The 112,592-nt window shown below is 66.5% G+C and carries 83 protein-coding genes, 2 tRNA genes and 2 pseudogenes (1 of these 87 cut by a window edge); 41 read left to right on the plus strand and 46 right to left on the minus strand.

The window, feature by feature from the left end:
• Positions 1–528, plus strand: the 3' portion of a protein-coding gene (locus QZ814_RS13750; protein WP_294333376.1) for a hypothetical protein. It extends 90 nt beyond the left edge of the window; the window shows 528 of its 618 coding nt (coding positions 91–618); the start codon falls outside the window, past its left edge; the stop codon is at positions 526–528.
• Here the strand turns inward: QZ814_RS13750 and QZ814_RS13755 are convergent.
• On the minus strand, positions 422–835 hold the full coding sequence (locus QZ814_RS13755) for an EVE domain-containing protein (protein WP_294333163.1): 414 nt from the start codon (positions 833–835) through the stop codon (positions 422–424). The genes QZ814_RS13750 and QZ814_RS13755 overlap by 107 nt on opposite strands.
• A gap of 125 nt (positions 836–960) precedes the next feature.
• Between QZ814_RS13755 and QZ814_RS13760 the strand changes: the two genes are divergently transcribed.
• The 3 genes from QZ814_RS13760 to QZ814_RS13770 all read left to right on the plus strand — a co-directional run bounded on the left by QZ814_RS13760 (position 961) and on the right by QZ814_RS13770 (position 3,329).
• Positions 961–1,326 carry a hypothetical protein gene (locus QZ814_RS13760; protein ID WP_294333166.1) on the plus strand — a complete coding sequence of 122 codons (366 nt, stop codon included), beginning with the start codon at positions 961–963 and terminating at the stop codon, positions 1,324–1,326.
• A gap of 65 nt (positions 1,327–1,391) precedes the next feature.
• Positions 1,392–3,032, plus strand: coding sequence for an FAD-dependent oxidoreductase (locus QZ814_RS13765; protein ID WP_294333167.1), 1,641 nt, complete (start codon positions 1,392–1,394; stop codon positions 3,030–3,032).
• Between the two features lie 15 nt (positions 3,033–3,047).
• Complete coding sequence (locus QZ814_RS13770) at positions 3,048–3,329, plus strand: DUF3297 family protein (RefSeq protein WP_294333170.1); 282 nt, start codon at positions 3,048–3,050, stop codon at positions 3,327–3,329.
• 48 nt (positions 3,330–3,377) lie between these two features.
• On the opposite strand, the gene QZ814_RS13775 is transcribed toward QZ814_RS13770, so the two are convergent.
• The 4 genes from QZ814_RS13775 to QZ814_RS13790 all read right to left on the minus strand — a co-directional run bounded on the left by QZ814_RS13775 (position 3,378) and on the right by QZ814_RS13790 (position 6,727).
• Entirely contained in the window at positions 3,378–4,061 is a 684-nt protein-coding gene (locus tag QZ814_RS13775) for a hypothetical protein (RefSeq protein ID WP_294333173.1), read from the minus strand.
• A gap of 45 nt (positions 4,062–4,106) precedes the next feature.
• Positions 4,107–4,784 (minus strand): hypothetical protein, encoded by a 678-nt coding sequence (locus QZ814_RS13780; protein WP_294333177.1) that lies wholly within the window; start codon positions 4,782–4,784, stop codon positions 4,107–4,109.
• Positions 4,785–5,046: 262 nt separating this feature from the next.
• Complete coding sequence (locus QZ814_RS13785; protein ID WP_294333179.1) at positions 5,047–5,649, minus strand: PEPxxWA-CTERM sorting domain-containing protein; 603 nt, start codon at positions 5,647–5,649, stop codon at positions 5,047–5,049.
• Positions 5,650–6,103: 454 nt separating this feature from the next.
• On the minus strand, positions 6,104–6,727 hold the full coding sequence (locus QZ814_RS13790; protein ID WP_294333182.1) for a DNA-3-methyladenine glycosylase 2 family protein: 624 nt from the start codon (positions 6,725–6,727) through the stop codon (positions 6,104–6,106).
• Positions 6,728–6,790: 63 nt separating this feature from the next.
• Between QZ814_RS13790 and QZ814_RS13795 the strand changes: the two genes are divergently transcribed.
• The gene (locus tag QZ814_RS13795; RefSeq protein WP_294333184.1) at positions 6,791–7,108 is read left to right on the plus strand and encodes a 2Fe-2S iron-sulfur cluster-binding protein; all 318 of its coding nucleotides are present in this window, start codon (positions 6,791–6,793) and stop codon (positions 7,106–7,108) included.
• A 21-nt stretch (positions 7,109–7,129) separates the two neighbouring features.
• On the opposite strand, the gene QZ814_RS13800 is transcribed toward QZ814_RS13795, so the two are convergent.
• Together QZ814_RS13800 and infC are read right to left on the minus strand one after the other, a co-directional pair.
• The gene (locus tag QZ814_RS13800; RefSeq protein ID WP_294333186.1) at positions 7,130–8,014 is read right to left on the minus strand and encodes a glycoside hydrolase family 16 protein; all 885 of its coding nucleotides are present in this window, start codon (positions 8,012–8,014) and stop codon (positions 7,130–7,132) included.
• Entirely contained in the window at positions 8,014–8,550 is a 537-nt protein-coding gene (gene infC / locus QZ814_RS13805) for a translation initiation factor IF-3 (protein WP_294333190.1), read from the minus strand. The genes QZ814_RS13800 and infC overlap by 1 nt, the downstream gene beginning before the upstream one ends.
• Positions 8,551–8,798: 248 nt before the next feature.
• Here infC and QZ814_RS13810 point away from each other — a divergent pair, with 248 nt between their 5' ends.
• Positions 8,799–9,491: a hypothetical protein gene (locus QZ814_RS13810; protein ID WP_294333194.1), complete on the plus strand. Its 693-nt coding sequence runs from the start codon at positions 8,799–8,801 to the stop codon at positions 9,489–9,491.
• A 50-nt stretch (positions 9,492–9,541) separates the two neighbouring features.
• Here the strand turns inward: QZ814_RS13810 and thrS are convergent, their stop codons facing one another.
• The gene (gene thrS / locus QZ814_RS13815) at positions 9,542–11,533 is read right to left on the minus strand and encodes a threonine--tRNA ligase (RefSeq protein WP_294333378.1); all 1,992 of its coding nucleotides are present in this window, start codon (positions 11,531–11,533) and stop codon (positions 9,542–9,544) included.
• Between the two features lie 150 nt (positions 11,534–11,683).
• Here thrS and QZ814_RS13820 point away from each other — a divergent pair, with 150 nt between their 5' ends.
• Together QZ814_RS13820 and QZ814_RS13825 are read left to right on the plus strand one after the other, a co-directional pair.
• The gene (locus tag QZ814_RS13820; RefSeq protein ID WP_294333197.1) at positions 11,684–12,046 is read left to right on the plus strand and encodes a VOC family protein; all 363 of its coding nucleotides are present in this window, start codon (positions 11,684–11,686) and stop codon (positions 12,044–12,046) included.
• A 121-nt stretch (positions 12,047–12,167) separates the two neighbouring features.
• A complete protein-coding gene (locus QZ814_RS13825; protein WP_294333201.1) occupies positions 12,168–12,377 on the plus strand; it encodes a hypothetical protein in 210 nt (69 codons plus the stop codon).
• 13 nt (positions 12,378–12,390) lie between these two features.
• On the opposite strand, the gene QZ814_RS13830 is transcribed toward QZ814_RS13825, so the two are convergent.
• Complete coding sequence (locus QZ814_RS13830; protein WP_294333204.1) at positions 12,391–13,413, minus strand: D-cysteine desulfhydrase family protein; 1,023 nt, start codon at positions 13,411–13,413, stop codon at positions 12,391–12,393.
• Positions 13,410–14,228, minus strand: a complete 819-nt coding sequence (locus tag QZ814_RS13835; RefSeq protein ID WP_294333207.1) for an LD-carboxypeptidase — start codon at positions 14,226–14,228, stop codon at positions 13,410–13,412. The genes QZ814_RS13830 and QZ814_RS13835 overlap by 4 nt, the downstream gene beginning before the upstream one ends.
• 39 nt (positions 14,229–14,267) lie before the next feature.
• On the opposite strand from QZ814_RS13835, the gene QZ814_RS13840 reads away from it, so the two are divergent.
• From QZ814_RS13840 to QZ814_RS13855, 4 genes are all read left to right on the plus strand, one after another.
• Positions 14,268–15,662 carry a Mur ligase family protein gene (locus QZ814_RS13840; protein ID WP_294333211.1) on the plus strand — a complete coding sequence of 465 codons (1,395 nt, stop codon included), beginning with the start codon at positions 14,268–14,270 and terminating at the stop codon, positions 15,660–15,662.
• Positions 15,663–15,876: 214 nt separating this feature from the next.
• The gene (locus QZ814_RS13845) at positions 15,877–16,296 is read left to right on the plus strand and encodes a hypothetical protein (RefSeq protein ID WP_294333213.1); all 420 of its coding nucleotides are present in this window, start codon (positions 15,877–15,879) and stop codon (positions 16,294–16,296) included.
• On the plus strand, positions 16,293–16,502 hold the full coding sequence (locus QZ814_RS13850; RefSeq protein ID WP_010544494.1) for a helix-turn-helix transcriptional regulator: 210 nt from the start codon (positions 16,293–16,295) through the stop codon (positions 16,500–16,502). The genes QZ814_RS13845 and QZ814_RS13850 overlap by 4 nt, the downstream gene beginning before the upstream one ends.
• Complete coding sequence (locus QZ814_RS13855; RefSeq protein WP_294333216.1) at positions 16,499–17,443, plus strand: alpha/beta hydrolase; 945 nt, start codon at positions 16,499–16,501, stop codon at positions 17,441–17,443. Before QZ814_RS13850 ends, QZ814_RS13855 begins: the two co-directional genes overlap by 4 nt.
• Before the next feature lie 123 nt (positions 17,444–17,566).
• Here QZ814_RS13855 and QZ814_RS13860 read toward each other — a convergent pair whose 3' ends face one another.
• Entirely contained in the window at positions 17,567–18,436 is an 870-nt protein-coding gene (locus QZ814_RS13860) for a class I SAM-dependent methyltransferase (RefSeq protein ID WP_294333218.1), read from the minus strand.
• Entirely contained in the window at positions 18,433–19,824 is a 1,392-nt protein-coding gene (thrC, locus tag QZ814_RS13865) for a threonine synthase (protein ID WP_294333220.1), read from the minus strand. Before thrC ends, QZ814_RS13860 begins: the two co-directional genes overlap by 4 nt.
• A 148-nt stretch (positions 19,825–19,972) precedes the next feature.
• Between thrC and mgrA the strand changes: the two genes are divergently transcribed.
• Both mgrA and QZ814_RS13875 read left to right on the plus strand, forming a co-directional pair.
• On the plus strand, positions 19,973–21,037 hold the full coding sequence (gene mgrA / locus QZ814_RS13870) for an L-glyceraldehyde 3-phosphate reductase (RefSeq protein ID WP_294333379.1): 1,065 nt from the start codon (positions 19,973–19,975) through the stop codon (positions 21,035–21,037).
• Positions 21,034–21,495 carry a GreA/GreB family elongation factor gene (locus QZ814_RS13875; RefSeq protein WP_294333226.1) on the plus strand — a complete coding sequence of 154 codons (462 nt, stop codon included), beginning with the start codon at positions 21,034–21,036 and terminating at the stop codon, positions 21,493–21,495. The genes mgrA and QZ814_RS13875 overlap by 4 nt, the downstream gene beginning before the upstream one ends.
• A gap of 162 nt (positions 21,496–21,657) precedes the next feature.
• Here the strand turns inward: QZ814_RS13875 and QZ814_RS13880 are convergent, their stop codons facing one another.
• The 4 genes from QZ814_RS13880 to QZ814_RS13895 form a co-directional block, all read right to left on the minus strand.
• Positions 21,658–21,942 carry a hypothetical protein gene (locus QZ814_RS13880; RefSeq protein WP_294333229.1) on the minus strand — a complete coding sequence of 95 codons (285 nt, stop codon included), beginning with the start codon at positions 21,940–21,942 and terminating at the stop codon, positions 21,658–21,660.
• A gap of 63 nt (positions 21,943–22,005) precedes the next feature.
• Positions 22,006–23,436 (minus strand): efflux transporter outer membrane subunit, encoded by a 1,431-nt coding sequence (locus QZ814_RS13885; protein WP_294333232.1) that lies wholly within the window; start codon positions 23,434–23,436, stop codon positions 22,006–22,008.
• Between the two features lie 5 nt (positions 23,437–23,441).
• A complete protein-coding gene (locus tag QZ814_RS13890) occupies positions 23,442–26,618 on the minus strand; it encodes an efflux RND transporter permease subunit (protein WP_294333235.1) in 3,177 nt (1,058 codons plus the stop codon).
• 6 nt (positions 26,619–26,624) lie between these two features.
• Positions 26,625–27,827 carry an efflux RND transporter periplasmic adaptor subunit gene (locus QZ814_RS13895; RefSeq protein ID WP_294333237.1) on the minus strand — a complete coding sequence of 401 codons (1,203 nt, stop codon included), beginning with the start codon at positions 27,825–27,827 and terminating at the stop codon, positions 26,625–26,627.
• A gap of 102 nt (positions 27,828–27,929) precedes the next feature.
• Here QZ814_RS13895 and QZ814_RS13900 point away from each other — a divergent pair, with 102 nt between their 5' ends.
• The 5 genes from QZ814_RS13900 to QZ814_RS13920 are packed head-to-tail and all read left to right on the plus strand — an operon-like array spanning position 27,930 to position 31,937.
• Positions 27,930–28,562, plus strand: coding sequence for a TetR/AcrR family transcriptional regulator (locus QZ814_RS13900; protein ID WP_294333239.1), 633 nt, complete (start codon positions 27,930–27,932; stop codon positions 28,560–28,562).
• A 47-nt stretch (positions 28,563–28,609) separates the two neighbouring features.
• Positions 28,610–29,374 (plus strand): (Fe-S)-binding protein, encoded by a 765-nt coding sequence (locus QZ814_RS13905; protein WP_294333240.1) that lies wholly within the window; start codon positions 28,610–28,612, stop codon positions 29,372–29,374.
• A complete protein-coding gene (locus tag QZ814_RS13910; RefSeq protein WP_294333243.1) occupies positions 29,371–30,762 on the plus strand; it encodes a lactate utilization protein B in 1,392 nt (463 codons plus the stop codon). The genes QZ814_RS13905 and QZ814_RS13910 overlap by 4 nt, the downstream gene beginning before the upstream one ends.
• The gene (locus QZ814_RS13915; RefSeq protein ID WP_294333245.1) at positions 30,759–31,376 is read left to right on the plus strand and encodes an LUD domain-containing protein; all 618 of its coding nucleotides are present in this window, start codon (positions 30,759–30,761) and stop codon (positions 31,374–31,376) included. The genes QZ814_RS13910 and QZ814_RS13915 overlap by 4 nt, the downstream gene beginning before the upstream one ends.
• Positions 31,377–31,388: 12 nt before the next feature.
• Positions 31,389–31,937: a hypothetical protein gene (locus QZ814_RS13920; RefSeq protein WP_294333248.1), complete on the plus strand. Its 549-nt coding sequence runs from the start codon at positions 31,389–31,391 to the stop codon at positions 31,935–31,937.
• 168 nt (positions 31,938–32,105) lie between these two features.
• Here the strand turns inward: QZ814_RS13920 and fucP are convergent, their stop codons facing one another.
• The 3 genes from fucP to QZ814_RS13935 all read right to left on the minus strand — a co-directional run bounded on the left by fucP (position 32,106) and on the right by QZ814_RS13935 (position 35,549).
• Positions 32,106–33,389: an L-fucose:H+ symporter permease gene (fucP, locus tag QZ814_RS13925; RefSeq protein ID WP_294333252.1), complete on the minus strand. Its 1,284-nt coding sequence runs from the start codon at positions 33,387–33,389 to the stop codon at positions 32,106–32,108.
• Between the two features lie 91 nt (positions 33,390–33,480).
• Complete coding sequence (locus tag QZ814_RS13930) at positions 33,481–34,803, minus strand: L-fuconate dehydratase (protein ID WP_294333256.1); 1,323 nt, start codon at positions 34,801–34,803, stop codon at positions 33,481–33,483.
• A gap of 5 nt (positions 34,804–34,808) precedes the next feature.
• Positions 34,809–35,549 carry an SDR family oxidoreductase gene (locus tag QZ814_RS13935; RefSeq protein WP_294333259.1) on the minus strand — a complete coding sequence of 247 codons (741 nt, stop codon included), beginning with the start codon at positions 35,547–35,549 and terminating at the stop codon, positions 34,809–34,811.
• A gap of 129 nt (positions 35,550–35,678) precedes the next feature.
• Between QZ814_RS13935 and QZ814_RS13940 the strand changes: the two genes are divergently transcribed.
• Positions 35,679–36,533 carry an IclR family transcriptional regulator gene (locus QZ814_RS13940; RefSeq protein WP_294333263.1) on the plus strand — a complete coding sequence of 285 codons (855 nt, stop codon included), beginning with the start codon at positions 35,679–35,681 and terminating at the stop codon, positions 36,531–36,533.
• A 224-nt stretch (positions 36,534–36,757) separates the two neighbouring features.
• On the opposite strand, the gene QZ814_RS13945 is transcribed toward QZ814_RS13940, so the two are convergent.
• The 5 genes from QZ814_RS13945 to QZ814_RS13965 form a co-directional block, all read right to left on the minus strand.
• Positions 36,758–38,260: a tryptophan halogenase family protein gene (locus QZ814_RS13945; protein WP_294333268.1), complete on the minus strand. Its 1,503-nt coding sequence runs from the start codon at positions 38,258–38,260 to the stop codon at positions 36,758–36,760.
• A complete protein-coding gene (locus QZ814_RS13950; RefSeq protein WP_294333274.1) occupies positions 38,257–39,756 on the minus strand; it encodes a tryptophan halogenase family protein in 1,500 nt (499 codons plus the stop codon). The genes QZ814_RS13945 and QZ814_RS13950 overlap by 4 nt, the downstream gene beginning before the upstream one ends.
• A 110-nt stretch (positions 39,757–39,866) precedes the next feature.
• Positions 39,867–42,866: a TonB-dependent receptor gene (locus QZ814_RS13955; protein ID WP_294333277.1), complete on the minus strand. Its 3,000-nt coding sequence runs from the start codon at positions 42,864–42,866 to the stop codon at positions 39,867–39,869.
• Between the two features lie 249 nt (positions 42,867–43,115).
• Positions 43,116–43,910 (minus strand): GDSL-type esterase/lipase family protein, encoded by a 795-nt coding sequence (locus QZ814_RS13960; RefSeq protein ID WP_294333279.1) that lies wholly within the window; start codon positions 43,908–43,910, stop codon positions 43,116–43,118.
• Complete coding sequence (locus tag QZ814_RS13965; RefSeq protein WP_294333281.1) at positions 43,907–44,881, minus strand: alpha/beta hydrolase; 975 nt, start codon at positions 44,879–44,881, stop codon at positions 43,907–43,909. Before QZ814_RS13965 ends, QZ814_RS13960 begins: the two co-directional genes overlap by 4 nt.
• A 175-nt stretch (positions 44,882–45,056) precedes the next feature.
• Here QZ814_RS13965 and QZ814_RS13970 point away from each other — a divergent pair, with 175 nt between their 5' ends.
• The 3 genes from QZ814_RS13970 to QZ814_RS13980 are packed head-to-tail and all read left to right on the plus strand — an operon-like array spanning position 45,057 to position 51,204.
• Positions 45,057–46,685, plus strand: a complete 1,629-nt coding sequence (locus QZ814_RS13970) for a DUF5597 domain-containing protein (RefSeq protein ID WP_294333284.1) — start codon at positions 45,057–45,059, stop codon at positions 46,683–46,685.
• 35 nt (positions 46,686–46,720) lie between these two features.
• Positions 46,721–49,591, plus strand: coding sequence for a TIM-barrel domain-containing protein (locus QZ814_RS13975; RefSeq protein WP_294333286.1), 2,871 nt, complete (start codon positions 46,721–46,723; stop codon positions 49,589–49,591).
• A 2-nt stretch (positions 49,592–49,593) separates the two neighbouring features.
• Positions 49,594–51,204: an alpha-L-fucosidase gene (locus QZ814_RS13980; RefSeq protein WP_294333288.1), complete on the plus strand. Its 1,611-nt coding sequence runs from the start codon at positions 49,594–49,596 to the stop codon at positions 51,202–51,204.
• Positions 51,205–51,418: 214 nt separating this feature from the next.
• On the opposite strand, the gene QZ814_RS13985 is transcribed toward QZ814_RS13980, so the two are convergent.
• A tRNA-Thr gene (locus QZ814_RS13985) sits at positions 51,419–51,493 on the minus strand.
• 101 nt (positions 51,494–51,594) lie between these two features.
• On the opposite strand from QZ814_RS13985, the gene QZ814_RS13990 reads away from it, so the two are divergent.
• Positions 51,595–51,732 carry a hypothetical protein gene (locus tag QZ814_RS13990; protein ID WP_294333290.1) on the plus strand — a complete coding sequence of 46 codons (138 nt, stop codon included), beginning with the start codon at positions 51,595–51,597 and terminating at the stop codon, positions 51,730–51,732.
• A 34-nt stretch (positions 51,733–51,766) separates the two neighbouring features.
• Here the strand turns inward: QZ814_RS13990 and QZ814_RS13995 are convergent, their stop codons facing one another.
• A complete protein-coding gene (locus tag QZ814_RS13995; RefSeq protein WP_294333292.1) occupies positions 51,767–53,563 on the minus strand; it encodes an aminopeptidase P family protein in 1,797 nt (598 codons plus the stop codon).
• 114 nt (positions 53,564–53,677) lie between these two features.
• Positions 53,678–54,004 carry a hypothetical protein gene (locus QZ814_RS14000; protein WP_294333295.1) on the minus strand — a complete coding sequence of 109 codons (327 nt, stop codon included), beginning with the start codon at positions 54,002–54,004 and terminating at the stop codon, positions 53,678–53,680.
• Between the two features lie 93 nt (positions 54,005–54,097).
• Here QZ814_RS14000 and QZ814_RS14005 point away from each other — a divergent pair, with 93 nt between their 5' ends.
• Positions 54,098–54,832 carry an energy transducer TonB gene (locus tag QZ814_RS14005; protein WP_294333297.1) on the plus strand — a complete coding sequence of 245 codons (735 nt, stop codon included), beginning with the start codon at positions 54,098–54,100 and terminating at the stop codon, positions 54,830–54,832.
• A gap of 242 nt (positions 54,833–55,074) precedes the next feature.
• Here the strand turns inward: QZ814_RS14005 and QZ814_RS14010 are convergent, their stop codons facing one another.
• Positions 55,075–56,205 carry a DUF2171 domain-containing protein gene (locus QZ814_RS14010; protein ID WP_294333299.1) on the minus strand — a complete coding sequence of 377 codons (1,131 nt, stop codon included), beginning with the start codon at positions 56,203–56,205 and terminating at the stop codon, positions 55,075–55,077.
• Between the two features lie 218 nt (positions 56,206–56,423).
• On the opposite strand from QZ814_RS14010, the gene QZ814_RS14015 reads away from it, so the two are divergent.
• The 3 genes from QZ814_RS14015 to QZ814_RS14025 all read left to right on the plus strand — a co-directional run bounded on the left by QZ814_RS14015 (position 56,424) and on the right by QZ814_RS14025 (position 59,152).
• A tRNA-Ala gene (locus tag QZ814_RS14015) sits at positions 56,424–56,499 on the plus strand.
• 91 nt (positions 56,500–56,590) lie between these two features.
• The gene (locus tag QZ814_RS14020) at positions 56,591–58,135 is read left to right on the plus strand and encodes a DUF6538 domain-containing protein (RefSeq protein ID WP_294333300.1); all 1,545 of its coding nucleotides are present in this window, start codon (positions 56,591–56,593) and stop codon (positions 58,133–58,135) included.
• A gap of 141 nt (positions 58,136–58,276) precedes the next feature.
• On the plus strand, positions 58,277–59,152 hold the full coding sequence (locus QZ814_RS14025; RefSeq protein ID WP_294333303.1) for a hypothetical protein: 876 nt from the start codon (positions 58,277–58,279) through the stop codon (positions 59,150–59,152).
• A gap of 82 nt (positions 59,153–59,234) precedes the next feature.
• On the opposite strand, the gene QZ814_RS14030 is transcribed toward QZ814_RS14025, so the two are convergent.
• From QZ814_RS14030 to QZ814_RS14060, 7 genes are all read right to left on the minus strand, one after another.
• The gene (locus QZ814_RS14030; RefSeq protein WP_294333305.1) at positions 59,235–59,996 is read right to left on the minus strand and encodes a hypothetical protein; all 762 of its coding nucleotides are present in this window, start codon (positions 59,994–59,996) and stop codon (positions 59,235–59,237) included.
• A gap of 544 nt (positions 59,997–60,540) precedes the next feature.
• Positions 60,541–62,760 (minus strand): hypothetical protein, encoded by a 2,220-nt coding sequence (locus tag QZ814_RS14035; RefSeq protein ID WP_294333307.1) that lies wholly within the window; start codon positions 62,758–62,760, stop codon positions 60,541–60,543.
• Between the two features lie 613 nt (positions 62,761–63,373).
• Positions 63,374–63,871: a hypothetical protein gene (locus tag QZ814_RS14040; RefSeq protein ID WP_294333309.1), complete on the minus strand. Its 498-nt coding sequence runs from the start codon at positions 63,869–63,871 to the stop codon at positions 63,374–63,376.
• Positions 63,872–64,258: 387 nt separating this feature from the next.
• Positions 64,259–64,756 carry a hypothetical protein gene (locus tag QZ814_RS14045; protein ID WP_294333312.1) on the minus strand — a complete coding sequence of 166 codons (498 nt, stop codon included), beginning with the start codon at positions 64,754–64,756 and terminating at the stop codon, positions 64,259–64,261.
• A gap of 504 nt (positions 64,757–65,260) precedes the next feature.
• Positions 65,261–65,791, minus strand: coding sequence for a hypothetical protein (locus tag QZ814_RS14050; protein WP_294333315.1), 531 nt, complete (start codon positions 65,789–65,791; stop codon positions 65,261–65,263).
• 162 nt (positions 65,792–65,953) lie between these two features.
• Entirely contained in the window at positions 65,954–66,232 is a 279-nt protein-coding gene (locus QZ814_RS14055; RefSeq protein WP_294333319.1) for a helix-turn-helix domain-containing protein, read from the minus strand.
• Between the two features lie 66 nt (positions 66,233–66,298).
• On the minus strand, positions 66,299–66,976 hold the full coding sequence (locus QZ814_RS14060; protein WP_294333322.1) for a recombinase family protein: 678 nt from the start codon (positions 66,974–66,976) through the stop codon (positions 66,299–66,301).
• A gap of 267 nt (positions 66,977–67,243) precedes the next feature.
• Between QZ814_RS14060 and QZ814_RS14065 the strand changes: the two genes are divergently transcribed.
• Entirely contained in the window at positions 67,244–67,852 is a 609-nt protein-coding gene (locus QZ814_RS14065) for a hypothetical protein (protein ID WP_294333326.1), read from the plus strand.
• 317 nt (positions 67,853–68,169) lie between these two features.
• Entirely contained in the window at positions 68,170–69,966 is a 1,797-nt protein-coding gene (locus QZ814_RS14070) for an AAA family ATPase (protein WP_294333328.1), read from the plus strand.
• 156 nt (positions 69,967–70,122) lie between these two features.
• Here the strand turns inward: QZ814_RS14070 and QZ814_RS14075 are convergent, their stop codons facing one another.
• The 3 genes from QZ814_RS14075 to QZ814_RS14085 form a co-directional block, all read right to left on the minus strand.
• Positions 70,123–71,466, minus strand: a complete 1,344-nt coding sequence (locus tag QZ814_RS14075) for a HAMP domain-containing sensor histidine kinase (RefSeq protein WP_294333332.1) — start codon at positions 71,464–71,466, stop codon at positions 70,123–70,125.
• Positions 71,467–71,469: 3 nt separating this feature from the next.
• Positions 71,470–72,174: a response regulator transcription factor gene (locus QZ814_RS14080; protein WP_294333336.1), complete on the minus strand. Its 705-nt coding sequence runs from the start codon at positions 72,172–72,174 to the stop codon at positions 71,470–71,472.
• 70 nt (positions 72,175–72,244) lie between these two features.
• Positions 72,245–73,684: a S41 family peptidase gene (locus tag QZ814_RS14085; protein ID WP_294333339.1), complete on the minus strand. Its 1,440-nt coding sequence runs from the start codon at positions 73,682–73,684 to the stop codon at positions 72,245–72,247.
• A gap of 456 nt (positions 73,685–74,140) precedes the next feature.
• Between QZ814_RS14085 and QZ814_RS14090 the strand changes: the two genes are divergently transcribed.
• The 4 genes from QZ814_RS14090 to QZ814_RS14105 all read left to right on the plus strand — a co-directional run bounded on the left by QZ814_RS14090 (position 74,141) and on the right by QZ814_RS14105 (position 84,169).
• A complete protein-coding gene (locus QZ814_RS14090) occupies positions 74,141–77,185 on the plus strand; it encodes a TonB-dependent receptor (RefSeq protein ID WP_294333341.1) in 3,045 nt (1,014 codons plus the stop codon).
• A gap of 227 nt (positions 77,186–77,412) precedes the next feature.
• Positions 77,413–78,981: an aldehyde dehydrogenase (NADP(+)) gene (locus tag QZ814_RS14095; RefSeq protein ID WP_294333342.1), complete on the plus strand. Its 1,569-nt coding sequence runs from the start codon at positions 77,413–77,415 to the stop codon at positions 78,979–78,981.
• A 469-nt stretch (positions 78,982–79,450) separates the two neighbouring features.
• Positions 79,451–82,516 (plus strand): TonB-dependent receptor, encoded by a 3,066-nt coding sequence (locus QZ814_RS14100; RefSeq protein ID WP_294333344.1) that lies wholly within the window; start codon positions 79,451–79,453, stop codon positions 82,514–82,516.
• 126 nt (positions 82,517–82,642) lie between these two features.
• Positions 82,643–84,169: a tryptophan halogenase family protein gene (locus tag QZ814_RS14105; RefSeq protein WP_294333346.1), complete on the plus strand. Its 1,527-nt coding sequence runs from the start codon at positions 82,643–82,645 to the stop codon at positions 84,167–84,169.
• 13 nt (positions 84,170–84,182) lie between these two features.
• Here QZ814_RS14105 and QZ814_RS14110 read toward each other — a convergent pair whose 3' ends face one another.
• A complete protein-coding gene (locus QZ814_RS14110) occupies positions 84,183–85,187 on the minus strand; it encodes a LacI family DNA-binding transcriptional regulator (protein ID WP_294333348.1) in 1,005 nt (334 codons plus the stop codon).
• Between the two features lie 157 nt (positions 85,188–85,344).
• On the opposite strand from QZ814_RS14110, the gene QZ814_RS14115 reads away from it, so the two are divergent.
• Positions 85,345–87,633, plus strand: a complete 2,289-nt coding sequence (locus tag QZ814_RS14115; protein WP_294333351.1) for a glycoside hydrolase family 3 N-terminal domain-containing protein — start codon at positions 85,345–85,347, stop codon at positions 87,631–87,633.
• Positions 87,634–87,687: 54 nt separating this feature from the next.
• Positions 87,688–89,235, plus strand: a complete 1,548-nt coding sequence (locus QZ814_RS14120; RefSeq protein WP_294333353.1) for a hypothetical protein — start codon at positions 87,688–87,690, stop codon at positions 89,233–89,235.
• Positions 89,236–89,360: 125 nt separating this feature from the next.
• Here the strand turns inward: QZ814_RS14120 and QZ814_RS14125 are convergent, their stop codons facing one another.
• From QZ814_RS14125 to QZ814_RS14150, 6 genes and pseudogenes are all read right to left on the minus strand, one after another.
• Entirely contained in the window at positions 89,361–92,483 is a 3,123-nt protein-coding gene (locus QZ814_RS14125) for a TonB-dependent receptor (RefSeq protein ID WP_294333356.1), read from the minus strand.
• Positions 92,484–92,861: 378 nt separating this feature from the next.
• Complete coding sequence (locus tag QZ814_RS14130; RefSeq protein ID WP_294333359.1) at positions 92,862–93,944, minus strand: arabinan endo-1,5-alpha-L-arabinosidase; 1,083 nt, start codon at positions 93,942–93,944, stop codon at positions 92,862–92,864.
• Positions 93,945–94,000: 56 nt separating this feature from the next.
• The gene (locus QZ814_RS14135; RefSeq protein ID WP_294333361.1) at positions 94,001–96,853 is read right to left on the minus strand and encodes a TonB-dependent receptor; all 2,853 of its coding nucleotides are present in this window, start codon (positions 96,851–96,853) and stop codon (positions 94,001–94,003) included.
• A gap of 300 nt (positions 96,854–97,153) precedes the next feature.
• Positions 97,154–98,155: pseudogene (locus QZ814_RS14140) on the minus strand (glycoside hydrolase family 43 protein); the annotation flags it as partial.
• 173 nt (positions 98,156–98,328) lie between these two features.
• On the minus strand, positions 98,329–98,946 hold the full coding sequence (locus tag QZ814_RS14145; protein ID WP_294333363.1) for a response regulator: 618 nt from the start codon (positions 98,944–98,946) through the stop codon (positions 98,329–98,331).
• Entirely contained in the window at positions 98,939–100,015 is a 1,077-nt protein-coding gene (locus tag QZ814_RS14150; protein WP_294333364.1) for an ATP-binding protein, read from the minus strand. Before QZ814_RS14150 ends, QZ814_RS14145 begins: the two co-directional genes overlap by 8 nt.
• A 121-nt stretch (positions 100,016–100,136) precedes the next feature.
• Between QZ814_RS14150 and QZ814_RS14155 the strand changes: the two genes are divergently transcribed.
• The 5 genes from QZ814_RS14155 to QZ814_RS14175 all read left to right on the plus strand — a co-directional run bounded on the left by QZ814_RS14155 (position 100,137) and on the right by QZ814_RS14175 (position 110,325).
• Positions 100,137–101,333, plus strand: a complete 1,197-nt coding sequence (locus QZ814_RS14155; RefSeq protein WP_294333368.1) for an efflux RND transporter periplasmic adaptor subunit — start codon at positions 100,137–100,139, stop codon at positions 101,331–101,333.
• A gap of 4 nt (positions 101,334–101,337) precedes the next feature.
• The gene (locus QZ814_RS14160; protein WP_294333370.1) at positions 101,338–104,484 is read left to right on the plus strand and encodes a CusA/CzcA family heavy metal efflux RND transporter; all 3,147 of its coding nucleotides are present in this window, start codon (positions 101,338–101,340) and stop codon (positions 104,482–104,484) included.
• Positions 104,484–105,929, plus strand: a complete 1,446-nt coding sequence (locus tag QZ814_RS14165; protein WP_294333372.1) for an efflux transporter outer membrane subunit — start codon at positions 104,484–104,486, stop codon at positions 105,927–105,929. Before QZ814_RS14160 ends, QZ814_RS14165 begins: the two co-directional genes overlap by 1 nt.
• Positions 105,930–106,485: 556 nt before the next feature.
• The gene (locus QZ814_RS14170) at positions 106,486–108,255 is read left to right on the plus strand and encodes a M14 family metallopeptidase (protein WP_294333381.1); all 1,770 of its coding nucleotides are present in this window, start codon (positions 106,486–106,488) and stop codon (positions 108,253–108,255) included.
• Positions 108,256–108,603: 348 nt separating this feature from the next.
• The gene (locus QZ814_RS14175; protein ID WP_294333383.1) at positions 108,604–110,325 is read left to right on the plus strand and encodes a methyl-accepting chemotaxis protein; all 1,722 of its coding nucleotides are present in this window, start codon (positions 108,604–108,606) and stop codon (positions 110,323–110,325) included.
• A gap of 57 nt (positions 110,326–110,382) precedes the next feature.
• On the opposite strand, the pseudogene QZ814_RS14180 reads toward QZ814_RS14175, so the two are convergent.
• A pseudogene (locus QZ814_RS14180) lies at positions 110,383–112,592 on the minus strand (CusA/CzcA family heavy metal efflux RND transporter); the annotation flags it as partial.

Consider the following 112,592-nt stretch of genomic DNA (forward strand, 5'->3'; position numbering starts at 1 on the left):
ACGGCCAATGGCGGGCAGCGCTGGTCGGTGCTCGCCGATCCCTGCGCCTCGGCCCAGACCAATGGCGATCAGATCGTGGTCTGCGGCAAGGGCGTCACCGCGCCGCGCCTGCCGCTGCCGGAGGAACGCGGCCCGCCCGACCGGCCACGGCCGAGCAACCCGGACCGGACCGGCATCGGCGCGCTGCAGGCTTCTTCCGCGCCCTGCGCCGCGCTTGTCGGCGGCTGTCAGGTCGGCGTCGATATCTTCGGCGGTGCGACCGCACTGGTGCGGGGCATCGGCAAGATCATCGATCCGAACAGCTGCTGCGAGGAGCCGGGCGAATCGCGCAACTTCATCAAGCTGGTGAGCGATGCCGGCAAGGGCGTCGGCCGGGCGTTCAAGAAGAAGCCCGACAAGTCGAACCGCGTGCCGATCGACCTTAACGATCCGGTGCCGTTCCGCTCATCTCCAGCAGCACCGCCCATTCCTCCGGCCGCACCGGCGTCACCGACAGGCGCGACTGGCGCACCATCTCGAGGTCCTTGAGCCGCGGCTCGGCCTTGATCTCGGGCAGCGGCACCGGACGGCCAAGCGGCTGCAGCGCCTTCACTTCGACGCTCGCCCATTTGCCGTCGTCGCCGTCCGGCTGCCAGGCGCGGGTGATCTCCATGATCCCCACCGCGGCCTTCTGGATGTTCGAATGGTAGAAGATCGCCTGGTCGCCGGGGACCATGGTCTTCAGGAAGTTGCGCGCGGTATAGTTGCGCACGCCGTTCCATTCGGTGCTGCCGTCGCGCACCAGGTCGTCCCAGCCATAGACATCGGGTTCGGAGCGAAGGATCCAGTAGGCCATGCCGCCCGTTAGCCAGCTAAATCGCGGCTGAACAGCCGGTTCCGCACCCGTTCAGCCGGGATCCCGTACCAAAGGGCATCGGCGCCACCCCGACTCGGCGGCGCCCGGAGGTGAGGAGAATCAGGATGAACCATCTGGCCAAGAAGCTGGTGCTGGGCATCGCCACCGGGGCGAGCCTGCTGGCGGCCGCTGTGCCCGCCCAGGCGCAGGACTGGCGCTGGCACCGGCATTATTACCGCGATCGCGGCGGCGATGCGGCTGGCGCGGCACTGGTCGCGGGCATTGCGGGGCTGGCGATCGGCGCGGCGATCTCGAACGATCACCGCTACGACTATGACCGCCGCTTCTACCGCGAGCGCGGCTATTACCCGACCGACGGCTATTGGTACCGCGATAACTACCCGCGCTATCGCTATTACGAGACCTGCGAGGTCCGGCGGACCTGGGATCCCTATCTCGAGCGCCCGGTGCTGATCCGCTACTGCAACTGACCGAACGCGCGCGACCATCTCTTTAGATGGCTCGCGCGCCGTGCGCAGGCGGCTAGGATGGCGCGATGGCAGCCCCCGAATCGCTCGACCCGGCCGATCCCTATGCGCGATCCGCCCAGACCTTCCCGGTCCTGACCGCCGAGATGGCGGGGCGGGTCGCCGCCTTCGGCCGCGAGGAAGCGCTGCCCGAGGGTGCGCTGCTGTTCCGCCGCGGCGACCGCAGCGTCGACTTCTTCCTGTGTCTCGCCGGCGGGATCGAGATCCTCGATACCGATTCCGACGGGCAGGCCCATCTCGTCCACACCCATGGCGCAGGCCAGTTCACCGGCGAGCTCGATCTGTTCAACGATCGCAAGGTGCTGGTGAGCGGTCGCGCACTGGCGGACACGCGGGTGGTGCGGATTGACCGTGCCGCCTTCCGCCGGATGATGGCGGCCGAGCCCGATATCGGCGAGATCGTGATGCGCGCCTTCATTTTGCGCCGCGTCGGGCTGCTGCGCCACAGCGATGCCGGCGTCGCGCTGGCAGGGCCGGGCCATGCCGCCGATATGGGGCGGATCGAGACCTTCCTCACCCGCAACGCTTTTCCCCATCGCCGGATCGATACCGATCAGGATCCCGATGCGGCCGGCTTCCTCGAATGCCTGGCGCTGACCGAGGCCGATCTGCCGGTGGTGGTGCTGGAAGGCCGGGTGCTGCGCAATCCGAGCAACGCCGCGCTCGCCGATGCGCTGGGGCTCGCGACTGCGCTCGATCCCGAGCACGTCCATGATCTCGCGGTGGTCGGCGGGGGACCGGCGGGCCTCGCGGCCGCGGTCTATGCCGCGTCGGAGGGGCTCGACACGATCGTGATCGAGGCGGTCGCGCCGGGCGGGCAGGCGGGCACCAGCTCGAAGATCGAGAATTACCTGGGCTTCCCCACCGGCATCTCCGGTCAGGCGCTGGCGGGGCGCGCGCAGGTGCAGGCGCAGAAGTTCGGCGCGCGGCTGCTGGTCTCGCGTTCGGTGGTGCGGATCGATTGCGAGGAGCGGCCGCTGCGCCTCCACCTCGACGACGGCGCGACGCTGCAGGCGCGCGCGGTGGTCGTCGCGACCGGCGCGCGCTACCGAAAGCTCGATCTGCCGCTTTATGCCGAGCTGGAAGGCAACGGCATCTACTACGCCGCCACCGCGATGGAGGCGGGGCTGTGCGCTGGTTCCGAAGTCGTGGTGGTCGGCGGCGGCAATTCGGCGGGGCAGGCGGCGGTGTTCCTCGCCCGCCACGCTGCGCATGTCCATGTGCTCGTCCGCGGCCCCGGCCTCGCCGCCACCATGTCGCGCTACCTGATCGAGCGGATCGAGGCGTCCGACCGGATCACCCTTCACCCCTTTACCGAAGTGACCGCGCTGGAAGGGGAGCGCGTGCTCACCGGCCTCGCCTGGACCAACCGCAACACTGGCGCGACCGAGCATCGCCCGGTCGGCGCGCTGTTCGTGATGATCGGCGCCGAGCCCAATACCGGCTGGCTGAAGGGCTGTGTCGACCTGGACGGCGGCGGTTTCGTCCAGACGGGCAGCGGCGAGACCTTCTTCTGCTCTTCGGCGCCCGGCGTGTTCGCGGTGGGCGATGTGCGCGCGGGATCGGTCAAGCGAGTCGCCTCGGGCGTGGGCGAGGGATCGGTGGTGGTCTCCGCCATCCACCGCTATCTTGAACCCGCGGGCGAATGACGGCATGAGCCGGGTATGAGCGATACCCCTCCCGATCGTCTGTCGGTCAACCCGAACAGCCCCTATTTCGTCCGCGAACTGCTGGAGCGCGGCGTCGGCATCAAGTTCAAGGGCGTCGAGCGCCGCGACGTCGAGGAATACAGCATCTCCGAAGGCTGGGTGCGCGTGGCGCTCGGCAAGAAGACCGATCGCAAGGGCAATCCGCTGACGATCAAGCTGGTCGGCCCGGTCGAAGCCTGGTTCCAGAGCGGCGGCGCGGCGGCTGCGGCCGAGGGCGAGGAAAACGCCGAGGGCTGAGGCTCCGGAAGGGCGGCGGCCGGACCCCGGCGGCGCCGCCCCTATCTTTCAATAGCCGATATCGAGCACGACGATCGTCAGCCGCCCGTCGATCCGGCCGGCCAGCGTCATGTTGCCGCCGGGCCAGTCGGGCCCGTTCATCGCGGCGATCGCGAACACCTCCATGCCGATGGCGAAGAACGGGTTGAAGGTCTTTGCCCCGGGGGGCGTGACCAGCGTCTCCCGTGCCTTGGCGTCCAGCCACGCCGAATAGCCCCAGGCCGTGCCGATATAGCGGAGCGTCGATCCCACGGGCGGGGCTGCGCTCGATGTATCGGCGATCCGCCGGGCTTCGCAGCCGATCGGACTCAGCCGGGCATTGGACAGGATGCCGCCGACATAATCCGCACCCAGCGCGAAACAGCTTCCGTCGCTGCGCTTCAGGTTGAGCGGCAGGTAGCCGAGCGCCCATGCATCGACGAAGCGTGCGCGGCGGGTCTCGGCGATGGTATAGGCGCCCACCACCCTGGCATGCGCATGCGCGGCATTGGCATAGCCCGGGAGCAGGCGAATGCGCTGCTCGAGCGCGCCGCGATCCAGTGCCTCCAGAGTCGGTACGCCGCGCGCCGCAGGCGCGGCGATCGCAGGGCCGGGCCTACCGGAATAGCCGGCGGGCGGCACGAACTGCGCCCGTGCAGCGCCGGGCGCCCACAAGGCGACAGCGGCGAGCAACCCCGCGCTGGATCGAATCACGGCCTTTCCGCCCCCCATTGCTCGAATCATTCGCTGCCCTGCTGCCTAGCGCGTCCCTGCGGCGCGGGACAGCTTGAGCATCGCTTCGCCGACCGTCGCGCGCACGGCGGCGCGGGTGAGGCGCACCGTCTGCCCCTGCTTGATGCAGGCGGTGAAGGCGGGCTTGAGCCTGTCGATCGCGGCGCTTTCCTCCGCGCTCGCGGCTTGGGCGAGCAACAGGGCATGGGCATCGGCGGTGTCCTCGCGCGCGACGCAGTCGCCGAACAGGCGCCCGGCGACGAAGTCCCCGGGCAGTTCCGCCGCGTCTCCGTCGAACTCGCTCGACAGGCGGAGCGGCGGCAGGGCCTTGAGGCCGATAACCGGCCCGGTCTTGCCGAATTCACGCCGGTAGAGCGAGGGGAACAGCGCGTCGCGGAAGCTGTCCGGCTGCAGCCGCATCTCGATCTTGCTCTGCATCCGCGCCGCGGCGCGGTTGAGGCAGGTGAGGTCTGCCGCCTTCATGCTCGCTTCGTAGAAGCCCGGGCGATCCGGGATCGTCCGGAGAAAGGCCTGGATGGCGGGCTGGCGCGCCTTTTGCGCAGTGACGCAGTCGGTGAACTCGGCGAGCAGCCGCAATTTCTCGGTCGCGCTCGGTTCTTCCGGCGCAGGTCGGGCCTGGGCGGCGGTGGCGGCGAGATGGCAGCCCATCAGCGCGAGCAGCGAAATCCATTTGCCAAGGTGCATCGGTTCTCTCCCGGTCAGATCGTGTCGCGCGACGGATCTTGGTGCCCGTCGTCGTGCGCGGTGCGCCCGTTGGCTGCCATGGTACGGCGTTGCAGGGCAAATCACCACCATCGGGAAAGGCAGAGTGGCCGCCGGGCACTGCCCGACGACCACCCTGGGAGTTCCTGGCACGGCTTCGTGCGCTGCGATGCCGTACCCGATGCCGTTTCCGCACCTTTGGCACCATCGACCGCCAGCGATCGACGGCGCCACGTGTCGCGGATCAGGCGAAGCGGACTGCCGTCGACGTGCGCTTGCGGCGCAGCGCCGCACCGGCGAGGCCGAAGCCGCCGATCAGCATCGCCCAGGCCGCCGGTTCCGGCACGCCGGGCGCGGGCGGCGGGAGCGTGCTGCCGTTGACCGAGAGCGACGACTTCACGAGCGTCAGTTCCCAGCCGGCATTGGTGCTGTCGATATCGACCCACACCTTCAGGCCGCTGTTGATTTCGTCGTAGAAGTTGCTGCCGAGGGTGAAGGTGGTGAACGAATAGTCGTTGTTCACACCGGTCAGATGGCCGAGCAGGGTCTTCACGCCATTGTCATAGGCGTAGACATTGTCGATCTCGCCCGAGGTTTCGTCGACATCGAAACCGCTGATGTTGAGCGTCGCGGACGTGAAGGTGCCGCTGATGGCATTGTGGGTCCAACCCCAATCATCGCTTGCGCTGCGATAGTAGGGGCTCGCATATTTCATCGAGTCGCTGGGAAGGAAATAGCCGGTCGGCGACTGGATCGTATCGGTCTGTGCAAAGGCGCTGGTGGCGCCAAAGCTGGATGCCGCAAGAATCGTGGTAGCCGCAATGGCGGCGCTACGGAGAAGGTTCATCCTCAAATCCCCCAAGAATGGAATAACGGGGCGCGAGCGACCTTTATGTTCTGCGGCGCTATTCGCATGCGGGTATGGGTATTTCAATTCTGACGAGCGGGCTCTGGTTTGACCTTCGTCGGCGAGTCCCGAAAAGATACGCCATAGGGAATTGTAGCTGATTGACTTCTTGGTCGCCCGGGTTTGTCGAGACTCCTGCTGTATTTAAAAACAATAGTTTAGCCGACTCGGCCATCCTGGACTTGTTTCATTTGTCAAAACGGGGCGAAAAATTGCGCCCGCGTCGTCGCCGGGCGCTGGCAGGAACAGTATAAGTCAATTTTGATGTCCGCCCTATAGAAGTGCAGTGCTGTGCAGGTACTAAAGGTTGAACTGTAGAATCAAAAGGATTTCCCGCTTTCTTGCGATGAAGCGCGGACCGTCGCGACTTGCCGTCGCCGGCCGCCATGCCCGTTCAGATCGCCCCTTTGACCATGCCGTAATGGTGCCAGGCGAAGATCGCCGCCGCGCCGCGATGGGGGCGCCAGGCCTCGGACCATTCCCGCGTCAGTTTTTCGCTCGGCCGTTCAGGATGGCCGAGGATACGGCCGATCTCGATCTGTACGGCCAGATCGCCCGCCGGCCAGATGTCCGGCCGCCCCTCGGCGAACAGCAGATAGATCTCCGCCGACCAGCGGCCGATCCCCTTGATGCGGGTGAGTGCTGCGATGGCGTCCTCGTCGTCCGCCGGCAGCGCCGCGAGATCGAGTGCGCCGCTGGTCACTTCCTCGGCAAGGCTGCGGGCATAGCCGATCTTTTGCCGTGACAGTCCGGCGCTGCGCAGCAGCTCGTCGCTGGCGGCGGCGAGCAGCGAGGGTTCCTCGGCATTGCCGATCGTCGCATCCAGCTTGTTCCACACCGCCGTCGCCGCGGCGACGCTCACCTGCTGGCCCACGATCGTGCGGAGCAGCGTGGCATAGCCGCGCTCGCGCAGGCGCGGGGGCGGATAGCCGGCACGCTCCAGCGCGGCGGCAAAGGCGGGCTCGCGCGCGACCAGCGCGTCGATCGATCCCTTTAGCTGTTCGGCGGTCAACCCCATGCAGGTGCTCCTTGAAACGGCCCCGGTTCACCGGCATGGACGCCGGAAACCAAGGAGATGCAGATGCCCCAGCTTACGGTCGTGACGCGTGACGGAACCGAACGCACGGTAACCGGTGAGGCCGGCCTCAGCGTGATGGAAGTGATTCGCGACGCTGGCTTCGACGAACTGCTGGCGCTGTGCGGCGGCTGCTGCAGCTGCGCCACCTGCCACATCCATGTCGACCCGGAATTTGCGGACAAACTGCCCAAGATGAGCATGGACGAGGACGATCTGCTCGACAGCACGAGCGATCGCGACGCGACCTCGCGCCTGTCGTGCCAGCTGCCCTTCACCGATGCGCTGGACGGGCTGCGCGTGCGGATCGCCGCCGAGGATTGAGGATTGTAAGGGGCGGGCAGGTCACCGCCCCTTGGTCTGCTCCGCTGTCTGCCAGACGCGGACATAATCGACCTCCATCCGCGACGGGAAGGCGGCGGGGTCGATGCCATGGGTGCCGCCCCAGCCGCCGACCGCGACGTTGAGCAGCAGATATTGCGGCGCGTCGAACGGCCAGGTGGCAGGATCGCCCTGATGGTCGTTGTCGAAGCGCATATAGGCGTGGCCGTCGACGCCGATCAGGATGCGATCCCGGTTCCAGTCGAGCTGGTAGCGGTGGAACGCGGTGCACGCATCCGGCACGCGGGTGGTGGCGCCCTTCTGGCTGTGCTGGGCGTGGTTGTAGGCGCCGGTATGGATCGTGCCGTGGATCGTCTCCGGATCCCAGCCGACCAGCTCCATCACGTCGATTTCGCCGAGCCGCGGCCAGCCGGCCTTGCCGTCGGTGCCGAGCAGCCAGATCGCCGGCCACAGGCCCTTCCCGCACGCGAGCTTGGCGCGCACCTCGACAAAGCCATAGGTCCAGCTGGCGAGGCCGCGGGTGATCAGGCGGGCGGAGGTATAATCCTGGCCGCCATAATCGGGCGCGCTGGCCAGCCGCTCGCGGCGCGCCTCAAGGACGAGATGGCCGTTCTCGATCCGCGCATTTTCAGGCCGGTCGGCCGCGTAATATTGCAGTTCCTGATTGTACCAGCCCGCGCGATTGCGGGCGGTGTCGTAGGTCCAGCGCTTCGGATCGGGCAGGCCGCCGGTGCCGAACTCGTCCGCCCACACGAGTCGCGCGCCCCGAGTGACCTCGATCGGTTCGTCTGCGGTTGCGGGGACCGGGGGCAGCGCGGCCGTCTGCGCATGCCCCGAAACCGGCAAAAAGGCGGCGGCGGCCGCAAGTGCCAGCCGCCGCGCGGGCATCACTTGGGCGAGAGCACCATCAGCATCTGACGGCCTTCCATGCGCGGATAGCTCTCCACCTTGGCCACTTCCGACGCATCCTGCTGGACGCGCTGGAGCAGTTGCATGCCGAGCTGGCCGTGCGAAAGCTCACGACCGCGGAAGCGCAGGGTGATCTTCACCTTGTCGCCTTCGCCGATGAACTTCAGCACGTTGCGCATCTTCACGTCGTAATCGTGATCGTCGATGTTCGGACGCATCTTGATCTCTTTGATCTCCTGCGTCTTCTGGGTCTTGCGTGCGAGGTTCGCCTTCTTCTGCGCCTCGTACTTGAACTTGCCCACATCGAGGAACTTGGCGACGGGCGGATCGGCGTTGGGCGACACTTCGACGAGGTCGAGCCCGACCTCGGCAGCCTGCGCCATCGCCTCGCGCGTGTACATCACGCCAAGGTTTTCGCCGTCCTGGTCGATCACGCGAACCTTGGGCGACTGGATGAATTCGTTAAACCGCGGCCCGTTCAGCGGCATCGCGGGCGCCATCGGGCGCCGGGGCATGGGAGAACGTATAAGACTAGCTCCTGTAGTGGATAAGGGCCCTATATAGACAATCAAGGCGCAATAGAGAAGATCCCTCGCACTCCATTTCGCGCCGAATTCGGCGGGTCCTCGGGTTGCGGCGACGACGGTCTGCAACCTCGGTTGGAGAAAATAGCCAAGCAAATCCGTTATATGCGGTGGGACGCGGCTATAATGGCTTGGGGCGCCAACGGGGCGTCGACAATGCCGGCAACTTGGGGACGACCATGACACGGATTTGGGTGGCGGCGCTGTGCGTCGCAGCAGCTGCGGCCACGCCCGCGCTCGCGCAGGATCGCGCGTCGACAAGCGACGGCAAGGCAAGTGTGGGCGTGACGGCGGGGTCGCTGGGGATCGGCCCGGAGATCGGCTACCGCGCCAACCAGACGATCGGCGTGCGCGCCAATGCCGGCTTCCTGGGGCTGGACCATGACTTCACCTCGGGCGGCATCGACTATACCGGCCATGCCAAGCTTTCCTCGGGCGGGGTGATCGTCGATCTCTATCCGTTCGGCGGTGGCTTCCGCCTTTCGGCCGGCGCCCGGTACAACGGCACCGACGGCCGCGTCCGCGCAACGCCCAACGGCCCGACCAAGATCGGCAGCCTGGTGTTCACGCCGCAGCAGATCGGCACCATCACCGGCCGCGCGGACCTGCGCGAGTTCGCCCCGCAGCTGACGCTCGGCTATGGCGGCAAGCTGCGCAAGGGTCTCGCCTTCACGATCGAGGCGGGCGCGCTGTTCCAGGGCGCGGTGCGCATCCGCGACTTCACCTCGAACGGCACGCTGGCCACCGATCCCACCGTGGCGGGGACGACGTACCGCAACGAACTCGCCAAGCAGCGCCAGAAGCTGCAGGATACGGCGAACGACTATCAGGTCTATCCGATCCTGCAGGTCGGGCTGAAGTACCGGTTCTGAAGCAATGCGGGCGGCACCCAGGGGTGCCGCCCGCATTGTTTGACTCGTCGTTATCGCAGGTCGGGCGCCAGCGCCTCGGTCTTGAGCCGTTCGATCGCCTCGTCCAGGGTCAGCATGGTCTGGCCCTGGCTGCCGAGCACGCGGAGCGCCACGGTGCTTTCCTCGGCCTCGCGCTTGCCGACGACCAGCAGGTTGGGCACCTTGGCCAGCGAGTGTTCGCGCACCTTGTAGTTGATCTTCTCGTTGCGCAGGTCGCTCTCGACGCGGATGCCCGCGGCCTGGAGCTTCGCCACCACCTCGCGGGCATAGTCGTCGGCATCGGACACGATCGTCGCGACCACCGCCTGCACCGGCGCGAGCCAGGTCGGCAGCTTGCCGGCGAAATGCTCGATCAGGATGCCGATGAACCGCTCGTACGAGCCGAAGATCGCGCGGTGGAGCATCACCGGGCGGTGCCGCTCGCCATCCTCGCCGACATAGGACGCATCGAGCCGCTCGGGCAGCACCCGGTCCGACTGGATGGTGCCGACCTGCCAGGTGCGGCCGATCGCGTCGGTGAGGTGCCATTCCAACTTGGGCGCGTAGAAGGCACCTTCGCCGGGCAGCTCCTCCCAGCCATATTCGGGCGTGGCGAGCCCGGCGTCGATCACCGCCTGGCGCAGCTCGTTCTCCGCCTTGTCCCAATCGGCTTCGCTGCCGAAGCGCTTCTCCGGGCGCAGCGCGAGCTTGATCGCATAGGTGAAGCCGAAATGCTTGTAGACCCGGTCGGCGAGCGCGCAGAACGCCTTCACCTCGTCGACGATCTGGTCCTCGCGGCAGAAGATGTGGCCGTCGTCCTGGGTGAACTGGCGGACACGCATCAGCCCGTGCAACGCGCCGTGCGGCTCGTTGCGGTGGCAGCAGCCATTCTCGACGAGGCGCATCGGCAGGTCGCGATACGACTTGATGCCCTGCTTGAAGATCAGCACGTGCGCCGGGCAGTTCATCGGCTTGAGCGCCATCCACTGGACGTCGTCCGACACCATGGGACCCTCGTCCTCGATGTTCGGGGTCTCGTCGGGGATGACGAACATGTTCTGGCGATACTTGCCCCAGTGGCCGGACTGCTCCCACTGGCGCGCGTCCATCACCTGGGGAGTCTTCACTTCCTTGCTGCCCGCGCCGTTGACCGCGCGGCGCATATAATCCTCGAGCACGCGGTAGATGACATAGCCGTTCGGGTGCCAGAACACCGAGCCATGCGCCTCCTGCTGGAGGTGGAACAGGTCCATCTCCGCGCCGAGCTTGCGGTGGTCGCGCTTGGCGGCCTCTTCTAGGCGCGTCAGATGCTCCTGGAGCTGCTTCTTGTTCAGCCAGCCGGTGCCGTAGATGCGGCTGAGCATCGCATTCTTCTGGTCGCCGCGCCAATAGGCGCCCGACACGCGGGTGAGCTTGAACGCATCGGCCGCGACCTTGCCGGTGGAGGCGAGATGGGGGCCGCGGCACATGTCGAGCCAGGCGTCCTCGCCCTTGCCGGCACGATAGACCGTGAGTTCTTCGCCCTCGGGGAGCTCCTTGGCCCATTCGGCCTTGAAGGTTTCCCCTTGCGCGGTCCAGCGCGCGATCAGGTCGGCGCGCGACCAGACTTCGCGGATCAGCGGCTCGTCCTTGGCGATGATGCGGCGCATCTCCTCCTCGATCGCCGGCAGGTCCTCCTCGGTGAAGGGGCGGTCCTTGGGGGCGAAGTCGTAATAGAAGCCGTCGTCGGTCGACGGGCCGAAGGTGATCTGCGTGCCGGGGAACAGGTGCTGCACCGCTTCGGCGAGGATATGCGCATAGTCGTGGCGCACGAGCTCGAGCGCGTCGGCCTCGTCCTTGGCGGTGACGAGCGCGAGGCTGGAATCGCCCTCGAACGGGCGGCCGATGTCGCGCAGCTCGCCATCGACGCGCGCGGCGAGCGCCGCCTTGGCCAGACCCGGACCGATCGCCGCGGCGATGTCCGCCGGGGTAGTCCCCGGGGCTACCTCGCGGACGGAACCGTCGGGCAGCGTAATGCGGAACATCTCGGACACGGGAAGAATCCCTTTCATGGGTGTGGAATGGAGCGCGGCTTATGCCCGCGCGGGTGCGATATAGGCAAGGCTTTGGCGAAAGGGCAGGGGCGGGGGGATTTCGGGGTGGCACGGAGGGCGGCGCGGGCATAGCCTGCGGGCATGAACGCCAGCCACCACATCGTCGCCATCCTGCCCTGCCGCGACCTCGACGCGAGCACCGCCTTCTACCGCCGCCTGGGGCTGGAGGTGACCGGCGACTACGACCATTACCGCATCCTCGAAGACGGTCGCGGCTGGCACCTGCACCTGCGGCACGAGCCGAACACGCCCCAGGCGCCGGACAATCCCTTCGGGCTGTACCTCTATGTCGAGGATGTCGACGCGGTGGCGGATCGGGTGCGCGAGGCCATCATCCAGCCCGGCACGCCGCATGCGATGCCCTGGGGGACGTACGAGTTCGCGGTGTCGGATCCCGATGGGGCGCTGGTGCGGGTGGGGCGGGTGCTGGAGGGGCAAATATAGATTGGAGCTTCCAAGGAATGCCGGTTGAACGCGATTCGCCCCACGGAAGCTGGTGTTCTCTGCCGTGCCGACGCAACGTTAGCCGGAGCTGCAAGTCATGCGATTACCTATTCGAAATTACTTGGATGCGCCGCTGACGATCTTTATCGAGCCGATCTGCCACCAGTTTGAAGTGCCGCCCCGTGGCGAAGCATGGGTTTTTCTCGAAGACGGGCATTCGCACTCGATCGACATACATCCCGAAAACTGGGTATCAATCTGGAACGACGGCATAGAATTGGCCGCTGTGGAAGTCTTTGCGGAGCACCAGTTTTCGACACCCGAGCGCTGAGGCGGCGCGCAAGCTATTCGCCAAACACCTCCCGATACGCAAACAACCCCGGCACCCCGCCGGTCATGACGTACAGCACCGCCTCGCCCGCCCGGAACGTGCCGCCGCGGATCGCGGCGAGCAGCCCGGCGAACGCCTTGCCGCTATAGACGGGGTCGAGCAGCAGGCCCTCGGTGCGAGCGAGCAGTTCCACCGCTTCGCGCATCGCGGCCGTGGGGATGCCATAGCCTTCGCCCCGCTGGCTGCCGTCGATCACCACTTCCGCTGCCGCCACGCTGCCCGGCAGGGTGTTGGCGGCGAGCGTCGCCTGGGCCAGCGCCAGCGTCTCGGCATAAGCGCGCTCGGGGGTGGCGAGGACGGCGTAGGAGTGGACGCGCGTCACCTCCGCGCCCGCTGCCGCCATGCCGGCGGCGAGGCCCGCATGGGTGCCGGCGCTGCCATTGGGGACGACGATGCGGGCGAAGCGCTCGCCGAGCGCCGCCTCCTGGCTCAGGATCTCCCAGGCGCAGGCGACATAGCCGAGCGCGCCGACCGGCGACGATCCGCCCGCGCCGACCACGTATGGTCTGCGGCCCTCCGTCCGCAGCGTCGCGGCGCGGGTGTGGGCGAAGGCGAGCGGGTCGGTGTCGCCGGGCACGCGGTGCACGGTCGCGCCGAAGATCGCGTCGAGCAGGAGGTTGCCGTTGCCGCGATAGTCGGCGTCGTGGCGCGGCACGACATCGGCCAGCACCAGCTCGCAGGCGAGGCCCATCCGTGCCGCCGCCGCCGCGCTCAGCCGGGCATGGTTCGATTGCAGGCCGCCGGTGGTGACGAAGGTGTCGCACCCTTGCGCGATCGCGTCGCCGAGCAGGAATTCGAGCTTGCGCAGCTTGTTGCCGCCGCCGCCGATGCCCGCCACATCGTCGCGCTTCGCATATATCCGGACGCCGGTGCCGAGCGCCGCCTCCAGCCGTTCCAGCCGTTCGATCGGCGAGGGGTGGGCGAGCAGCGAGACCGCGCCGTGGCGTGTACGCAGCGCGTGCGGATCGGGGTTCATGCGACGCCGAACGGCACGACGTGGTTGGTCGAGATGTGCCCGATCGCGCAGCGGCCGAGATAGGGGACGCCCATCTCCTTGCACCAGCGCAGGATCATTGCGTCCACCGTCTCGCCGAACGGCGGGTCGTTCTCGGCGATGGCGGTCACCGCGCCGAGGCGGATGCCGGCGATGCCCTTCAGCTGCTCGGCATGGGCCATGTTGAAGAGCATCCGGTCGATCCGGTAGAGCGGCTCGTCCACTTCCTCGATCATCAGCACATGGTCGGTGAGGTCGGGCAGGTACTTGCTGCCGATCAGCGAGGTGAGGATCGCGAGGTTGAACGCGGCGGCGGGGCGGCCGTCGGCGAGTGCGGGATCGAGCCCGCGGCGGTCGCGGTCGATCAGCCAGCCGAGCGCCCAGCCGGTATCCACCCCGGCATCGTTCCTGCCGATGCTGCTCGCCATCGAGGCGTGGACCGGATGGCCGATGCCGCGGGCGTAGAGCGCAGCCAGCAGGAAGCCCATGTCCGAAAAGCCCATATAGGTCTTGCGCCGCGCCGCCTCGCCGAGATGCGGCATCACCGCGTCGAGGATGCGGTTCGAGCCATAGCCGCCGCGCGCGAACCAGATCGCGTCGATCGTCGGATCGTTGGCGAACTCCAGGAACGCCGCCGCGCGCTCGGCATCGGTGCCGGCGAAATGCCCGGCGGACAGATAGCATTGCGGGTGGAACACCACCTCGTGCTCCGGGTAGGTGAGCGCCATGAACGCCGCCATGCGGGCAGACGATTCCCGGGTGACTGGCCGCGCCGGTGCTACGACTCCGATCCGCATATGCTTGTATGGTCTCCTCGAATTGCCGATAGCGTGCCCATGCAGCATGGCAAAGCAACCTTCTTCGTAGGGATCGGCGGTTCGGGGATGATGCCGCTGGCGATGATCCTCGCCGGCCGGGGCGCCCGGGTCTCGGGTTCGGACCGCAGCCTGGATGGCGGGCGGCTGGCGTCCAAGTTCGACTGGCTCCGCTCGCGCGGGGTGGAGCTGTTCCCGCAGGACGGCAGCGGCGTGCAATCCGCCGAGCAGGTGGTGGTCGCCTCCGCCGCGATCGAGCCGAGCGTGCCGGACATGGTGCGCGCGGCGGAACTCGGCTGCGCGCGGATGTCGCGGGCCGAGCTGCTGGCGAGCCTGTTCAACGCCTCGCCGCTGCCGATCGGCGTGGCGGGGACCAGCGGCAAGTCGACCGTGACGGGGATGATCGGCTGGATCCTCCACGCCTGCGGGCGCGACCCCACGGTGATGAACGGCGCGGTGATGAAGAATTTCGCGGGGCCCGACGCGCCCTTCGCCAGCGCGCTGGTGGGGGCGGGGGACGCGTTCGTCAGCGAGGTGGACGAGAGCGACGGCTCGATCGCCAATTACTGGCCGCGGATCGCGGTGCTCAACAATGTCAGCCTCGATCACAAGTCGCTCGAGGAATTGCGGCTGCTGTTCGGGGCGTTCGCGGGCAAGGCGGCGACGACCGTCGTCAATGTCGGCGATGCCGAGAGCGCGGCGCTGGCGGCGGGGCTGGATCGGGGCAGGACGCTGACCTTCGCGGTGGAGGGCGAGGCGGACCTGATGGCGCGCAACCTGGCGCCGGAGGCCTTTGCGATCGGCTTTGATCTTGTGACGGGCGAGACCGTGCGGCGGGTGCGGCTGCAGGTGCCGGGGCGGCACAATGTCGCCAATGCGCTGGCGGCGATCGGCGCGACGACGGCGGCGGGGGTGTCGCTGGAGGAGGCGTGCGCGGCCGTGGAGGGCTTTACCGGGCTGCGGCGGCGGTTCGAGCTGGTCGGCACGGCCGGCGGCGTGTCGGTGATCGACGATTTCGGGCACAACCCCGACAAGATCGCCGCGACGCTGGATACGCTGCACGCGTTTCCGGGGCGGTTGCTGCTCTTGTTCCAGCCGCACGGCTATGGCCCGCTCAAGGTGATGCGGCGCGAGCTGGTCGCGATGTTCGCGACCAAGCTGGGCGCCGAGGACCTGCTGGTGCTGCCGGACCCGGTCTATCACGGCGGCACCGTCGCCCGCGAGGTGACCAGCGCCGACATCGTCACCGATGTCGCGGCGACCGGTGCGCAGGCGATCCACATCCCCGGCCGCGAGGCGGCGGCGGCGCATCTGGTGGCGCAGGCCCGTCCCGGCGACCGCATCGTGGTGATGGGCGCGCGCGACGATACGCTGAGCCAGCTCGCCGAGGACATGGTGGCGCGGCTTTCCAGCTGATCCTCCCCTTGCAGGGGAGGTGGCGCGCGCAGCGCGACGGAGGGGTGTCCCCGGTCGAAGGCCGGGGGCGCCCCTTCGTCGTTTTCACCCCTCCGCCGCTGCGCGGCACCTCCCCTTCCAGGGGAGGATTGAAGCGCACGCCTGTCAACCTCGCTTGACATGTAAAGCGAGGTTGACGTAAAGCTTGCTTGTCTGATTCGCAAGGAGGCTTTACATGGCGTGTGGTACGATGAACGCAGCCCAGCGCCGGTACATGTGGCGGTTCCTGCCGGCGATGGGCGTCTATTCCGTTGTCATCGTCGGGTCGGGACTGGCGTCGCGCTGGTGGCATCCCGAGGGCCTCGGCCTGTTCGCGCTGGCGCTGGCACCCGCATTGCCGCTGCTTGCCGCCATTGCCGCGATCGGCCTGTATCTGATCGAGGAGAAGGACGAATATCTGCGCAGTCGCAACGCCATCGCCGCGATCGGCGGGCTCGGCATCCTGCTGGCGTTCACGACGGTGTGGGGCTTTCTCGAAGAGGGCGGCGTGGTCGGGCGCTTCCCGCTATGGGGGGCGTTTCCGCTCTGGGCCGCGGGGCTCGGCGTCTGCCAGGGGCTGGTCCATCTGCGCGACGGCTCGGGAGGCGAGGCATGAACAACCGCCTCCGCGTGCTCCGCGCCGAACGCGCGTGGAGCCAGCAGGATCTCGCCGAACGGCTCGAGGTCTCGCGCCAGAGCGTCAATGCGATCGAGACCGGCCGCTACGATCCCTCGCTGCCGCTCGCCTTCAAGATCGCCGATTTGTTCGGCCTCGCGATCGAGGATATCTTCGTCAATCCCGCCAAGGAGCAGGACCAATGATGCACGCCCTTTGCTTTGCCGCGTCCCGCGTTTCCACCACCCGCTGGCTCGCCATGGCCGTGGCGATCGCCGTCGCCAATGCCTCCGGGCATAGCCATGGCGCGCTGGCGCCGGTTGCCGCCGCTGCGGATAGGCTGACGCAGATGGACCATATCTCGGTACAGGTCGTCGGGCGCGGCAGCCCGGTGATCCTGATCCCCGGCCTGTCCAGCCCGCGCGCGACCTGGGACGGGGTGGTGCCGGAGCTTGCGAAGAACCACCGCGTCTATGTGGTGCAGGTCAACGGCTTCGGCGGGGACGATCCGCGCGGCAATCTGCAGCCGGGCATCCTCGACGGGATCGTCGGCGATCTTCACACGCTGATCACCGGCGCCAAGCTGGGCGCGGTGCCGGTGGTCGGCCACTCGATGGGCGGGCTGGTCTCGCTGATGCTGGCGAAGGCCCACCCGGAGGACGTGAAGAAGGCGCTGATCGTCGATGCGCTGCCCTTCTACAGCGTCGTCCTCGCCCCCGCTGCAACCGTGGAATCGATCAAGCCGCAGGCCGAGATGATGCGCGCGCAGCTGAACAGCTTTTACGGTAAGCCCTTCCCCGCGCAGATCGCCCAGATCCTCGCGCAGCAAATGGCGCTGACCCCCGCCGCGCGCGAAAAGGTCGCGGGCTGGACCACGCAAGCCGACATGCGGGTGAGCGGCCAGGCGATCTACGAGGACATGCAGACCGATCTGCGCGCGGACCTGCCGAAGATCGCCACGCCGGTCACCGTGCTGGTGCCGTGGACTGCCGGGCGCGGCGAGGCGGCGACGCTCGGCTTCTACCGCAGCCAATATGCCGGCGCGCCCAAGGTAACCTTCCAGGGCGTGGGGGATAGCGGCCACTTCGTCATGCTCGACCAGCCCGAAGCGTTCGAGCGGGCGCTGGCGACGTTTCTCGCCGGCTGACCTCAACCGTCATCCCGGCGAACGCCGGGATCCAGTCGCCCTTCCGTCTCGGCAAGAACCGCGACGCAGACCGCAATGGATCCCGGCGTTCGCCGGGATGACGGCTTCATGGGTAGCGGAGCGTCAGCGGCTCCAGCGCGCGAAGATGGCGGTGGGCAGTTCCAGCCCGCGCGCCTCTTCGCGCACGGTAAGTTCGCCGGCCTCCACCGTGCCGCCCTTGCCGGCCATCGCCTGGCGGACCAGTTCGCCGATCGCCAGCGCCGACATCCGCACCGCATAGACAGTGAGGAACAGGAAGCGCGAATTCGCGTCGAGCAGCTTCGCCACATCGTCGATCAGGCCGGGCAGGCCTTCTTCCAGCTTCCACACCTCCCCATTGGGGCCGCGGCCCCATTTGGGCGGATCGAGGATGATGCCGTCATAGCGGCGGCCCCGGCGCACCTCGCGCGCGGTGAATTTCATCGCATCGTCGATCATCCAGCGGATCGGCTTGTCGCCCATGCCCGAGAGCTGCGCGTTGGCCTTGCCCTCCATCACCGACTTCTTGGAGGCATCGACATGGGTGACCTTGGCGCCTGCCGCGGCCAGCGCCAGCGAGCCGACGCCGGTATAGCCGAACAGGTTCATGCACTCGGGCTCGGCGAGCCCTTCGATCCGGCCGCGCATCCAGTCCCATACCGGCGCCATGTCCGGGAAGAAGCCGAGGTGGCGGAAGGGCGTGGTCTGCGCGGTGAAGCGCACCTCGCGCCACGCCAGCGGCCAGCCCTCGCGCGGGGTGGGCTTCAGATACTCCCAGCGGCCGCCGCCATCCTCGTCCGAGCCGGGGACGAATTCGGCATGCGCATCCCAGTCGGCGGACGCCGGCGCCCACATCGCCTGCGGCTCCGGGCGGATGAAGCGATAGGCGCCGTAGCGCTCCAGCTTCCGCCCATGGCCGGAATCGACCAGCCCGTACTCGCCCCAGGGCTCGCCGGTGAGGGTGACGAGCTTCATGGGCGGGCGTGCGCCCGCTCGGCGATATAGCCGGTGATCGCGCCGAACTCGGCGGGGAGGGTGTCGTAGCGCTCCTGGCGCTCGAACAGGTCGCCGACGCGGCTGGGCACCTGCGGGCGCATGCCGGTGGCGCGCTCGACCGCGTCGCGGAACTTGGCGGGGTGGGCGGTGGCGAGGGTCACCACCGGCACGTCGGCAGGCAGGCCGGCGCGCTGCGCGGCGGCGAGGCCGATCGCGGTGTGCGGATCGATCACCTGGCCCGCCTCGGCGCAGGCCCAGCGCATCGCCTCGTTCATGCCGTCGGCATCGATCGCGTCGCTGGTGAACAGCTTCGAGGCGCCTTCGCGCTGCGCGTTGGTGAGCTGCATCGCGCGGGTGCTCTCAAAACCGCGCATCTGCTCGGCGATCGGCGCGCCGGCCAGATCGAACAGCAGCCGCTCGAAGTTGGAGCTGACCTGGATGTCCATCGACGGTGCGGCAGTTGGCGTCACGGTGCCCGCCGAATAATCGCCCGCCGACAGCGCGCGGTGGAGGATGTCGTTGACGTTGGTCGCCACCACCAGCTTGGCCACCGGCAGCCCCATGCGCGCGGCGACATAGCCGGCGAAGACGTCGCCGAAATTGCCGGTCGGCACCGAGAAGGCGATCGCCCGCTCGGGCGCACCGAGGCGGACCGCGGCGTAGAAATAATAGACCACCTGCGCCATCAGCCGGGCCCAGTTGATCGAATTGACCGCGCTCAGCTGGAAGCGGCCGGAAAAGGCCGCATCGTTGAACATCGCCTTCACCAGCGCCTGGGCGTCGTCGAAGCTGCCCTCGATCGCGATATTGTGGACGTTGGGGGCGAGCACCGTGGTCATCTGGCGGCGCTGGACGTCGGACACTCGGCCCTTGGGGTGCAGCATGAAGATGTCGACGCCGATGCGCCCTGCCACTGCGTCGATCGCCGCGCTGCCGGTATCGCCCGAGGTGGCGCCGACGATGGTCAAATGCTGGTCGGTGCCGGCCAGGAACTTCTCGAACAGCAGGCCCAGCAGCTGCAGCGCCACGTCCTTGAAGGCGAGGGTGGGGCCGTGGAACAGCTCGAGCAGCCAGTGCTGCTGGTCGATCTGGACCAGCGGGGTCACCGCGGCGTGCGAGAAGCGGCCATAGGCCTGGGTGCACAGCTGGCGGAGCTCGTCTTCCGAAAGATCCGGCGTGACGAAGGGCAGCATGACGCGCACCGCCGTCTCGACATAGGAGAGGCCGCGCATCGCGGCGATGTCCGCGGCCGAGAAGCTCGGCCATTCGGTCGGGACGTAGAGGCCGCCGTCGCTGGCAAGGCCGGTGAGGGTGACGTCGCGGAAGCCCAGCAAGGGCGCGCCGCCGCGGGTGCTGTTATACTGCATGGCCGCCCGCGTTACCGGGCAAGCGCCGGTACGACAAGATAGCTGTCCTTGGGGTCGGCTTGCCATTGTTGGGCTCGCAGGGTGTTTCGTGCGGGATCCGCGCTGCGTATAGGCGCGTTCGACCAAGCCTTCCCCATGGAGAGAGATGATGCCCTATCCCCAGCCCTGGCACGCCGATGCCGATCGTTATGACGGCCGCATGCCCTATCGCCGCTGCGGCGTGAGCGGGCTCGACCTGCCGGCGATCAGCCTGGGGCTGTGGCAGAATTTCGGCGGCACCGACGTGTTCGAAAATGCCCGCGCGATGCTGCGCCGGGCGTTCGATCGTGGCGTGACGCACTTCGATCTCGCGAACAATTACGGCCCGCCCTATGGCTCGGCCGAGGAGAATTTCGGCCGCGTGCTGGCGACCGATTTCGTGAGCCACCGCGACGAGCTGATCATCTCGACCAAGGCGGGCTGGGACATGTGGCCCGGGCCCTATGGCGACGTCGGCGGCAGCAAGAAATATCTGATCGCCTCGTGCGACCAGAGCCTCAAGCGGATGGGGCTCGACTATGTCGACATCTTCTACTCGCACCGCGTCGACCCCAAGACGCCGCTGGAGGAGACGATGGGCGCGCTCGCCCAGATCCACCGCCAGGGCAAGGCGCTCTATGTCGGCATCTCCAGCTATTCGCCCGAGCTGACCCGCCAGGCCGCGGCGATCCTCGCCGACTACAAGGTGCCGCTGCTGATCCACCAGCCGAGCTATTCGATGCTCAACCGCTGGGTGGAGGATAGCCTGCTCGACACGCTGGAAGATCTCGGCACCGGCTGCATCGCCTTCTCGCCGCTGGCGCAGGGCATGCTGACCCGCAAGTACCTCAACGGCGTGCCGGAGGATGCCCGCGCGGCGAAGGGCGATACCTCGCTCGACACCCGGCTGCTCTCGGACGAGAACATCGCCCGCATCCGCGCGCTCAACGCGATCGCCGAGAAGCGCGGCCAGACGCTGGCCCAGATGGCGATCGCCTGGGTGCTGCGCGACCGCCGTGTCACCTCGGCGCTGGTCGGCGCACGGACGGTGCAGCAGCTCGACGATTCGCTCGACGCGGTGAAGAACCTCAGCTTCACCGCCGAGGAACTGGCCGAGATCGACACCCACGCCACCGAAGGCGCGATCGACCTGTGGAAGGTTTCGTCCACGCTTGAGGATCTTCCCCAGCGATGAGCGTCGCCTTCCGCCGCGAAAGCGACGAGGAACACAAGGAACCGAAGTTCGAGCTGCCGCTGCCGCCGGGACCCAATCTGGTCACGGCGGCGGGGCCGGCGCTGATCGCGGGCAAGATCGCCGCGCTGGAAGCGGCGATGGAGGCCGAGGGCGAGGAAGACGCGCGCGAGGGGCTGAAGCGCGAGCTGCGTTACTGGAACACCCGCCGCGCCACCGCGCAGGTCGCGCCTCGACCCGAGGACGGCGTGGCCGGCATCGGCGCGCGAGTGCGGATCAAGCTGAACGGGCGCGAACGGGTGATCGAGATCGTCGGCCATGACGAGGCCGATCCGGCGGCCGATCGGCTGGCCTTTCAGGCGCCACTGGCCCACGCGCTGCTCGGCGCGGAAGAAGGCGAGCGGGTAGATTTCGGCGGCAAGGCCGAAGCGATCGAGATCCTCGACGTCGAGGCGATCTAGCGACGGGTCATTCCGGCGGCTGATCGCGACGGGTTCATTTTGCCCACGTCATCCCGGCGAAAGCCGGGATCCATTGGCGCTAGCTACCGGCTTTTGCTGTGATCGAGAGGCGACTGGATCCCGGCTTTCGACGGGATGACAGTTGCTTGAAGCTACCCCGCTTCAGCTCACCCGGCGGAGATGCTTCCCGCCATAGCGCTGGCCGATATAGGCGCTGAGGCGGTGGAGATAGTTCTTCGCATTCTCCGCCTTTTCCGGGCAGCAGGGCAGCGGGTTCTTGCTGATGCCCGCCGCGCGGCGATCGACCTTCTGGCAGAGAAGCTCGATATCCTGCCGCGTCAGCAGGTTCTTCTCGCGCATCACGCAGAGCAGGCTTTCCAGGATGATCAGCGTCTCATCCCCGGCCTGGACCTGGGGCATTTCCACCGGTTGCGATTCGTTCTGCATCACCGCACCTCTCCGTTCCTATTGGATCCAGAGAGTATGCGGATTTTTGCAGCTGGCAAGGGCTCACTCGAGCCCGCCACCTAAGGTTCTATACAGGGTGACCAGATTGCTCGCGCGGCTGAGCCGGGTGGTGACCAGCTGTTGTTCGGCGGCATAGGCACTACGCTGCGAATCCAGCGCGGTAAGGAAGGAATCCACCCCCGCCCGGTAGCGTGCGTCGGACAGGCGGGCGGCCACGTCGGCGGCCTGGGCACGCGCGGTCTGCGCACGTACCTGCTCGTCGATCGTCCCGCGTTGGGCCAAGGCGTCGGAGACTTCGCGGAACGCGGTCTGGATCGCCTTCTGGTAGCTCGCCACCGCGCCCTCGCGCGCGGCCTTGTAGTAATCGAGGTTCGCCTTGTTCTTCCCGAAATCGAAGATGTTCACCGAGGCGGTGGGCGACACCGTGTAGGTGTCGGTGCCCGAGCCGAACAGCTTGCCGATCGTGGTGGCGATCGAGCCGCCGGTGGCGGTGAGCGACAGGCGCGGGAAGAAGGCGGCGCGCGCCGCGCCGATATTGGCGTTCTGCGCGATCAGCTGGTGCTCGGCCTGGAGCACGTCCGGTCGGCGGAGCAGCACCTCGGACGGCACGTTGCCCGGCAGCGCGTCGATCGTCGCCTTGCCGTCGCCCAGCGTGTCCGGCAGCAGCTCGGCCGGCACGGGCGCGCCGGTGAGCAGCTGGAGCGCGTTGATATCCTGCGCGATGCGGGTCTGCGCCGTCGCCACGTCGTTTCGCGCGGACTCGTAGCTCGTCTCGGCTTGGCGCGACTCCAGCTCGGAGGCGGTGCCGATGCGGAACTGCGCGCGGGTGAGTTCGAGCGACTGGCGATAGGCCTCCAGCGTGCGCTGGGCGATCGCCAGCTGGTCGCGGTCCGAGGCGAGCGTCAGCCACGCGCTGGCGATCTCGCCGATCAGCGTGATGCGGGTGGAGCGCTGCGCCTCGCCGCTGGCGAAATATTGCTCCTGCGCCGCACGGCTCAGGTTCCGCAGCCGGCCGAACAGATCGATCTCGAACGAGGTGATGCCGCCCGAGACGCTGAAGTTCTGCACGTCCTGCACCCCACCGGCACCCGCGGCACCGCCCGAGCTGGCGGCGAACTGCGCCGTGTTGGTGTAGGTGCCGGTGCCGCTCACGCCCAGCGCGGGAAACAGGTCCGCCCGCTGGCCGCGATAGGTCGCCCGCGCCTGCAGCACATTGGCGGCGGCGAGGCGCAGGTCCTGGTTGTTGTCCAGGCCGAGCTGGATCACCTTGCGCAGGCGATCGTCGACGAAGAAGTCGCGCCAGCCGATCTTGCTGATGTCGGGCGCATCGGTCGCGGCCGCCGGGTAGACGCCGCCCTGGGGCAGCGCCGCCGGTACCGCCGGCTCGGGCCGGCTGTACTTGGGGGCGAGGTTACAGGCCGAGAGCGCGGTGCTCGCGGCGAGCGCGAGGAGCAGGGGGAAGCGGTTGGTCACGGCCGTCAGGCTCCCTGGGGCGCCGAAGCGCCGCCGTCATGGGTGGTTGCGGGGGGCGTATCGCCCTTGGTGCGGCGGCGGTCGAACAGGTTGCGCACCACCACGAAGAACATCGGCACCAGGAAGATGGCGAGGATCGTCGCGGAGAGCATGCCGCCCACCACCGAGCGGCCGATGGCGTTCTGGCCGCCGGCGCCCGCGCCGGTGGAGATCGCCAGCGGCAGCACGCCGAAGATGAAGGCCAAGCTGGTCATCAGGATCGGGCGCAGACGGAGCTTGGCGGCTTCCACCGCGGCGTCGAAGGCGCTCATGCCCTCGCGCATCCGTTCCTCGGCGAATTCGACGATCAGGATCGCGTTCTTCGCCGACACGCCGATCGTGGTGATCAGGCCGACCTGCAGGTAGATGTCGTTGTTCAGCCCCGTCAGCTTCGCCGCGAGTAGCGCGCCGACCACGCCGAGCGGCACCACCAGGATGACCGAGATCGGCACCGACCAGCTTTCGTAGAGCGCGGCAAGGCAGAGGAACACGATCAGCAGCGACAGCGCGTAGAGCGACGGTGCCTGGCCGCCCGACAGGCGTTCCTCGTAGGAGAGGCCCGTCCATTCGAGCTGGGTGCCCGGCGGCAGCTTGGCGTGGATCGCCTCCATCGCCGCCATTGCGTCGCCGGTCGACACGCCGGGGGCCGGCGCACCGAGGATTTCCATCGCCGGCAGGCCGTTATAGCGGGTCAGCTGCACCGGTGCCTGTTCCCAGCTGAGCGTGGAGAAGGCGGTGAACGGCGTCATCGTGCCGGTCGCGCCGCGAACATAGAGGTTCGCGATGTCCTCCGGGGCCAGGCGATAGGGGGCATCGGCCTGGACATAGACGCGCTTGACGCGGCCGCGATCGACGAAGTCGTTCACATAGGCGCCGCCCCAGGCCGCCGCGATCGTGCTGTTCACCGAAGACAGGTCGAGACCGAGCGCCTTGGCCTTGTCCTGGTCGATGTCGACCTTGAGCTGCGGTGCATCCTCCAGCGAGTTCGGGCGCACGCCGACCAGGCGGTGGTCCTGCATCGCCATGCCCAGCATCATGTTGCGGGCCTGGAGCAGGCGCTCATGGCCGATCCCGCCGGTGTCGACCAGCTGCAGGTCGAAGCCGGTCGCGTTGCCCAGTTCCTGCACCGCCGGCGGCGTGATCGCGAAGATCAGGCCGTCGCGATATTGCGAGAAGGCGCCCATCGCGCGGCCGACCATCGACTGCGCCGAATTCGCACTGCCCTTGCGGTCCTTCCAGTCCTTGAGCGGGATGAACACCAGGCCGCTGTTCTGGCCGGCGCCGGCAAAGCTGAAGCCGTTGATCGTGAACACGCCCTGGACGTTGCCCGCCTCCTGCTTGAGGAAGTGGTCGCGGACGAGTTCGAGACCCTTGTCGGTGCGCGCCGAGGTGGCGCCCGCCGGTCCCTGGACCAGCGCGATGGCGATGCCCTGGTCCTCTTCCGGCAGGAAGCCGGCGGGCAGCCGCAGGAACAGGAAGGCCATGCCCCCGATGATCAGCAGATAGACGAGGCCCGAGCGCTTCCAGCTGCGCGCGGTGGCGCGCACGCCCTTTTCGTAGCGGCGCTGGCCGTTGTCGAACTTCTCGTTGAACCAGCGGAAGAAGCGCGCGAGCGGGCCATGGCCTTCCAGCTTGTTGGGGTCGTGCGGCTTGAGGATGGTGGCGCACAGCGCCGGGGTGAGCACCAGCGCCACGAACACCGAGAGCACCATCGCCGAGACGATCGTGATCGAGAACTGGCGGTAGATCACGCCGGTCGAGCCGCCGAAGAACGCCATCGGCAGGAACACCGCCGACAGGACCAGGGCGACGCCGACCAGCGCGCTGGTGATCTCGTCCATCGACTTGCGCGCCGCGTCGATCGGGCTGAGATGCTCGGTGACGATCAGGCGCTCGACATTCTCGACGACGACGATCGCGTCGTCGACGAGCAGGCCGATCGCCAGCACCATGCCGAACAGGGTGAGCGTGTTGATCGAATAGCCGGCGATCGCCATCACCGCGAAGGTGCCGAGCAGCACCACCGGCACCGCGATCGTCGGGATCAGCGTGGCGCGGAAGTTCTGCAGGAACAGGAACATCACCAGGAAGACGAGCACCACCGCTTCGATCAGCGTGTGGACCACCTGCTCGACCGACAGGCGGACGAACGGCGTGGTGTCGTACGGATAGATGACCTTGATGTCGCCGGGGAAGGTCTTGGCGATCTCGTTGACGCGTGCCTTGACCAGGTCGACCGTGGTCAGCGCGTTGGCGCCGGGGGCGAGCTTGATGCCGATGCCGGTGCCGGGCTTGCCGTTCCACTTCGAATCGAAGCCATAGCTCTCCGCGCCGATCTCGACGCGGGCGACATCGGCCAGCCGCACGACCGAGCCGTCGGTGCCGCTCTTCAGGCGGATCTGGGCGAACTGGTCGGGGGTGGTGAGGCGCGACTGGACCGAGACGGTGGCGTTGAGCATCTGCTCCTTGGGCGCCGGGCGAGCGCCCAGCTGGCCGGCGGAGACCTGCGCGTTCTGCGCCTTGATGGCGGCGGTCACGTCGTCCATCGTCAGCGCGTACTTGTTGAGCTTTACCGGATCGACCCAGACGCGCATCGCATATTGCGAGCCGAAGATCTGGGTGTCGCCCACGCCGTTCACGCGCGACAGCGGATCCTGCAGCTTGGACACGGCATAGTCGGCGAGATCGGTGCCGCTATGCGACCCGTCCTCCGAATAGAGGCCGATCACCACCAGGAAGTTCTGGGTGGCCTTGGCGACCTGGATGCCCTGCTGCTGCACTTCCTGCGGCAGGAGCGGGGTGGCCGCCTGCAGCTTGTTCTGCACCTGCACCTGGGCGATGTCCGGGTTGGTGCCCTGCTCGAAGGTGAGCGTGATCGTCACCGTGCCGGCCGAGGAGGACGAGGACGAGAAGTAGCGAAGGTGGTCGATCCCCTTCATCTGCTGCTCGATGATCTGCGTCGTCGTGTTTTCCAGCGTCTTGGCGTCCGCCCCCGGATAGGTGGCGGTGATCGAGACGGCGGGCGGCGCGATGGCGGGGAACTGGGCGATCGGCAGCGTGCGGATGGCAAGGATGCCGGCCAGCATGATGATGATCGCGATGACCCATGCGAAGATGGGGCGATCGATGAAATAGCGGGACATGGGGTTTTACTTCCCTTGAGCCGGAGCAGCGCCGCCCGGCTGGCCCTGGGCCGGCTTGGCGTTGGGATCCCAGGGCTGCGGGGTGACCGGCATGCCCGGGCGCAGCATCATCGCGCCCTCGACGATCACCTTGTCGCCCGGCTTCACGCCGCCGGTGACGATCCAGCTGTCGCCGGCGGTGCGGCTCGTCTGGATCGGCCGCGGCTCGATCTTGTTCTGGGCACCGACGACCAGCACGATCGGGTTGCCGCGCTCGTCGCGGCTCACCGCGCGCTGCGGCACCAGCATCGCGTTCTGCTGGGTGCCTTCGACCAGATGCGCGCGGACGAACATGCCCGGCAGCAGCAGGCCGTTGGGATTGGGGAACAGCGCGCGGATCACCTGGCTGCCGGTCGTCTGGTCGACGGTCACGTCGGCGAAGCGCAGCGTGCCCTGCGGGCCATAGTCGTTGCCGTCTTCGAGCTTCAGCGCCACCTTGGCGTTGCCGTCCCGGGCGACCTTCCCGGCCATGATCGCCTGGCGCAGCTTGAGCACGTCGGCGCTCGACTGCTGGATGTCGACATAGATCGGGTCGAGCCGCTGGATCGTGGTCAGCGCATTGGCCTGCGAGGCCGAGACCAGCGCGCCGGTGGTGTAGATCGACCGGCCGATGCGGCCGCTGATCGGCGCGCGGATGGTGGTGCGGGCCAGGTCGATCTCGGCGGTGGCGAGCGCGGCCTTCTGCGCGGCGACGTCGGCGCGTGCCTGGGCTGCGCTGGTGACGGCGTTCTCGTAATCCTGCTTCGAGATCGCGTTGATCTTGGCGAGCTCGCCATAACGGCGGGCCAGCGCCTCGCTGGAGGCGATCGCCGCCTGGGCGCGGCCGAGCGCCGCGCGGGCGCTCGCGACCGAGGCGCGATAGGGCGCCGCATCGATCCGGTAGAGCGGCTGGCCCTGGCGCACCATGTCGCCTTCGGTGAACAGCCGTTCGAGGATGATGCCGTTCACCTGTGGGCGCACGTCCGAGCTCTCATAGGGGCTCAGGCGACCGGGCAGTTCGCTGCTGAGCGGAACGGCCTGCTGCTGGACGACGATATAGGAGACCGGCGGGGGCGCTGCCTGCTGGCCGCCGGCGCCGCCGGGGCCTCCGGCGCCCTGCTGCTGGGGCTGGCCGCCACAGGCGGCGAGGACAAGCGCGAGTGCCGGCGCGGTGTGACGGAGAAAAGTCATGCTTCAGCCTGCCGTTGTGATATATGTGAGTGAACGTTCGCTCACATTCGCCGCTACTGCGAAGCGAGTGACTCGGTCAAGACGAATCTATAGGTGGCTTGGATGGCAGAAACCACGGAAGAAGGCGGAGTTCCACACCGCGAAAAGGCCATGTTGCGCCGCGAGAAAATCGTCTCGGCGGCGCGCAGGTTGTTCATTGCGAACGGTTTTCACGCGACGGGCGTCGCCCAGATCGCCAAGGAATCGGGCATTGCGGTAGGTCAAATTTATCGTGATTTTTCTTCGAAAGAGGCGATCGTTGCCGAGATCGTGCAGGTGGACTGCATGGATTTCCTCGCGCCCGAGTCGCTGAGCGCGGGCATCCAGAGCGGCGATCCGGAGTTCGTATGGAACTGGCTTACCGACTTCGTTCGCCCTGAGCCGGACGAATCGGACCCACTGTTTGCTGAAATCGTTGCCGAAACCGCCCGCAACGAACGCATCAGGGCGATCTTCGAGGGCACGCGCGAAGAGGTGTGCAGCACGATGCTGGTCGCCCTCTCCGCGCTGATCCCGGGTGAGGCCTTTGCCGAACGGCGCCTGGCGCTGGCCGGCGTTATCACCGCGACCGCACTCGGCCTGATGCAGCACCGCTTCCTGAGCCCCGCCGAGGATACCGATCGCGCTGCGGCGCTGATGCTGCGGATGCTGCGGCGCGAGGTCGCCGACATGCAGGCCGAGGCCGCCAGAGGCTGAGCGGCGCGCTTTCTGGAAAGCGCTCCCAGAATATGCCAAGGGGCGGCATGAGCCAGGATCCGCCGTCCCGCGTCGCGCTGTTCGTTACCTGCCTTGTCGATGCGATGCGGCCGCGGATCGGCTTCGCGGCACTGCGGGCGCTGGCGGACGCCGGCTGCACGGTGGTGGTGCCGGAAGCACAGACCTGCTGCGGCCAGCCGGCGCTCAACTCGGGCGACCGCGCCACCGCGACCGACTTCGCGCGGCGCAACGTGGCGATGCTGGAGTCGTACGAGGCAATCGTCGTTCCGTCGGGCAGCTGCGCGGGCACGATCCGCTGCCATTATCCCGAACTGCTCGCCGACGATCCCGAATGGGCCGTGCGCGCCGAAGCGGTGGCGGGCAAGACCTGGGAGATCCTCGCCTGGCTCGACGCGCGCGGCTGGCGGCCCGAGGGCGTGGCGCTGCCGGCGACCGCGACCTATCACGACAGCTGCTCGGGGCTTCGCGAACTGGGCATCAAGGCGCAGCCGCGGCGGCTGCTCGGCGCGGTCGACGGGCTCGACCTGGTGCCGCTCGCCGGCGAGGAGACGTGCTGCGGCTTCGGCGGCACCTTCTGCGTGAAATACCCGGCCATCTCCAACGCCATCGCGGACGAGAAGGCGGCGGCGGTGGAGGCTACGGGCGCGGGGCTGCTGCTCGCCGGCGATCTCGGCTGCCTGATGAACATGGCGGGCAAGCTCCACCGGCGCGGGGCGGACGTGCGCGCCTTCCACACCATCGAGGTGCTGGCCGGCATGGCCGACGGCCCGGCGATCGGGGAAGCGCAATGAGCCGGGCGTTCGACGCACGGGTCGACGCCGCGCTCGCCGACCGCCAGCTCAAGATCGCGGTCGAGCGCACCGCCGGTACGGCCGAGGCCAAGCGGGGTGCTGCGATCGGCGCCTGGCCCAGCTTCGCGGCGGCGCGCGAGCGGGCGGCGGCGATCAAGGACCATGTGATCGCCAATCTGGGCAGCTATCTGGTGCAGTTCGAGGCGGAGGCAACCGCTTCGGGCGCGACCGTTCACTGGGCTGCGACCGCCGACGAGGCCTGCGCGATCGTCGTGGAGATCTGTCGCAAGGCGGGCGCCAAGAGCGTCGCCCGCTCCAAGTCGATGCTCGGCGAGGAGATCGGCCTGCCGCACGCGCTGGAGGCAGCAGGGATCGGCCGGGTCGAGACCGACCTTGCCGAACACATCATCCAGCTCGCGGGCGAGCGCCCCTCGCACATCATCTGGCCGGCGATGCATAAGACGCGCGAGCAGGTTTCCGAGCTGTTCCACGCCCGCCACCGCGAGCCGCATGTCGAGGAAAGCATCGCCGCGATGGCGGCGAGCGCGCGGCGGCAGTTGCGGGGCGAGATGCTGGGCGCCGATGTCGGCATCTCGGGCGCCAATTTCCTGATCGCGGATAGCGGGCAGGTCTGCACCGTCACCAACGAGGGCAATGCCGAGCTCTCGCTGGTGCCGCCGCGCGTGCATATCGTGACGGCGGGGATCGAGAAGCTGGTCCCCTCGATGGATCATGCGGTGCATCTGCTGCGGCTGCTCGCCCGATCGGCGACCGGCGCGGCGCTGACCCAGTACACCACCTTCTATGCCGGGCCGAAGCGGACCGGGGACCGTGACGGGCCCGAGGAGATGCACATCGTGCTGGTCGACAATGGCCGCAGCGCGATGCGCGACGAAGGGCTGGCGGAGATGCTCCGCTGCATCCGCTGCGGCGCGTGCATGAACCACTGCGTGGTGTTCCGGCAGATCGGCGGCCATGCCTATGGCGGCACCTATCCGGGGCCGATGGGATCGGTGCTGACCCCTGCGCTCGACGGTCTGGCGGCGAGCCGCGACCTGCCCAACGCGTGCACGATGAACGGCAAGTGCCAGGAGGTGTGCCCGGTCGCGATCCCCCTGCCGACCTTGCTGCGCGGCTGGCGCGAGAAGAGCTGGCGCGAGGGGCTGGAGCCGGTGACCCTGCGCCAGGGGCTGGGGGTCTGGGCCTGGGCGGCGCGGCGGCCATGGCTCTACCGGACGGGCGTGCGCTGGGCGATCCGGGCGATGCGGCTGGCCGGGCGCGGCTGGATCGCGAAGCTGCCGCTGGCTGGCGGCTGGACCGGCGGCCGCGACTTTCCGGCACCCGCGGCAGAGAGCTTCATGGACCGCTATCGAAAGGGCGAACGATGAGCGCGCGCGACGCGATCCTGGCGCGGCTGGGGCCGGCGCGCGACCCGGTGGTGCTGGCAGCGGAGGCGGCGAGCCTGCTCGCGGGCGAGGAGGGCGAGCGGCCGACGGGGCCGGAGGATCTGGTGGCGCGCTTCCTGGCGCAGCTCGCCCAGCCGAGCGTGGCGGCGACGCATGCGCGGATCGGGTCGCTGGCGGACTTGCCGGGGGCGGTGGCGGGGTATCTCGCCGCCGAGGGCGCGACGCCGTCGCTATGGCTGCCGCCCGATGCGCGGGTGGCGGGGCTCGACTGGACCGGACTTACCCGCCTGGCGGAATGCCCGATCGACGACGGCGCGGTGCTCGCCTTCGCCCGCGCCGGGGTGGCGGAGACGGGCTCGCTGGTGTTCGAGACCTCGCCGCAAGCGCCGATGCTGCCCAACTTCCTGGCGCTGCGGCACATCGTCGTGCTGGAGGTCGCCGGTCTGGTCCGCTGGCTGGAGGAGGCCGCGCCTAGCGGGGCAGTGCCGCGCGCGCATTACTGGGTAACGGGCGTCAGCGGCACGACCGACATCGAAGGCACCTATGTCCGCGGCGCGCATGGGCCGCGGTTTCTGCATGTGGTGCTGGTGGGGTGAGGGGCGGGCAGAATGAGCGTCTTGGCGAGAGTCCTGATCATCGGTGCGGCAGTGGGTCTAGCGACCATGATTTCTCAGCACGTTCGAGTGCGCGTCCGACGCGATGAAAGCGGGTGGAAGCAGCTGAGGCCGGGATTCTTGGTCTACTTCATGTTGTTCGGCTGTGCGTCGTTCGTTGTACTCGCCGGCTCCTTCTTGTTGACCGCAGATCCGACGCGGCCCGACGCGCAGGAGCAAAATTTCTCTGCGCTATTGGTACTGATCGGATTTGCGATTGCCGGAGCCTACCCAGTTTGGATCGCATATGGCAGGCGCGTTAAATGGAAATCGAGCATGATCCTCGTACGGAGCTGGACGGGTAAGGAGCGAATGTTCTTAATTCCCGAACTGGTTTCGATGGAAAAGCGTGAGCTCTCCGAGCAATACCGCTTGATATTCCAGACGGGTGAGGTGGTCCGCTTCTCCGCGAATTTGCGAGGCGCGACGCAGTTGATATTGGATATCGAAGACTATCTCGACAGTCTTCCGTTCGAAGGTCAGGCTTCGTCCTTAGCGACATAGAAGACATTTCATGCATCCTCCCCTGCAAGGGGAGGTGGCAGCCCGCAGGGCTGACGGAGGGGTGTCGACGACGGGGGCGCGGGCCTCCGCCGCAGGCCGGGACACCCCTCCACCACCGCCTTCGGCGGCGGTCCCCCTCCCCCTCCGGGGAAGGATCTTTTCAGGCTCTCAATGCCCCGCCGGCGCCAGTTCCACGTCCCCCGCCGTCCCCGTCGCGCGCACCCCGAAGCCCAGCACCACGAGGAACGCCACCGCCGGCACCAGCAGCGCCATGTTGATCCCCGCGAGGTCGGACAGGTGCCCCATCGCCGCGGTCAGCACCGCGCCGCCGATGATCGCCATCACGATCAGCGAGGCGCCGATCTGCTTCAGCGCGCCCAGCCCGCCGATGCCGATCGCGAAGATCGTCGGGAACTGGATCGACATGAAGAAGCTTGCCGCTACCAGCGCATAGAGCCCGGTCGTCCCGCCGACGAACACCGCCACCGCCGCCAGCGCCGCCGACAGTCCGGCGAACACCACCAGCAGTTGCGGCGCCTTCACCTTGCCGAGCAGCGCCGCGCCGACGAAGCGGCCCACGCCGAACAGCACCAGGCTGGCGAACAGATAGTCGGCCGCGCCCTGCTCGGTGAGGCCGGGCAGGTTCACCTGCGCGTAGCGGATGGTGTAGCTCCACAGCCCGACCTGCGCGCCGACATAGAAGAACTGCGCCACCACCGCGAACACCAAGGTCCGGTCGCGCAGCACGGTGCCGAGCGCCTTGCCCGTCGGCACCGCGGGCGCGTCGCCCTGCTTGCGGTTGTCCGGGAAGGCGATCAGCGCGGCGGCGATCGCGAAGGCGAGCACGACGAGGCCGATCACCAGATAGGGCGTCTGCACCGAGGCGAGTTCGCCGCGCAGCGTCGCGGTCCGCTCGGCGGCGGACATCGCCGCCAGCGCCTTGTCGTCCTGCGCGAAGCTGGAGAGGATGAAGTATTTCCCCACCAGTACGCCGAAAATCGTCCCCAGCGGGTTGGCCGCCTGGGCGAAGTTGAGCCGGCGCGCGGCGCCTTCGGGGCTGCCCAGCTCGGCGATCAGCGGGCTGGCCGAGGTCTCGAGGAAGGCGAGGCCGCAGGCGATCACGAACAGCGCCGCGAGGAACCAGCGATATTCGCCGAAATGCGTCGCCGGATAGAAGAGCAGCGCGCCGATCGCGTAGAGGGTCAGCCCGGTGACGATCGCCGCCTTGTACCCCCGCCGCCGCGCCAGCATCGCCGCCGGCGTCGCGAGCAGGAAATAGCCCATGTAGAAGGCCTGCTGGACGAAGCTGGTTTCGAAATCGCTCAGCGTGAAGGCGCGGCGGAAGTGCGCTATCAGGATGTCGTTGAGGTTGTTCGCCATTCCCCACAGGAAGAACAGCGACACCGTGAGGATGATGGCGGGAGTGTAGCGTTGGGCGGCCGTGCGGGCCATAAATCCTCTCCTTGGGGTCCGATGCCCTTGTTGGGCTTGTTCGGCAGGGTGTCCAGAGGCAGCAGGGGCTCCGCCAACGGAGCCCCCGTCCTCATCCGCGGAAGCGATAGGCGTCCAGCGTTTCCGGCTTCATCTCGATCGAATAGCCCGGGCGGGTCGGCGGCATGTACGCCGCGTCCTGGATCACGCAGGGCTCGAGGAAATGCTCGTGGAGATGGTCGACATATTCGATCACCCGGCCTTCCATCGTGCCGGCGAAGCACAGATAGTCGATCATCGACAGGTGCTGGACATATTCGCACAGCCCCACGCCGCCGGCGTGCGGGCACACCGGCAGGTTGTAGCGCGCGGCGAGCAGCAGCACCGCCAGCGCCTCGTTCACCCCGCCGATGCGGCAGGCGTCGAGCTGGATCACGTCGACCGCGCCGATGGCCATGAACTGCTTGAACAGGATGCGGTTCTGGCACATCTCGCCGGTCGCGACCTGCACCTGGCCGATGCCGTCGCGGATCGCCTTGTGGCCCAGCACGTCGTCGGGGCTGGTCGGCTCCTCGATGAACCAGGGCTTGGCGAAGGCGAGCGCGTTGACCCACTCGATCGCCTGGCCGACCTCCCACACCTGATTGGCGTCTATCATCAGCTTGCGATCGGGGCCCAGCACCTCGCGGGCGATGCGCAGGCGACGGATATCGTCTTCCAGGTCGCGGCCAACCTTGAGCTTGATATGGTCGAACCCGGCATCCACCGCTTCCTGGGCGAGGCGCCGCAGCTTCTCGTCGGGATAGCCCAACCAACCGGCGGACGTGGTGTAGCAGGGATAGCCCTTCGCCTCGAGCGTGGCGACGCGCTCGGTCTTGCCGGCGGCACGCTCGGTGAGCAGCGCCAGCGCCTGCTCCGGCGTGATCGCGTCGGTAAGGTAGCGGAAGTCGATCGCGCGGACGAGCTGTTCGGGCGTCATGTCGGCGACGAGGCGCCACACCGGCTTGCCCTCGGCCTTGGCCCAGAGGTCCCAGATCGCGTTGACCACCGCGCCGGTGGCGAGGTGCATCGCGCCCTTGTCTGGGCCGATCCAGCGCAGCTGGCTGTCGCCGGTCAGGTGCCGCCACATCCGCGCGGGCTCCTCGGCGATCCAGGCGAGGTCGAGGCCGATCACCAGATGGCGCATCGCCTCGATCGCCGCGACGCAGATGTCGTTGCCGCGCCCGATCGTGAAGGTGAGGCCATGGCCTTCCAGGCCCGGCACGTCGGTCTCCAGGATGACATAGGCCGCCGAATAATCGGGGTCCGGGTTCATCGCGTCGGAGCCGTCGAGCGCCGTGCTGGTCGGGAAGCGCAGGTCGACCGTGCGCAGGCCGGTAATCTTGGCGGAAAGGGCCTGGGCGGCGGTGACGCCGGTGGAAAGCGCGTTCATCATGTCCCTTAGTTGACCCAGCCGCCGTCGATCACATGGACCGCGCCGGTGGTGAAGGCCGCTTCGTCGCTGGCGAGATAGCAGACGAGCGCGGCGATTTCCTCTTCGCGGCCGAGGCGACCCATCGGCTGGCGGGCGACGAAGGCGGCGTGCGCGTCCTCGACGCTGATGCCCGACGCATCGGCCTGATCGGACACGCGCTGGCGCAGGCTCGGCGTGTCGACGGTGCCCGGGCACACCGCGTTGCAGCGGATTCCCTGCGCCACGAAGTCGGCGGCGACCGCCTTGGTCAGGCCAATTACCGCAGCCTTGGACGCGCCATAGGCGTGGCGGTTGGGGATGCCCTTCACGCTGGAGGCGATCGACGACATGTTAACGATCGCACCGCCGCCATGCGCCAGCATGCCCGGCAGGAACGCACGGATCATGCGGTGCATCGCATGGACGTTGAGATCGAAGGACAGCATCCAGTCCGCGTCGCTGCCGTCGAGGATCGAGCCTGCGGCGACGAAACCGGCGATGTTGGCGAGCGCGTCGATCGGGCCGATCTCGGCGGGAAGCGCGGCAATCGCGGCGGCATCGAGCAGATCGAGCGTGATGGCGTCGACCCCCTCCATCGTGGCGAGTGCAGCGGCATCGCGATCGAGGGCGAACACGCGCGCACCTTCGTCGCGCAGGCGGAGTGCGGTCGCGCGGCCGATGCCATGGGCGGCGGCGGTCACGAGCACGGTTTTGTTGTCGAAGCGCATAGCCTTCCCTCTTGCTAGCCTATTTTCATCTGTCAAAGTAACTTTCATTTCAATACCCCTAAGACCAATTTTAACGAATTGGATTCAGATTGGCATGACAAGGCCGGACGCGCGCGATAGCTTGGCGGCATGACAGAGAGAGGATCGGCCGCTCCCGAGGAGCGGCAACCAAATTATGCGGCGCCGGCGCTGGAGAAGGGCATCGAGGTCGTCGAACTGCTGAGCGATGCGCCGCAGGGCCTGACGATCAGCGAGATCGCCCAGCGGCTGGGCCGTTCGATCAGCGAATTGTTCCGCATCATCGTGGTGCTCGATCGTCGCGGCTGGCTGCACAAGGATGCCGCAAGCGATCGCTACCGGGTGACCTACCGGCTGCTCGAAATCGCGCATCGCGCGACGCCGGCGCAGGAACTCACCCATGTCGCGACGCCGCTGATGCACAGCCTGGCCGCGGCGACCGAGCAATCCTGCCATCTGGTGGTGGTGACCGGCACGCGCGGCCTGATCGTCGCGCGGCAGGAAAGTCCCGGGCAGACCGGCTTCGCGGTGCGGCTGGGCACGACGATCGACCTGCTCACCAGCTGCTCCGGCCATGTGCTGCTCGGCGCCATGGACGAGGCACGGCGCAAGGCGCTGTATCCGCGCGGGTTGCCCAAGGGCTTGGCGGCGCGGCTGGAGGCGGTGCGGGCGCAGGGGCACGAATCGATCCCTAGCGCGCGCATGGCCGGGGTGTCGGACATGAGCTGCCCGGTCTATGGCTTCGACGGCCATGTCGTCGCGGCGCTGACCATCCCCTTCCTCGCGGCGATCGACGATGCACCGCATGTCGCGCAGGACGAGGCGCTGGCGATGCTCAAGGCGACCGCGCAGGCGATTTCCTCGGCACTCGGCTGGTTCGATCGGGTGGAGGCGCCGGTCGTGCCGAGCCTCTCGGTAGCCAAGCCGGTACGCCGCCGCAGGCCGCGGGCGAAGGCGGAGGCGTAAGGGGGCGCCGTCTCTGCCCCCGGTGGTCGGCGGTTGGATATGCGCCAAAAACCATCGTCATCCCCGCGAAGGCGGGGATCCATTGGCGCTGAATTCGCGGGTCTTTCCCCCGGCGAACCGGCGAATGGATTCCCGCCTGCGCGGGAATGACCGGTATTTTTGCGCCAGCGCGGTATGACAGCCTGCAGGCAATGCCTCTCGCTCGGCGGGGGAGGAGAGCCTTGCTATCCCGCCCGGAACTGCCGCCCGATCGTGGTTTCGTGCGGCGGCAGCTGCGCGGCGGTGTCGGCGATCACCTTGCGCATCGCCGCCAGGATCTTGCGGCGATGCTCGGGCGGGATGCCGGCGGCGAGCGCGTCATGGCCTTGCGGCACCACGCCCTGGCCCAGCAGCACCGCCAGCCAGCTCGCGTCCATGAACAGGTCGCCCTCGCGCGCGAGCAGCCGCCCGGTGCGGGCGAACAATGCCATCTTCTCGGCGAGCGAGTCCGGCGGAGTGATCGCGCGGCAATGGCGCCAGAAGGGCGTGTCGTCGCGCTCGGTCGCGATATAGTGGAGGATCAGGAAGTCGCGGATCGTGTCCCATTCGCGGGTGGCGAGCCGGTTATATTCGGCGCGCACGGCGGGATCGAAGCTGCGATCCGGGAACCATTGCAGCAGCAACGTGATCGCGCTCTGGATCAGGTGCAGGCTGGTCGATTCGAGCGGCTCGAGAAAGCCGGAGGCCAGCCCGACCGCGACGACATTGCCGGCCCAGGGCGTCTCGCGCCGGCCGGTGGTGAAGCGCAGGTGGCGCGGCTCGCCGATCGGCGCGGCGTCGAGATTGGCGAGCAGCAGCGCCTCGGCCTCGCCCGCGCTGGTGAAGCCGTCGCAGAAGACATGGCCGTTGCCGATCCGGTGCTGGAGCGGGATTCGCCACTGCCACCCGGCATCGCGTGCGGTGCTGCGGGTATAGGGGGTGGGCGGCCCCGCCGTTGCGGTCGGCACCGCGATCGCGCGGTTCGCCGGCAGCCAGTGCGACCAGTCCTGATAGGCGACACCCATCGCCTCGCCGATCAGCAGGCCGCGAAAACCGGTGCAGTCGAGGAACAGGTCGCCCTCGATCCGGCGGCCATCGTCCAGCTGCACGGCAGTGACGTGGCCGGTCGCCGGGTCGCGGTGAGTACCGGCGATCTTGCCCTCGTGCCGCACCACGCCGCGCGCTTCCGAGAGCCGGCGCAGATAGGCGGCGTAGAGGCCTGCATCGAAATGATAGGCATAGCCATAGGTGGCGAAGACGCTGTTGCCGCCGCCCTGGGGCAGGCCGAACCGCCCGTGCATCGCGGCGAGCGTCGACAGCGAATAGGCGCCGAGCGGGGTGGGGTCGCCCTCGGCGCGCGCCGCCAGCCATTGCTGGTGGAAGGGCACCAGCCCGAAATCGTCGCCATAGCGGCCGAACGGGTGGAAATAGCGGTCGCCGCGGCGGTGCCAGTCGACGAACTCGATGCCCAGCTTGAAGGTGCCGCGCGTCGCCTTGACGAATTCGGTCTCGTCGACACCGATCATCTGGTTGAAGCCGTGTATCGGCGGGATCGTCGCCTCGCCGACGCCCACCGTGCCGATCTCCTCGGACTCGACCAGCGCGATGGCGATGCCGGTGCCGGCCAGCGCCTGGGAGAGCGCGGCGGCGGCCATCCAGCCGGCGCTGCCGCCGCCGGCGATTACGACGCGGGAAAGCGCGGCGCTCATGCCGCCTGCGCCTGGCAGGTGCGCGCGACGAAATAGTCGTGCGGCGGCAGGCTGCGGGTCGCGGCGCTCAGCGCGGCGTGGCGCTGGGCGAACAGCGTTGCCAGCCCGTCGAGCGGCGGGCGATCGGCCGCGGGATCATGGCTGCGGGGCACGCGCCTTTGGCCGAGCAGCACCGAGACCCAACTCGGCTCCTGGTGCGATTCGAGATCGAGCATCGGAATCCGCCCCATCGCGTCCCACAGCGCCAGCTTGTGGGCGAGCGTGTCGGGCAGCGCCATCGCCGCCATGTCGCGCCAGAAGGGTTCGGGGCGCTGGCTGATGCAGTAATGCGCGATCAGGAAGTCGCGGACGCGTTCATATTCGCCGATCGTCTCGCGATTATATTCGGCAACGATGGCGGGATCCGCGCGCCCGCTGGTCGGCAGCAGCTCGGCCAGCCGGGCAAGCCCGGTCTGGACCAGCTGCAGGCTGGTCGACTCGAGCGGCTCCATGAAGCCCGCCGCCAGCCCGATGCCGATGACATTGTGCGCCCAGAAGCGCTCGCGCCGGCCGGTGGTGAAGCGGAGGAGCCGCGGCTCGCCGATCGCGTCGCCGTCGAGATTGGCCTGGAGCAGCGCTGCCGCGGCGTCGTCCGAAAGGTGCGCGCTGCTGTAGACCAGCCCGTTGCCGGTGCGGTGCTGGAGCGGGATCCGCCACTGCCAGCCGGCGGCATGCGCGGTCGATCGGGTGAAGGGGGTGAACCGCCCGGCGCGGGTGCAGCCCAGCGCCACCGCGCGGTTCGCCGGCAGCCAGTGCGACCAGTCGACGAAGCCCGTGCCCAGCTGCTGGCCGAGCAGCTGGCTGGCAAAGCCGGTGCAGTCGATGAAGACGTCGCCGTCCAGCCGCCGATCGCCTTCGAGCAGCAGTGCGCGCAGATCGCCGGTGTCAGGATCGCGGTCGACGTCGAGGATGCGGCCTTCCATGCGGGTGACGCCGCGCGCCTCGGCATAGCCGCGCAGCAGCCGGGCATAGAGGCCGGCATCGAAATGATAGGCGTAGCGATACTCGGCCGCCTCGCCGCGCAGTGCTTCGGGCGGGGCGAACCGGTCCTGTGCCGCAGCGAGCGCGGGCATCGACCAGGCGTCGATCGGATCAGCGATGCGGCCGGCCGCGCGCAGCCGATGCCAGTGATGGTGCGGGGCGATGCCCTCGATCGGGGCGCCGTGGTCGCCAAAGCCGTGGAAGTGGCGGTTGCCGGTCTCTCCCCAGTCGACGAACTCGATGCCGAGCTTGAAGCTGCCCTGCGTCGCGGCGACGAACTCGGGTTCGTTCAGGCCGAGCAGGCGGTTGAAATGCTGCAGGATCGGCACGGTCGCCTCGCCGACGCCGACGGTACCGATGGCATCCGACTCGATGAGGGTGATGCGCGTGTCGGGCGCGGGGCGGAGCCGCGCGAACAGCGCCGCGGCCATCCATCCGGCACTGCCGCCGCCCGCGATGATGAGGTGTTGCGCCACTGCGCGGAGCTTCCCGTTCTGCCGATCGACCGGTTCGAGCCTAGGCGGAATCGGCGGAAGATAAAATCTGCCCCCGGTGCCGTGCGGTACCGGGGGCGAGGAGGAGGAACCTAGAAGACCGAGCGAAACAGGAAGGCGAAGCGCCGGTCCGTGTCCGTCCAGCCGTAGCGCGGCTTGAGGTTGGGATCGCCCACGTCGAGGAAGGTCCGCGAGTTGAGCAGGTTGTAGCCCTGCACGCCGATCTTGATGTGCTTGTTGAGCGAGTAGAGGATCGACGCGTCGAGCTGGCCGTAGCTTTCCGACCAGACGGGATAGTTGATGTTCGCCGCCGAGGTGGTGAGCAGATAGTGCGAGCGCCAGTTGTACGCCGCACGCGCCGAGATGCCGTACTTTTCGTACACCAGTGCTGCGTTGTACGAATATTTCGACAGGCCCTCGAGCGGCAGGCTGAGACCCGAATTGGTGATCTGGGTCGAATCGAACACGTTGACGGCGGTGTTCTTGCCGCCCGACGAGTCGACAAAGGTGTAGTTGCCGCTGAAGCCCAGGCCGCCCAGCGCGCCGGGCAGCATGTCGAAGAACTGGGTATAGCCGATCTCGAAGCCCTTGATCTTGCCGTGCGAGCCATTGGTCTGCTGCGTCACGTCGAAGGTCAGGGTCTGTCCGTTCGCGGTGAAGGTCTGCTTGGTCGTGCCCGCGAAGATGTAGTTCGAGATGTCCTTGTAGAAGCCGGCGAAGGTCAGGCTGTTCGACCGCCCGAAATAATATTCGAGGCTGACGTCGAACTGGTTCGATCGGGTCGGCTTCAGGTTCGGGTTGCCCGCGCTGCCGACGAACGGCGTGAGCTGGCCGTTGGCGCCGACGCCGGTCCCGATGCCGGTGACCGAATCGAAGCTGTAGCTCAGCGAGACATAGGGGTTGAGCTGCGCGAAGGTCGGCCGGACGATCGCCTTGGCCGCGGCGAAGCGCAGCTGGAGATTGTCCTTCAGGAAGAAGCGCAGGTTCAGGCTGGGCAGCACGTCCGTGTAGGAGCCGTTGCCCGTCGTCGGCTGGGTGATCGTGCCGCCGGCGAACTTGAACGCCGCGGCATAGTTGGCGCAGTCGGTGGCGTTCACCGTCTGGCCGGCGCGCGGGCCGGTGGTGATCGGCGTGCCGACGACGCACAGACCGGGCGACGAGGTCGGCGCGCCGACGGTGATCGGGGTGCCGGTCGCGCCGTTCTCGGTCCGGATCACGCGGACGCCGACATTGCCGTCGAAATGGCCGAGCGGGCTCTGGTCCATGCCGAAGCGCATCAGCGCATAGCCCGCGAAGGTCTTCTCGGTCTGGTCGTTGATGCCGCCCGGATTCTTGCTGTAGTCGTCGCTCAGCGGGGTCCAGCCCCAGCCGTTCGATTCCGTGCTCTTCAGATAGTTATAGGCATAGGCGGTGCCGTTCTGCACCAGGTTCGCCGCAGGGAACCAGAAGCCCGCGCCCGGCGAGGGCAGCTTGCCGCGGAAGAAGTTGCCGTAGTTCACCAGCTGGGTCTGGTTGGGCAGGTCCGGGTTCTGCGGCCCGCCCGGATAGCCGGTCTGGTTCAGGAACACGGCGTTGCCGGGCTGCCAATACTGGGCCGAGAGCAGGCTCCAGTTATAGGTGCTCTGGCGGGTGGTCGCCGCGCGATCGGTATAGCGGCCGCCGACCCGGATCGACTTCAGGAAGTCGCTGTCGGTGAAGGTATATTCCACATCGGCGCGCGTCGCCCATTCATCGGCGTCGTTGTTCTCGATGTGGTCCATCGCCGCGGCCCACCAGTAGAGATTCTTGTTGGTGAGCGACTGGCCGCTGTTCGTCGGCGTCATCGTCATCGACGGGTTGTCGCCGCTGAAGTCGAACGCGATGGTGGTCGGGATGTTGGCGCCGGTGAACGCCGTCATGCTGTACACCTTGGCGGTGGACTTGATGTACTGCAGGTCGGCGCTGACCGCCCAGTGCTCGTTCGGCACCCAGCGCAGATTGCCCGAGAAGTCCTGGGTCTTCTTGTCCTGGCTGCCGGCGCGGGTGTCGAGATTGAGGTTGCGGTTGGTGATGACGCCCGACTGCAGCTCGTGGTTCGCCCCGAACTTGTAGCTCGAATTGTCCGACGAGGGCGTGTCATAGTCGCCCACCGCATATTCGATGTCGTGCGGCGTCGCCTTGGAGATCAGCGCCTCGAGGGTCAGCGTCAGCGTGTCGCTGGGCTTCCACTGGAACGAGCCGTCGAACGCGGTCCGCTTCTGCTGCCAGTCGATGCGGCGGAAGCCCATGCCGGCGGGGATGTAGACGTTGGTGCCGGCGGCGAGGCCGTCCTGCGCCTTGGTCAGCGTGCCGCGATCATAGCGGCCGGCGGTGATGCTGTCCGTCCGGTTGCCGATATTGTTGATCGAATAGCTGAGCAGCAGGCCCATCTCGCCGAGCGGCGTGTTCCAGCGGCCGCTGGCCAGCGCATTGCCGGACCAGAAGGTCTTCTTGCGCAGATCGGCGTAGTTGGCGTCGCCCGACAGCGCGAAGACATAGCCCGGCGCGTCGAACGGCTTGCGGGTGCGCAGGTTGACGATGCCGCCGATGCCGCCTTCGACCAGCTCGGCCGAGGGGTTCTTGAACACGTCGACGCCGACCAGCAGGTCCGAGGACACGTCCTCGAACGACAGGCCGCGGCCGTTGTTCGCCGAGAACACGTCGCGGCCGTTCAGCTCCGAACGGACCCAGGACAGGCCGCGGATGAACACGCCGCCGCCTTCGGAGGAGAGGCGCGCGGGATCGCGATTCTCGTTGGTGCGCTGGAGCGTCACGCCCGGCACGCGCTGCAGCGCTTCCGAGACCGAACGGTCGGGCAGGGCGCCGATGTCCTGCGCGGTGATCGAGTCGACCACCTGTTCGGCGTCGCGCTTGCGGTTGCGCGCGCTCTGCAGCGAGGCGCGGATGCCGGTGACGACGATTTCCTGGCCGGTCGCGTCGGCAGGCGCGGAATCCTGCGTTGCTGCCTCGCTACCCTGCGGCGCCGCAGCCGCGATCTGCGCCAGCGCCATTTCCGGCACGGCAATCAGTGACAACGTTGCCATCGACGCGCCGGCGCGCAGCAGGGCGTTCAACGAAGTCGTCTTGAAAGATGATGTGAAGCGGTCGGTCACTAGTCCCCTCCCTCGGCGCAACGGCGCCATACCCAAGTGTGAGGCCGGCGCGCTCGTTCACGAGCGCTTGGCACGGCGGTACCGGTTTTTCCGGCATCCGATGTTTGCGCTACCATGACGTCCTATTTATCGCAACAATTATGTGAAACTTGGCTTCATAGGTGAAACTACGTTATCGCTAACGTAAAAAAATCTAGGTAAATTAACGTTTTATGATTTCTGGCGAAGCGCCACCGCGATCGCGCGGGCAGCGACCGGCGCCATCCGTGCATAGCCTTCCGCCAGGGGATGCACGCCATCGCGCGTGAACGGCGCGCGCAGCAGTCCCCGGTCGTCGGCAAGCACGGCGGCATAGTCGGCGAAGGCGAAATGCCGCCGCTCCGCCAGTGCGCGCAGGGCCGCGTTGATCGCGCGCAGTTCCTCGGGCTTGCGCTCCGCCACCACGTTGCGGGCCGCCTCGGTATAGTTGTTCACTGGCAGGATCGAGCAGAGCACCACGGCGATGCCATGTGCCCGCGCGATGTCGGCCATGGCCTCGATATTGGCGACGATCGACTCGGTGCTTTCCACCTGGAGGAAGCCGGTGACGTCGTTCACCCCGCCCAGTATCACCACCGCGCGGGGATGCAGCGCCACCACGTCCTGCTCGAAGCGGACGAGCATCTGCGCCGTCACCTGGCTGCCGATGCCGCGATTGACATAGGGCTTGCCGGGAAAGCTCTTCGCCAGATCCCAGCCGTCGGTGATCGAGTCGCCGAGGAAGACGACGCGCTGCTCGCCCTTTTGCGGCGGCGGCAGTGCGGCGTTGGCGGGGGCATAGAGATAGCGCTCGCCGAAATCCTGCATCAGGCTGGGCACCAGCCTGGCGTGGAACGGCCCCAGCCAGCGGCCCCAGTCGCGCGTGTCCTCCACCGTGCGCCGCTCGGGGCTGGAGCGATAGGGCGTCTCGGGATCGGCGGCGCCGGCGAGCAGGAGCGCCAGCAGTGGCGCCGCCGCCCGGATCATGCCGCCAGCACGCCGCTGCGCCGCGCATAGGCGGCGAACAGGACCGGCCAGGCCGAGGCCGGCACCGTCTTGGCCAGACGGACGCCGAAGCCATGGCCGCCCTGGTCGAAGGCGTGCAGTTCGGCCGGGCGCTGCGCCGCCAGCATCGCCTGGTAGAGCGCCAGGCTGTTGGCGATCGGCACCAGCCCGTCGTCGCTGGCATGGGTGAGGAAGATCGGCGGGGTGTCGCCGGTCACCCGGTTTTCCACCGAGGCGGCGGCGAGCGCCTTGGCGTCCGCACCTGTGCCGAACAGGTTGTCGCGCGAGCCGCCATGGGTGAACGGTGCGGCGAGGCTCACCACCGGGTAGATCAGCCCGGCGAGATCGGGCCGTGCCGACAGCTGGTCGGCGGCATCGACGGGCGCATAGACGCGCTCGGCATGCCGGGTGGCGAGGCTGCCCGCCAGATGCCCGCCTGCCGAGAAGCCAAGCGCCAGCACCCGCGCCGGATCGACGCCGTAGCGCTTGGCCGAGGCGCGAATCAGCCGCAGCCCGCGCTGCGCATCGGCCAGCGGCACGGTGCTGCGGTTCGCCCAGCCTTCGGTGGGGATGCGATAGCGCAGGATGAAGGCGGTGACGCCGATCGCGTTCAGCCAGCGCGCCTGTTCCTCGCCTTCATTGTCGATCGCCAGAAACCCATAGCCGCCGCCGGGGATCAGCATCACCGCGGTGCCGTTCGGCTGCGCCGCGCGCCGCACGGTGAGCGAGGGACTGCCGACGCCGGTCAGCCAGCGATCGTTGAACGTCGGGTCCTTCGAGCGCTGGTCGTATTTCGGGCTGGGCAGCGTCGTGGGGGCGCCCGGGGGCGAACCCGGCCAGAGCAGCAGCACCTCGTCGGCGCCGGCCTGGAAGGCGTGCGCCGGCAGCGCCGCCGCGCCGGCGGCAAGTGCCAAGCCGCCCAGCAGATGGCGGCGGTTCAGGTCTTGAGTCATGCTTCTGTCCTCTCCTAAATTCTGGCCCCGCCGGGTGCCCCCATGCGCGATCGAAATATGCATCCACCTGTAAAAGTAAATTTCAAAACAGCGGTTTCCAACGGCTTCTGGTAGCGCTAACCCGTGGACAGAGGAACGTAAACCGGCAGGATCGCCGGAAGCGGGAGAGGCAAGGATGCTGCGTTGCATATCGTCGAGCGGGCTGGCGCTGGTGCTGGCCGGGGTTCCACTGGCCGCGATGGCCCAGACCGCGACGCCGGTGCCGCATGTCGAGACGAAGAACGGCCGCCATGCGCTGATCGTCGACGGCGCGCCGTTCCTGATCCTCGGCGGACAGGTCAACAACAGCAGCAACTATGCCGCGCCGCTCGCCACCGCCTGGGGCGTGCTCGATCGGATGCACGCCAATACGGTGGAAGTGCCGATCGCCTGGCAGCAGGTCGAGCCGCGCGAGGGGCAATTCGACCTCCGCTTCCTCCAGACCCTGCTCGATCAGGCCCGCGCGCACGACAAGCGGGTGGTGCTGCTATGGTTCGGCACCTGGAAGAACACGAGCTACAGCTACACGCCCGACTGGGTGAAGCTGGATGCGAAGCGCTTTCCGCGGATGAAGACGCGGGACGGCAAGGATCACGGCGTGCTCAGCGCGCATGGCACCGAGACGCTGAAGGCCGACACGCGCGCCTTCGTGAAGGTCATGGAATATTTGCGCGACCATGATCCGCAGAACACCGTGATCCTGGTCCAGCCCGAGAACGAGACCGGCAGCTATCGCAACCCGCGCGACTATTCGGCCGAAGCCAACCGGCTGTTCGCGCAAGCCATTCCCGCCGAACTTGCGAAGAAGACCGGCAAGCGCGGTACCTGGGTCGAGGCCTTCGGCGCGCAGGCGGACCGCGCGTTCAACAGCTGGTATGTCGCGCGCTACGTCAACGCTGTCGCAGCGGCTGGCAAGGCGGTGAAGCCGCTGCCGATGTACGTCAACGCGGCCCTTGCCGGCCCCTCCAACGTGCCCGATCCCGACGGCGTGGCGAGCGGCGGCCCGCAGCAGGACGTGCTCGACATCTGGAAGGCGGCGGCGCCCGCGCTCGATTTCGCGGCACCCGACCTCTATGATCGCAGCAGCGAGAATGTCTCGCAGTACCTCGAGAAATATGCCCGGCCCGACAATGCACTGATGGTGCCGGAGATCGGCAATGCCCGCGAATTCGCCCGCTTCTTCTACGAGGCGCTGGGCCGCGGGGCGATCGGCTTTGCGCCGTTCGGGATGGACGCGACCGGCTATTTCAATTTCCCGCTCGGCGCGCGCGATCTCGATGCGGCGACGATGGACGCCTTTGCGCTCCCCTATGGCATGCTGAACGGCATCGCGCGCGACTGGGCGCGGATCGCCTATACCCGCCCGACCTGGGGCGTCGCCAAGCCCGACGACAACAAGCCGCGTTCTACGACCATTGGCGGATGGACGATTACCGCCAGCTGGGGCGAATGGCAGTTCGGGATGAAGGAGTGGAGCTTCCTCAAGAGCGATCCTGCCCCCTGGGGGGCGGAGAAGATCGGCGGTGTTGCGGTCGCACAGCTTTCCGACGACGAGTTCCTGGTAGTGGGGGATCATGTCCGCGTCATCTTCTCGCCCGCCGAGGGAAGCGCGCCGAACGGCATCATGCTCCGCACCGAGGAAGGCAGTTTCGTCGATGGCAAATGGCAGGCGACGCGCGTGTGGAACGGCGACCAGACCGATTACGGCCTCAACCTGATCGATCGGCCGCAAATTCTGAAGATTACCATGGGCCGCTATCGCTGAGCGGCGAAAACAGAAGAAACGCAGGAGACTTGGGCATGAACAGGGTTTGGATCGCGGCGCTGCTCGCGGGCAGTGCGATGGCGTCGGCACAGACGGCGCAGGAAAACGGCTATAGCCGCACCGATACCGGCGTGGTCGTCACGCCGACCGGCGGCAGCGCGGCACGCGTGGAAGTGACCGTCCATGGCGACGGCATCTTCCACGTCATCGCCACCCCCAAGGGCGTCGATACCGGCACGCTGGCACCGAGCCTGATGGCGGCCAATCCGCCGGCGGCCGGCCCCTTTGAGGTCGCCCAAGCCAACGGCCATGTGCTGGTCAAGGCCAAGCGCGCCACCGCCGATATCGAGATCGCCACCGGCCGCATCCGCTTCACCGACGCCAAGGGGCGCGAACTGCTCGCCGAATCCGGCCAGGCGGCGTTCAAGCCCGTCACGGTCGAGGGCAAGCCGTTCGTCGCGGTCAGCCAGCAGTTCAACCGCGGCACCGACGAGGGGCTGTACGGCCTCGGCCAGCACCAGAATGCCCAGATGAACTATAATGGCGAGGACGTCGAACTCGCCCAGCATAACATGGACATCGCGGTGCCGTTCGTCGTCTCGACGCGCAGCTACGGCCTGCTGTGGGACAATGCCAGCATCAGCCGCTTCGGCAATCCCAAGCCCTATACGCCGGTGGGCGAGGGGCTGAAGGTATCGAGCGGCGGCAAGCCGGGGTGGAAGGCCGAGTATTTCCTCGACGGCAAGCTGGCCGTGTCGCGCCAGGAAACGACGATCAACTATCAGTATATCAAGGACCAGAAGAACTGGCCGGAGGAAGCCAAGGCGAAGACCGTCGCGGCGACCGGCGGCCAGAACACCGCGGGCAACGCCGTGCAGAAGCAGACGGTGGTGTGGACCGGTGACGTCCAGCCCGAGGTGACCGGCACCCACAAGTTCCAGCTCTACGGCTCGAGCTATTACAAGGTCTATGCCGACGGGAAGCTGGTGCTCGATCGCTGGCGGCAGAACTGGAACCCCTGGTACGCCAATTTCGACCTGCCGATGGTCAAGGGCAAGCCGGTGCAGATCCGGATCGAGTGGGAGCCCAACGCCGGCTATATGGCGCTGCTCCACAATGATCCGCTGCCCGCGCCCGATCGCCATTCCTTGTGGTTCACCAGCGAGGTCGGCCAGGCCAAGAACTATTGGTTCGTCCCCGCCGACACGATGGACGGCGCGATCGCCGGCTATCGCCAGATCACCGGCAAGGCCGAGATGATGCCGAAATGGGTCTATGGCTTCTGGCAGTCGCGCCAGCGCTACGACACCGCCGCCGAGGTGACCGGCGTCGTCGAGAAATATCGCCAGCTCAACATCCCGCTCGACAATATCGTGCTCGACTGGCGCTACTGGCGTGACGACAATTGGGGCAGCCACGATTTCGACCCGACCCGCTTCGCCAACCCCAAGGCGATGATCGACAAGGTCCATGCCGACCACGCCAACTTCATGATCTCGGTCTGGCCGAAATTCTATCCCACCACCGAGAACTACAAGGAGCTGAACGCAGCGGGGGCTGCCTATCAGGGCAATCTGCGCCAGGGCAACAAGGACTGGGTCGGCCCCGGCTATGCCAGCACCTTCTACGATCCCTATTCGGCCGAGGGACGCCGCATCTTCTGGAAACAGGTGCAGGCCAAGCTGGGCGTGCTCGGCACCGATGCCTGGTGGGCCGATGCCAGCGAGCCGGACATGCACTCGAACCTCTCGATCCCCGAGCGGATCGACACCATGGGGCCGACCGCGATCGGCCCGGCGGCGCAGTATTTCAACAGCTACCCGCTGATGAACGCGCGCGCCTTCTTCGAGGGCTGGCGCAGCTTCAAGCCGGACGTGCGGCCGTTCCTGCTCACCCGTTCGGGGTTCGGGGGCTTGCAGCGCTACGGCGCGGCGGTGTGGTCGGGCGACGTGGCGACCCGCTGGTACGATCTGCGCGCGCAGATCTCGGCGGGCGTCAACGCCTCGATGTCGGGCCTGCCCAACTGGACGCACGATATCGGCGGCTTCGCGGTCGAGCCGCGCTACGAGACCAAGAACCCCAAGCCCGAGGACGTGGCCGAGTGGCGCGAGCTCAATTTGCGCTGGTTCCAGTTCGGCGCGTTCAGCCCGCTGTTCCGCAGCCATGGCGAGTTCCCGTATCGCGAGATCTACGAGATTTCGCCTGAGGGCTCGCCGATGCGCGCCTCGATGGTCTGGTACGACCAGCTCCGCTACCGGCTGATGCCCTATATCTACACGCTGGGTGCCGACACCTATATGAAGGACGGCAGCATCATGCGGGGGCTGGCGATGGACTTCCCCGCCGACGCCAAGGCGCGCACGATCAACGACCAGTATCTGTTCGGCGACGCGTTCCTCGTCGCGCCGGTGACCGAGTACAAGGCGCGCAGCCGCACGGTCTATTTCCCCGGCACCGGCACCTGGTACGACTTCGCCACGGCGAAGCCCTATCGCGGCGGCACCATCGCGGGCATTCCCGCGCCGGCCGAGCGGATGCCGCTGTTCGTCAAGGCCGGCGCGATCGTGCCGATGGGCCCGGTGACGCAATATGTCGACCAGCAGCCGGGTGCCCCGCTGACCATCACCGTCTATACCGGCGCGAACGGCCAGTTCTCGCTCTACGAGGATGACGGCCGCAGCGAGCAGTACAAGAGCGGCGCGTTCAGCCGCATTCCGCTCAGCTACGACGACAAGGCCGGCACGCTGACGATCGGCGCGCGCGAGGGCAAGAGTTGGGCCGGCATGCCTGCCGCCCGCAGCTTCCGCGTGAAATGGGTGAGCGCCGGCAAGCCGGTGACCGACGACAATGGCTTTGACACCGAAGTTCGGTATCAAGGTGGTACTGTCGTGGTTCAGCGGAGGTAATAATGATCGGATCAGGGTGGCGGCGTCGCGGTGTTCTTGCGGGGCTCGCCGCCCTGCCGGCGGTTGCGCGCGCGCAGGTGGTGGTGTCGGGGCCGGTGCAGGCGACCTGGCCCTCGCTGGTCGCGAACTATCGCTATCCGGACTGGTTCCGCGATGCGAAGTTCGGGATCTGGTCGCACTGGGGCCCGCAGTCCGTGCCCGAGCAGGGCGACTGGTACGGGCGGCACATGTACATCCAGGGCCACCCGGCCTCGGACTTCCATCGCAAGACCTATGGCCATCCCGCCGATGTCGGCTTCCTGGAAGTCCAGAACCGCTGGACCGCCGCGAACTGGGACCCCGAGGCGCTGATGAAGCGCTATGTGAAGGCAGGCGCGAAATATTTCGTGTCGCTCGCCTGCCATCACGACAATCTCGATTGCTACGACAGCGCGCATCACGGCTGGAACAGCCTGCGCGTGGGGCCGAAGCGCGACGTGGTCGGCACCTGGGAGAAGGTGGCGCGCGCCCACGGCCTGCGCTTCGGCGTCTCCAACCATGCCTCGCACAGCTGGCACTGGTACCAGACGGCCTATGGCTATGATCCCGAAGGCCCCCGCAAGGGCGAGCGCTACGACGCCTTTCGCCTGACCAAGGCGGATGGTGCGGGCAAATGGTGGGAGGGGCTCGATCCGCAGATCCTCTACACCGGCAAGCATTTCGTGGCGCCCGACGGCATCGACACGATGCAGGCGATGGGCACGTGGCACGAAAAGAACGACGGCCAGTGGCTGGAGACGGTTCCCCCCGGCGACATCGACTATGCCAAGCGCTGGCTGCTGCGGCAGGTCGACCTGGTGACGAAGTACAAGCCCGATTTCTGCTATTTCGACAATTACGAGCTGCCGTTCGGCCCGATCGGGCTGGCGGCAGTGGCGGACTATTACAACCGCTCGCTCGACTGGCACGACAAGATCGACGTCGTCGCCACCGCCAAGCAGCTGCATCCCTATGCCCGGTTCGGGCTGGTGCAGGATGTCGAGCGCGGCTTCTCCGACCATCTGTGGGACGAGCCCTGGCAGACCGACACCTGCCTCGGCGACTGGTTCTACAAGCGCAGCCTCTACACCGACAAGGCGTACCGCTCGGCCGACGACGTGCTGCAGCGGCTGGCGGACGTGATCTCGAAGAACGGCAATCTGCTGCTCTCGGTGCCCCAGCGCGGCGATGGGACGATCGATTCGGAGGAAGAGAAGATCCTCGACGATCTCGCCGCCTGGATGGCGGTGCACGGCGAGGCGGTGTTCGGCACCCGGCCGTGGCGGACCTATGGCGAAGGGCCGACCCAGCTCGCCTCGGGGATGCAGAACGAAGGCGGGTTCAAGGGCTTTACCGAACAGGACGTGCGCTTCACGCGCCGGGGCGACACGCTGTACCTGTTCTTCCTCAAGGCGCCGAGCGCACCGGTGACGGTCAAGGCGCTGGGGCGGAAGGCGGGCCGGGTGGCACGGGCGCGGCTGCTCGGCGGTGGCGACGTGGCGTTCCGCCAGTCCGAGGCGGGGCTGACCGTGACGCTGCCCAAGGGGCTGGGCACGGTGCCGGTGGTGCGGATCGACGGCCTGCGCTGGGCCTGAACGGGCGGGGCGGCCGGTAAGGCCGGCCCTGTCCCATTCCTCGTCATTCCCGCGAAGGCGGGAATCCATTTGCCAGGACGCTGGGGACAAAACCGTGCCGGCGATCCCAATGGATTCCCGCCTTCGCGGGGATGACGATGGAAGTGTAAGGAGGGTGCGTGACCTCGCCGCCGCGGTGCCGTTGCGGGCAAGTTCTTCTGTCAGAAGGGGAAAATGGTGCTGCCGGCGAGGATTGAACTCGCGACCTCAGCCTTACCAAGGATGCGCTCTACCACTGAGCTACGGCAGCACTGTTTTCCAACCGCGGCGACCAGCGCCGTGCGGGAGGGGCCTATGTGCAGGGCGACGGGTGATTGTCAACCCGCATCGCGAAGGTTTATCGCTTTTCGCATGAAGGATGTGGATAAGCGGGCCCGCCTGGCCGAAAAACTGCGCGAAAACCTGCGACGGCGGAAAGCGCAGGCGCGCGGGGCGAACGCGGAAGCGGCGGAGCAGGGGGCGGCACCGCGCCCCGAATCGGCGGACTAACAAGATCCTCCCCGGCACGGGGAGGATCGGTATCTCACCCGATCGGCGCGCACTTGGCTTCGAGCCAGGCGCGCTCGTCGCCGTCCAGCTGCGGGCCGACGATCGCCAGCACCTCGGCATGGTACGCGTCCAGCCAGGCGCGCTCCTCCGCGCTCAGCAGCGCGGGCAGGATCAGGCTGCGCTCGATCGGCGCGAAGGTGAGCGTCTCGAACGCCAGCATCGGCTTGTCGCCGCCGGGGATCGTGCGCTCGACGATGTGGACGAGATTCTCGATGCGGATGCCGTATTCGCCGGCCTTGTAATAGCCCGGCTCGTTCGAGAGGAACATGCCGGCACGCAGCGGCTCCAGCGCCTGCCCGCCCGGATAGGCAGGCGGGGCGATACGCTGCGGCCCCTCGTGCACCGAGAGATAGGCGCCGACGCCGTGGCCGGTGCCATGCGCGAAATCGAGGCCGGCTTCCCAGAGCGGGCGCCGCGCGAAGCCGTCGATCTGCGCCCCGGTGGTGCCGTCCGGGAAGATCGCGGTGGCGATGGCGATATGGCCCTTGAGCACGCGAGTGAAGCGGTCCTTCATCTCGTCGCTCGCCTCGCCGACCGGCATCACGCGGGTGACGTCCGTCGTCCCGTCGCCGTACTGGCCGCCCGAATCGATCAGGAACAGCTGGCCGTGTTCGATTCTCAGGCTCGATTCCTCGGTCACCTTGTAGTGCGGGATCGCGCCGTTGGGGCCGGTGGCGGAGATGGTGTCGAACGACAGGTCCTTGAGCTTGCCGGTCGCCTCGCGGAACGCGCGGAGCTTGTCGGCTGCCGACATCTCGGTGAGGCCGCCCTGCGGCGCGGTTTCCTCGAACCATTTGAGGAAGCGGCTGAGCGCGGCGCCGTCGCGCGCCTGGGCGGCCTTGTGCCCGGCGACCTCGGCCGGGTTCTTGATCGCCTTGGCGAGGATCACCGGATCGCGCAGCGCGATCACCGTGGCGCCGCCTGCTTCCAGCGCGTCGAAGATCGCCGCGACGGCGGTGCCGGGGTCCGCCACGACGCGCTTGCCTACAAAGCCGCCCAGGGCGCTCTGGAAGGCCGCGCGATCCTGGATGCGCACCGCGTTGCCGAGATGCTGGCGCACCGCGTCGGTCACCTTCTCCGGCGCCACGAACAGGTCGGCGGTGCCGTCGGCATGGATCACGGTATAGGCGAGCGCGACCGGCGTATGGGTCACGTCGTCGCCGCGGACGTTGAACGTCCAGGCGATCGAATCGAGTGCGGCGATCACCACCGCATCGGCATTCCGTGCCTGGAGCCAGTCGGCGATCTCGGCGCGCTTGGCGGCGGAGGACTTGCCGGCCAGCGCCTCGTCCAGCACCGCGAGCGGCGCATCGGACGGGTTCGGCTGCTCGGCCCAGACGGCGTCGATCGGGTTGCGGGTAACGGGCACCAGCGTGGCACCCTTCTCGGCGAGCGCCTTGCGCGCGTCCTCGACCCAGGCACGGGTGTGCAGCCAGGGATCATAGCCGATGCGGCCGCCATTGGGGGCGTGTTCGCCCAGCCAGTCGGCGATGCTGGTGGCGGGGACGCCGACATAGTCCCACTGATCCGCCGAGACCTGCTGGCGGACCTGCAGGGTGTAGCGGCCGTCGGTGAAGATCGCCGCCTGCTCGCTGAGCACCACGGCGCTGCCGGCCGAGCCCTGGAAGCCGGTGAGCCAGGCGAGCCGCTGGGCATAGGCGCCGACATATTCGGACATGTGCTCGTCGGTGAGCGGCACGACGAAGCCGTCGAGCGCCTCCTGCGCGAGCTGCGCGCGGAGGGCAGTCAGACGATCGGCATAGCTGGACATACGCAAACTTCCTGCATCTTGGGGGCGGCGCGCGCGGCGCCGTTCATCGCCGATATCTGGCCGATGCAGGTAGAATTGGAAAGGGGCGGGACCGTGCCCGCCCCTCGAGGCGCCTTAGCGGCGGACCTTCACATAGTAGCAGCGATCCTTGGCGGTGATCGTGCGATCGATCGCACGGCCGCCCAGCGCACCGGCGACGCCGCCGGCCGCGGCACCCAGCAGGCCGCCGCCGACGACCGACGGACCGGCGAGCGCGCCCGCCACGCCGCCCGCGATCAGTCCGGTATGGCCCTTCGACTTGCGGCACTTCTTCACATAGCGATAGCCGCGGCTCGAGCTCGACTTGCCTTCGTAGCGCGACTGGGCGCTGGCGGCGGTGATCGGCATGGCCACCGGCATCACCAGGGCGAGAGCGCTGAGCGCGGCGATTGTCTTACGCATGGTTGGACCCCATCTTCGGTTTGTGTTCGATGCGTATCAATGTGCCATGCCACATTTCGGTTGCATGAACCCGCAACGATCGGGGGGCTGCCGATGAATTCCGCGCGTACCCGACTGCCCGGCGCCGTCGCCGCGATCGCCGTGGAGGCCCTGCTGGCGGCGCTACTGTTCGCCGGTCTGCGCGCGCAGACGGTGGTGCGTGCCGATCCCGATGCGGCGCTGCTGAGCTTCGACGTGCCGCCACCCGCGCCGCCGCCCGCCCCGGAGCCCGCGCAGCGTCGGGCGCCCCCCAAGGCCGAGGGCGCGGCGGCACCGCCCAACAAGGTCTCCAAGGCCACCGAGGTGGTGGCGCCGCCCCCGCCGATCGTCCTGCAGCCACCGCCGATGGTGACCGCGCCCAAGCCGGCTGCGGCCAGCGATGCCTCGTCCGGCGCCGCGCCGGTGGCAGGGCCGGGCACCGGCGCGGGCGGTACCGGCGAGGGGACCGGCAGCGGCGGGCGAGGCAACGGACCGGGGGGCGGCGGTGGCGAGCCGCTGCGCTGGATCGGCGGGCGGATCACCGATGCCGATTATCCGCGCGCGGCGCTCGACGCCGGGGCGAGCGGGACGGTGGGGCTGCGCTTCGTCGTCGGGATGAACGGGCGTGTCTCGAGCTGCACCGTCACTCGCAGCAGCGGCAATCGCGATCTCGACGAGACGACCTGCAAGCTGATCCAGAAGCGCTTTCGCTACGTGCCCAGCCGCGATGCCGCGGGGCGTCCCTATGCCGATACGGTGACCGGCGAGCATCGCTGGGATCTCTACGATCGGCCCGACGCGGATGAATGAGCGGTCATTCGAATCAAAGGTGGAGGCTGGCACCCTTGACCAACCAATACCACGTCATCCCCGCGAAGGCGGGGATCCATTGGCGCTGATGCCGGAGTTCCTGCCCCCAGCGCAAACGCGAATGGATTCCCGCCTCCGCGGGAACGACAATGGTTTTTCTCAGCGTTACGTCCTTCCGATGCAGACGCAATCGCCCGAGGGCACGAGGGGAGCGCCGAAACTAGACCGGCGCTCCCCGCACCTCAGTAGGTGCCCTTGAAGCTGGCGTTCAGATTGCCGCCGGTGCTCCAGTCCTGCGAACCTTCGCGCGTTGCGGTCTGGTCCGTCGTCGTCGTCGCGGAGGCCTTGCGATCCTCGCCGAACATGGCGCCCGACTGTTCTTCGTCGCGCCAATGGTTCTTGGCCTCGTCGGCGGTCTTGCGCAGATGGACCTTCTCGTCGACCGTCTGGATCCAGCGCGACGGGATCGAGTGGTGGCGACCCTCCGCGTCGGTGTCGTTCTTGGTCAGGATGATGCGGTCGCCATGCACCTTGTCGACGGTGCCGACATGGCTGCCGTCCGAACCCAGCACTTCCATGTGCTCGGTCACGCGGCGCAGCGCATCGCGCTGGCCGGTGCGTTCGGTGCGGAAGCTGTCGAACTCGGTCTGGAAGCGCTGCGCGTTCTCGCGACGATATTCGTCATAGTCGCGGTCGAACTCCTGGATGCGGCTGCGACGCCATTCGCCGTAATGGCTGTCGGCATGGCCTTCGCTGCGCGCCTGCTGCTCGTCATAGCGCTGGTCCTGGCGGCGGCGGCGCTCGGCCTCTTCGTCGCCGAACCACGAACGCACCTCGTCGCCGGCGCGATCGAAGAAGCCACGGTCGCGGTCATAGCCGCGCAGGTCTTCGCCGCCACGGGTGCGGTCGCGATCCTGACCGTAGCGGCCCTCGTTCTGCGCGCCGTAGCTGCGGCTGGCGGAAGCGCGGTTGCCCCAGTCGCGGCTGCCGTAGCTGCGGTCGCCATACTCGCGGTCGCGGTCCTGGCCGTGATAGCCGCCATAATTGCTGTAGCTGCGCGAGCCGATGTCGCTCCAGTCCCGGTCGCCGTCGTTCCAGTCGCTGCGCTCCTGGCGCTGGCCATAGCCCTGTGCGCCATAGGCCGAGCGGTCCTGGCTGCGCCCCTCCGAGCGCCCGCGGTTCCAGTCGTCGCGCTGGTTGCGGTCGCGACCGCCGCCCTGCCGGCCTGCGGCGGCATAGTCGCGCGCGCTGCTGTAGGTATAGTCGCGGCCCGAGCCGTAATCCCGGGTATAGTCGCCAGGGCTGCCGGTGTCCTGATAGCCGGTGGGGCCGTACTGGCCATAATTGCCGTAGCGGTTGTTGCGATCGTCCATGGGATCTCTCCTGCTGCAATTCGGCGGCTGCGGCTGCTTGCCGTCACGCGCCGTTCAAGCGAGCGGAGGGGCGGATGGGTTCCGCAAAATTAACCTGAATGCCAGGCACTTCGCCGCGCGGGCCAAGAAACGACACGGAAGATGCGACAAGCCGGTTGCATCGCCCGTTTCGGCTCGCTAAGGGGAGCGCCTCCCGGGCCAGCCCGGGATCCGGCGGCGGGGCTGTAGCTCAGATGGGAGAGCGCTGCAATCGCACTGCAGAGGTCAGGGGTTCGATTCCCCTCAGCTCCACCAGCCGCCTTAAGCCACTGAAAAGCGGCTAAAAGCACGGAAAACCAAGGCTTTTTACAAGCGCCTGTTACATTTGTAATAGGAAGCCGAAGCCATGTGCACCTACCTCGCCACCCGCCAATCCACCTACTATTTCCGCCGTGTCGTCCCTGCCGAACTGCGCCCGTTCCTCGGGAATCGCCGGGAGTGGATGATCTCGCTCGGCACCAAGGACCGCGAGACCGCGAAGCGGATGATCCCGGCGCACACGATCGCCACCAACGCCGAGATTGACCGAGCCACATCCGCGATGAACGGCGCTGAAAAACCGCCTGCGAGCCCCGCTCCGCCACGATCCAAGCGCGCTGAGGCGATGGAGGCGGCGATGCTCGAAAGCAGCCTGGAGGCGGCTGAAATCGGCTATCAGGAAATGAACGCTCGGGAGGAGCGGTATGCAGAGCGCGAACCCCTGCGCTTGAGGTGGAGGCGGCTGGTCCGGAAGTCCACAGCGGAGCTGACGGACTCGGAGGCCGCCGCCCGCGACATCATCAGGGATCTTGAGGCCGAGCTTTCCGAGGCCCAGCTTCGCCGCCTTGAAGCGCAGACGGCAGCAGCCGAAAAGCGGCGCGGCCTTGCTCCGCCAGAACAGCGAAGGGCTCCGCAAGCGGAGACTGTAGAAGGTGTCATGCTCGACAGCACGATTGTCTGTCGCTGGGCGGCAGAGCGAAAGGTGACAGAAAAGACAAGGGACGCCCATGCGGCAGTTGCCCGCTGGTTCTATGAGCGTGCCGGCCGGCTTCCGGTGAACGCGATCACCCGAAAAGACGTACTCACCTTCAAGAATAAGCTGATTGCGGAAGGCCAATCAGCGGCAAACGTGAACACAAAAATCGCGCGGCTTGCTACATTGATCCAGTGGGCCGTTGATAACGAGTATGCTTCGGAAAACTCGGCAAAGGGCGTCTCTGTCAAGGACATAGATAAGGCCCGGAATAAGCGCCGCGAGTTCGATCTAGCTTCCCTCAATGCCATCTTCGCGAGCCCGGTATACGCGGAAGGGGCTCGACCGACGCAGGGCAGGGGCGAGGCCGCATACTGGCTACCGCTGCTGGCGCTGTTCACCGGGGCACGGCTTGAGGAGCTAGGCCAGCTTCGGCCATCGGACATCCTTGAGATTGCCTACCCTGACCCTGAAGGGGCACAGCGCAAAGCGTGGTTCATCCGCATCAAGGAAGATCATGATGAGGGTTTACGCCTGAAAAACGCCGCTAGTGAGCGGGACGTGCCGGTGCATCCGGAGCTTGAGCGGCTGGGATTCATCAAGTTCGTGGAGAAGGCTAAGGAGGCCAAGCAAGAACGGCTGTTCCCGCTACTGCGAGCCAATAAATACGGGACGCTCACTGCAAAGTGGGGAGAATGGTGGAGTGGCTATCGCCGTACGGTCTGCGGGATCACAGACCATAGGCTTACTTTTCACTCCTTCCGCCACACGTACAAGCAATATGCGCGCCATTCCGACATCCCGGAAGGAGTGCAGCGCCAGATTATGGGGCATAGTGCTGGCGATGTCGCTGATGAGTATGGAAGCGGCTATCCACTACATCAGGTGGTAGAAGGTATGCGCCGCTTCAGAGTGCCGGGTTTAGCCCTTCCTGTTTGAGGAGGGGCGGAACCGATTAACCTGCGATGGCTTGCTGCGTGAGCCCCAGCTGCGGGGCTGCGCTTCGATTAGCTGCATGCTGACAACCAGGAAGGGCTGAATATAAGGTGAGTAAGCAGATCTAAACGGCTAAGCGGGTGGATGATGACAGACGATACCGAAACCTCGCTCAGAGAGGCTAAGCCCCCGCTCGCGTTCCCCGTAATTGAGGAGCTTCTCCTCGAAACGGCGCTCTATCAAGAGATCGACCTCGGTGGGTCGCACCAGTACGTCTACCATCTGGAATTTCGGGGTGGACATCAGTTTGATGCTCACTGCGTTGAATGTGGCCGCGAGTCCCTGTTCAAGATAAATAAGGAGGCGGCGCTTCAACCGAAGAGCCTGCAACAGGTGAGCTCACCTATAACAACACTTTTGTCAGATCATGCATTTTCCCTTACCTTTGCATGTCAGAGAAACTTTTCGCACAAGTATCATTTTATGTTTGTAGTTAACTCAGGACGCCTATCAAAAATTGGACAGTATCCCTCGGCTGCAAGTATCTCCTATGCGAGTGTGAACCGATTCACGGGGGTTTTGGGTAAGAGCTACCTAAGCGATTTCAAGAGGGCACTGGGACTCTACGCTCACGGTATCGGTGCGGGCTCGTTTGTTTATCTTCGGAGGATCTTTGAGCACCTCCTAAATGAAGCGGCGGATGTCGCGCGGGTGCTTGAGGGGCTTCCAGAAAACTTCGACAGCTTTCATATGGATCAAAAGATCAAGGTGCTGGGGCGTAACCTGCCTAAAGAAGTTGCTGAGGCTGCGGACGTTTACAGCGTATTGAGCGCCGGTATCCATGCTCTGACGGAAGAAAAATGTCGTGCGCTATTCCCAGTCATGAGAAGCTCCATTGAATACATATTGGACGGCATGCTAGCGGAAAGAGCTAGGCTCCAGCATGCAGCGAATGTAAGGTCTGCTTTGGGTCGCGCGAAGAACGAAACCACCGCCATCATCAAGGGCGCAGCTAAGTAGCCATTGAGCTGCCGAGGCGCCCAAAGCCGCTCAAGCGATTCACCCAAATAGGAAAACTTTGCACGAAGCGATTGCCGCAGATTTAGGACTCGCTTTCGCCTTGCTGCCAACCCGGCTTAACCGCGTAAGCGGAGGCCATCGCGTCCTTGATCTGGCCCGGCGACATGCCCTCATAGGGCGACGGCTTGCTCCAAGTCGGAAGCACGCTCGCGTTCATCTTCTCCCAGCCTCGTCCAATCCGCACGGCCGTATCGCTTCCGGGTAGTGCGTTGGGCGTGAATGGGACGGACTTCGGCTCGGCGGTTGCAATCCGGATGGGGCCCGAGTTTTCGCCTGTAGCCGGTTGGGCTGGGGCCGACCCCGTGGCCCACGCAAATCGCTGTGAGGGCTCAGCCGGCGCAACCGGCAACGGCGGTGCTGAAGCTGGTGCAGCCATACTTTCGGCTCCCCAATCTACCTGCCCCGAAGCGGCTTGGCTGGCATCTAGCTCGCCATTGCGGACAGCGAGCGCCAAGGCATCTTCCCGCATCATGGGCTCCAGCTCGTTGACGGCAGTCTCGTCTCCCGTCTCAATATAGCGGTTGATGGCCGCATCATACCGGGCCACTGTTGCCTCATCGCTTGCTTCGATCAGGCCAGTGACACGACCAAGCGGGCTTTGCATCGCCGGATTGACCGTGATGAACTCGTTAAGCCCGGTCTCGTAGGCCGCCCGAAGATCCATGCCGCTCGCAGCGTGCGCCCGAACTCGCGCCTGTACCGCGTCCACGCTGTGACCCTGATAGTGGATCATGCAGAGGGCGGCATTCACCTTGGCGCGCTGCTTCATTGTAAGGCCGTTCATGCGTGCACCTCCGCAGCCTTGGCCTTCGTACAGTCCCGCACGTAGCGGTGGGTCCGCTCGATAAGCCCGGCGTCCAAGCAGGGGCCGCCAGCATCCTGCCAGTCGCGCACCACCAATGCCCCCACGCGGCGCGCTTCCGCCTGCGATTCCGGGCTCAGGCGAGGCATTACGCACGGGCGCGTTGCATGCTCGGGCGGGACAAGTCCATTGAGGTGGCGAGCCTCCTCCTGGCAGAGGTGGATGGCCTCCAAAACTACCGGAAGGGGTTCCGAAATTTTGGGGTCCGGCTCCTGCATGAGCCAAGAGACAACGGCTCGCCATCGAGCCTCTGTAAGAGCCGCTTCACCATGGCGACGGCACTTGTACCGCAGCTCTTCAGGCGTGGTCGCGTAGCGGATGGCCTGGGCTGCTGCATTCTGTTTCGCAGCGTTTCCGAAGGGTTTGAGAGCTTCGCTCTTGTCAGATGAAGCGGGCGCACGGTTTCGAAGCGTCCGCAGGGACGCTGGCTTAGTCATTGTTCTGAATTTTCCTAAATCGTAAGTGGTTATTTGAAAGCGCCGGCATGCATGGTCGGGTCGGCCTTCGGGTTTGTCGGGATGCCGCGAAGCTTCTTGCGGATCAGTTCGGTTCCGTACTGCTTGAATGCTTCCAGCGGGATCAGGATGTTGGCAGATTGGCCCTGCTTGGCCCGGCCAATGACGTGCAGCGCCGTGCCACCCGTGGGAGTTTGCACGTAGTTGATGTCCATGGTGGCACTCGCTCCTGTCGGCAAACCGGCCCGCCTAAGCCGCTGGTCTATTACGCCATGGAAGGCCATGCCCGCTTCGTCAGGCTGAAGACCAACCTGAATGTGAAAAGGCTTAGTGCCCGGCGCTGCGCGCCAAGCCTCGCCACCTGCGGTTTGCAGGGTGCCGTCAGCCATTGCCGAACTGAGGGCTTCTGCCGCCAGAGCGTCAGCGGGTGTGTCGCTGTTCTTCAGGCCCAGCGCCACGCGCTCGCGGGTTACGTTCTGCATGACCGCGATTGCCTGCGGGCTATACGGAGTCGCGAAGGGGTTCCACCGGGACGGCGACTTGCTACTGACCGCCCCCCTTACCGCCTCGTCCGCTGCCTTCCGCATCTGCGGCGGCACTTCCGCCGAGCTGTAGCGCGCTGGATCGCCGAAAGCCTTCCGGTAGGCGGCCTCGGGACCAACGGAGCGCGAGAGGGTGGCAAACGCCCGCATCTTCTCGTGGTAGTCGCCGAAATAGCTAGCGGTCATGCCGGGGTTGACCTTGAGCATGGCCTGCCACTTCTGATGCACGCCCGCGAAGTTCTTGCCGTATTGCTCCTCTAGCGAGCCCTCTACGGCCCCTTGGATGTCGTTCTTCACTGCCGTGGAGGTATAGTGGCCAACGGTGAACGCGCGGGCCATCCCGGCGAAGTCTCCTTGCCGGAACTGGCTAAGCGCGATGCGGTTGAAATGCTTTTCCTCCACCCCGCCCGCGATAGCTGCGTTGACATCGCCACTAGCCCAAGCTGCACCGGCTGCGGCGGCAGCCTCCCGGTTATCGGCCTGCCGCTCCTCACGGCGGAACTGCTGCTCCGCAGCCCGGTCCTCTAGCTGCCACTGTCGGTCCTGCGCCCGCTTGTACGAAGACACCACAAGGTCCGAGATCGAGCGAACCTCTCCCCGGATGTCCTTAAAGTCGAACATGTCCTCAGTGACGCCGGTATGGCGGCGCACGTAGTCGTTGATCCCGGTAAGATGCTTGGCTGCGTCCATAGGCGACATCGAGCCCTTCTCACCAAGCGCAGCGTGCGCACGGGCCTCCTCATACGCCATGGCCAATTTTGAGAAGCCCTGGTCCGTAGCTGCAAAGTCCTCCAGCGAGCGCTGGCTGTAGCGATGGTATGCGTCCTCAAGCCGCGTGCGCTCAGCGTCATCAAAGACGTTATCCACGCCAGCGTTGCGGAGTGCTGCCACGGCGTAGAAGTTACCGTCCTGCATGGACTGCCGCATGAAGTTGAACAGCCCCTTCTTGTAGGTCTCCTCGTCCATCCCGTGCGGCTTCGTCATTGAGCCAAGGAAGGCGCGCGTCTGAATGGATAGAGCGCTATTCGCTTCGTCAGCGGGGGCGGACAGGCCGGCCTGCGCAGCGGCGGTTGCCTGCAAAGCGCCTGCGCCCGAGCGCCACGATTGCGACTGTGCTTGTATGGCCTGCTCTTGTCCCCAGGCGTAGCGCGCTTTGCTGACAGTGTTGGTGAGCGCCGCTGACTGCTCGATAAGACCATTTTGCAGCAACTTGTCGCTGTCTGGGTCGCCGGTCAGCAACTCAAGGCTCTTCTGAGCCAGCACCTTGGCTAGCTCATCCGAGGGTAGCCGCTTCAACGTATCCAGCTCGGCGTAGCGTTCTTGCGCCCAATCCGTCAGCTTCGACTGTGCAGTGTAGAACGCGGCCCCTTCCTCGTAGGAGGTAGGGCCGAAGACCTTGGAGAAGCCGCCATGCGACCTGCTGATTTCGTGCGTGGCAATGCCGGCTTGGGTGTTGGTGAAGCCTTTGAAGAACTCCTCCTGCTGCCGCTGCTGAACGTGGGGGCGCATGATTTCCTCCACGAAAGCGCCGAGGCCGGCAGCGACTGGGGCCGGGTTCGTCTCTAAGCCTACAGTGACCGCGCCCCCTTGGCTCTGTCCGCCGATGATCTGTGCGCCACGGGGTTGACCGGACCCGAGCGGGTGGGCCTGAGCCGGAGCCACGGGGTTAAACGCGAAGGTGTCGCGCATGCATTTCCTTGTTCATGATTTTGGTGGGGCCCGCCTTTTCATATTCTGACAGGGCCGGATGTGTGCGGTGGTGCCGCCTCGGGGCGAGGGCTCGGATTTAGGCCGCAGAGTGCATCCAGCACGATTCCATATTCCGGCCATTCCAAGCGCAGCCGGGCGGCACCGACGCACGCCCTCAAGTGCATGTGAGCGTGGTAGATGCCATCGGTGAGCCAAGGGCGGCCGGCCTCCACCCATTTGCGATAGGCACGCCTAGCGGCAATGCCGTCCGTTCGAAGCTCGGCGCGACTACCCGCATGCCTCGTCCAATGATCAGGAGTGAAGCCAGGGTGGCCGGCCGCCGCTGCTAGCCGGTTCATGTATCGGAAGGTGCTATCATGCGCGCCGCGCTCTGTGGTGAACCCAAGAACCGCAAACCATTCGGCCATAGCGGCTGAAAACGGACCGAACGCGCCGCAGCATTCCTCAAGGTGTTTCAGCGACTCTGGGACAGAGTACATCGTGCCCGTTAGGCTAGAGTGCTGCGGCATCGCCGCCAGCTTCTCGGCAAGCTCGCGGAGACCATTGGCTTTGGCGTGCTGTCGCCAGTGAGCTATGCCCCTCGGGTTGATGGTCAAAGGTAGCCCCGGCGCAGGGCAACGAAGTAGCGGTCGAGGGCTTCTTCCGGGTTGCCGGGGGCCAGCTCCGCAATACACTGCGGGAGCTTCTCGGGCTCGCTTCGGATGATGTGGACAAGGATGTCCTGTGGCAGCGAGCTGAGGCGGGTCACATTGCAGGGCATCCATACGCTGCAATGCTGGTTCGAGTCATACGCGAGCCCTTCCCAATCGACGCTGTAAGAAGCTTGGAGTGGTCCGCGCTCTGCGTTGGCGGTCGTGATGCGCAGGTTACGGATACGTGCCGCAACCGCTGCCCGCTCAGCAGCATACTCGCGCCCCTGAGCTTCCTGCATCTTGGAAAGCAGCGCGTCGCCTTCTTGCTTCAGCCGCCGCACTTCGGATGAGGCGGCCTTAAGCCGGTCGTAGAGTGCTGCGTCTTCAGTAGCCTTCTTCAGGGCAACAGCATTGGTGGCAAGCGCTGCGCGCAGCTCGGCCGAGGTTTGATCAGTCATGTAAAATCCAGTGAGTTGAGGGTTACGCGCCAGAACGCAGCATCGCTGCGGCGACGGTTTCAGCGGAAGCGTTCGGCTTTCGCGGGGCTAGGGCTGTTGAGAAAGGTGTCGGGTGATCGGCGCGGAAGGCGGCTCGAACACCGTTGGTCGGTGTGGGGCCTGGGGTGCGGCGTTGCGCATATGCTGGGGCCGGGATGCCGAGATAAGCGCATGCTGCACGTAGGCCGGTCATGATCCGGCGATCTGCATTCGTGAAGTATTGTTCGGCTTCGGGGCCGTGAAGAACGTCGGTGGTGACAAGCTGGGGTTCCAAGAGATCCTCTTGTTTTGAGCGGGAGTGCCCGGCGCGGTGGTCGGACACGTCCCAAGTTTTTACATAGATGGTGTTTAGGTGATCGCGCCGGAGGCGATCAGCTCGGCAACGGTGCGGTGATTCAGGAAGGGATAGCGGCCTTGCACCGGGCGTGGCCTTGGCTCAGCGGGGAAACAGCCGCTCTGCCGCCAGATGACATCAACGAGGCGGCCGGCCCGATCCGGTAGGCGTTCCTCAGCAAGCCGGTTGATCCGGTTGTGGATCGCTGAGAGCGTAAGCCCCAGTTCTTTGGCGATGACCCGGCGAGCCGTGCCTTCAGACACCATCTGCCAGAGGGCATGATCCTTTGCCTCATCCCACACCGGCGTTCGAGGCAACTTCGGTTGCCGGCCGCTGGCGCCTTCATCGGCCATGTAGGCGATGATCTTTGACCGGAGCTTTGCTCCCGGTGTGCGGCCATTGCGCATGTCAGAAACTAAGCGGGTGTCGCCTGATACCTCCATGCCGAAGCGGGTTACCGCCATGCTATAGGTCACAAGGTATTCTTCTACGTCTCGCAACAGACTGTTCATTCGTCCCTCCAAAAGAGGGATTCCGATTAATGCTGCCAGAATCGCGTTGTAAATAGAACTTGATGCAAGCTAGAAGAATTAGCTACTCAGTTGCCAAGCAGACACGTTTTATATCTAGAGCTTAAGCTAGCAATTAAGCTTAGAGATACAGCTAGGTGTAGGCTTGTTATTAAATAGGCTTATCAGTATCTCTATAATGAACCCAGAGGGTCTAAGCTAGAGATGCTGTCCGGCTCCCCACGGTTTCATCAGCTTCGCTGGGCTAGGCCGGCAAATAGATAACCGTGGGTGCCGGAGCTGAAGGGTATGAACCCGTCGGGCTGAAGCCGTCGATAGCTGCCGGTGACGTTAACCGCTAAGCGGCCTCCCCACACGTCATAATGAAGCCGGCTCCACAGGTGATGTGTGCGGTTTCTTCATTCATCATACGGTATCGATTCAAGCGCTTGAAAATAAACGAAAAATAGAAAAATTTTACGGGTTATGAGCCGGTCGGGATGACTGTCACCACGGCGGAACATACTCCGGAACAGGGCCCATGGATCTCGTCCAGTCAGCCTGGAACTGTGTCTCGGCTTCCTGAAGGGCCTCCTGCTCGGCGCGTGCGACCGCCCCCTCCCGTGGAGTCCCCTTCGCGTCGCGCCATGCGGGAAACCATCTAAGCGCAACCCACGACAGGTGCCGGCTAAGTTGGTTGTTATACATCTGCCAGAGCTGGTGTTGATGGAGTTGCAGCTCCTTGTCTAAACGGCTGCACTCGTAGCGGGAGCGCTCCCGCTTGGCCGCGCCCGCGTATTCTTTCGAGAGCCGCTTCACCGTCGCGGGACTCACGCTCCAGCGGGTTGCGGTGGCCGCGATCGTTGCCTTGTGCGCCTGCCGCCATGCGACAAGCTTGATCGGGTCCACTTTGTGGGGCCGGCCCCCGGCTTGAGGAGTGATCGGGGGCGTCTCCATGCCCTCAGCAGGTTCGGCGGCTGCTATGCGCGCGAACAGGGCTTCCTCTTCTGCGATGTCGTCGTCGTATGCTTCACTCAATCGTTGTTCTCCTAATAGTCGGTTGTGATGTGCGCTTGGCACGCGGGGTCCGTACGGGGCGCTGCGAGCGCGTCCCGTAGGGTTCGTGGAAAAGTGGTGTGGCTGGTGCCGAAAATGCGGCGCGGGGCTCTGGCGGCGCTCTCCGTGCCAATTTGGCGGATGTCAGGTTGAGCTTCTGGCGGGGCCTCGGATCAATCGACCAAGCTGGGCGGGATCGGGCCGGCGAAGCTCCGCGAAGTCCGGTTCGTCCGGGGCTTCATGGGTTTCGAGTTTGGCAGTTCGGGCTTCATAAGCCTCTACCGCTTCTGGCCGTATGCGGATCAGCTTCTCACCCAAACGGAATGCTTCCAACTCACCGGCTTTGATCAGGCTGTAGACGAAGGTGTCGCTCACGCCCCAATGGGCGGCGAGGCTCGCAACGGTCATGGCTTTTTGGGTCATGAGGTGCACGGCTAACGCGGCGCCCTCAGCCTTGGAAAGAATAGAACAGGGGCAGGCGCGCCCGGATCAGGCCGCGCTAGCTTCGCCCTCATTGATCCTGCGGAGCGCGCGGTCCAAGCTGGCCAAGTGCCATTTGCCGCCACCGGGCGACGGCACGGCGTTAGCGTTCAGCTCTGCGACTATAGCACGCATGGACAACCCACGGCCCTTCAGCTCGTTGAGCATTGGAGCGAGCGGGGCGATCCGGTCTGCGGCTTCGGCCTTGCGCTTCGTAGCCAGAGCCCTGCCGTTCTTACCTAGCTCTTTGCCGTTGGCTTTAGCTGCCGCCAGGGCGTCTTTGGTGCGCTGAGAAATCAGTCCGGCTTCCAGCTCTGCTACAGCAGCCATCTGCGTCAACAGGAAGCGCCCCATTGGCCCCTGCACTTTGGGCATGTCAGCGAACGCCACGTCTACCTTGCTGTCCAGTAGCGTGAGTAGGAACAGGGTATTGCGGCTTAGCCGGTCGAGCTTGGCGACGAGCAGTGTAGCCTTTAGCCGCTTCGCGTCGGCCAGAGCGGCGACGAGCTGTGGACGTTTAGACAGGGCATTGCTGCCCTTGCCGGTCTCGGTTTCAACATACTCATTGATGATCGTCAAACCGTTCGAGCTGGCGAAGCGCGCGGCTGCCTCCCGTTGTGCCTCCAATCCGAGACCGCTTTTGCCCTGCTTGTCCGTGCTGACCCGAAGGTAGGTGATGGCCTGCATGTGCCGCCTCAATCGCTTGCGTGTTCACAGATAAACGTTCGTATGTGTGTGAACGTCCGGACTGTCAACGCGGATTTTGCGGGTTAGTCAAACGTACTGCGCTCTGAGGGTCGGCGGTATCAGGCTCGCGTTCGGCAGGCCTGAGGCGGGGCTACGGGGGAGTTTCTGCGCTCATGTGGTCGGAGTTGCCTCTTCTCACGGCTAATGCAAAATCAGGTCGGAGTTCGACAACGATCTTAAACAGCGACCATTTGGGGGAGGGGTTGAATGCATCCTGCGGCCGTAGTTCATGCTCAGCGAAAGCTTGAGAACGCGGAAAGGGCTCTACATAATTTGCGGAATGCCGAAGATTTCTCCGAAATTGAGCGGGAATGGTCTGCGTTCTTGATGGCGCTTGGCACGATCTACACGAAGTTGGAGCAGGGATCGAAGCTAAATAACGTGAGTCGTGGTTGGTTTGATCAAGTCAAGCGCGAGAGGCGTGAAGATAAATTACTGCAGTATTTGCACCAGGCGCGAAACGCAGAGGAGCATGGGATTGAGGACATCACCTCCCGAAATGCGCGAATCTTGAGGCAGCCGCTGAAACTTCCAAATGGGAAAACGGCAGAGCTTAGAATAAGCTTACCGGCTGGGCCAGAAGATTTACAATTGTCCGAGGATGGCAATGAAACGAAGCTATTCGATGGGCTGCAGCGGATTAGCTCAACCGTCGCCTTGGTACCAGTTAAGAACCATGGAACGATTTTCTCTGTTCCGGACGAACATCTTGGTAAGCCATTCGCTCCGGTGGATCCTCTGGCCGTCGCAGAGGCCGGATATGACTATGCCGCATTACTCGTCTCAACCGCGAAGGCGTTCTCCGAACTCAACTGAGATCGGAATCAACGCGATAATGCAGTAATCATTGATGGTGGCTACGGCTCGCTCCGCCCAACTGCAACGCCCCTCACGTTGCGGTTCACCCCGCTAATCAGGGTGCCCAACAAACTCGCTGACCGCTAACCCGGATCAGGGAAGGCAGCTTTAGAGCCTCAATGCTCACGGCCCGCGCCGGAATACCGGAATGATACCGAGGGTCAGACTCGGTCCGGACGCCGTCGGTAGCAACTTTGGCCCTGAGGGTCCAGCCCTTCAGTGATTTCGGTCGGGAGAAGGGGGCATTGCGGTTTCTTTATGAGTCGATAGCATCGTTGACGCATCAAACGGTGGGGGGCGCATTGCCAGTCTATTTGGAAGCCTTAGCTCTTAAAAACTACCGCGGCATCGGCCGCGACTGGGTAGAAATGCCTCGTTTCAAGGAGCTAAACTTTTTCGTAGGGGCGAATAACGCAGGGAAGTCAACGGTACTCAACTTCATTTCTAACTATTTGCCAGTTCAAGAAACGGAAGGAGTTTCCCTTAAGAAGATCGATCGCTTAGATGTCAATTATGAAGCTCGCGGCGACAGCGTCGCGGTGCGCGTTGGTATAAGAAGAGAAAAATTTATTGAGGCGTTTCGCGCTCGCTACGAGCAGCGGCTTGGCCATAGAATGCACGTGTATTTGAGATATGTGGAAGCTATTCTAGAATTACTTTGCAAAGATAGCGGTGCGGTTTGGGTTGAAGCTAAAGTTCCTTATAGCGGGCGTTTTTCTCTTTTTAATGCTGATGATCCGACAGTATTCCAATCCATATTGCAGTCAAATGAATGGCAGAGTCTCTGGGGACAATTGACTGGACAGTCAGGTGGATCTCTCGTTGCGCATTGGATCCCTGACACGTTGAAGACCTTTGTCAAGCTTGTGAATGTCGATCTTCCGCCAATTCGCTTGATTCATGCCATCAGAATGATCGGGCCCTCGGGAGAGGAGATGGTGGGCTACAGCGGAACGGGGCTCATCGATAAATTAATGGCGGTACAAAGTCCTGATGTTCATCACCTTGAGGATCGCATCAAATTCGACAAAATAAATGCGTTTTTACAGTCAGTTACTGACGAGCCTGATGCTGCTATAGAAATACCTTACACTAGAGCACACGTGCTGGTGAGAATAAGAGGTAAGGTTCTTCCTCTCGCCAATCTTGGCACCGGTGTGCATGAAGTTGTTATGCTTGCCGCATTCTGTACATTAAGCTCACAAGAGATTATCTGCATCGAGGAGCCCGAGCTTCATTTGCATCCGCTCTTGCAGAGGAAGCTGATGAACTATCTTAGAGAGAAAACCAATAATCAGTACTTCATCGCCACCCATTCTGCCGCGTTTATAGACACGCCTGGGGCAGCCCTTTTCCATGTTAGTAACGGAGAGAGTGGGACTAAGATCGAGGAAGCGGTCCTTCAGAAGCAACTTCACGCTATATGCGTTGATCTTGGTCATCGAGCATCTGACATCGTTCAAGCGAATTCAGTTATCTGGGTAGAAGGTCCGTCTGATCGAATTTATCTAAATCATTGGATAGCTGCGGTCGATCCAAATTTGATAGAGGGGATTCACTATTCCATCATGTTCTATGGTGGACGTCTGCTGAGTCACTTGAGCGCGAGTGATGATGAAGTTCTGGACTTCATAAAACTTAGGGCCCTAAATAGAAATCTCGCTATCGTCGTTGACAGTGATCGGCCGAGTGCTCGTCATAAAATAAATGATACCAAGCAAAGAGTTATCGGTGAGTTCCTAACGGATGGCGGGGTTGCTTGGCTGACGCATGGGCGAGAAGTGGAAAATTATATTAAACATGACTTGCTGCAGACGTGCGTTAATCGAGTAGTAGGTGCGGCTTACGGCCGTCCCATCGACGGCGGGCCTTACGACCATGCGTTATACTTCGAGAGATCGCGCCCGAAAAAAACTAGAAAGAAGCCAGCGCCAGAAACCCTCGTCGAAACCAACGTCGACAAGGTCAAGGTAAGCCGAGAGGTAGCGAAGGAGCCAGCCGACCTGTCGGTGTTGGATCTCCGGGACAGGCTGGCTGAGCTCGTGGCTATGATCAGAGCTGCCAATAGGTGAGGGGAGTTGAATGGTCGAAAACCCGGTGTTACATCTGGCCAGTCCAGTGGTAAGAGGCGCTTTGAATTTCCCTTTGTTTTCCAATGGTTGAAGACGGGAGGTTCGATTCCCCTCAGCTCCACCAGCCGCCCCTTTTTTTCCTGAAAAGCTGAAGCGCTAGCCGGCAATCGCCAGGCGTACCCGCACGCGCAGGCCCGGCCGGGCATCGTCCAGCGTGAGCGTGCCGCGGTGCAGCCGTGCGATCGCCACTGCGAGCGGCAGGCCCAGTCCGTGGCCGCGCGTGTGCCGGCTCGCCTCCAGCCGACCGAACCGGCGCAGCGCATGGTCGCGCTCGGCGGCGGGGATGCCGGGACCGTTGTCCGCCACCTCGAGGAGCGCCGTGTCCCCCTCCGCCCGCACCGACAGTCGGATCATCGTGCCGGGCGGGGTGTGGGTGACGGCGTTCTCGATCAGGTTCACGACGAGCTGGGTCAGCAAGCGGGGGTCGCCTTCCACTCGGACGCCCGGCGGCGTCTCGGCCTCGAAGTCCCGGCCGCTTTCGGTGACCAGCAATTGCAGGCCTTCGCCGACATCGGCAGCCAGCGCTGCCAGGTCGACCGGCTCGAACCCTGCGCGGCGGTCGCCGCCTTCGATCTCGGAGATGCGGAGAATCGCCGCGAAGATGGCGAGGATCTCCTCGCTCTCGGCGACGGCAGCTGCCAGTTCCTCGCGCACCGGCGCGGCCTCGGGTGCGTCGGCGAGGGCGGCCAGCCGGCCGTGTAGCCGGGCGAGCGGGGTGCGCAGATCATGGGCGATGTCGTTCGAGATGCTCCGCATGCCGGTCATCAGATCGCCGATCCGATCGAGCATGCGATTGAAGGTGAGGGCGAGCCCGCCGAAAACGCTGGTCTCGCGGTTGACCGGCACGCGCGCGCGCAGATCGCCCTCGATGATCGCCTCGGCCGCGCCGCCGATCGCCGCGATGTTCATGCGGATCGCCCGGATCAGCGCCAGCGAGCCGATCAGCAGCAGCGCCATCACCGTGCCGAAACCGATCGCCAGGATGTGCAGCCGGTTGCCGTCGTGCAGGTCGAGCGGCTCGCTTTCGGCAACGATGGCGAGCGTCGCGCCGCCGGGCAGTCGGCTCGCCCATACGCGGCCGCGCGACAGCCCCGGGATCCCGGCATCGCGGCCGATCGTGGAGGTGCCGAGCGGCAGCGGCATCGCCGGCGTGATGTTGCCGGCGACCACCGCGCCGCGCGCGTCCCGCAGGAGAAAGCCGATATCGGCGGTCTCGCGGTCGCTTCGCTCGCGGTCGATGCGGCGGGCGATCTCGGGGAGCGTGGCATTGCCCTGCAGCAGCTCGCGCGCCTCGCCGTGGAGGCGAAGGTCGACCTGGCGATCGATCGCGTCGAGCAGCGCGAGATAGACGCCGGCACCGGCGAGCGCGGTCGCCGCCGACAGGCCCAGCGCGAAGCCGATGGCGATCCGGCCCAGCGAACGGATGCGCCGCGTGGGCACCGGTCAGGCGCGGAACATGTAGCCGACGCCGCGTACGGTGACGATCGGATCGGGCAGGCCGGGCATGTCCAGCCGCTGGCGCAGCTTGAGGATATGGACGTCGACGATGTTGGTCGCGGGCACGAAATCATAGCCCCAGACGCGTTCGATCAGCATCTTGCGCGAGAGCACGCTGCCGGCCTCGCGGACCAGCTCGGCGAGCAGCTTGAGTTCGGTCTTCTGCAGCTCGATCGGCTTGCCGGCGCGGGTGACGCGGTGGCGCAGTACGCTCACCGTCACGTCGCCGGCGGTCAGCGTCGCATTGTCGGCCGCCGGGGCGGTCCGCCGGCGCAGCACCGCGCGGATGCGGGCGTTGAGCTCGTCGATCTCGAACGGCTTGACGATATAGTCGTCGGCGCCGGCGTCGAGCCCTTCGACGCGCTCGTTGGTGAGGCCCAGCGCGGTGAGCAGGATCACCGGCGTCTCGATGCCTTCGGCGCGGATGCGGCGCAGTACTTCGACTCCCTCGATCACCGGCAGCATGCGATCGAGCAGCACGACGTCGTAGCGCGCTTCGGCCAGCGCGGTGATCGCGGCGCGCCCGTCGCCGACGGCGGTAACGTCGTAGCCGAGCCCGCCAAGTTGCCGGACGAGCAGCGCGCTCAGCTGGGCATCGTCTTCGACGACCAGGGCGCGCAGGGCGGACGGAGCTTCGACAGGGGATTGCATGCGCAGGTCCTTAGACGCGAAGGCTGTTCCTAACCTTACGAAATCGGCAGGTCGACTTCGCCGTCCGCGATCAGAACAAGCCCGGCACTTCGCGCTGGGCCGTATTCGGGCGGGCGGGGGTCAGCAATTCGCGCGGCGCGGCGGCAGCGCTGATGCCGCCGATCGGGCTGCAGCTGCGCCCGGCGACGAAATCGAGCGCGGCCTTGACCGAGGCCTCGCGCACGTCGCCCAGCGGGTGCGTCACGTCGTCGGCGGCGCTGCAGCTGGCCTCGACATTGCCGGCAAGGCCGTTGAAATAGCCGCCCTGGCGGTTGGCGTTCTGCGTCGCGAAGGCGATCACCCGCAACCGGTCGTCGCAGTCGCTGCGATCGATCGCCACCTGGCCAACCGGCTTGCCATAGGTGTTGGTGCCGATCAGGCCCAGATTGGCGTGGAAATAGGGGATCATGCCGTTGATCACCAATTCGCTGGCCGAGGCGGTGGCGCGGGTGCCGATAAAGGCGATGCGGGTCGGCGCAATCGCTTCCGGCTGGGGCATGAAATTGCGTGTCGAATCGTTCGCCGATTTCTCGGGGCGGAAGCTGGTGAAGCTGAACACGTCGCTGCTCGCACGGGCGCCGCCGAGCAGATCGCCGAACAGCTCGGCGATCGCGACGAGGCCGCCGCCATTGTAGCGCAGGTCGACGATGACCTTGTCGATCCCCTGCGCCTTGAAGCTGGCAAAGGCCGCCCGCAGCGCCGGATCGGCGGTGTTGATGAAGGTGCGCAGGTTGACATAGCCGACCCGGCCGCCGCCGTTCGGATCGGTGAGGATCTGCGCGCCGTAGCGGCTCGAGACCGGGGTGAGGGCATAGTCGGTCTTGGCCAGGGTGACGATGCGGACGGTGCCGTCCGGATCGCGCACGCGCAGCACGCGGGTGGTGCCCGCGGTGCTCGGTCCCAGCGCATCGGTGATGCCGGCGGACCCTTGCGCGGCATAGATGCTGGTCACGTCGCGCAGGTCGGCGCTGCTGGTGCCGATCGCGAGGATCTGGGCGCCGCGATCGATGCCCGCCTGCAGCGCGCTGCTTCCCTCGAAGCTTTCCGTCACCGTCACGCCATTGCCGTCGCTCGACAGGCGGAAGCCGAACCCGGCGCTGGAGCCGCTGTTGTAGTAGGCGGTCTCCTGCGTGATCGAGGTGAGATAGGTGAAGTAGCGATCGCGCCCCTGCGCCCGTGCCGTGGCGGTAAGCGCGTCGAGATAGGCGTCGGCGGTGGTGTACCCGCCGGGGTCGAGGTTGGCCGGCAGCGTTTCGGGGAAGAGATACCATTCGCGCATCGTCGCCAGCAGCCAATCCTGCCGCGCGCGCAGGCTGCAGCTGCTGGCCGTGGGCGTTGGGGTGGCGCTGCCCGGCTGCACTACCGTGCCGGAACCCCCGCCGCTGCCGCCCCCGCCACAACTGGCGAGCAATGCCGCGAGCACGATTGCAGATACGCCCGAACGCAGGAACCCCATACGTACCCCCACCATTTCGATGCAGCGTATCGCTCAATCTATCGGGATTCCATAGACTTCATCCGCGTTCACGACGTGCCGCCACCGACCGGCGCATTCGGCCGCGGCGCATCGAATAACGCGGTTTGTCCGAAATGAACGAGCGCCATCGGCGATGATGATCGGGGTCTTTCCCGGGGCATCTGTATTAACGCATTATTTGTCGGGTTTTCGGTCGATATCCATAGTCATGCCCCGTGGTGCTTGGTCTTAACAAAATGTAAATTAATTGTTCCGCAGATGAAATGTAGCGTGTTCTTGTTGGAAAAAGCAGGAAAATTTCATCTTGCAATTATACGCGGCGGCGCCTGGCATTTAGAATGTTGTTAACTTCGTTAATGCTAACCGCGTGCCGATCGCAGCACCCATCGGGGCGTGTGGGCGGCCAACGAGCCGTGATGCTGCGTAAAAGGGAAGGGCACGATGACTTCGATGAATTCTGCAATTTTCGCGGTGCGGTACGGCATTTCGACCGCCGCCTTGCTGACGGCCTTTGCTGCGCCGGCATTCGCGCAGGAAGCGGCACCGGCGCAGGCGACCACCGCAGCCGCTGCCGATTCGGCCGCGACGCCGGAAGCGCCCGCCGCGCAGGCGCAGCAGGCGGCCCCCGCCGCCGCCGACAACGGCCAGGGCGCGACCATCGTCGTCACCGGCACGCTGTTCCGCGATTCGAACGCGAGCTCGATCTCGCCGGTGACGGTGCTGAGCGCGGAAACGCTGCAGCGCGCCAATATCACCACCGTGCAGGAAGCGATCCGCTCGGTATCGGCCGACAGCGCCGGCTCGATCTCCACCGGCTTCCGCAACGGCTTCTCGGCCGGCGGCGCCGCCGTGTCGCTGCGCGGCCTGGGCGTGTCGTCCACCGTGGTGCTGATCGACGGCCTGCGTTCGGCCAACTTCCCGCTGAACGATGACGGCCACAACGCCTATGTCGACCTCAACTCGATCCCGTTCAGCACCATCGAGCGCGTCGAAGTGCTGAAGGACGGCGCCTCGTCCACCTATGGTGCGGACGCGATCGGCGGCGTGGTCAACATGATCAGCAAGAAGAACGTCCAGGGCATCGAGGGCTCGGTCCAGGGCGGCACCACCGAGAAGGGCGATGGCTCGCACTATCGCGCGACGCTGACCGCCGGCACCGGCGACTATCGCGAGCAGGGCTGGAATTTCTACGTCAACGGTGAATACACCTATGACGGCTACATCACCAACCACTCGCGCGGCTATCCGTTCAACACGCTCGACCTGACGCCGAGCGGCCTGACCGACCGCAACCGCAACGACGATTCCCTCACCACCGCGAACCCGCAGGCGGTCGTCACCCGCGTACGCCAGACCGATCTGAACAATCCGCTCGCCGGCCAGGTCGGCTCGCCGCTGACCAACCAGTATCAGCTGCTCAACCCCAATGCGTGCCCCTATGGTACCTTCACGCTGACCAGCGGCGCGGCGCAGGGCACCGGCTGCAAGCACAACCTGCCCGACGAATACAGCATCATCCAGCCGAAGCAGCAGCGCTACTCGACCACCGCCCGCCTCACCGCGCGTCTGGCCGACAACCTCGAAGCCTTCGCCTCGGCCAGCTATTCGCACTCCGAAGTCACCATCACCGGCGCGCCCTCGGGCATCCGCCAGACCCAGCCGTTCGGCGGCTCGGCCGCGCTCGCCTCGAGCAGCCCGGGCATCGTGCTGCCCTTCTATGTCTGCTCGGCGGGCGTGAACTGCGCCACCGCCGCGGACAGGAAGCTGAACCCGAACAACCCCTATGCCGTCGCCGGTGCCGATCCGACGCAGAATGCGGCGCGCATCTACTATCTGTTCGGCGACATTCCCGCCGGCAGCTTCCGCTATGTCGACGTGTTCCGGACGACGGCGGGCATCTCGGGGAGCTTCGGCAACGGGTTCAAGTTCCGCCTGAACGGCGTGTATGCGCGCGACAATTTTAGCGTCACGCAGCATGGCTACATCAACATCAACGGCCTGCTGAACGCGATCAACACGGGCGCGTACAACTTCGTCAATCCGGATCAGAACACCGCGGCCGTGCGCAACCAGATTTCGCCCGACGTGACCACCCCGTCCTATTCGACGGTGGCGACGATCGGCGGCTCGCTGCTCAAGTCGGTGATGCAGCTGGGTGGCGGCGAGCTCAATGTCGGCGGCGGCTTCCAGATCCGTCGCGAGACGCTGATGAACCGCAACCAGAATGCGAACCTCGCCTTCTATGGTCTCAACACCTCGTCGGCGCAGGGCCACCAGACGGTGACCGCCGGCTTCTTCGAAATCGACGCGCCGTTCACCCGCACGCTGGATCTGAACGTCTCGGGCCGCTACGACCATTACTCGCAGGGCTACAGCCACTTCTCGCCGAAGGTGGGCGTGAAGTTCAACCCGAGCGAGCAGGTCGCCTTCCGCGCCACCTACTCGCAGGGCTTCCGCGCGCCGACGTTTGCGGAATATAATGCGGCGAGCAGCTATGCGGGCTTCTCGTCCTACACGCCGCTGTCCAGCTTCGTCGCGGCGCATCCGGGCAATCCGGCCTATACCAGCACCTACAACATCGGCAGCGGCGCCAAGGGCAACCCGGACATCCTGCCGGAAGTCTCGCAGAGCTTCACCTTCGGCACGATCCTGAAGCCGACCCGCTGGTTCAACATGACGGTCGACTATTACAACATCAAGAAGTCGAACCTCATCATCAGCGGCCCGCTCCGCGCCGACGCGATCAAGGCCTATTACGGCAAGACCAACGCGACGGATGCGTGCGCGGCGCTGGCTGCCGTGGGCCCCGGCTACAAGTGCGAGGTCGTCGACGCGCCCGATCCCGTCAACCCGAACGCACTGCCGCGCCTGCTGGTGTTCGACGTGCCCTATGTGAACGCCAACTATCAGGTCAGCTCGGGCATCGACATGCAGGCGAGCGCGCGAATCCGCATCGCCAACAATGTCCGCCTGATCAGCCGCGTCGACGTCACCCGCGTCCTGCGTCTCGATCTCGTCACGCCGGCGGGCGTGGTGCAGAAATATGCCGGTACGCTGGGGCCGTACGAGCTTTCCTCGGGTGGCGGCACGCCGCGTATCCGTGGCAACTGGCAGAACTCGCTGGAGATCGGCAACTACACGTTCACTGCGACGACCTATTATGTCGGCCGCATCAAGCAGGTTGCAGCCGACGAGATCTCGCCGGACGCCAAGGGCAATATCGATCTGTCGTGCGCCAACTCGATGGTGCCGCTGCCGGCGGGCGTCGACAAGACCACTCAGTGCTGGATCCGCCCGTTCATCTATGCGGACCTGAACGCGGCGGTGAAGGTGAACGACAAGTTCCGCTTCTTCCTCAACGTGCAGAACTTCACCAATGCGCGCGCGCCGCTGGCCGCGGCGGCGTACACCAGCAACCCCAACTACCTCAGCAGCTGGCACTATGCCGGTCTCGTGGGGCGCAGCTTCAGCGCCGGCGCGAACTTCAGCTTCTGAGCCAGCCCACTTCGAACCGCGCACCGGGACGGCATCACCGCCGCCCCGGTGCGTTTTCGTTTTCGGGGCAGGGGCGCGCGCGCTTCCGAAGCTTACTCCGACAATTGACGCCTGGGCCACTCCGTGGTTGAAGCGCACCGGCGCAGCGCCTAAGTCGCGCGGGCGGCCATGGTACCGCTAACGCCGCATTTCAGGATCATCCTCGTCGAACGGAGAGAGAGCTCAACATGGCGCTGACCGGAGAATTGTTCATCGCATCGAAGCGCGTCGCGCGCGACGCCGGCTTCCGCGCGGTCGCCGCCGCTACCGGCAGCGAGATCGAGCCCAGCTTCAGCGTCGCGACGCTGGAAGACGTCGACGCCGCCTGCGCCGCCGCCGAGGCTGCGTTCCTACCCTATTCGAGCCTGTCGCGCGAGGCGCGTGCCACGTTCCTCGAAGCGATCGCCGAGGAAATCGAGGCGCTGGGCGACGAACTGATCGAGCGGGCGATGCAGGAAAGCGGCCTGCCCCAGGCCCGTCTGCAGGGCGAGCGCGGCCGCACCGCCGGTCAGCTGCGCCTGTTCGCCAAGGAACTGCGCCTGGGCGATTATCTGCGCGTCCGCATCGACCATGCGATCCCCGATCGCGCGCCGCTGCCCAAGCCGGACCTGCGCCTGCGCATGGTGCCGCTGGGTCCGGTCGCGGTGTTCGGCGCGTCCAACTTCCCGCTCGCCTTCTCGACCGCGGGCGGCGACACCGCCTCGGCGCTCGCCGCCGGCTGCCCGGTGGTGGTGAAGGGCCATCCGGCGCACCCCGGCACCGCCGAACTGGTCGCCAGCGCGATCACCCGCGCGGCGCAGAAGACCGGCATGCCGGAAGGCGTGTTCTCGATGGTCGCCGGCACGTCGAACGAACTGGGCGAGGCGCTGGTGCGGGATCCGCGCATCACCGCGGTGGGCTTCACCGGCTCGCGCGGCGGTGGCCTGGCGCTGGTTCGCATCGCGCAGAGCCGCCCGGTGCCGATCCCCGTCTATGCCGAGATGAGCAGCATCAACCCCGTGTTCCTGCTGCCGGCGGCGCTGGAAGCCCGCGCCGAGGCGCTGGGCAAGGGCTATGTCGCCTCGGTGACGATGGGCGCCGGCCAGTTCTGCACCAACCCCGGCCTCGTGCTGGCGCTGGAAGGCCCGGCGCTCGAGCGCTTCCTGGCCGCCGCCAGCGAAGCCATGCTCGGCGCGCCGGCGCAGGTGATGCTCACCCCGAACATCCACAAGGCCTATGAGAGCGGCGTCGCCAAGCTCGCGGGCGTCGCGACCGTCCAGCAGATCGCCCAGGGCGTCGAAGCGCAGGGCCCGACCTGCGGTCGCGCCGCGCTGTTCACGATGCAGGGTTCGGACTTCATCGCCGATCCGAGCCATGCCGAGGAAATCTTCGGCGCCACCTCGCTGCTGGTGCGCTGCGCCAGCGTCGAGGAGCTCAAGAAGGTCGTCGCGCTGCTCGAAGGCCAGCTGACCACCACGCTGCACATGGACGAGGGCGACGTCGCGATCGCGCAGGAACTGCTGCCGTCACTCGAGCGGCTCGCTGGCCGCATCCTCGCCAATGGCTGGCCGACCGGCGTCGAAGTGACCGACGCGATGGTGCATGGCGGCCCGTTCCCGTCGACTTCGGATGGCCGCACCACCTCGGTCGGCACGCTGGCGATCGATCGCTATCTGCGGCCGGTGTCGTACCAGGACCTGCCCGAAGCGCTGCTCCCGGCGGACCTGCGCGACGGTGCGGGCGTGCCCGCGCGCGTCGACGGCAAGCCTGTGGTGTGAGGTCATTGCCTCCGCCGTAGCGGGGGGACGTCCGACAGAAGGCGCGTCGACCTCTGGTCGGCGCGCCTTCGCGCTTTCAGGGGGCTTCGGGCTTGCGGAGCATACGGGCGCTGCGCTGCGGCGGGGCAGGCCGGTTGCGGGCGGCGTCGCCATTGCATCGCATTCCGGATCTTCTCCCGCGTCTCTTTTCGGGCAGACGGGCTGTTGCGGCCCATCCCGCTTCCGGTCTCGCCGCTGAGACAGGAGGTGCGGCGCATCGGCAACACTTGCCGGGGAACCGTGCATTCGGCCCTCCAGAGGCTATTGTAACCGGTTACTCGGGTCTGTAAACGGTTACGAAATGTAAACGAGCTTCGTGACCGGCCGCGGCAAGGGGCCGATGCACCCGGCGCAAGCAGTGAAAGGGGAGAGGATGGCGAAGAACGCTACGCGTGCGTGCTTGGCAGGCATATCCACATTGGCGGTAAGCATGGCGCTGGCGGTTTCCGCTCCGGCGCTGGCGCAGACGTCGAATTCGACGCTGCGCGGGCGGGCGCCGGCAGGGGCAACCGTGATCGCGACCGAGGTGAACACCGGCGCCGTGCGACGCACGACTGTCAACGCTGACGGCACCTATGTCATCGTCGGCCTTCCGGCAGGCAGCTATCACGTTACCGCGGGCGAGACGCTGAGCGCCGATGTCGCGGTGGCCGTCGCTTCGGTTTCGGTGGTCGATCTCGAACCGGCCACGGCCGAGGGCGACAAGAACACCATCCTCGTCACCGGCCGGCACCCGACGGTGGAAGTGCGCTCGTCGCAGGTCAACCAGATCGTGACGCTGCACGACATCGCCTCGCTGCCGCAGTCGACGCGCAACTTCCTCGAGTTCGCCGACACCGTGCCCGGCATGCAGTTCACCCGCGACCAGAAGGGCAACACCTCGATCCGCGGCGGCGCGCAGCTCGATTCCGCTGCCAACATCTATATCGATGGTGTCAGCTGGAAGGACTATGTCGGCAGCGGCGGCGGCACCGGCGGCAGCGGCTCGGGCTTCACCGGCAGCGGCGGCGCCAGCGGCGAGGGCGATCCGGGCAACCCGTTCCCGCAGCTCGCGATCGGCGAGTACAAGGTCGTCACCTCGAACTACAGCGCCGAATATGGCGATGCGTCGAGCGCGATCATCATCGCCCAGACCAAGTCGGGCACCAACAAGTTCCACGGCGAGATCTTCGGCAACTATACCGACCAGAATCTGCGCGCCTCGCTGCCGAGCGAGACCGACAAGGCACGCCAGTCGAGCAAGGAATATGGCGCGGCGCTGGGCGGGCCGATCATCAAGGACGTCGCCCACTTCTTCTTCACCTGGGAGCACAAGAGCCTCGCCATCTCGAACACCGTGTTCCCGAACGGTGCGGTGCCGGCCCAGGCGATCGCGTTGCTGCCGGCGAACGTGGCGAACCAGTTCGGCGCGGTGACCAACCCGTTCAAGGAAAACCTCTACTTCGGCAAGATCGACATCGAGCCGACCGCGAACGACCGGATCGAGTTCACCGGCAATTTGCGGCTAGAGACCAACATCACCGGCGCCAGCGGGCAGAATGCCGCATCGACGGCGGTGCCCTACAAGAACGACGTCAAGCGCGGCGACGTGCGCTGGCAGCACAGCACCGATCACTGGGTCAACGAGTTCCGGGTGTCCTATCAGGACTCCAACTCGGCCGCGCTGCCCACCAAGGCCGCGCCGCAGTTCCAATATTCCTGGTTCCCCAACCCGCCGACCGCGTTCAACAGCGAGCAGAACAGCGCCTCGATCATCAATGTCGGTGGCCCGGGCTCGGGCGTCGGCATCGTCAACCGGCAGCGCGGCTGGACCTTCGCCGACAACCTGACCTTCTCGAACGTCAATTTCGGCGGCAACCACACGTTCAAGATCGGCGCCACCTATGGCGCGATCAAGCTGAAGACGCAGAACGCCAGCACCGACCTGACCAACGCGACCTATTATTACGCGGTCAGCTCGGACGGGGTCGGCGCGACGCCGTGGCAGGTCCAGTTCGCCAATGTCGTGCCCGGCTATTCGCCGAACGTGACGACGACGGACAAGCAGTACAGCGTCTACCTCCAGGACAATTGGGAGGTGAACGACAAGCTCACCTTCGATCTCGGCATCCGCTGGGATCATGAGGAGGTGCCGGCCTATCTCAACTATGTCACCCCCGCACCGGTGGTGGCGGCGCTCAACGGGCCGTTCTGCGGCGCGGGCGCGACCAGCTGCGCGACGAGCAAGACCTATGCCCAGGTGCTGGCGACGAGCGTGACCGGCGCACCCGGCATCAACATCAACGACTATATCGGCACCGGCAGCAACCGGAAGGCGCCGCACAATTTCTCGCCGCGGATCGGCTTCACCTACGACTTCCACGGCGACGGTTCGTTCGTGCTGTTCGGCGGCTATGCCCGCACCTACAATCGCAACCTGTTCAGCACGCTGGCGCTGGAAACGACCAAGATTGCGCTCAACAACAATCCGCAGGTCTTCTTCCCGTCGGCCCAGACGCTCGACACCTTCGGCGGCGGGCAGTGCAAGACGCAGGCCGACGTCAACCCGGTCAACCACTGCTATGCCTGGAACCCGGCCTATCTGACGCCCTCGGGCCTCGCGACGCTGCAGACCAGCCCGACCTCGCACGAGGTCGATCTGATCAACAACAACATCAAGACGCCCTATGCCGACCAGTTCAGCCTGGGCATCCGCAACCGCATCGGCGACTGGAACACCCAGGCGACGCTGGCCTATATCGCGAGCTACGACGGCATCTACGGCCATTGGGGCGGTCGCTATGCCGATGGCTCCTTCTACCAGAATGGCAGCCAGTGGGGCGCGCAGGGCGTGCCCGGCATCGGCTCGCTGATCCTGTGGGACAACGGCTTCAAGGACCGCAACTTCCAGGTCTCGCTGGCCGCGCAGAAGCCCTACACCAAGGCCTCGGGCTGGAGCGCCACCGTGTCGTACACCTATTCGGCGGCGGCGCAGAACAACTCCTATGCCTATGGCTCGGCCGGCAACATGTACCTGTTCGACTATCCGACGATCAGCGGCTATCCGACGCTGCGCTCGACGGCGGTGCCCCGGCACCGGCTGGTGATGACGGGCACCTACGACCTGCCCTGGGGCATCCAGTTCGGCGGCAAGGTGTCGCTGGCGACGTCGCAGTCGGTCAGCCAGATCTATGGCTGCAACACCGGCATCCCGGGCTGCAACCCGTACAATGCGATCGGCGGCGGCACCGCCGGCATCGCGATCCTCAAGCCGAACGATTTCCTCGGCTACAAGGACATCGACGTCCAGTTCACCAAGAACTTCGCGCTGCCGTACGGCGCGACCGTCTATGGCCGTGTCGACATCCTCAACCTGTTCAACTGGAAGAACTACGATCCGGCCGCGATCGTGACGACCAGCACCAACGGGCTGCCGACCTCGGCCGCGTTCGACACCAAGGGCGCGATCGTGGGGACACCGTTCATGGTGAAATTCTCGGCCGGGTTGCGGTTCTGACCCAGCCCGGACGAGGCGGGCGCTCCGATCCCTGCGGAGCGCCCGCTCCCTTTTGGCGCACGGCGACGGGCCGGTGGTGCCCCGAGATGCCGCGCGCTAGGATCGCGCGAATGGTTCGAGGATAGGATGCAGCAGCAGCAACCCCAGGCGCCGATCCGCAGCATCGCGGTGATCGGCGGCGGATCGGCCGGCTGGATGACGGCGGCGGCGATCTCCAAGTCGTTTGGGCGCTCGATCCGCGTCACCCTCGTCGAATCCGAGGAGATCGGGCTGATCGGGGTGGGCGAGGCGACGGTGCCGCACCTCTCCGCGTTCAACCGCCTGCTCGAGATCAACGAGGCGGAGTTCATCCGCCAGACCCAGGGCAGCTTCAAGCTGGGCATCCAGTTCAACGACTGGGGCAAGATCGGCGACAGCTATGTCCATGGCTTCGGCACGATCGGCCGCGATCTGGGGCTGCTCCCGTTCCACCAATATTGGCTGAAGGCGCGCGCGGCGGGCAAGGCGAAGGACATCAGCGCCTATTCGCTGAACACGCTGGCGGCGCCGCTCGGCAAGTTCATGGTGCCGCCCAGCGACGCGCCGGCCAACACGCCGCTTGCCGAAATCGCCTATGCCTATCATTTCGATGCGGTCCGCTACGCCGCCTTTCTGCGCCGCCGCGCCGAGGCGCAGGGCGTCACGCGGATCGAGGGCAAGGTGATCGCGGTCAACCGCAACGGCGAGACCGGCTTCGTCGACAGCGTCACGCTGGAGCATGGCGACACGATCGCCGCCGACCTGTTCATCGATTGCACCGGCTTTCGCGCGCTGCTGATCGGTGACACGCTGGGCGTCGGCTTCGAGGACTGGACGCACTGGCTGCCTTGCGACCGCGCGCTGGCGGTGCCCTGCGCGAAAATGGGGCCGCCGACGCCCTATACCCGCTCCACCGCGCGGCCTGCGGGCTGGCAGTGGCGCATCCCGCTCCAGCACCGCACCGGCAACGGCTATGTCTATGCGAGCAACGCGATCAGCGACGACGAGGCGGCGGCGTTCCTGCTCGCCAACCTCGACGGCGAAGCGCTCGGCGATCCGCGGCTGGTCCGCTTCACCACCGGCAAGCGGCACCGGCTGTGGGACAAGAACGTCATCGCGATCGGCCTCGCCGGCGGCTTCATCGAGCCGCTGGAGTCGACCGCGATCTATCTGATCCAGGCCGGGATCAACCGGCTGATGGCGCTGTTCCCGGATCGGCACTGCGAGCCTGCGCTGCGCGATACCTATAACGCGCAGAGCCAGTTCGAATATGAGCGGATCCGCGACTTCATCATCCTGCACTATTGCGCCACCACGCGCGACGACAGCGACTTCTGGAACCATGTGCGGACCATGGCGATCCCGGAGGCGCTCGCCGCCAATATCGCGCTGTTCCGCGCCAACGGGCAGTTCTTCCGCAACGGCACCGAGATGTTCGGGCTGACCAGCTGGGTGCAGGTGATGCTGGGGCAGGGGATCACGCCGCAGGGCTATCACCCCGCGGTCGACTGGGTGCGGACCGAGGACATGCTCGGGCTGGTCGGCCATGTCGAGCAGGTGATCGCGGCGAATGTCGGCCTGATGCCGCGCCACGAGGACTTCATCGCCCGGCATTGTGCGGCGCCCGCCCTGTAAGGGCAGGCATCGCTCACCCCGCGGGCCGGCTGGTGCCGCGTTCGACCAGGTGCGTTTCGCACAACGTGACCGCCGGGGCGGCCTTCGGTGCCGCGGGATCGAGCAGCGCGACCAGCGTGTCGATCGCCCCGGCGCCCATTGCCGCAATGTCGACGCGAACGGTGGTGAGGTCGACGAAGCGCGCCACCGGCACGTCGTCGAAGCCGGTAACGGCGATCTGCCCCGGCACCGCCACGCCAGCCTCGCGCAACACCTGCAGGGCGCCGAGCGCCATCATGTCGTTGCCCGCCACGATCGCGTCGATCGGCAGTCCCTCGGCGAGCAGCGTGCGCATCGCTTCCATGCCGCTTTCCTCGCGGAAATCGCCGTGGATCCTCCGTTGCGGAAGGTCCGGCGCCAGTTCGGACATCGCCGTGCGATAGGCCTGCGCACGCTCCTGCGCGTCGACATTGGCCTCGGGGCCCGCGAGGTGGACGATCGCGCGCCGCCCGCCCGCCAGCAGATGCGCGACGACCGCGCGGATGCCGCCCGCATTGTCGACCTGGAGCGCCGAATGCTCGCCCGCCTCGGGGCTGTTGAGCAGGACGGCCGGCAGCGACGGCGGCAGCACGGCCTCGCGCTCCTCGGCGTCGAGCTGCGGCGCCATCACCACCAGCCCGTCGACCCGCCCGCGCATCGCCGCCATCGCCTGGCGGGCGAGTACCGGATCGGCATGCATGCTCGACAGCAGCAGCACATAGCCGCGCGCCTGCGCCGCGCCTTCCATGCCGCGGATCAACTCGCTGAAGAACTCGCCATAGATGCCCGGCAGCACCACCCCCAGCGCATGGTTCCGTGCGGTGCTCAGGCTGCGTGCGCCGGCATGCGGGGAATAGTGCAGCGCGCGCATCGCGGCGACCACCTTCTCGCGCGTCTCCGGCGTCACGTTTTCATGGGCGTTGAGCACGCGCGACACCGAGGCGACCGACAGGCCGGCAACCCGTGCGACATCCCGTATCGTGGCCGAGGATCGGCTCAAGCGCTTTCCTTCCGTACAGATCGTTTCGCCTCCTTCTACGCAGCCCCGGCGAGGATTGCCAACCGATCGCCTCGCCGATAAGTAACCGGTTACAATGAGGCTGCAGCGTTCCGTGCGATCGACGCCGGGCGCGCAAGAGCCGGCCTCGGGGAGAGAGATGCAGACACCGAAGTCGACCGTTTCACGGCGCGGGGTAGTGGCCGCGATGGGGCTGGCCAGCCTTTGGGCCGCGAGCCCCGTGCGCGCGGCGCTCGATGCGGCGAGCGCGGGCCTGGGCGAGCGCCACCGCGCGCGGATCGACGGGCTGCTCGCGCGGATGACGCTGGAGGAAAAGGCCGGGCAGCTGACGCTGCGCGCCTCGGCGTGGGGCGGCGATCGCGCCGCGGGGCTCAACCCGCCTTCGGCCGGCAATTTCGACCAGCAGATCGAAGACGCCGTGGCCGGGCGTCTCACCGGCATCTTCAACGGCAACGGCGCGGAGATGGCGCGGCGGATGCAGCGCGCAGTGATGGCGCGTTCGCGCCTCAAGATCCCGCTGCTGTTCGCCGCCGACGTGATTCACGGCCATCGCACGATCTTCCCGACGCCGGTGGGCGAGGTCTCGAGCTTCGAGCCCGAGCTGGCGGCGCGCACCGCGCGGGTCGCCGCCTATGAGGCCGCGGGCGCGGGAATCGACTGGACCTTCGCGCCGATGGTCGACATCGCGCGCGACCAGCGCTGGGGCCGGGCGATGGAGGGGGCGGGCGAAGACGTGCTGCTCGGCCGGCTGTTCGCGGCGGCGCGGGTGCGCGGCTTCCAGGGCAAGGATCTTGCCGACGACGATGCGATGATGGCCTGCGCCAAGCATTTCGCGGCCTATGGCGCGGCCGAGGCGGGGCTCGACTACAATACCGCCGACGTCTCCGAGCGGACCCTGCGCGAGGTGTATTTTCCGCCCTTCCAGGCGGCGTTCGACGCGGGCTGCGGCAGCACCATGGCCTCGTTCAACGAGATTGCCGGCACGCCCTCCACCGCCAACCACTGGCTGCTGACCGACGTGCTGCGCGACGAGTGGAAGTTCGGCGGCGTGGTCGTCTCCGACTATACCGGCGACGCGGAGCTCATCGTCCACGGGGTCGCCGCCGACGGCCGCGATGCCGCGCGGCTGGCGCTGCTTGCCGGTGTCGACATGAGCATGGAGAGCAATCTCTACCTGCTGCACCTGCCCGAGCTGGTGCGCGCGGGCACGGTGCCCCAGGCGGTGGTCGACCGCTCGGTACGGCGTGTGCTGGCGATGAAGGCGATGCTGGGGCTGTTCGACGATCCCTTCCGCCGCATCGATCCGGCGCGCGAGAAGGTGCGGTCGCGCCGTCCGGAATCGCTCGCCCTGGCACGCGAGGCAGGGCGCAAGTCGATCGTGCTGCTCAAGAACGAGGGCGACCTGCTGCCGCTGGCCAAAAGCGCGCACGTCGCGCTGATCGGCCCCTTCGCCAGCGGCCAGCACGATCTGATCGGCGGCTGGTGCGTCTATGGCGACGACGCGCTGGCGGTGGCGCTCGACACCGGGTTCAAGGCGGCGGGCGGCACCGTCACGGTGACCGAGGGCTGCGGGATCGACGCCGCCCTGCCCGGCGGGATCGAGGCCGCGGTGGCGGCGGCGCGCGCGGCCGATGTCGTCGTGCTGGCGATCGGCGAGAGCCAGAACTGGTCGGGCGAGGCGCAGTCGCGCACCGAGATCACCGTGCCGGCCGCGCAGCAGGCGCTGGCCGAGGCGGTCGCGGCGACCGGCAAGCCGATCGTCGTGGTGCTGAAGAACGGCCGCGCCCTGGCGCTGACCGGCGCGGTGCGCGACGCCGCCGCGATCCTCGTCACCTGGCAGCTCGGGTCGGAAAGCGGCCATGCCATCGCCGATATCGTCTACGGCGCCCATGGCCCCTCCGGCCGACTGCCGGTGAGCTTCCCGATCGCGAGCGGACAGGAACCCTATCATTACGACCACAAGCCGACGGGGCGCGCACAGGCTCCGGGCCCGCTCGAATCGTTCAAGACCCATTATCGCGACGTGCCGAACCAGGCGCTGTATGCCTTCGGCCACGGCCTCACCTATGGCCGCATCGCCTATGGCGAGCTGCAGCTGCCGGCGACGATGGCGTGGGACGGCGCGATCGAGATCCGCGCCACCGTCACCAACCAGGGCCCCCGCGCCGCGGAGGAGGTGGTGCAGCTCTATGTCCGCGATCCCGTGGCGAGCGTCACCCGGCCGGTCCGCCAGCTCAAGGCGTTCGCCAAGGTGGCGCTGGCACCCGGCGAGCGGCGCACGGTGGCGTTCACCCTGCGCCGCGCCGACCTGGCGTTCGTCGACCTCGCCAACCGCTGGACCGCCGAGCCGGGCCAGTTCGACGTCTGGATCGCGCCCTCGGCGCAGGCCGACGGGGTGCAGGGCAGGTTCGAGCTGCTGGCGGGCTAGACGGTATCACCGGTCGCAAGGCGCGAAGACGCCGGCCGAACAGGAGAGGAAAGCATGAAGACCTGGTCTGCGGTTCGCCGCGCATGGCTGCTGGCGCTTGTCGCCGGTGCCGCGATCCCCGCCGCCGCGCAGCCCGCGGCACCCGAGCAGGTCACGGTGCGCCTGGACGGTGCCACCACGCCTTTCCCGCATTTCTGGGAGACGATGTTCGGCTCCGGCCGTGCGGCGCTGGCGATGCGCGCGCAATATCGCGACGATCTGCGCGCGATGAAGCAGGCGACCGACCTGCGCTATGTCCGCTTCCACGCGATCCTGCACGACGAGAACGGCGTCTATGACGAAGATGCCCAAGGCCGGCCGATCTACAATTTCAGCTATGTCGACCAGATCTATGACGGCCTGCTCGCCGAAGGCGTGCGGCCGGTGGTCGAGATCGGCTTCATGCCGAAGAAGCTTGCCGCCTGGCAGGCGGGCCACCCCTTCTGGTACCGCCCGATCGTCGCGCCACCCAAGGATTATGGCCGTTGGGATGCGCTGATCACCGCGCTCGGCCGCCATCTGGTCGAGCGCTACGGCATCGCCGAAGTGGCGCGCTGGTATTTCGAGGTGTGGAACGAACCCAATATCGACTTCTGGGCCGGCGAACCGAAACAGGCGACCTATTTCACCCTCTACGAACATACCGCACGGGCGCTGAAGGCGGTGGATCCGCGGCTGCGGGTTGGCGGGCCGGCGACGTCCTCGGCGCACTGGGTGCCCGAGTTTCTCGCGCACATGCACCGCGTCCAGGCGCCGGTCGATTTCGTCTCCACCCATGGCTATGCCGACGACACCGTCGAGGATCTGTTCGGCACCAAGGAAGCGATCCCGATGGAGCAGCGGCTGTGCCGCGCGGTGCAGAAGGTGCGCGGCGAGATCGATGCCTCGCCGTCGCCGAAGCTGCCGCTGCTGTGGACCGAGTGGAACGTGCCCTCCTATGGCGAGCGCGATGCCCGCGACACCAGCTATCTGGGCGCCGCGCTCGCCGACGACATCGCCCAGTGCGACGGGCTGGCGGAGGCGCTGTCCTTCTGGACGTTCAGCGCGGTGTTCGAGGAGAATGGCCCGGACACCTCGCCCTTCCACGGCCAGTTCGGCCTGATCGGGCCGGGCGGGATCCGCAAGCCCGGCTTCACCGCCTTTTCGCTGCTCCACCGGCTCGGCGACCGGCGGCTGGCGGCGCAGGGCCGCCAGGTGCTGGCGACGCGGCGGGCGGACGGCACCTTGGTGATCGCGCTGTGGAACCTGGTGCCCCCCGATCAGGTGGGCAAGCCGCGACGGGTAACGCTGACCCTGCCCGGGGCACGCCCCGGCATGCGCGCGCAGTGGACGATCATCGACTCGGTTCAGGGCAACAGCCTGGCCGCCTATCGCGCGGCCGGCAGCCCGCGCTATCCCACCCGCGCGCAGATCGCCGCGTTCAATCGTGCCGCCGCGGTCCCGCCGGCGACGGCGGTTGCGCTGGATGGGCGGGGATCGTTGTCGGTGACGCTGGCGCCCAATGCCCTGGGCCTGATCGAGCTGCGGCCGCGCACGGCGGCATCCCAGCGGAAGACGTCCTAAGGGTCGGCAGCGGTCCGGCGACCAACACGGCGGCATGAAAAAAGGGGAGGTGCAGCGCACCTCCCCTTTTCGCATTCGGACGGGGTACCAGCGGCGGCCGCCGCCGGTACCCCGCACCGCCAGGTTCAGAACTTGGCGGCGATGCCCGTGTACATGTAGCGACCGCGGACGTCGTAGACGCCGCTGCCGCCACCGATGCCGGTCGCATCGAGCGGCGGGTGCTTGTCCGCCACATTGTCCATGCCGGCATAGATGTTGAACCGCGACGTCACGTCATAGCCGACGCGGATGTCGTGATAGGCGACCACCGGATAATAGCGGTAGTTCGCATAATACGGATCCGACGGCGGGTTGCCGTTCAGCGGGTTGTAGCTGGTGAAGTCGCCGACATACTGGCGGCCGATCCAGCGCAGGCGATAGCCCAGGGTCAGCTGGTGCGTCGTCAGGTTCGCCTCCAGCCGGAAGCGGTCGATCGGGGTACCCAGGTTGCCGCGATAGCGGGTGGTGTAGCTGGGGTTGTTCGGATCGACGAAGTCATCGCGCTGGATGACGTGCGAGTAGTTCACCTTGAAGTCGGCCCGGCCGATATTGCCGATCTGGTGCTGATAGCCCAGCTCGACGTCCACGCCGCGAGCGCGCAGCAGGCCGAAATTGGCCGACGAGGCGAGCAGCGAGCCTTCGAGGATCTGATACGGTGCCTCGCCGCTGGCGGCGCCGCTGGCACCCGCACGCTGGAACAGCGAGCAATAGGCGGCATTGCCCGAGGCGAGATCGTAGCAGAAGTTGGCGATCGTCTGCGCGTCGATCGACGAAATCGCCTGACGCACCTTGATGTTGTAATAGTCGACGGTCAGCGAGAGACCCGGCACCCAGTGCGGCTGGAAGGCAGCACCGAAGGTGTAGGAATCGGACTTTTCCGCGGTCAGGTTCGGGTTGCCGCCGCTCTTGATCTCGAGCGACTGCGAGTAGTTGAAGTTGTACCCGGCCGGGATGCCTGCTGCCGCGCAGTTCTTGGCGCGGGTCGCGGGGTTCGGACCGCCCTTGATGTTGTCCAACGCGCAGGGATCGTAGAAGCCCGGTGCGAAGTTCTGGCCGGCCGGGGTGTAGAGTTCACCCAGGTTCGGCGCACGCACCGCGCGCGCATAGTTCACGCGGAAGCGCAGGTCGCGGATCGGCGCCCACTCGCCGCCGAAGTTGTACGACCAGACCGTGCCGGTCTTGGTGTTGTAGTCCGACACGCGACCGGCTGCCGAGAGGGTCAGGTCGCGCAGCAGCGGCAGATCCTTCACCAGCGGCACGCGGATTTCGCCAAAGGCTTCCTTCACGTTCAGCGCCGGCGCGATGAACGTCGGGATGGCGTTGTAGAAGGTGTAGCCCTGTTCGACCAGTGGGTCCTGCTTGTAGTAGTTGGTCTCACGCCGATATTCGCCGCCGATCGAGAAGGCGATCGGGCCGCCGGGCAGCGAGAACAGGTTGTGCAGATCGCCCGACACGAAGCCGTTGACGTCGAACTGGGTGATCTTGCCGACCGAGGTCGTGTCCTGCAGCAGATAGGCGCGCTGCGCGTTGGTGAACTGGCCGCCCAGCACGTTGATGGGCGTGCAGGCCGCGACGTCGCGCGCGAGCACGGCGTCGTTGTCGACATAGCCGATCGCCGCGCTCGGATCGATCTGCGAACGGCAGACGATCTGACCGGCCGAGTTGCGGGCGGCATCGTTCGCCAGCAGGAAGCGCTGAACGTTCAGGTTGCCCAGGATGCGGGTCTTTTCCTGGAACTCGCCATAGTTCGCCGACAGTTCGTAGCGGAACGTGTCGTTGAAGCCGCCGCGGACGCCGGCCACCGCGCGATAGGTGTCGCGGAACGACTGCTCAGCGCGATAGCCCAGGCCGGTCATCACTTCGCGCACCGCAAAGCGAGTCGCATTGGTGATCGACGCGGGATCGCGGCCGCCGGCCACGAGCTGCGCGGTGATCAGGCTGCGCGCCTGCGAGCTGAGATACGGATTGTCGAGGCGGATCGTCTCACGGGTATCGCCCAGCGTGCTGCCCGAGATGAAGGCAGGGCCGCTCGAGCCCGAACCATAGACGGTGGTGTGCGACCAGGTCGCTTCGACGAACGGCTCGAAGGCGTCGCTGACGGTGAAATGACCGATCAGGTTCAGGTTGACGCGGTCGAGGCGCGGCTGAAGCTGGAACTGGTTGTCCTCGCGGAAGGTGTTGCCGTTGCCGCCCAGGAAGCTGCCCGTCGGGCCGAAGCCGACACGCTGGCCGGTCAGCGGCACCAGATTGCCGTCGGTCGTGAAGGTATAGGGGCAGTTATACAGGACACCGTTCGGGCCGGTGCCGCAGTTGAGCGCCGAGGTGCCGCCGAACCGCACCACACCGGTGTTGGTGTAGCCGGCCGAACGGATGTCGCGGTAGAGCACGCGCTCCGGGTTGGTCGCGGAACCGCTGCCGGTCGGGACGACCTGGATGAAGCCCGGTGCGTCCGCCACATATTTGCGGCCGCTGCCGAAATACTGGTCCTGGTGCGCGAACTCGGCGTTGACGGCGATGTTGCCGCGGCCTTCCGCGAAATTCTTGCCGGCGAGCACGCTGATGAACTGCGAAGCCGCGTCGCCATAGGTGCTGACGCCCGACTGGGCACGCGCCTGGAGGCCGTCGAAATGGTCCTTCAGCACGAAGTTGACCACGCCCGCGATCGCGTCCGAACCGTACACCGCGGAGCTACCGCCGGTGATCAGGTCCACGCGCTCGATCAGGTCGGTCGGGATCGTGTTGGTATCGACCGAGACGCCCGAGTTGAGAATGTCGCTGGCGACGTGCCGGCGGCCGTTGACGAGCACCAGCGTGCGCGACGTGCCGAGCTGGCGCAGATCGAGCAGGTTGAGGCCGGCGGTGCCGAGGAAGCGCGTCGAGTTCGACTGGCTGAACGTCGAGGCGACCTGCGGCAGCTGGTTGAGCTGATCGCCGATCGAGATCTGGCCGCTCTTGAAGAATTCCTCGCCGCGCAGGGTGGTGACCGGCACGACCGAGGTCAGGTTCGGGCTGGCGATGCGCGAGCCGGTGACGATGATGTCCTGGCCCTGATTCTGACCCTGGCCCTGTGACGGGGCCTGGTCCTGCGCGCTTTGCTGGGCGGTGCTGTCCTGGGCGTAGGCGGGGGCGCTGGCGACCAGGCCGGCGCTTGCCAGGATCAGCGCAGACAGCGCCGATCCGCCGCGAAGGCTCCTCTGGATGTTCGTCATGTAAGTTCCTCGGTTATATCCGGCTTTTGTGTCTGCCGGAAAAGTCTCCCCCTCCGCTCGGCGTGCTCCGGACACGCCTTCGCGGAGATGGGGCCGAACCAACACGCCCACCCATTTGCTGTAAAGCTTTCATTCAGACGCGCCGCACCATCGTGGCAAATCGTCTCCTTTTTGCAACAGCTTTGACATCAAACTTCGCAGCGCGGCACGCCACTGCAATAATGTAACAACTGTCTTAAAACGGCTGACGTTGGTCGGCCGCGACGATGCGGACGCAGGCGGCGACGGCCCGACGCTCCGGTGCGGAGCGGTTCACGCCAAGCCTAGTCCGGCCGGCAACCCGAGGCAGGGTCGTGCTGCGCCCGGCCGCCCGGAGACTCAGTTCGCGATCGGCCAGCCGTCCGTCGTCCAGCTCAGCTTCTGGATCTGCAGCGTCGGCGCGCCGTTCTGCTGTCGGTCATAGGCGTGGTAGACGATATAGTCGCCGTCGCTCTGCTGGAGGATCGAGGCGCCGCCGCGGCCGACAAAGCGGCTGCCGTCGCCCTGGCCGTTGCCAAGCACGGCCGTACCGCCGCCCTGCAGCATCGCCCGCCCGTCGCGATCGACATAGGGGCCGTCCGGCGCCGAGGCGCGGCCGACGACCGTGTTGTAGGTGCTCGCGGCGCCCTGGCAGCAGGAATCGAACGATACGAACAGATAATAATAGCTGCCGTGGCGGATGATGTAGGGCGCCTCGACCGCGTCGGGCGCCGGCCGCTGGGCGAGGGCTCGCGGCGCGGGGTCGCCGGCCAGCCGCAGCCCGGTCGCGGGATCGATGCGGATCAGCTTGATGCCGGACCAGAAGCTGCCGAACACCAGCCAGGAGCGGCCGTCCGCATCCGAGAAAGCCATCGGGTCGATCGCATTGAAATCGTCACTGGTTTGCGACTGGATCACCGGGCCCTGATCGACCCAGTTGGCAGCCGGGGTCGCGGGATCGATCTTGGTCGCGGTCGCCAGGCCGATGGCCGACTGGTTCTTCCCGAAGGTCGAAACCGAATAATAGAGCCGATACTGGCTGCCGACCTTGGAGATGTCCGGCGCCCACATGCCGGTGGCACCCGGCACGGCCGTCTTGGCCCAGGCGGGTAGCGCAAGGTAGCTGCCGCCGCGCAACGTCCAGGCGCGCATGTCGGGCGAGGTGCGCAGCGCGAGCAGCCCTTCGGGATCGCCGGCATTGCCGGTGGTGAACAGGTAATAGCTGTCGCCGTCCTTCAGGATCGACGGATCGTGCACCGGGCTGACCGCGCCGCTGAGCGCGATCGTCGGCATCGGGCTGGCCGTCGGACTCGGCGCGGGCGTCGGGGTCGGGCTGGGCGTCGGTGTCGGGGTGGAGACCACGACCGAGGCGGGCGGCGGGCTGTCGTTGCCGCCACAGGCGGAGGCGAGCAGCAGCAACGCGAGCGGCGAGATGCGCTTCACGGGCAATTCCTTCCAGATGCGAAGCGGGCGGACCGTTGGGCCCGCCCGCGAAGAGATCAGTTGAAGCTGTAGCGGGCTCCGATCGCGAAGGTCCGCGGGATCAGCACCGTGCCGAGGTTGAAGCGGTCCTGATCGCCGACATTGCCGAACTTGTAATATTCCTGCTGCTTGGTGCGGGTGAGGTTCACCGCATCGAAGGTCAGGCCCAGCCGGTTGGTGATCTTGGCGGTCAGCTGGAGGTCGAGGCTCGCTTCCGCCCGGCGCCACACGCCCAGCGGATTGGCGAACAGCCGCGCCTCGTTCCGCACCTGCCAGGCGTTGCGATAGACATAGGAAAGTCGCGCGCCGATCGGGCCGTGATCATAGGCGAGCGTGGCGTTGTAGGAGAAGTCGGAGACGCCGAAGAAGCTCGATTGCTGCTCGCCGATCTTCTTGCCGCCATTGTCGTAGATCGGCACGTTCTGGCTCGAGTCCAGCACCGTCAGGCTGCCCTGGAAGCCGAGGCCGTCGAGGAACGAGGGCAGATAGGTCGGGAAATAGGTGAGCCCCACCTCCAGGCCCTTGAGCACGCCGTTCGAGGCATTGGCCGGGCGGCTGATCACGAAGTTGTTGGTGGCGCCCGCGACGATGCCGTTGTTGGGGATATATTCCAGCTGGCTCACCGGCACGACCAGCCCCTGGATGTCGCGGCGGAAGCCGGTGACGGTGATCGCGCTGTTGCGGCCGAAATACCATTCGAGCGCGGCGTCATAGTTTTTCGACGTGGTCGGCTGGAGGCCCGCCGTGCCGGCCGAGCCGCTGCCATAGCCGACATTGGTGAGGTCGCCGGTCAGCGAATAGTTGGGGTTGATGTCGCCGAAATTGGGGCGGCGCAGCGTCTGGCCGTAGTTGAAGCGGGCGCGCAGGTTCGGCAGGATCTCGTAGCGCGCGGTGAAGCTCGGCAGGAAGCGGTCCGACCCCGGCGAGGCCCGCGAGATCGCGCCGTTGTTGAACCGGTCGACGAACACCGCGTCGGTATCCACCGCGACATAGCGCACGCCGGCCTGCAGGTTGAGCGCGCGGCCGAAGATGGTCAGTTCGCCGTCGGCCTGGACATAGGCGGCGGTGGTCTTTTCCTCGACGTCGAACACGCGGGTCATGGTCAGCTGGTCGGAGGTCTTGAGCCCGTAGAGCTTCCGGATCTCGTCGGCATGGGCATAGTTGTAATAGCCGTTCGCCGTCACCCAGCTGGTCGGCACGTCGCCGCGGCCTTCGAAGAAGTCCGAATTGGTGAAGCTCGCCCCCGCCGGCAGGCTGGAAAGCGGCCGGCCGAGATTGGCGGCATCGGCGGTGCGCACGTCGCTCGAGGCCTTGCGGTCGTCGAAGCGGAAGCCCGCCTTGATCTGGCGGAGGAAGCCCTCGTCCCAGCCATAATGGCCGTCGAGCGTCGCGGTGAAGGCGCTGCCCTTGTCGCGATTGGCGTTGTCGTAGAGCTGGGCGACGTTCCACACGCTCGGATCGGCCAGCGCCGCGTCATTGTCGAAATGATAGGAGGGGATGCCGCCGCCGGCGTTGAAGTCCGCAGTGATCTTGTTCGCCACCCGGTCCGTGCGCATCGCGAAGAAGGCGGTCTTGTAGGTGCTGGTCTGGTAGGCGAGGTCGGCGACGATGCCGCCGCGGCTGCCCAGATCCCACTTGCCGTTCAGGGCGTAGACGAAGCTGTCGGTCTGGCTCTTGGTATAGTCGCCGCTGTTGAAGCCATAGACGCTGTTCGCCACGCGCGACTTCACGATGTTGGTGCCGTCGTACAGCGTCGGTGCCTGCGGATTGGCCCAGAAGTCGACGAAGCTGAACTGCAGGCTGTTATAGGTCTCGCCGCGGAAGCCCGAATAGAAGACCTCGGCGGTATAGACCGCGCTGCTGTTCGGCGCCCATTGGAACGCGGCATTGGCGGAGGGGCGCTCGCGCTTGCCGTAGAGGTCGGAGCTGAACACCGCGTCGCGCGACAGCCAATAGGGCGTGGCGATGCCGTTGACCGGCAGGGTCGATCCCACCGCGGTCGGCAGGCCCGTCTGGGTGCCGACCTGCCAGTCGCCCACGCCCGGGCCGGAGAGGAACGCGCCGGTCTTGGGATCGGTCGCCGCCGGGAAGATGCGCTGGAAGCCGGTGAGACCAGTGCCGGCCGGCGGGTTGAGCGTCGCGAACGGCACGAACGCGCCCGCCGTGGTCGACATGGTGCGGAACTTGGAGCGGGTGTAGCTGCCGTTCACCAGCAGGCCGATATCGCCGATCCCGGTTTCCCAGCGATCGCTGATCAGCAGCGCGGCGTTCGGATTGATCTTGTCGGCTTCCTGGTCGTAGATCCCGCGGACCAGCGCGGAGACGGCGAAGCCCTTGAAGTCGAACGGGCGGCGCGTCACCACATCGACCTGGCCGGCAAGACCGGTCTCGATCTGGTCGGCCGCGCGGGTCTTGTAGACGTCGACGCGCTGGATGAGGTTGGCCGAGACGTCCTGCAGCGAGAAGGACTGGCCGGCTGCAGTGAAGATGTTGCGGCCGTTGAGCGTGGTCAGCGCGTCGGGCAGGCCGCGGATCTGGATGCCGGCGGCTTCGCCCTGGCCGCGATCGGTCACCTGGATGCCGGTGACGCGCTGAAGCGCCTCGACCACGTTGTTGTCGGGCAGTTTGCCGACGTCCTCGGCCACGATCGAGTCGACGATCTGGGTCGATTCGCGGCGCCGGTTGAGCGCGCCGAGAATCGAGGCGCGCACGCCGGTGACGACGATCTCGTCGGCTACCGGGTCCTGCGGCGTCCCGGCCTGCTGCTGCGCATCGCCGCCGGAAACGAGGTTGGCCTGGGCTTCCGCCTGACCGCTGATCGCGATCGACGCCACGGAAACCGAAGCCAGAAACAGCAATTTCGACACCATCTGGTATCCTCCCCACGACTGAAGGTTCAATGAGACGACGCTCTTGTGGCGCTCATTACTCGGACTTTTGCATATCAGGATGCGCGGAGGCGGCAAGCAGCGACGGTTGTGCGACGCCCATTAGTCCGGCATATTTCAGCAAGGCAGTTGCAAATTTGACACAACTGTTAGCGATACCACGAAAAATAAGGCTGAAAGGCGCCATCCGACGACCGAATCAGCTTTTATTTATCAGAGTAATATCATCGATGCAGGCCGGCGCTGGGGGCGGACCGGCGTGCCGTCGGCTTAGCCGCGCCGCAGGGGGCCGTTCGCTACCGGCGCGCCGAAGATCGGGGTGCCGTCGGCGGCATAGCGGAAATACTGCATTCGCGTATGGCGGTTGGGGTCGAACAGCGGATCGCCCTGGATCTGGTCATAATCGCGGGCGTGGTAGACCAGCACGTCGCGGCCCTGCTCGTCGACCGTGAAGCTGTTGTGGCCCGGGCCGAAAATCTTGTGCTCGACCGACGTCTTGAAGACCGGCACCGGCGACTTCGACCAGTTGGCCGCATCCATCAGGTCCGCGTCGGCGCGGCAGGTTAGCATCCCCAGGCAATAGCGCGAATCGGTCGCGCTCGCCGAATAGGTCAGGAACAGCTTGCCGTTGCGGGCGAGGACCGCCGGCGCCTCGTTCACCTTGAACCCGCGGATTTCCCAGTCGAGCGTCGGGACCGAAAGCCGCACCGGCTTCGCCGCCAGGGTCAGCGCCGAGGCGAGCGGCGCGAGGTAGAGATTCGAGTTGGTGTCGATACCCGGCTCGCGCTGCGCCCAGGCCAGGTAGCGCCGGCCCTTGTGGACGAAGCTGGTGGAATCGAGGTTGAAGCTGTCCCACGGGGTCTGCAGTTGGCCGAGCACCGACCAGCTGCCCGTCATCGGATCGCGGCCGTCGCAGACCACCGCATAGGTGCGGATGCGGAACACGTCCTCGCCGCCGCCGCTGGGCCCTGCGGCGAAATACATGGTCCAGTGGCCGTCGACGAGATGCAGCTCGGGCGCCCAGATGAAGCCCGACATCGGCCCGCTCTTCAGATGCCGCCACAGGACCTTCTCCGGCGCGGTCGACAGCCCCGCCAGCGTCTTCGAGCGGCGCAGCACTAGCCGGTCATATTCGGGCACCGAGCCGGTCATGTAATACCAGCCATCGGTGTGGCGGAACACCTGCGCATCGGCGCGCTGGCGGACGACCGGATTGACGATCGTCGGCGCGCTTTTGGCCTGAAGGAGGGAAGGCGTCGCGGCGGCGGCGGTCGCCCCGGCCATGAACAAACGTCGGGTCAGCAATGCACATCCTCCGCCATGGGCCGCCGTCCTGCTTGCGGGATCGGTCGCGCCGGATCGTTCGGGCGCGGTCGAGAGCGACCGGCTATCACGGGGAGTCTAGCCGATAACTCCGACATTTGAAAAGGGCCTCGCCGCGCGATCGGCCCCGCGCGTCACCGGCTCCGGTCGTAGAGCCGCAGCAGGTCGATCAGCGATCCGACCTCCAGCTTCTGCATCACGCGGGCGCGGCGGGTCTTGACCGTGATCTCGCTGATGTCGAGCCGGTCGGCGATCTGCTTGATGCGCAACCCCTCGACGGTCAGGCGCAGCACATCGGCCTCGCCCTCGCTCAGGCTGGCGAGGCGACGGGCGGCGTCGGCGGTGGTGCGTGCCTCGGCACGGCGGGTGGCGTTCTGACGGATCGCGGCGTTGACCGCGTCGATCAGTTGCTGGTCGTTGAACGGCTTGGGCAGGAAATCGACCGCGCCGGCCTTCATCGCCCGCACCGCCATCGCGATATCGCCATGTCCGGTGACGAACACCACCGGCAGCGTCTGTTCCTCGGCCGTCATGGTCGCGAGCAGATCGAAACCGCTGCTACCCGGCATCCGCACGTCGAGGACGATGCAGCCCGGCCGGGTGGGATCGTCCACCTGCCGGAACTCGGCGACCGAGGCATAGCCGCGCGCGGCCAGCCCGACCGAGGCGAACAGGTCGACCACCGCCTCGCGCACCGAGAACTGGTCGTCGACGATGCGGACGAGCGGGCCGTCGGCGGCTGGATCAGGCATGACCGGGCTCCGGGGTCAGCGGCAGGCGCAGCTCGAACACCGCGCCGCGCCCGCCGCGCGGGCGGCATTCCAGCGCGCCGCCATGCGCCTCGGCGATGGTCCGGCTGATCGTCAGGCCCAGGCCGACGCCGCCCTCCTTGCTGGTCCAGAAGGGCTCCCACAAATGACCCATCGCCTCGGACGACAGGCCCGCGCCGGTATCGGCGACCGACAGGGTGACGAAACCCGCCGCCTGCCCCGTCGTCAGCACGATGCGCCGCTCCGCCGCGCCGTTCTGCGCCACGCTTTCGATCGCGTTGATGAGGAGGTTGACGAGGATCTGCTGGATCTGCACCCGATCGGCCCAGACGACCAGGGCGTCGTCGGGCCCTTCGAGGTCGAGGCGGATCTGCTGCCGGTCCAGCTCGGCGCGGGCGATGGCGACGCACTCCTCGACCAGTTCGGCCATGTCGGTCCAGCCGGGCGTCGACGGCTTGCGGCTGGCCAGGCGGCGGACCCCGGTCACCACCTCGCCCGCGCGCGCGGCGTCGCGGGCGATCCGGTCGAGCGACTCGCGGGCGCGGATCAGGTCGGGCGGGCTGGCATCGAGCCAGCGGCGGCCCGCGCCCGCGCTGCTGGCGATGGCGGCCAGCGGCTGGTTCACCTCATGCGCGATCGAGGAGGCGAGCTCGCCCAGATTGCCGATCCGCGACAGCCGCCGCATATGCGCGCGCGCCTCGTGCGAGGCGGCCTCGTGCGCCAGCATCCGCTGGCCCAGATAGCCGGTGGTGACGATCGCGATCAGGCTGATCGCCAGGTTGACCATCCCTGCCTCGGTCATGCCGAACCGGGTCAGCGGGCTGCCCAGCATCGTCAGCACGACGCACAGGCCCGCCAGCGCCATGACCCGCGCCGGGGCAAAGACGCGCAACGACAACAGGATGGGAATGATATAGAGGACCGCGACCGCCAGCACCCGGTCGGTCATCACGTCGACCGTGAAGATGCCGGGGATCAGCGCGGCGACCAGCGCGCCGGTCATCCAGCGCAGGACGCGGCCATCGGGCGGGACATGATCCTTTCGGTGCATGGTCCCGCCTTATCAAGCCGCAGGGGCCACCGTCGAGACGTGGGTGGATATACCAAGGTATAGCGGGCCGATACGGCTGGGCGATTGCCGATAAACCGGGCCGCTCTCTACCGCGAAGGGCATGACCTGCTTTCCCCGCGACCGGCGGCTCTGGACCGCGCTTGCCCCCGTCAGCCTGGCTCTGATGCTGGGTGCCTGTTCCTCGTCCCAGGACGCCGCGCCCGCCCGCAAGGACGCACTGCCCCCCGGCGAGTTCCGGCCGACCGATCAGCAATGGGCCAATCTGCGCTTCGTAAAGGCAGGCGGCGACCAATATGCGCCCGCGCTGCTGACCGACGGCCAGATCGCGACCGATGACGATCGGACGACGCAGCTCTTCTCGCCGTTCACGGGGCGGATCTCGCAGATCTTCGTGAAGCCGGGCGACGTGGTCCGGCGCGGCCAGCCCATCTATGCCATCGCCGCCTCCGAACTGGTGCAGGGGCGTAGCGACATCGCCACGGCGCAGGCCGCCGTCGTCGCCGCGCGCAAGGCGCTGACCACCGCCGAGGCCAATGCCGCGCGGCAACAGGCGCTGCTGGCGGTGCAGGGCGCGGCGCAGCGCGACGTGCAGCAGGCCCAGTCCGACCTCGCCAATGCGCGCAGCACGCTGGCGAGCAGCGAGGCGCAGCTGTCGGCGGCGCGCGGGCGGCTTCAGGTGCTGGGGCTGGGCGGTGCGGGCGGCAGCGGCCGGGACGAGGCGATCGTGCGCAGTCCGATCGACGGCACCGTCACCGCGCGCAATGCCGGCGTCGGCCAATATGTCGAAAGCGCGGCGGCCGGGGCGAGCACGCCGCTGTTCACCATCAGCGACCTGTCGCATGTCTGGCTGGTCGCCAATGTGCGCGAGGCGGATGCGGGCAAGCTGCGGCGCGGCGCGCTGCTGTCGGTCCAGGTCCCCGCCTTTCCGGGGCGTCGCTTCGACGCGCGCGTCTATTATGTTGCGCCGGTCGTCGATCCCAATACCCGCCGCATCGTCGTCCGCGCGCAGATCGCCAACCCGGACGGCGCGCTGCGCCCCAATATGTTCGCCAGCGCGCGGCTGTCCGACGGGGCGACCGTGCAGGCGGTCGAAATCCCGGCGATCGCCGTCCTCTACGAAGGCGACGACGCGCATGTCTGGGTCGCGCATCCCGAGCGGCACAGCCTGTCGCTGCGCGCGATCCGCACCGGCACCAGCACGGGTGATGCGGTGACGGTGACGCAAGGCCTGGCCCCCGGCGAGCAGGTCGTGACCGCGGGCTCGGTCTTCATCGACCGCGCGAACGGCGGAGACTGATCCGATGGGCGCCGTCGTCAATTTCGCGCTGAAGCGCCGCTGGCTGGTCCTGCTCTTCCTCGTCATCATGCTGGGGGCGGGGGGCTTTGCCTTCAGCCGCCTGAATATCGAGGCCTATCCCGATCCCGTTCCCCCGCTGGTCGACATCATCACCCAATATCCGGGGCAGTCGGCCGAGGAGATCGAGCGCAACATCACGATCCCGATCGAAATCCAGCTGGCGGGCATCCCGCATGTGAAGACGGTGCGCACCATCTCGCTGTTCGGCCTGTCCGACGTGAAGGTGCAGTTCACCTATGACTATACCTATGAAGAGGCCGAGCAGCGGGTCATCAACAAGCTGAGCCAGCTGTCGCCGCTGCCCGGCGGCGTCCAGCCGCAGCTGTCGCCCGAAAGCCCGATCGGCGAAATCTATCGCTACCGCGTCGTCGGCCCGCCCGGCTATTCGGTGACCGACCTGAAGACCATCGAGGACTGGATGCTGGAGCGCCGGTTCAAGGCGGTGCCGGGCGTGATCGACGTGTCGGGCTGGGGCGGCAAGACCAAGACCTATGATGTCGAGGTCGACAAGCAGGCGCTGATGGCGAACGGCCTGACGCTGGGCCAGGTGCTTCAGGCGCTGAACAACGCCAATATCAATGTCGGCGGCCAGACCATCGACCTTGGCCCCAAGGCGGCGATCGTGCGCGGCGTCGGCCTGATCCAGTCGCCCGACCAGATCCGCAACACCTTCCTGAAGACCGTCAACGGCGCGCCCGTCTTCGTGCGCGACGTGGCGAAGGTCGGCGTCGGCCATCTGCCGCGCCTGGGCATTGCGGGCCAGGATCAGGACAATGACATCGTCGAGGGCATCGTCCTGATGCACCGGGGCGAGAAGAGCTCGCCGACCATCGCCGCCGTCGAGGCGGAGGTGCAGAAGATCAACAATTCCAACATCCTGCCGCCCGGCGTGAAGATCGAGCGCATCTACGACCGCAGCCAGTTGATCGACCTGACCACCCACACGGTCATGCACAATCTGCTGTTCGGGGTGATCCTGATCTTCCTGATCCAGTGGGTGTTCCTCGGCAATCTGCGCAGCGCGATCGTGGTCGCGGCGACCATCCCCTTCGCGCTGTTCACCGCCGTCATGATCCTGGTGGCGCGCGGCGAGTCCGCCAATCTGTTGTCGGTCGGTGCGATCGACTTCGGCCTGATCGTCGACGCGACGGTCATCATGGTCGAGAATATCTTCCGCCATCTGTCCGAGGCGCCCAATGTCCGCTTGCGCAAGGACAAGCTGATGGCGCGCAAGATCGCCGTCATCGCCGAGGCAAGCGGCGAGGTGAACCGCGCCATCTTCTTCTCGGCGGCGATCATCATCATGTCCTTCCTGCCGCTGTTCACCCTGACGGGGATCGAGGGGCATATCTTCGGGCCGATGGCGCGCACCTATGCCTATGCCATTGCGGGCGGGCTGGTCGCGACCTTCACCGTGTCGCCCGCCCTGTCGGCGATCCTGCTCGGCCTTGACCTGGAGGAGCGCGAGACGGCGATCGTGCGCTGGCTGCATTCGGTCTATCATCCGCTGCTGCACCTGGCGCTGCGCGCACGCGCCGTCACCCTGACCATCGCGGGCGCGCTGTTCCTGCTGGCGGTGGTCGCCGCGCACGGCCTGGGCCTGGAATTCCTGCCGCATCTGGAGGAGGGCAATCTCTGGATCCGCGCGACCATGCCGCAATCGGTCTCGCTGGCGGCGGGCGACGACTATGTGAACCATATGCGCCGCATCCTGGCGAGCTACCCGGAGGTTGCGACCGTCATCTCGCAGCATGGCCGCCCCGATGACGGCACCGACGCCACCGGCTTCTTCAACACCGAATTCTTCGTGCCGCTCAAACCGCGCAGCGAATGGCCGAGCGGCATGACCAAGGAAAAGCTGACCGACGACATGAACCGCAAACTGGCGGCCAATTTCGCCGGGGTCGACTTCAATTTCTCGCAATATATCGAGGACAATGTCGAAGAAGCCGCCTCGGGCGTGAAGGGCGAGAATTCGGTCAAGCTCTACGGCAACGACCTGGAAAGCCTGCAACGCAGCGCCGAGGCGGTGAAGGCGGCGATGGCGAAGGTGCCGGGCATCACCGACCTGTCGATCTTCAATTCGCTGGGCCAGCCGACGGTCAAGATCGACGTCGATCGCGAAAAGGCGGCGCGCTACGGCCTTGCGCCCGGCGACGTCAACGCGGTGGTCCAGGCGGCGATCGGCGGCCAGGCGGCGGGCAATCTGTACGAGAAGGGCAGCGACCGAAACTTCCCGATCATGGTCCGCCTGAACACCGCGCAGCGTGCGACGCTGGACGACCTGCGCGCCATCCCGATCGGCGTCGCCAATGCCAGCGGCGGCACGACGCAGGTGCCGTTGGGCGATGTCGCCAGCGTCAAGCTGATCTCCGGCCCGTCCTTCATCTATCGCGAGCAGCAGACCCGCTATATCCCGATCAAGTTCAGCGTGCGTGGACGCGATCTGGGCGGCGCGGTGGCCGATGCGCAAAAGGCGGTCGCGACGCAGGTGAAGCTGGGCGACGGTCAGCATCTGGAATGGGTGGGCGAGTTTGGCGATCTTCAGGCCGCGCTCGACCGGCTGGAGGTGATCGTGCCGATCACCCTGGTGCTGATCGGGCTGCTGCTGTTCCTCCATTTCTCGTCGATCACCGAGACCCTGCTGGTGTCGAGCGTCCTGCCGATGACCGTGATCGGCGGCATCTTCGCGCTGGCCCTGACCGGCACGCCGTTCAGCGTGTCCGCCGCCATCGGCTTCATCGCGCTGTTCGGTATCGCGGCGATGGAGGGGGTGATCGTCCTGTCCTATTTCCACGAACTGGTCGAGCGCGGGATCGAGCGGAGCCAGGCCCTGGTCCAGGCGGCGGAGACGCGGTTGCGGCCGGTCCTGATGACCTGTCTGGCGGCCTGCCTCGGCCTGCTGCCCGCCGCGATGTCGACCGCGATCGGCGCGCAGGTGCAGCGGCCGCTGGCCCTGGTGGTGGTGGGCGGCATCCTGCTCGCTCCCGCGCTGATCCTGCTGGTCCTGCCGGTGCTGATCGAGATGTTCTCGCCCGCCGGACGGCCCCGGCCGATCCTCGAAGACGATGATGCGGAGGAGGCGAACTGATGCGCCGCAAGCCCTGCCTGATGCTGGCCCTGATGCTTGGTGGCTGCGCGGTCGGCCCGAATTTCCACACGCCCGCCGCCCCGAGCGCGAGCGCCTACACGCCGACCGCCTTGCCCGCGCAGACCGAGGCCGCCCCGGTCGCGGGCGGCGCGGCGCAGAGCTTCCGCTGGGGCGGGGCGCTCTCCTATCGCTGGTGGACGCAGTTCGGCTCGCCCGCGCTCGATGCGCTGGAGGAGGATGCGCTGGCGCACAACCCGGACGTGGAAAGCGCCAAGGCGGCGTTGCGCGCGGCCCGGCAGACCTATCTGGCACAGCGCGGCAGCCTGTTCCCGACCATCGGCGTCAATGCCCAGGTCGAGCGGCAGAAGAATGCGGGCGTCCTGCAATCGCCGCTCAACGACAATTCGGACATCTTCACCCTCTACACGGCGGGCGCGACGGCCAGCTACACCCCCGATCTGTTCGGCGGTATCCGCCGCGGGGTGGAGGGGGCCAAGGCCCAGGCCGAGGCGCAGCGTTTCCAGACCGAGGCGGCGTTCCTGACCGTCACGACCAATGTCGCCAACACCGCGATCACGCTCGCCAGCCTAGACCGCCAGATCGCGATGACGCGCGACGTGATCGCCGCGGACCGCCGCTATCGGGACATCGTGCAGGCGCAGCTCAGGCTGGGGGCGGCGAGCGGCGCGGATGTGGCGGCGGCGCAGCTGGCGCTGTCCCAGGCCGAGGCGACATTGCCGACCCTGACGAAGCAGCAGGCGCAGGCACGCGACTTCCTGGCGGTGCTGACCGGTCGCTATCCGGCCGAGCATTTCGTCGCGCCCGATCTCGACGCGCTGCACCTGCCCGCCGAGCTGCCGGTCTCGCTCCCCTCCGAACTGGTCGCGCAGCGCCCGGACATCCGCGCGGCCGAGGCCAATCTCCATTATGCCTCGGCGCAGGTCGGCGTCGCCATCGCCGCGCGGCTGCCGAGCTTTTCGATCAACGGCGCGGCGGGCGGCACCTCGACCGGCCTGTCGACGCTGTTCCGCGACGGCAATCCCTTCTGGTCGCTGACCGGCGGCCTGCTCCAGCCGATCTTCGAGGGCGGCACGCTGCTCAAGCGGCAACGCGCCGCCGAGGCCACGCTCGACCAGGCCAAGGCGCAATATCGCTCGACCGTGCTGTCGGCGATGCAGAATGTCGCGGATGTGCTCCAGGCCGTGTCCGCCGACGCGCAAGGCCTTCGCGCCGCCGCGCAGGCGGATCAGGCGGCGCGCCACGCACTCGCCATCGCGCAGGATCAGGCGCGGCTGGGGCAGGTCAGCGGTGCGGCGACGCTCAACCTGCAAGCCGCCTGGCTGGGCACGCAATCCGCCCTCGTCCAGGCACGCTCGCAGCGGTTGAGCGATACGGTCCTGCTCTATCAGGCGCTTGGCGGCGGGTGGTGGACACGCAAGTCCTAGAGTTGGTCGACATTCGGTCATGCCCCTTTCCCCTCGCCCCTCGCAGAGGGGAGAGGGTTGCGCAGACTTGGTCTTTGCGAAAGCAAAGGCTTAGTCGGAGCTGGGTGAGGGGTGAAGGCTCGCCTAAGCGAGCGCGAGCCAAAGGCTCGCTCAACCCCTCACCCAAGCTGCGCCAGCCCGCACGCTGGCAAGCTCCGCTAACCCTCTCCCCTGTCCAGGGGAGAGGGAAGAGGGGGGCTGAACGTCGATCGGTTCGAGCCCGAGCCGCATTGGGAATGCCGATCGGGCCGTTGCGCGGATGGCCCGCCACTTCCCGCGCCAATTCGCCTTGCCCGAACGAGATCGGCGGGCGGCCGCCGCGCGGCGGAGCAACGTGTCGGCCATGTTCCGGGGGGTGCATAGAATGAAATGATATATTGTCTTGTTGTGTCATATCCGGCAACAGGCGCGCCTTATGCCCCCTGCGTCATCGAGGATGGCGCACGACAGGATCATGATCGTGACGCACTCTTGCACGCTGCCTTTTCGCCTTATGCCCCTGGCTGCCATGCTCGGCATGGTGGTCGCGCCGGTTGATCCGGTTGCGGCGCAGGGGGGAGCGGCGGGGGGACTGCCCGATGCGATCCTGCCGCCGACCATGCCGTGGACGGGGGCGAGCGAGGGCCTGATCGTCGCGGCGGACGATCCGTGGATCACCCCGGCCGAGGCGGCAGGGTTCCGCACGACGCCGCGCTATGCCGAGGTCCGGGCATGGCTGGAGCGCCTGGCCGCCGCGTCGCCGCTCATCACGGTGAAGGGCTTCGGCCGCACTACCGAGGGGCGCGAGATGATCTATGTCCGGGCCAGCAAGGGAGGGGCGGCGAAGCCCGTCGTGCTGGTCCAGGGCGGCATCCATGCGGGGGAGATTGACGGCAAGGATGCCGGGCTGATGCTGCTGCGCGACATCGCGCTGCGCGGCAAGGACGACTTGCTCGACAAGGTCGATCTGGTCTTCGTGCCGGTCTATAATATCGACGGGCACGAACAGCGAAGCACCTATAACTATCCGCATATCCGTGGCCCCGCCGAAAAGGGGCGCGATGCCAATGCGCGGGACATCGACCTGAACCGCGATTATGCCAAGCTCGACGCGCCGGAATCGCGGGCGATGATCGGTCTGATCCGCTCTCTCGACCCGATCCTCTATATCGACTGCCATGTCAGCGAAGGCTTCGACATGCAGTATGACGTGACCTTCACCTATGCCGGTTGGGGGCGCTATGCGCGCCACCGGGCGACCGCCGCCTGGCTGGAGGGCCGCTTCGGTCCCGCCGTGTCGCGGGCGCTGACCGCGGCCGGGCATGTCCCGACCATCTATCCCAGCCCGATCGACGTCCGCCAGCCCGACAAGGGCATCCGCTACAGCCCCGAAGGGCCGCGCTATTCGACCGGCTATGGCGACTTCATCGCGATGCCGACGGTTCTGGTCGAGAACCATATGCTCAAGCCGTATCGGCGGCGCGTGCTCGGCACCTATGTCCTGATCGAGGCGGCGCTGAAGATCGCTGCGACCGATGCCGCGCGCATCATCGCCGCCAAGGAGGCGGATCGCGCCAGCCGTCCCGCCGAACTGCTGACCCGCTGGAAGCCCGCGCCGACGCCGATCGGCTGGGTCGATGGCTTCAAGGGCGTGGCGTTCGACACCACCATTTCGCCCGCCTCGGGGCGCGCCGAGCAGCGCTGGCTGGGTCGGCCCGTCACCTTCCGCATGCCGATCATCGGCCAGACGCCGACCGAGACGGTCCGTCTGCCGACCGCCTGGTGGGTGCCGCCGTCGCAGACCGAGGTGATCGAGCGGCTGCGGCTGCACGGCATCGCGTTCGACACGATCGCGGCTCCCCGCACGCAGGTCGTCGACCGGGTGAGGCTGATCGATCCGCAGGTGCAGCAGCCCAAGGAAGGTCGCTATCCGATCACCGCGCGGTTCGCGCATGAACGGGCGGCGGAGGTGATGCCTGCGGGCAGTGTACGCGTGCCCGCCGACCAGCCGCTCGGCCTGCTGGCCGCATCGCTGCTGGAGCCGGAAAGCCAGGATTCCTTCCTGGCCTGGGGCTTCTTTCCCGAGATGCTGGCGCCCGCGCCCGACACGGATGCCTATATCCTGGCCGCGCTGGGCGAGCATGTGCTGGCGACCGATGCGACGGTGAAGGCGGCGTTCGAGGCGAAGCTGCGGGAGGAACCGTCTTTCGCCGCCGATCCCGATGCCCGTCTCGCCTGGCTCTATGCGCGGGCCGGGCCGGGGCATCCCTATCCTCTGCGCTATCCGATCACGCGCGAGATCGACTGATGCCACCTGTCCGGGCGTCGAAATTGGTTCCCTAAAACGGAAAAAATCGCGTCCGATGCGGTCGGCGGCGCGATCGGCCAGTTTTTTCGATGACTTTTGGTTTGTTAATGAAATGGATGTTCAATCGCGCCCGATTTCAACAAGTCGGGTGCGAACGGTCATGTCGAAATATCTGCCTCTGATCTAGGCGGCCTGTCGCCGCGATATGTGTAAGGCTTGACCTCCGGCCCAATGTACGGTGCCGCGGGTGGATTATCAGGATATTGTCCCATGCGCTTTTTTGATAACCTTTCGATGGTGAGGAAGCTTGCCCTGTGTCTGGGTATTATATTGGCGCTGACATTGAGCATGAACTTCGTCGTCTATACGAAGAAGAATCAGGTTCGTGAGACGACCGCGATCAACGAACACACGTACAAGGTCATTCTGGCGTCGAGCAAACTGATCGAGGCGATGGTCAATCAGGAGACCGGCCTGCGCGGCTATCTGTTGACCGACAATCGCAATTTCCTGGCACCTTATGCGCAGGGCGGGGCCGACTTTGCCGAGACGGTGAAAACGGCGCGTCGACTGACCAGCGACAATCCCGAACAGCAGGCGCGGCTGGCCGAGATCGCGGCGCTCGCCCGGCGCTGGCGCAACGAGGTGGCCGAACCCAATATCGCGCTGATGGCGACGGCGGCCACCCAGGCGACCGCACGCGCCAGCACCGCGACGGGTCTGGGCAAGACGCTGATGGACCGGCTGCGCGCGCAGGTGGGCGGCGTGATCGCCACGGAAAATGCGCTGCTCGCCAAGCGGCAGGCGTCGCAGGCCGAGGCGTTCGCGACCATCTCGCAGGCGATCTTCGGTGGCATGATCCTCAGCCTGGTGCTGGCGCTCGCCATTCTGGTCCTGCTGGTCCGGCAGATCGCGCGGCCGGTGAATGCGGTCACCACCGGCCTGACTGCGCTGGCGAGCGGCGACATGACGGCGACGTCGGTTGTCGATGACGATCGCCGCGACGAGGTCGGTCGACTGGCGATGGCGCTCGATGCCCTGCGCGGGCAGTTGCTGGCCGCCGACCGCGCCAAGACGGCGCAGACGACGCTGATCGTCGACAGCGTAGGGGCGGCGCTCTCCAAGCTGGCGGAAGGCGATCTGGCGTCGCGCCTGAACCGTGACCTGGACGGCCCCTTCGCCGCGATCAAGAGCGACTTCAACCGTGCCGCTGATGCGTTGCAGGGCGCGATGTCGCAGGTCCTGGTGTCGACGGGCGGCATCATCAACGGCGCTTCCGACATCCGCCAGGCATCGGACGACCTGTCGCAGCGGACCGAGCAACAGGCGGCCAGCCTGGAGGAAACCGCAGCCGCGATGGACGAGATCACGACAACCGTTCGCAAGACCGCCGAGCAGGCGGGGCTGGCGCGCGAGATGGTCGGCCAGGCCAAGGACGAGGTCCAGCATTCCGGCCGGATCATGGAGGATGCGATGGTCGCGATGAACGGGATCGAGCGCGCCTCGACCGAAATCTCCGACATCATCTCGGTCATCGACGGCATCGCGTTCCAGACCAATCTGCTCGCGCTCAACGCCGGGGTCGAGGCCGCACGGGCCGGGGATGCGGGCAAGGGCTTTGCGGTCGTGGCCTCCGAGGTGCGGGCGCTGGCGCAGCGGTCGGCGGATGCCGCCAAGGAGGTGAAGGAGCGGATCTCGGTGTCGGCCCAGCAGGTCCATGCGGGGGTCGGGCTGGTCCATGAAACCGGTCAGGCGCTCAGCCGCATCGTCTCGCGCATCACCGAGATCAACCAGCTGATCGGCGACATCGCCACCTCGGCGGAACAGCAGAGCACCGGGCTTCAGCAGGTCAATACCGCCGTCGGCCAGATGGACATGGTCACGCAGCAGAATGCGGCGATGGTCGAGGAGGCCACCGCCGCCGCCAGGAGCCTGGCCGAAGAGGCCGACGAACTCTCCCGGCAGATGGCGCAGTTCACGATCGCCGGGGGCGGCGCGCGGGGCGTCACCAACGTCTCCAGCCTGGACGAGCATCGCCATCGGCGCACGGCGGGGGGCGTCGCGGCCTGAGCCCCTTTACCGTTCACGCGCGGTCCGCGCCGGTTCTCGCTGTCGGCGCGACCGGCGTCAGGCCTCGGCGGGCGTCGCCGTGTCGTTGCGATCGGTGGAGGACGGGCGGCGGCGCTCGATCCAGGCATAGAGGCTGGGCAGCAGGACCAGGGTGAGGATCGTCGAGGTGATGATCCCGCCGATGACCACGGTGGCGAGCGGCCGCTGGACCTCCGCCCCCGATCCGGTCGCGATCGCCATGGGGATGAACCCGACCGAGGCGACCAGCGCGGTCGACAGGACCGGGCGCAACCGGTCATGCGCACCGCGCCGCACGGCCTCCTCGGCGGGCAGCGGATCACCCTCGCGTCCGTCGCGCAAGCTGTTGATATGGTCGATCAGCACCAGCCCGTTGAGCATCGCGATGCCCGACAGCGCGATGAAGCCGATCGCCGCCGTGATCGAAAAGGGCATGCCGCGCAGCCATAGCGCCAGCACGCCGCCCGTCACCGCGAAGGGTATGCCGGTATAGACGATCGCCGCCTCGCGTACGCTGCCCAGTGCCGCATAGACCAGTGCGAAGATCAGGATCAGCGCGGCGGGCACCACGATCGACAGGCGCTTCTGCGCGGCCTCCAGCTGGTGATATTGCCCTCCGAATTCGATGCGATAGCCGGGGGGCAGCTTGACCTGCCCGTTGATCGCGGCCTGGGCGCGCTGGACATAGCCCGCCAGATCGCTGGTCGACAGATTGACCATCAGCGCGGCGCGGCGGTTGGTGTCGTCGTGCAGGATCGGCTCGACGATGCGGGTTTCCTTCAGCCGGGCGACGCGCGACAGGGGCACCATGCCATAGTCGCCGACCCGCAGGGGCAGCGCCAGGATCGCCGCCGGATCGGCGCGCAGCGAGTCCGGCATGCGGATCACGATGGCGTGGCGGGCGGGGCCGTGCGGGATGAAGCCGACCTCGGCCCCTGCCAGCGCGTCGCGGATCGCGTCGTTGACCGCCTGCGCGCCCAGGTTCAGGCGGATCAGCGCTGCACGGTCCAGTTCGACCACGATGCTCTTGGGGCGGCCGGCCGTCTCGAACTCGACGCCCTCGGTGCCGGGCAGCTTTTCGAGGATCGCCTTGGCCTGTCCGGCGGCGCGTTCCAGCACGTCGTAATCGTCGCCATAAATCTTGACCGACACGTCGGCGCGCACGCCCTCCAGCATCTCGTTGAAGCGCATCTCGATCGGCTGAGCGAATTCGAGATTCTGGCCCCGATAGACCTGGCGCGCGACCTTCTCGATCCCGGCGATCAGTTCCTGCTTGGTACGAGGCATTCCGTCGCCGGTCGGCCAGTCCTTCAGCGGCTTGTAGAAGATATAGAGGTCGTTCTCGTTGGGCGGCATTGGGTCGGTCGCGACCTCGCTGGTGCCGATGCGCGAGAAGGTATGGCTGACCTGCGGGAATTTGCGGCGGATGGCGCGCTCGGTCGCCTGCTCGATGGCGAGGCTCTGCTCCAGCGACATGCCGACCGGGCGATAGACCATCGCGGTGATCGCGCCCTCGTCCAGCTGCGGCGTGAATTGCGAGCCGAGCGACTTGAAGGCGATGAACGCCGCCGCCAGCAGCATCAGCGCCCCGAGGACGAGGATTGCCGGGTGACGCAGCTAGCGTTCCAGTACCGGGGTATAGACCCGCTCGGCGACCGCGACGAAGCCCTTGGGCGCATCCTCGCCATGCGGCCGGGCGGGCGCGCGCAACGCCCAAGCCGAGAGCATCGGCACGATGGTGAAGGTCCAGAATAGCCCGGCGACGATCGCCAGCATCACCGCCTGCGCCATGGGCTGGAACAGCTTGCCTTCGACCCCGCCCAGGCTGAGCACGGGCACATAGACGAGTGCGATGATCGCGATGCCGAAGCAGGTCGGCCGCGCGACCATGCGGGCGGCATGGGCCACCGTGTCGCGGCGTTCGTCGGCGGTGAGCTCCTCGCCCTTTTCGACGCGGCGCAGGGAGAGCAGACGCAGGCTGTTCTCGACCACCACGATCGCGCCGTCGACGATCAACCCGAAGTCGAGCGCACCCAGGCTCATCAGATTGCCCGACAGGCCGATGGCGTGCATCCCGCTGACCGTCACCAGAAAGGCGAGCGGGATGACCAGCGCGACGATCAGCGCGGCGCGCCAGTTGCCCATCACGAACAGCAGCACGATCGCGACCAGCAGCGCGCCTTCGCCCAGATTGCGCTCGACGGTATGGATCGTCTGATCGACCAGATCGGCGCGGCTATATTGCCGGT

Source organism: uncultured Sphingomonas sp. (genome assembly GCF_913777625.1).
Classification (GTDB): Bacteria; Pseudomonadota; Alphaproteobacteria; order Sphingomonadales; family Sphingomonadaceae; genus Sphingomonas.

What these genes read in the sequence shown, in the direction of transcription:
- thrS (WP_294333378.1), bottom strand. Translation starts at nt 11,533, where the DNA reads ATGTTCCGCATTACGCTGCCCGACGGTTCCGTCCGCGAGGTAGCCCCG.
- QZ814_RS14005 (WP_294333297.1), top strand. Translation starts at nt 54,098, where the DNA reads ATGAATTCCGCGCGTACCCGACTGCCCGGCGCCGTCGCCGCGATCGCC.
- QZ814_RS14145 (WP_294333363.1), bottom strand. Translation starts at nt 98,946, where the DNA reads ATGCCTGATCCAGCCGCCGACGGCCCGCTCGTCCGCATCGTCGACGAC.
- QZ814_RS13875 (WP_294333226.1), top strand. Translation starts at nt 21,034, where the DNA reads ATGAGCGTCGCCTTCCGCCGCGAAAGCGACGAGGAACACAAGGAACCG.
- QZ814_RS14055 (WP_294333319.1), bottom strand. Translation starts at nt 66,232, where the DNA reads ATGACCCAAAAAGCCATGACCGTTGCGAGCCTCGCCGCCCATTGGGGC.
- QZ814_RS13820 (WP_294333197.1), top strand. Translation starts at nt 11,684, where the DNA reads ATGAACGCCAGCCACCACATCGTCGCCATCCTGCCCTGCCGCGACCTC.
- QZ814_RS13790 (WP_294333182.1), bottom strand. Translation starts at nt 6,727, where the DNA reads ATGGGGTTGACCGCCGAACAGCTAAAGGGATCGATCGACGCGCTGGTC.
- QZ814_RS13755 (WP_294333163.1), bottom strand. Translation starts at nt 835, where the DNA reads ATGGCCTACTGGATCCTTCGCTCCGAACCCGATGTCTATGGCTGGGAC.
- QZ814_RS13970 (WP_294333284.1), top strand. Translation starts at nt 45,057, where the DNA reads ATGCTGCGTTGCATATCGTCGAGCGGGCTGGCGCTGGTGCTGGCCGGG.
- QZ814_RS13935 (WP_294333259.1), bottom strand. Translation starts at nt 35,549, where the DNA reads ATGCGCTTCGACAACAAAACCGTGCTCGTGACCGCCGCCGCCCATGGC.
- QZ814_RS13845 (WP_294333213.1), top strand. Translation starts at nt 15,877, where the DNA reads ATGGCGTGTGGTACGATGAACGCAGCCCAGCGCCGGTACATGTGGCGG.
- infC (WP_294333190.1), bottom strand. Translation starts at nt 8,550, where the DNA reads ATGCCCCGGCGCCCGATGGCGCCCGCGATGCCGCTGAACGGGCCGCGG.
- QZ814_RS13905 (WP_294333240.1), top strand. Translation starts at nt 28,610, where the DNA reads ATGAGCCAGGATCCGCCGTCCCGCGTCGCGCTGTTCGTTACCTGCCTT.
- fucP (WP_294333252.1), bottom strand. Translation starts at nt 33,389, where the DNA reads ATGGCCCGCACGGCCGCCCAACGCTACACTCCCGCCATCATCCTCACG.
- mgrA (WP_294333379.1), top strand. Translation starts at nt 19,973, where the DNA reads ATGCCCTATCCCCAGCCCTGGCACGCCGATGCCGATCGTTATGACGGC.
- QZ814_RS14020 (WP_294333300.1), top strand. Translation starts at nt 56,591, where the DNA reads ATGTGCACCTACCTCGCCACCCGCCAATCCACCTACTATTTCCGCCGT.
- QZ814_RS14060 (WP_294333322.1), bottom strand. Translation starts at nt 66,976, where the DNA reads ATGCAGGCCATCACCTACCTTCGGGTCAGCACGGACAAGCAGGGCAAA.
- QZ814_RS13895 (WP_294333237.1), bottom strand. Translation starts at nt 27,827, where the DNA reads ATGACTTTTCTCCGTCACACCGCGCCGGCACTCGCGCTTGTCCTCGCC.
- QZ814_RS13940 (WP_294333263.1), top strand. Translation starts at nt 35,679, where the DNA reads ATGACAGAGAGAGGATCGGCCGCTCCCGAGGAGCGGCAACCAAATTAT.
- QZ814_RS13930 (WP_294333256.1), bottom strand. Translation starts at nt 34,803, where the DNA reads ATGATGAACGCGCTTTCCACCGGCGTCACCGCCGCCCAGGCCCTTTCC.
- QZ814_RS14120 (WP_294333353.1), top strand. Translation starts at nt 87,688, where the DNA reads ATGAAGACCTGGTCTGCGGTTCGCCGCGCATGGCTGCTGGCGCTTGTC.
- QZ814_RS13960 (WP_294333279.1), bottom strand. Translation starts at nt 43,910, where the DNA reads ATGATCCGGGCGGCGGCGCCACTGCTGGCGCTCCTGCTCGCCGGCGCC.
- QZ814_RS14115 (WP_294333351.1), top strand. Translation starts at nt 85,345, where the DNA reads ATGCAGACACCGAAGTCGACCGTTTCACGGCGCGGGGTAGTGGCCGCG.
- QZ814_RS13880 (WP_294333229.1), bottom strand. Translation starts at nt 21,942, where the DNA reads ATGCAGAACGAATCGCAACCGGTGGAAATGCCCCAGGTCCAGGCCGGG.
- QZ814_RS14025 (WP_294333303.1), top strand. Translation starts at nt 58,277, where the DNA reads ATGATGACAGACGATACCGAAACCTCGCTCAGAGAGGCTAAGCCCCCG.
- QZ814_RS14155 (WP_294333368.1), top strand. Translation starts at nt 100,137, where the DNA reads ATGACCTGCTTTCCCCGCGACCGGCGGCTCTGGACCGCGCTTGCCCCC.
- QZ814_RS14085 (WP_294333339.1), bottom strand. Translation starts at nt 73,684, where the DNA reads ATGGTGGGGGTACGTATGGGGTTCCTGCGTTCGGGCGTATCTGCAATC.
- thrC (WP_294333220.1), bottom strand. Translation starts at nt 19,824, where the DNA reads ATGCAGTATAACAGCACCCGCGGCGGCGCGCCCTTGCTGGGCTTCCGC.
- QZ814_RS13995 (WP_294333292.1), bottom strand. Translation starts at nt 53,563, where the DNA reads ATGTCCAGCTATGCCGATCGTCTGACTGCCCTCCGCGCGCAGCTCGCG.
- QZ814_RS14080 (WP_294333336.1), bottom strand. Translation starts at nt 72,174, where the DNA reads ATGCAATCCCCTGTCGAAGCTCCGTCCGCCCTGCGCGCCCTGGTCGTC.
- QZ814_RS14010 (WP_294333299.1), bottom strand. Translation starts at nt 56,205, where the DNA reads ATGGACGATCGCAACAACCGCTACGGCAATTATGGCCAGTACGGCCCC.
- QZ814_RS13965 (WP_294333281.1), bottom strand. Translation starts at nt 44,881, where the DNA reads ATGACTCAAGACCTGAACCGCCGCCATCTGCTGGGCGGCTTGGCACTT.
- QZ814_RS13890 (WP_294333235.1), bottom strand. Translation starts at nt 26,618, where the DNA reads ATGTCCCGCTATTTCATCGATCGCCCCATCTTCGCATGGGTCATCGCG.
- QZ814_RS14030 (WP_294333305.1), bottom strand. Translation starts at nt 59,996, where the DNA reads ATGAACGGCCTTACAATGAAGCAGCGCGCCAAGGTGAATGCCGCCCTC.
- QZ814_RS14135 (WP_294333361.1), bottom strand. Translation starts at nt 96,853, where the DNA reads ATGGTGTCGAAATTGCTGTTTCTGGCTTCGGTTTCCGTGGCGTCGATC.
- QZ814_RS13860 (WP_294333218.1), bottom strand. Translation starts at nt 18,436, where the DNA reads ATGAAGCTCGTCACCCTCACCGGCGAGCCCTGGGGCGAGTACGGGCTG.
- QZ814_RS14165 (WP_294333372.1), top strand. Translation starts at nt 104,484, where the DNA reads ATGCGCCGCAAGCCCTGCCTGATGCTGGCCCTGATGCTTGGTGGCTGC.
- QZ814_RS13975 (WP_294333286.1), top strand. Translation starts at nt 46,721, where the DNA reads ATGAACAGGGTTTGGATCGCGGCGCTGCTCGCGGGCAGTGCGATGGCG.
- QZ814_RS14105 (WP_294333346.1), top strand. Translation starts at nt 82,643, where the DNA reads ATGCAGCAGCAGCAACCCCAGGCGCCGATCCGCAGCATCGCGGTGATC.
- QZ814_RS14035 (WP_294333307.1), bottom strand. Translation starts at nt 62,760, where the DNA reads ATGCGCGACACCTTCGCGTTTAACCCCGTGGCTCCGGCTCAGGCCCAC.
- QZ814_RS14090 (WP_294333341.1), top strand. Translation starts at nt 74,141, where the DNA reads ATGAATTCTGCAATTTTCGCGGTGCGGTACGGCATTTCGACCGCCGCC.
- QZ814_RS13915 (WP_294333245.1), top strand. Translation starts at nt 30,759, where the DNA reads ATGAGCGCGCGCGACGCGATCCTGGCGCGGCTGGGGCCGGCGCGCGAC.
- QZ814_RS13795 (WP_294333184.1), top strand. Translation starts at nt 6,791, where the DNA reads ATGCCCCAGCTTACGGTCGTGACGCGTGACGGAACCGAACGCACGGTA.
- QZ814_RS14125 (WP_294333356.1), bottom strand. Translation starts at nt 92,483, where the DNA reads ATGACGAACATCCAGAGGAGCCTTCGCGGCGGATCGGCGCTGTCTGCG.
- QZ814_RS13990 (WP_294333290.1), top strand. Translation starts at nt 51,595, where the DNA reads ATGAAGGATGTGGATAAGCGGGCCCGCCTGGCCGAAAAACTGCGCGAA.
- QZ814_RS13980 (WP_294333288.1), top strand. Translation starts at nt 49,594, where the DNA reads ATGATCGGATCAGGGTGGCGGCGTCGCGGTGTTCTTGCGGGGCTCGCC.
- QZ814_RS14045 (WP_294333312.1), bottom strand. Translation starts at nt 64,756, where the DNA reads ATGAACAGTCTGTTGCGAGACGTAGAAGAATACCTTGTGACCTATAGC.
- QZ814_RS13945 (WP_294333268.1), bottom strand. Translation starts at nt 38,260, where the DNA reads ATGAGCGCCGCGCTTTCCCGCGTCGTAATCGCCGGCGGCGGCAGCGCC.
- QZ814_RS13840 (WP_294333211.1), top strand. Translation starts at nt 14,268, where the DNA reads ATGCAGCATGGCAAAGCAACCTTCTTCGTAGGGATCGGCGGTTCGGGG.
- QZ814_RS14150 (WP_294333364.1), bottom strand. Translation starts at nt 100,015, where the DNA reads ATGCACCGAAAGGATCATGTCCCGCCCGATGGCCGCGTCCTGCGCTGG.
- QZ814_RS14000 (WP_294333295.1), bottom strand. Translation starts at nt 54,004, where the DNA reads ATGCGTAAGACAATCGCCGCGCTCAGCGCTCTCGCCCTGGTGATGCCG.
- QZ814_RS13800 (WP_294333186.1), bottom strand. Translation starts at nt 8,014, where the DNA reads ATGCCCGCGCGGCGGCTGGCACTTGCGGCCGCCGCCGCCTTTTTGCCG.
- QZ814_RS13835 (WP_294333207.1), bottom strand. Translation starts at nt 14,228, where the DNA reads ATGCGGATCGGAGTCGTAGCACCGGCGCGGCCAGTCACCCGGGAATCG.
- QZ814_RS13850 (WP_010544494.1), top strand. Translation starts at nt 16,293, where the DNA reads ATGAACAACCGCCTCCGCGTGCTCCGCGCCGAACGCGCGTGGAGCCAG.
- QZ814_RS14160 (WP_294333370.1), top strand. Translation starts at nt 101,338, where the DNA reads ATGGGCGCCGTCGTCAATTTCGCGCTGAAGCGCCGCTGGCTGGTCCTG.
- QZ814_RS13770 (WP_294333170.1), top strand. Translation starts at nt 3,048, where the DNA reads ATGAGCGATACCCCTCCCGATCGTCTGTCGGTCAACCCGAACAGCCCC.
- QZ814_RS14175 (WP_294333383.1), top strand. Translation starts at nt 108,604, where the DNA reads ATGAACTTCGTCGTCTATACGAAGAAGAATCAGGTTCGTGAGACGACC.
- QZ814_RS13780 (WP_294333177.1), bottom strand. Translation starts at nt 4,784, where the DNA reads ATGCACCTTGGCAAATGGATTTCGCTGCTCGCGCTGATGGGCTGCCAT.
- QZ814_RS13910 (WP_294333243.1), top strand. Translation starts at nt 29,371, where the DNA reads ATGAGCCGGGCGTTCGACGCACGGGTCGACGCCGCGCTCGCCGACCGC.
- QZ814_RS14100 (WP_294333344.1), top strand. Translation starts at nt 79,451, where the DNA reads ATGGCGCTGGCGGTTTCCGCTCCGGCGCTGGCGCAGACGTCGAATTCG.
- QZ814_RS14170 (WP_294333381.1), top strand. Translation starts at nt 106,486, where the DNA reads ATGGTGGTCGCGCCGGTTGATCCGGTTGCGGCGCAGGGGGGAGCGGCG.
- QZ814_RS14095 (WP_294333342.1), top strand. Translation starts at nt 77,413, where the DNA reads ATGGCGCTGACCGGAGAATTGTTCATCGCATCGAAGCGCGTCGCGCGC.
- QZ814_RS13810 (WP_294333194.1), top strand. Translation starts at nt 8,799, where the DNA reads ATGACACGGATTTGGGTGGCGGCGCTGTGCGTCGCAGCAGCTGCGGCC.
- QZ814_RS13765 (WP_294333167.1), top strand. Translation starts at nt 1,392, where the DNA reads ATGGCAGCCCCCGAATCGCTCGACCCGGCCGATCCCTATGCGCGATCC.
- QZ814_RS13855 (WP_294333216.1), top strand. Translation starts at nt 16,499, where the DNA reads ATGATGCACGCCCTTTGCTTTGCCGCGTCCCGCGTTTCCACCACCCGC.
- QZ814_RS13830 (WP_294333204.1), bottom strand. Translation starts at nt 13,413, where the DNA reads ATGAACCCCGATCCGCACGCGCTGCGTACACGCCACGGCGCGGTCTCG.
- QZ814_RS14065 (WP_294333326.1), top strand. Translation starts at nt 67,244, where the DNA reads ATGCATCCTGCGGCCGTAGTTCATGCTCAGCGAAAGCTTGAGAACGCG.
- QZ814_RS13900 (WP_294333239.1), top strand. Translation starts at nt 27,930, where the DNA reads ATGGCAGAAACCACGGAAGAAGGCGGAGTTCCACACCGCGAAAAGGCC.
- QZ814_RS13760 (WP_294333166.1), top strand. Translation starts at nt 961, where the DNA reads ATGAACCATCTGGCCAAGAAGCTGGTGCTGGGCATCGCCACCGGGGCG.
- QZ814_RS13920 (WP_294333248.1), top strand. Translation starts at nt 31,389, where the DNA reads ATGAGCGTCTTGGCGAGAGTCCTGATCATCGGTGCGGCAGTGGGTCTA.
- QZ814_RS13785 (WP_294333179.1), bottom strand. Translation starts at nt 5,649, where the DNA reads ATGAACCTTCTCCGTAGCGCCGCCATTGCGGCTACCACGATTCTTGCG.
- QZ814_RS14040 (WP_294333309.1), bottom strand. Translation starts at nt 63,871, where the DNA reads ATGACTGATCAAACCTCGGCCGAGCTGCGCGCAGCGCTTGCCACCAAT.